This is a genomic window from Asticcacaulis sp. AC460, assembly GCF_000495795.1.
Taxonomy (GTDB): Bacteria; Pseudomonadota; Alphaproteobacteria; order Caulobacterales; family Caulobacteraceae; genus Asticcacaulis.
Map to the genome: position 1 here is coordinate 1 of NZ_AWGD01000031.1, position 111,260 is coordinate 111,260.

112 protein-coding genes (1 of these 112 running past the window's edge) are annotated in these 111,260 nt (G+C 61.7%); 49 read left to right on the forward strand and 63 right to left on the reverse strand.

The window, feature by feature from the left end; genetic code table 11:
- The 3 genes from ABAC460_RS51055 to ABAC460_RS40380 all read left to right on the forward strand — a co-directional run.
- Positions 1 to 1,116, forward strand: a 1,116-nt coding sequence (locus ABAC460_RS51055; protein ID WP_023454470.1) for an RcnB family protein, incomplete at its 5' end; no start/stop codon positions are given.
- Between the two features lie 190 nt (positions 1,117 to 1,306).
- The gene (locus tag ABAC460_RS40375; RefSeq protein ID WP_155914692.1) at positions 1,307 to 1,831 is read left to right on the forward strand and encodes a hypothetical protein; all 525 of its coding nucleotides are present in this window, start codon (positions 1,307 to 1,309) and stop codon (positions 1,829 to 1,831) included.
- Positions 1,832 to 1,883: 52 nt separating this feature from the next.
- The gene (locus tag ABAC460_RS40380; protein ID WP_023454472.1) at positions 1,884 to 2,243 is read left to right on the forward strand and encodes a hypothetical protein; all 360 of its coding nucleotides are present in this window, start codon (positions 1,884 to 1,886) and stop codon (positions 2,241 to 2,243) included.
- A 30-nt stretch (positions 2,244 to 2,273) separates the two neighbouring features.
- Here ABAC460_RS40380 and ABAC460_RS40385 read toward each other — a convergent pair whose 3' ends face one another.
- The gene (locus ABAC460_RS40385; protein ID WP_023454473.1) at positions 2,274 to 3,659 is read right to left on the reverse strand and encodes an ABC transporter permease; all 1,386 of its coding nucleotides are present in this window, start codon (positions 3,657 to 3,659) and stop codon (positions 2,274 to 2,276) included.
- Positions 3,652 to 4,578 carry an ABC transporter ATP-binding protein gene (locus ABAC460_RS40390; RefSeq protein WP_023454474.1) on the reverse strand — a complete coding sequence of 309 codons (927 nt, stop codon included), beginning with the start codon at positions 4,576 to 4,578 and terminating at the stop codon, positions 3,652 to 3,654. Before ABAC460_RS40390 ends, ABAC460_RS40385 begins: the two co-directional genes overlap by 8 nt.
- Before the next feature lie 337 nt (positions 4,579 to 4,915).
- Here ABAC460_RS40390 and ABAC460_RS40395 point away from each other — a divergent pair, with 337 nt between their 5' ends.
- Both ABAC460_RS40395 and ABAC460_RS40400 read left to right on the forward strand, forming a co-directional pair.
- Positions 4,916 to 5,239 carry a hypothetical protein gene (locus tag ABAC460_RS40395; protein ID WP_023454475.1) on the forward strand — a complete coding sequence of 108 codons (324 nt, stop codon included), beginning with the start codon at positions 4,916 to 4,918 and terminating at the stop codon, positions 5,237 to 5,239.
- Positions 5,240 to 5,399: 160 nt separating this feature from the next.
- Positions 5,400 to 5,744: a hypothetical protein gene (locus ABAC460_RS40400; protein WP_023454476.1), complete on the forward strand. Its 345-nt coding sequence runs from the start codon at positions 5,400 to 5,402 to the stop codon at positions 5,742 to 5,744.
- 75 nt (positions 5,745 to 5,819) lie between these two features.
- On the opposite strand, the gene gatB is transcribed toward ABAC460_RS40400, so the two are convergent.
- The 4 genes from gatB to ABAC460_RS49160 form a co-directional block, all read right to left on the reverse strand.
- Entirely contained in the window at positions 5,820 to 7,310 is a 1,491-nt protein-coding gene (gene gatB, locus ABAC460_RS40405) for an Asp-tRNA(Asn)/Glu-tRNA(Gln) amidotransferase subunit GatB (protein ID WP_023454477.1), read from the reverse strand.
- A gap of 79 nt (positions 7,311 to 7,389) precedes the next feature.
- Entirely contained in the window at positions 7,390 to 8,055 is a 666-nt protein-coding gene (locus ABAC460_RS40410) for a hypothetical protein (protein WP_023454478.1), read from the reverse strand.
- The gene (locus ABAC460_RS49155) at positions 8,048 to 8,785 is read right to left on the reverse strand and encodes a class I SAM-dependent methyltransferase (protein WP_081716621.1); all 738 of its coding nucleotides are present in this window, start codon (positions 8,783 to 8,785) and stop codon (positions 8,048 to 8,050) included. The genes ABAC460_RS40410 and ABAC460_RS49155 overlap by 8 nt, the downstream gene beginning before the upstream one ends.
- A gap of 85 nt (positions 8,786 to 8,870) precedes the next feature.
- A complete protein-coding gene (locus ABAC460_RS49160; protein WP_081716622.1) occupies positions 8,871 to 9,422 on the reverse strand; it encodes an AAA family ATPase in 552 nt (183 codons plus the stop codon).
- Between the two features lie 245 nt (positions 9,423 to 9,667).
- On the opposite strand from ABAC460_RS49160, the gene ABAC460_RS40415 reads away from it, so the two are divergent.
- The gene (locus ABAC460_RS40415) at positions 9,668 to 10,879 is read left to right on the forward strand and encodes an RICIN domain-containing protein (RefSeq protein WP_023454480.1); all 1,212 of its coding nucleotides are present in this window, start codon (positions 9,668 to 9,670) and stop codon (positions 10,877 to 10,879) included.
- A 321-nt stretch (positions 10,880 to 11,200) separates the two neighbouring features.
- Here the strand turns inward: ABAC460_RS40415 and ABAC460_RS51060 are convergent, their stop codons facing one another.
- The 11 genes from ABAC460_RS51060 to ABAC460_RS40465 form a co-directional block, all read right to left on the reverse strand.
- Positions 11,201 to 11,335 carry a hypothetical protein gene (locus tag ABAC460_RS51060; RefSeq protein ID WP_023454481.1) on the reverse strand — a complete coding sequence of 45 codons (135 nt, stop codon included), beginning with the start codon at positions 11,333 to 11,335 and terminating at the stop codon, positions 11,201 to 11,203.
- Positions 11,336 to 11,414: 79 nt separating this feature from the next.
- Positions 11,415 to 11,864 carry a hypothetical protein gene (locus ABAC460_RS40420; protein WP_023454482.1) on the reverse strand — a complete coding sequence of 150 codons (450 nt, stop codon included), beginning with the start codon at positions 11,862 to 11,864 and terminating at the stop codon, positions 11,415 to 11,417.
- A 65-nt stretch (positions 11,865 to 11,929) separates the two neighbouring features.
- Complete coding sequence (locus tag ABAC460_RS40425; protein ID WP_023454483.1) at positions 11,930 to 12,361, reverse strand: RidA family protein; 432 nt, start codon at positions 12,359 to 12,361, stop codon at positions 11,930 to 11,932.
- Between the two features lie 124 nt (positions 12,362 to 12,485).
- Complete coding sequence (locus ABAC460_RS40430; RefSeq protein WP_023454484.1) at positions 12,486 to 14,486, reverse strand: OPT family oligopeptide transporter; 2,001 nt, start codon at positions 14,484 to 14,486, stop codon at positions 12,486 to 12,488.
- Positions 14,487 to 14,571: 85 nt separating this feature from the next.
- Positions 14,572 to 14,898 (reverse strand): hypothetical protein, encoded by a 327-nt coding sequence (locus ABAC460_RS40435; protein ID WP_031237101.1) that lies wholly within the window; start codon positions 14,896 to 14,898, stop codon positions 14,572 to 14,574.
- Positions 14,899 to 15,025: 127 nt separating this feature from the next.
- Positions 15,026 to 15,412, reverse strand: coding sequence for a hypothetical protein (locus tag ABAC460_RS40440; protein ID WP_023454486.1), 387 nt, complete (start codon positions 15,410 to 15,412; stop codon positions 15,026 to 15,028).
- A gap of 78 nt (positions 15,413 to 15,490) precedes the next feature.
- Positions 15,491 to 16,042, reverse strand: coding sequence for a hypothetical protein (locus ABAC460_RS40445; RefSeq protein WP_023454487.1), 552 nt, complete (start codon positions 16,040 to 16,042; stop codon positions 15,491 to 15,493).
- Positions 16,043 to 16,142: 100 nt separating this feature from the next.
- Complete coding sequence (gene gatA / locus ABAC460_RS40450; protein WP_023454488.1) at positions 16,143 to 17,627, reverse strand: Asp-tRNA(Asn)/Glu-tRNA(Gln) amidotransferase subunit GatA; 1,485 nt, start codon at positions 17,625 to 17,627, stop codon at positions 16,143 to 16,145.
- A gap of 1 nt (position 17,628) precedes the next feature.
- On the reverse strand, positions 17,629 to 17,916 hold the full coding sequence (gatC, locus tag ABAC460_RS40455; RefSeq protein ID WP_023454489.1) for an Asp-tRNA(Asn)/Glu-tRNA(Gln) amidotransferase subunit GatC: 288 nt from the start codon (positions 17,914 to 17,916) through the stop codon (positions 17,629 to 17,631).
- A gap of 317 nt (positions 17,917 to 18,233) precedes the next feature.
- Positions 18,234 to 18,593 carry a UrcA family protein gene (locus ABAC460_RS40460; protein ID WP_023454490.1) on the reverse strand — a complete coding sequence of 120 codons (360 nt, stop codon included), beginning with the start codon at positions 18,591 to 18,593 and terminating at the stop codon, positions 18,234 to 18,236.
- A gap of 179 nt (positions 18,594 to 18,772) precedes the next feature.
- Positions 18,773 to 19,120 carry a UrcA family protein gene (locus tag ABAC460_RS40465; protein ID WP_023454491.1) on the reverse strand — a complete coding sequence of 116 codons (348 nt, stop codon included), beginning with the start codon at positions 19,118 to 19,120 and terminating at the stop codon, positions 18,773 to 18,775.
- A 385-nt stretch (positions 19,121 to 19,505) separates the two neighbouring features.
- On the opposite strand from ABAC460_RS40465, the gene ruvX reads away from it, so the two are divergent.
- The 3 genes from ruvX to ABAC460_RS40480 all read left to right on the forward strand — a co-directional run bounded on the left by ruvX (position 19,506) and on the right by ABAC460_RS40480 (position 22,044).
- Entirely contained in the window at positions 19,506 to 19,979 is a 474-nt protein-coding gene (gene ruvX / locus ABAC460_RS40470; RefSeq protein WP_023454492.1) for a Holliday junction resolvase RuvX, read from the forward strand.
- Positions 19,976 to 20,914 (forward strand): AEC family transporter, encoded by a 939-nt coding sequence (locus ABAC460_RS40475; RefSeq protein ID WP_023454493.1) that lies wholly within the window; start codon positions 19,976 to 19,978, stop codon positions 20,912 to 20,914. Before ruvX ends, ABAC460_RS40475 begins: the two co-directional genes overlap by 4 nt.
- Positions 20,915 to 21,000: 86 nt before the next feature.
- Positions 21,001 to 22,044 (forward strand): NAD(P)-dependent alcohol dehydrogenase, encoded by a 1,044-nt coding sequence (locus ABAC460_RS40480; protein WP_023454494.1) that lies wholly within the window; start codon positions 21,001 to 21,003, stop codon positions 22,042 to 22,044.
- A gap of 18 nt (positions 22,045 to 22,062) precedes the next feature.
- Here ABAC460_RS40480 and ABAC460_RS40485 read toward each other — a convergent pair whose 3' ends face one another.
- The gene (locus ABAC460_RS40485; RefSeq protein ID WP_023454495.1) at positions 22,063 to 22,875 is read right to left on the reverse strand and encodes an isocitrate lyase/PEP mutase family protein; all 813 of its coding nucleotides are present in this window, start codon (positions 22,873 to 22,875) and stop codon (positions 22,063 to 22,065) included.
- Positions 22,876 to 22,946: 71 nt separating this feature from the next.
- On the opposite strand from ABAC460_RS40485, the gene ABAC460_RS40490 reads away from it, so the two are divergent.
- From ABAC460_RS40490 to plsY, 3 genes are all read left to right on the forward strand, one after another.
- Positions 22,947 to 23,930 (forward strand): aspartate carbamoyltransferase catalytic subunit, encoded by a 984-nt coding sequence (locus tag ABAC460_RS40490; RefSeq protein WP_031237102.1) that lies wholly within the window; start codon positions 22,947 to 22,949, stop codon positions 23,928 to 23,930.
- 121 nt (positions 23,931 to 24,051) lie between these two features.
- The gene (gene pyrC / locus ABAC460_RS40495) at positions 24,052 to 25,350 is read left to right on the forward strand and encodes a dihydroorotase (RefSeq protein WP_023454497.1); all 1,299 of its coding nucleotides are present in this window, start codon (positions 24,052 to 24,054) and stop codon (positions 25,348 to 25,350) included.
- Between the two features lie 14 nt (positions 25,351 to 25,364).
- The gene (plsY, locus tag ABAC460_RS40500) at positions 25,365 to 26,003 is read left to right on the forward strand and encodes a glycerol-3-phosphate 1-O-acyltransferase PlsY (RefSeq protein ID WP_023454498.1); all 639 of its coding nucleotides are present in this window, start codon (positions 25,365 to 25,367) and stop codon (positions 26,001 to 26,003) included.
- Positions 26,004 to 26,054: 51 nt separating this feature from the next.
- Here plsY and ABAC460_RS48475 read toward each other — a convergent pair whose 3' ends face one another.
- Positions 26,055 to 28,847 carry a beta strand repeat-containing protein gene (locus ABAC460_RS48475; protein WP_023454499.1) on the reverse strand — a complete coding sequence of 931 codons (2,793 nt, stop codon included), beginning with the start codon at positions 28,845 to 28,847 and terminating at the stop codon, positions 26,055 to 26,057.
- Between the two features lie 244 nt (positions 28,848 to 29,091).
- On the opposite strand from ABAC460_RS48475, the gene dprA reads away from it, so the two are divergent.
- The 3 genes from dprA to rnr all read left to right on the forward strand — a co-directional run bounded on the left by dprA (position 29,092) and on the right by rnr (position 35,557).
- Positions 29,092 to 30,210 carry a DNA-processing protein DprA gene (gene dprA / locus ABAC460_RS40505; RefSeq protein WP_023454500.1) on the forward strand — a complete coding sequence of 373 codons (1,119 nt, stop codon included), beginning with the start codon at positions 29,092 to 29,094 and terminating at the stop codon, positions 30,208 to 30,210.
- A gap of 343 nt (positions 30,211 to 30,553) precedes the next feature.
- A complete protein-coding gene (gene topA / locus ABAC460_RS40510) occupies positions 30,554 to 33,166 on the forward strand; it encodes a type I DNA topoisomerase (RefSeq protein ID WP_023454501.1) in 2,613 nt (870 codons plus the stop codon).
- Between the two features lie 48 nt (positions 33,167 to 33,214).
- The gene (gene rnr / locus ABAC460_RS40515) at positions 33,215 to 35,557 is read left to right on the forward strand and encodes a ribonuclease R (protein ID WP_023454502.1); all 2,343 of its coding nucleotides are present in this window, start codon (positions 33,215 to 33,217) and stop codon (positions 35,555 to 35,557) included.
- Between the two features lie 150 nt (positions 35,558 to 35,707).
- On the opposite strand, the gene ABAC460_RS40520 is transcribed toward rnr, so the two are convergent.
- The 3 genes from ABAC460_RS40520 to ABAC460_RS40530 are packed head-to-tail and all read right to left on the reverse strand — an operon-like array spanning position 35,708 to position 37,607.
- Positions 35,708 to 36,268, reverse strand: coding sequence for a hypothetical protein (locus ABAC460_RS40520; RefSeq protein WP_023454503.1), 561 nt, complete (start codon positions 36,266 to 36,268; stop codon positions 35,708 to 35,710).
- A 26-nt stretch (positions 36,269 to 36,294) separates the two neighbouring features.
- Positions 36,295 to 37,122: a helix-turn-helix transcriptional regulator gene (locus ABAC460_RS40525; RefSeq protein WP_023454504.1), complete on the reverse strand. Its 828-nt coding sequence runs from the start codon at positions 37,120 to 37,122 to the stop codon at positions 36,295 to 36,297.
- Positions 37,119 to 37,607 carry a cupin domain-containing protein gene (locus tag ABAC460_RS40530; RefSeq protein ID WP_023454505.1) on the reverse strand — a complete coding sequence of 163 codons (489 nt, stop codon included), beginning with the start codon at positions 37,605 to 37,607 and terminating at the stop codon, positions 37,119 to 37,121. The genes ABAC460_RS40525 and ABAC460_RS40530 overlap by 4 nt, the downstream gene beginning before the upstream one ends.
- A 188-nt stretch (positions 37,608 to 37,795) precedes the next feature.
- Here ABAC460_RS40530 and rpmG point away from each other — a divergent pair, with 188 nt between their 5' ends.
- From rpmG to ABAC460_RS40545, 3 genes are all read left to right on the forward strand, one after another.
- Positions 37,796 to 37,963: a 50S ribosomal protein L33 gene (gene rpmG / locus ABAC460_RS40535; protein WP_006274996.1), complete on the forward strand. Its 168-nt coding sequence runs from the start codon at positions 37,796 to 37,798 to the stop codon at positions 37,961 to 37,963.
- A gap of 180 nt (positions 37,964 to 38,143) precedes the next feature.
- Positions 38,144 to 38,596, forward strand: a complete 453-nt coding sequence (locus tag ABAC460_RS40540; RefSeq protein WP_023454506.1) for a hypothetical protein — start codon at positions 38,144 to 38,146, stop codon at positions 38,594 to 38,596.
- An 82-nt stretch (positions 38,597 to 38,678) separates the two neighbouring features.
- Positions 38,679 to 39,137, forward strand: coding sequence for a hypothetical protein (locus ABAC460_RS40545; RefSeq protein ID WP_023454507.1), 459 nt, complete (start codon positions 38,679 to 38,681; stop codon positions 39,135 to 39,137).
- On the opposite strand, the gene ABAC460_RS40550 is transcribed toward ABAC460_RS40545, so the two are convergent.
- Together ABAC460_RS40550 and ABAC460_RS40555 are read right to left on the reverse strand one after the other, a co-directional pair.
- A complete protein-coding gene (locus ABAC460_RS40550) occupies positions 39,121 to 40,488 on the reverse strand; it encodes a PleD family two-component system response regulator (protein ID WP_023454508.1) in 1,368 nt (455 codons plus the stop codon). The genes ABAC460_RS40545 and ABAC460_RS40550 overlap by 17 nt on opposite strands.
- Before the next feature lie 3 nt (positions 40,489 to 40,491).
- Positions 40,492 to 40,857, reverse strand: coding sequence for a response regulator (locus tag ABAC460_RS40555; RefSeq protein ID WP_162150335.1), 366 nt, complete (start codon positions 40,855 to 40,857; stop codon positions 40,492 to 40,494).
- Between the two features lie 249 nt (positions 40,858 to 41,106).
- Between ABAC460_RS40555 and ABAC460_RS40560 the strand changes: the two genes are divergently transcribed.
- Positions 41,107 to 41,574 (forward strand): RidA family protein, encoded by a 468-nt coding sequence (locus ABAC460_RS40560; RefSeq protein ID WP_023454510.1) that lies wholly within the window; start codon positions 41,107 to 41,109, stop codon positions 41,572 to 41,574.
- On the opposite strand, the gene ABAC460_RS40565 is transcribed toward ABAC460_RS40560, so the two are convergent.
- The 3 genes from ABAC460_RS40565 to ABAC460_RS40575 form a co-directional block, all read right to left on the reverse strand.
- Positions 41,571 to 42,578, reverse strand: a complete 1,008-nt coding sequence (locus ABAC460_RS40565; RefSeq protein WP_023454511.1) for a hypothetical protein — start codon at positions 42,576 to 42,578, stop codon at positions 41,571 to 41,573. The two genes, ABAC460_RS40560 and ABAC460_RS40565, sit on opposite strands and share 4 nt — an antisense overlap.
- Before the next feature lie 141 nt (positions 42,579 to 42,719).
- Positions 42,720 to 43,748 carry a LacI family DNA-binding transcriptional regulator gene (locus tag ABAC460_RS40570; RefSeq protein WP_031237108.1) on the reverse strand — a complete coding sequence of 343 codons (1,029 nt, stop codon included), beginning with the start codon at positions 43,746 to 43,748 and terminating at the stop codon, positions 42,720 to 42,722.
- Between the two features lie 6 nt (positions 43,749 to 43,754).
- Positions 43,755 to 45,272, reverse strand: a complete 1,518-nt coding sequence (locus tag ABAC460_RS40575; RefSeq protein ID WP_023454513.1) for a tryptophan halogenase family protein — start codon at positions 45,270 to 45,272, stop codon at positions 43,755 to 43,757.
- Positions 45,273 to 45,797: 525 nt separating this feature from the next.
- Between ABAC460_RS40575 and ABAC460_RS40580 the strand changes: the two genes are divergently transcribed.
- A complete protein-coding gene (locus tag ABAC460_RS40580; RefSeq protein WP_023454514.1) occupies positions 45,798 to 48,977 on the forward strand; it encodes a TonB-dependent receptor in 3,180 nt (1,059 codons plus the stop codon).
- Between the two features lie 109 nt (positions 48,978 to 49,086).
- Here ABAC460_RS40580 and ABAC460_RS40585 read toward each other — a convergent pair whose 3' ends face one another.
- On the reverse strand, positions 49,087 to 50,076 hold the full coding sequence (locus ABAC460_RS40585; protein WP_023454515.1) for a hypothetical protein: 990 nt from the start codon (positions 50,074 to 50,076) through the stop codon (positions 49,087 to 49,089).
- 139 nt (positions 50,077 to 50,215) lie between these two features.
- Between ABAC460_RS40585 and ABAC460_RS40590 the strand changes: the two genes are divergently transcribed.
- The 5 genes from ABAC460_RS40590 (at position 50,216) to ABAC460_RS40610 (ending at position 56,547) form a co-directional block, all read left to right on the forward strand.
- Positions 50,216 to 51,919 carry an Hsp70 family protein gene (locus ABAC460_RS40590; RefSeq protein WP_023454516.1) on the forward strand — a complete coding sequence of 568 codons (1,704 nt, stop codon included), beginning with the start codon at positions 50,216 to 50,218 and terminating at the stop codon, positions 51,917 to 51,919.
- The gene (locus tag ABAC460_RS48480) at positions 51,916 to 53,601 is read left to right on the forward strand and encodes a J domain-containing protein (RefSeq protein WP_023454517.1); all 1,686 of its coding nucleotides are present in this window, start codon (positions 51,916 to 51,918) and stop codon (positions 53,599 to 53,601) included. Before ABAC460_RS40590 ends, ABAC460_RS48480 begins: the two co-directional genes overlap by 4 nt.
- 64 nt (positions 53,602 to 53,665) lie before the next feature.
- Positions 53,666 to 55,075: a M20/M25/M40 family metallo-hydrolase gene (locus ABAC460_RS40600; protein ID WP_023454518.1), complete on the forward strand. Its 1,410-nt coding sequence runs from the start codon at positions 53,666 to 53,668 to the stop codon at positions 55,073 to 55,075.
- Positions 55,059 to 56,207, forward strand: coding sequence for a GNAT family N-acetyltransferase (locus ABAC460_RS40605; protein WP_023454519.1), 1,149 nt, complete (start codon positions 55,059 to 55,061; stop codon positions 56,205 to 56,207). Before ABAC460_RS40600 ends, ABAC460_RS40605 begins: the two co-directional genes overlap by 17 nt.
- 16 nt (positions 56,208 to 56,223) lie before the next feature.
- Positions 56,224 to 56,547, forward strand: coding sequence for a DUF962 domain-containing protein (locus ABAC460_RS40610; RefSeq protein ID WP_023454520.1), 324 nt, complete (start codon positions 56,224 to 56,226; stop codon positions 56,545 to 56,547).
- On the opposite strand, the gene ABAC460_RS40615 is transcribed toward ABAC460_RS40610, so the two are convergent.
- From ABAC460_RS40615 to crcB, 4 genes are read right to left on the reverse strand one after another with little or no spacing between them, the layout of a single operon-like run.
- Positions 56,544 to 57,275 carry an ATP12 family chaperone protein gene (locus ABAC460_RS40615; RefSeq protein ID WP_023454521.1) on the reverse strand — a complete coding sequence of 244 codons (732 nt, stop codon included), beginning with the start codon at positions 57,273 to 57,275 and terminating at the stop codon, positions 56,544 to 56,546. The two genes, ABAC460_RS40610 and ABAC460_RS40615, sit on opposite strands and share 4 nt — an antisense overlap.
- On the reverse strand, positions 57,262 to 57,912 hold the full coding sequence (locus ABAC460_RS40620; protein WP_023454522.1) for an HAD-IA family hydrolase: 651 nt from the start codon (positions 57,910 to 57,912) through the stop codon (positions 57,262 to 57,264). The genes ABAC460_RS40615 and ABAC460_RS40620 overlap by 14 nt, the downstream gene beginning before the upstream one ends.
- Entirely contained in the window at positions 57,909 to 58,913 is a 1,005-nt protein-coding gene (locus ABAC460_RS40625; protein ID WP_023454523.1) for an RluA family pseudouridine synthase, read from the reverse strand. Before ABAC460_RS40625 ends, ABAC460_RS40620 begins: the two co-directional genes overlap by 4 nt.
- Positions 58,910 to 59,281 carry a fluoride efflux transporter CrcB gene (gene crcB, locus ABAC460_RS40630; RefSeq protein WP_023454524.1) on the reverse strand — a complete coding sequence of 124 codons (372 nt, stop codon included), beginning with the start codon at positions 59,279 to 59,281 and terminating at the stop codon, positions 58,910 to 58,912. Before crcB ends, ABAC460_RS40625 begins: the two co-directional genes overlap by 4 nt.
- Positions 59,282 to 59,354: 73 nt before the next feature.
- On the opposite strand from crcB, the gene ABAC460_RS40635 reads away from it, so the two are divergent.
- From ABAC460_RS40635 to ABAC460_RS40650, 4 genes are all read left to right on the forward strand, one after another.
- Positions 59,355 to 59,786 carry an HIT family protein gene (locus ABAC460_RS40635; protein WP_023454525.1) on the forward strand — a complete coding sequence of 144 codons (432 nt, stop codon included), beginning with the start codon at positions 59,355 to 59,357 and terminating at the stop codon, positions 59,784 to 59,786.
- 1 nt (position 59,787) lies between these two features.
- Positions 59,788 to 60,417, forward strand: coding sequence for a histidine phosphatase family protein (locus tag ABAC460_RS40640; RefSeq protein WP_023454526.1), 630 nt, complete (start codon positions 59,788 to 59,790; stop codon positions 60,415 to 60,417).
- 219 nt (positions 60,418 to 60,636) lie between these two features.
- Positions 60,637 to 61,932, forward strand: a complete 1,296-nt coding sequence (locus tag ABAC460_RS40645) for a hypothetical protein (RefSeq protein WP_023454527.1) — start codon at positions 60,637 to 60,639, stop codon at positions 61,930 to 61,932.
- Between the two features lie 65 nt (positions 61,933 to 61,997).
- Positions 61,998 to 63,749 (forward strand): DUF4153 domain-containing protein, encoded by a 1,752-nt coding sequence (locus ABAC460_RS40650; RefSeq protein WP_023454528.1) that lies wholly within the window; start codon positions 61,998 to 62,000, stop codon positions 63,747 to 63,749.
- Between the two features lie 89 nt (positions 63,750 to 63,838).
- Here ABAC460_RS40650 and ABAC460_RS40655 read toward each other — a convergent pair whose 3' ends face one another.
- The 6 genes from ABAC460_RS40655 to ABAC460_RS40680 form a co-directional block, all read right to left on the reverse strand.
- The gene (locus ABAC460_RS40655; protein ID WP_155914693.1) at positions 63,839 to 64,600 is read right to left on the reverse strand and encodes a hypothetical protein; all 762 of its coding nucleotides are present in this window, start codon (positions 64,598 to 64,600) and stop codon (positions 63,839 to 63,841) included.
- Positions 64,601 to 64,725: 125 nt separating this feature from the next.
- Positions 64,726 to 65,727 carry an LLM class flavin-dependent oxidoreductase gene (locus tag ABAC460_RS40660; RefSeq protein WP_023454530.1) on the reverse strand — a complete coding sequence of 334 codons (1,002 nt, stop codon included), beginning with the start codon at positions 65,725 to 65,727 and terminating at the stop codon, positions 64,726 to 64,728.
- 189 nt (positions 65,728 to 65,916) lie between these two features.
- Positions 65,917 to 66,702 carry a sulfite exporter TauE/SafE family protein gene (locus ABAC460_RS40665; protein WP_023454531.1) on the reverse strand — a complete coding sequence of 262 codons (786 nt, stop codon included), beginning with the start codon at positions 66,700 to 66,702 and terminating at the stop codon, positions 65,917 to 65,919.
- A gap of 10 nt (positions 66,703 to 66,712) precedes the next feature.
- Complete coding sequence (locus tag ABAC460_RS40670; RefSeq protein ID WP_031237112.1) at positions 66,713 to 67,225, reverse strand: rhodanese family protein; 513 nt, start codon at positions 67,223 to 67,225, stop codon at positions 66,713 to 66,715.
- A gap of 14 nt (positions 67,226 to 67,239) precedes the next feature.
- Positions 67,240 to 67,557, reverse strand: coding sequence for a rhodanese-like domain-containing protein (locus tag ABAC460_RS40675; RefSeq protein WP_023454533.1), 318 nt, complete (start codon positions 67,555 to 67,557; stop codon positions 67,240 to 67,242).
- A complete protein-coding gene (locus tag ABAC460_RS40680; protein WP_023454534.1) occupies positions 67,544 to 67,894 on the reverse strand; it encodes an ArsR/SmtB family transcription factor in 351 nt (116 codons plus the stop codon). Before ABAC460_RS40680 ends, ABAC460_RS40675 begins: the two co-directional genes overlap by 14 nt.
- Positions 67,895 to 67,967: 73 nt before the next feature.
- Here ABAC460_RS40680 and ABAC460_RS40685 point away from each other — a divergent pair, with 73 nt between their 5' ends.
- Complete coding sequence (locus tag ABAC460_RS40685) at positions 67,968 to 68,864, forward strand: MBL fold metallo-hydrolase (RefSeq protein ID WP_023454535.1); 897 nt, start codon at positions 67,968 to 67,970, stop codon at positions 68,862 to 68,864.
- Between the two features lie 70 nt (positions 68,865 to 68,934).
- Here ABAC460_RS40685 and ABAC460_RS49870 read toward each other — a convergent pair whose 3' ends face one another.
- A complete protein-coding gene (locus ABAC460_RS49870) occupies positions 68,935 to 69,087 on the reverse strand; it encodes a hypothetical protein (RefSeq protein ID WP_023454536.1) in 153 nt (50 codons plus the stop codon).
- 159 nt (positions 69,088 to 69,246) lie between these two features.
- Here ABAC460_RS49870 and ABAC460_RS40690 point away from each other — a divergent pair, with 159 nt between their 5' ends.
- Positions 69,247 to 69,549, forward strand: a complete 303-nt coding sequence (locus ABAC460_RS40690; RefSeq protein WP_023454537.1) for a hypothetical protein — start codon at positions 69,247 to 69,249, stop codon at positions 69,547 to 69,549.
- Positions 69,550 to 69,755: 206 nt separating this feature from the next.
- Here ABAC460_RS40690 and clpA read toward each other — a convergent pair whose 3' ends face one another.
- Together clpA and clpS are read right to left on the reverse strand one after the other, a co-directional pair.
- Complete coding sequence (clpA, locus tag ABAC460_RS40695) at positions 69,756 to 72,074, reverse strand: ATP-dependent Clp protease ATP-binding subunit ClpA (protein WP_023454538.1); 2,319 nt, start codon at positions 72,072 to 72,074, stop codon at positions 69,756 to 69,758.
- Positions 72,075 to 72,278: 204 nt separating this feature from the next.
- Positions 72,279 to 72,662 carry an ATP-dependent Clp protease adapter ClpS gene (gene clpS, locus ABAC460_RS40700; protein WP_023454539.1) on the reverse strand — a complete coding sequence of 128 codons (384 nt, stop codon included), beginning with the start codon at positions 72,660 to 72,662 and terminating at the stop codon, positions 72,279 to 72,281.
- Between the two features lie 606 nt (positions 72,663 to 73,268).
- Here clpS and ABAC460_RS40705 point away from each other — a divergent pair.
- Both ABAC460_RS40705 and cydB read left to right on the forward strand, forming a co-directional pair.
- Entirely contained in the window at positions 73,269 to 74,666 is a 1,398-nt protein-coding gene (locus tag ABAC460_RS40705) for a cytochrome ubiquinol oxidase subunit I (protein WP_023454540.1), read from the forward strand.
- On the forward strand, positions 74,656 to 75,660 hold the full coding sequence (gene cydB / locus ABAC460_RS40710) for a cytochrome d ubiquinol oxidase subunit II (RefSeq protein ID WP_023454541.1): 1,005 nt from the start codon (positions 74,656 to 74,658) through the stop codon (positions 75,658 to 75,660). The genes ABAC460_RS40705 and cydB overlap by 11 nt, the downstream gene beginning before the upstream one ends.
- 381 nt (positions 75,661 to 76,041) lie before the next feature.
- Here the strand turns inward: cydB and ABAC460_RS40715 are convergent, their stop codons facing one another.
- Positions 76,042 to 76,479: a phasin family protein gene (locus ABAC460_RS40715; RefSeq protein ID WP_023454543.1), complete on the reverse strand. Its 438-nt coding sequence runs from the start codon at positions 76,477 to 76,479 to the stop codon at positions 76,042 to 76,044.
- A gap of 483 nt (positions 76,480 to 76,962) precedes the next feature.
- On the opposite strand from ABAC460_RS40715, the gene ABAC460_RS40720 reads away from it, so the two are divergent.
- The gene (locus ABAC460_RS40720) at positions 76,963 to 78,384 is read left to right on the forward strand and encodes a D-alanyl-D-alanine carboxypeptidase (RefSeq protein WP_023454544.1); all 1,422 of its coding nucleotides are present in this window, start codon (positions 76,963 to 76,965) and stop codon (positions 78,382 to 78,384) included.
- Positions 78,385 to 78,597: 213 nt separating this feature from the next.
- Here the strand turns inward: ABAC460_RS40720 and ABAC460_RS48485 are convergent, their stop codons facing one another.
- From ABAC460_RS48485 to ABAC460_RS40740, 5 genes are all read right to left on the reverse strand, one after another.
- Positions 78,598 to 79,167, reverse strand: a complete 570-nt coding sequence (locus ABAC460_RS48485; protein WP_023454545.1) for a hypothetical protein — start codon at positions 79,165 to 79,167, stop codon at positions 78,598 to 78,600.
- 69 nt (positions 79,168 to 79,236) lie between these two features.
- A complete protein-coding gene (locus ABAC460_RS40725) occupies positions 79,237 to 79,635 on the reverse strand; it encodes a DUF1761 domain-containing protein (protein WP_023454546.1) in 399 nt (132 codons plus the stop codon).
- Positions 79,636 to 79,657: 22 nt separating this feature from the next.
- A complete protein-coding gene (locus ABAC460_RS40730; RefSeq protein WP_023454547.1) occupies positions 79,658 to 80,272 on the reverse strand; it encodes a TetR/AcrR family transcriptional regulator in 615 nt (204 codons plus the stop codon).
- A gap of 199 nt (positions 80,273 to 80,471) precedes the next feature.
- Entirely contained in the window at positions 80,472 to 80,930 is a 459-nt protein-coding gene (locus ABAC460_RS40735) for a J domain-containing protein (protein WP_023454548.1), read from the reverse strand.
- 3 nt (positions 80,931 to 80,933) lie between these two features.
- The gene (locus ABAC460_RS40740; protein WP_023454549.1) at positions 80,934 to 81,791 is read right to left on the reverse strand and encodes a division plane positioning ATPase MipZ; all 858 of its coding nucleotides are present in this window, start codon (positions 81,789 to 81,791) and stop codon (positions 80,934 to 80,936) included.
- A gap of 178 nt (positions 81,792 to 81,969) precedes the next feature.
- Here ABAC460_RS40740 and ABAC460_RS49875 point away from each other — a divergent pair, with 178 nt between their 5' ends.
- Both ABAC460_RS49875 and map read left to right on the forward strand, forming a co-directional pair.
- Entirely contained in the window at positions 81,970 to 82,146 is a 177-nt protein-coding gene (locus ABAC460_RS49875) for a hypothetical protein (RefSeq protein WP_023454550.1), read from the forward strand.
- Positions 82,147 to 82,178: 32 nt separating this feature from the next.
- The gene (gene map, locus ABAC460_RS40745; RefSeq protein ID WP_023454551.1) at positions 82,179 to 82,997 is read left to right on the forward strand and encodes a type I methionyl aminopeptidase; all 819 of its coding nucleotides are present in this window, start codon (positions 82,179 to 82,181) and stop codon (positions 82,995 to 82,997) included.
- Here map and ABAC460_RS40750 read toward each other — a convergent pair.
- Positions 82,948 to 83,406: a hypothetical protein gene (locus ABAC460_RS40750; RefSeq protein WP_023454552.1), complete on the reverse strand. Its 459-nt coding sequence runs from the start codon at positions 83,404 to 83,406 to the stop codon at positions 82,948 to 82,950. The genes map and ABAC460_RS40750 overlap by 50 nt on opposite strands.
- Before the next feature lie 173 nt (positions 83,407 to 83,579).
- On the opposite strand from ABAC460_RS40750, the gene radC reads away from it, so the two are divergent.
- Complete coding sequence (gene radC, locus ABAC460_RS40755; RefSeq protein WP_031237120.1) at positions 83,580 to 84,311, forward strand: RadC family protein; 732 nt, start codon at positions 83,580 to 83,582, stop codon at positions 84,309 to 84,311.
- Positions 84,312 to 84,505: 194 nt separating this feature from the next.
- Here radC and ABAC460_RS40760 read toward each other — a convergent pair whose 3' ends face one another.
- The 4 genes from ABAC460_RS40760 to ABAC460_RS40775 all read right to left on the reverse strand — a co-directional run bounded on the left by ABAC460_RS40760 (position 84,506) and on the right by ABAC460_RS40775 (position 89,427).
- Positions 84,506 to 84,793 (reverse strand): Dabb family protein, encoded by a 288-nt coding sequence (locus ABAC460_RS40760; protein WP_023454554.1) that lies wholly within the window; start codon positions 84,791 to 84,793, stop codon positions 84,506 to 84,508.
- Between the two features lie 12 nt (positions 84,794 to 84,805).
- A complete protein-coding gene (locus ABAC460_RS40765) occupies positions 84,806 to 85,096 on the reverse strand; it encodes a putative quinol monooxygenase (RefSeq protein ID WP_023454555.1) in 291 nt (96 codons plus the stop codon).
- Positions 85,097 to 85,152: 56 nt separating this feature from the next.
- On the reverse strand, positions 85,153 to 87,960 hold the full coding sequence (gene galA / locus ABAC460_RS40770) for a beta-galactosidase GalA (protein ID WP_023454556.1): 2,808 nt from the start codon (positions 87,958 to 87,960) through the stop codon (positions 85,153 to 85,155).
- A gap of 225 nt (positions 87,961 to 88,185) precedes the next feature.
- Positions 88,186 to 89,427 carry a peptidoglycan-binding domain-containing protein gene (locus tag ABAC460_RS40775; protein ID WP_023454557.1) on the reverse strand — a complete coding sequence of 414 codons (1,242 nt, stop codon included), beginning with the start codon at positions 89,425 to 89,427 and terminating at the stop codon, positions 88,186 to 88,188.
- A gap of 211 nt (positions 89,428 to 89,638) precedes the next feature.
- Between ABAC460_RS40775 and purB the strand changes: the two genes are divergently transcribed.
- The gene (purB, locus tag ABAC460_RS40780) at positions 89,639 to 90,940 is read left to right on the forward strand and encodes an adenylosuccinate lyase (protein WP_023454558.1); all 1,302 of its coding nucleotides are present in this window, start codon (positions 89,639 to 89,641) and stop codon (positions 90,938 to 90,940) included.
- Positions 90,941 to 90,945: 5 nt separating this feature from the next.
- Entirely contained in the window at positions 90,946 to 91,623 is a 678-nt protein-coding gene (locus tag ABAC460_RS40785; protein ID WP_023454559.1) for a 2OG-Fe(II) oxygenase family protein, read from the forward strand.
- Between the two features lie 146 nt (positions 91,624 to 91,769).
- Here the strand turns inward: ABAC460_RS40785 and ABAC460_RS40790 are convergent, their stop codons facing one another.
- The 4 genes from ABAC460_RS40790 to ABAC460_RS40805 form a co-directional block, all read right to left on the reverse strand.
- Positions 91,770 to 92,798: a hypothetical protein gene (locus ABAC460_RS40790; RefSeq protein WP_023454560.1), complete on the reverse strand. Its 1,029-nt coding sequence runs from the start codon at positions 92,796 to 92,798 to the stop codon at positions 91,770 to 91,772.
- A 215-nt stretch (positions 92,799 to 93,013) separates the two neighbouring features.
- A complete protein-coding gene (locus ABAC460_RS40795; protein WP_023454561.1) occupies positions 93,014 to 93,754 on the reverse strand; it encodes a transglycosylase SLT domain-containing protein in 741 nt (246 codons plus the stop codon).
- On the reverse strand, positions 93,755 to 94,348 hold the full coding sequence (locus tag ABAC460_RS40800) for a hypothetical protein (protein WP_023454562.1): 594 nt from the start codon (positions 94,346 to 94,348) through the stop codon (positions 93,755 to 93,757).
- 15 nt (positions 94,349 to 94,363) lie between these two features.
- Positions 94,364 to 94,675: an ATPase inhibitor subunit zeta gene (locus ABAC460_RS40805; RefSeq protein ID WP_023454563.1), complete on the reverse strand. Its 312-nt coding sequence runs from the start codon at positions 94,673 to 94,675 to the stop codon at positions 94,364 to 94,366.
- A 191-nt stretch (positions 94,676 to 94,866) separates the two neighbouring features.
- On the opposite strand from ABAC460_RS40805, the gene purC reads away from it, so the two are divergent.
- The 6 genes from purC (at position 94,867) to ABAC460_RS0124935 (ending at position 101,192) form a co-directional block, all read left to right on the forward strand.
- A complete protein-coding gene (gene purC / locus ABAC460_RS40810; RefSeq protein ID WP_023454564.1) occupies positions 94,867 to 95,625 on the forward strand; it encodes a phosphoribosylaminoimidazolesuccinocarboxamide synthase in 759 nt (252 codons plus the stop codon).
- 14 nt (positions 95,626 to 95,639) lie between these two features.
- Positions 95,640 to 95,879, forward strand: coding sequence for a phosphoribosylformylglycinamidine synthase subunit PurS (gene purS / locus ABAC460_RS40815; RefSeq protein ID WP_031237123.1), 240 nt, complete (start codon positions 95,640 to 95,642; stop codon positions 95,877 to 95,879).
- A 4-nt stretch (positions 95,880 to 95,883) separates the two neighbouring features.
- Positions 95,884 to 96,555 carry a phosphoribosylformylglycinamidine synthase subunit PurQ gene (purQ, locus tag ABAC460_RS40820; protein WP_023454566.1) on the forward strand — a complete coding sequence of 224 codons (672 nt, stop codon included), beginning with the start codon at positions 95,884 to 95,886 and terminating at the stop codon, positions 96,553 to 96,555.
- Between the two features lie 88 nt (positions 96,556 to 96,643).
- Positions 96,644 to 98,071, forward strand: coding sequence for an alpha/beta fold hydrolase (locus ABAC460_RS40825; RefSeq protein ID WP_023454567.1), 1,428 nt, complete (start codon positions 96,644 to 96,646; stop codon positions 98,069 to 98,071).
- Positions 98,072 to 98,463: 392 nt separating this feature from the next.
- A complete protein-coding gene (purL, locus tag ABAC460_RS40830; RefSeq protein WP_023454568.1) occupies positions 98,464 to 100,680 on the forward strand; it encodes a phosphoribosylformylglycinamidine synthase subunit PurL in 2,217 nt (738 codons plus the stop codon).
- Between the two features lie 158 nt (positions 100,681 to 100,838).
- On the forward strand, positions 100,839 to 101,192 hold the full coding sequence (locus tag ABAC460_RS0124935; RefSeq protein ID WP_031237125.1) for an endonuclease domain-containing protein: 354 nt from the start codon (positions 100,839 to 100,841) through the stop codon (positions 101,190 to 101,192).
- A 90-nt stretch (positions 101,193 to 101,282) separates the two neighbouring features.
- On the opposite strand, the gene ABAC460_RS40835 is transcribed toward ABAC460_RS0124935, so the two are convergent.
- Positions 101,283 to 101,747: a hypothetical protein gene (locus ABAC460_RS40835; protein WP_155914694.1), complete on the reverse strand. Its 465-nt coding sequence runs from the start codon at positions 101,745 to 101,747 to the stop codon at positions 101,283 to 101,285.
- 286 nt (positions 101,748 to 102,033) lie between these two features.
- Between ABAC460_RS40835 and ABAC460_RS40840 the strand changes: the two genes are divergently transcribed.
- From ABAC460_RS40840 to ABAC460_RS40850, 3 genes are all read left to right on the forward strand, one after another.
- Positions 102,034 to 102,930 carry a hypothetical protein gene (locus ABAC460_RS40840; RefSeq protein ID WP_023454572.1) on the forward strand — a complete coding sequence of 299 codons (897 nt, stop codon included), beginning with the start codon at positions 102,034 to 102,036 and terminating at the stop codon, positions 102,928 to 102,930.
- Positions 102,931 to 103,103: 173 nt separating this feature from the next.
- Positions 103,104 to 103,436 (forward strand): Grx4 family monothiol glutaredoxin, encoded by a 333-nt coding sequence (grxD, locus tag ABAC460_RS40845; RefSeq protein WP_023454573.1) that lies wholly within the window; start codon positions 103,104 to 103,106, stop codon positions 103,434 to 103,436.
- 63 nt (positions 103,437 to 103,499) lie between these two features.
- A complete protein-coding gene (locus ABAC460_RS40850; RefSeq protein ID WP_023454574.1) occupies positions 103,500 to 105,071 on the forward strand; it encodes a DUF1570 domain-containing protein in 1,572 nt (523 codons plus the stop codon).
- A 328-nt stretch (positions 105,072 to 105,399) separates the two neighbouring features.
- Here ABAC460_RS40850 and rpsD read toward each other — a convergent pair whose 3' ends face one another.
- Positions 105,400 to 106,017, reverse strand: a complete 618-nt coding sequence (gene rpsD, locus ABAC460_RS40855) for a 30S ribosomal protein S4 (RefSeq protein WP_023454575.1) — start codon at positions 106,015 to 106,017, stop codon at positions 105,400 to 105,402.
- A gap of 203 nt (positions 106,018 to 106,220) precedes the next feature.
- On the opposite strand from rpsD, the gene ABAC460_RS40860 reads away from it, so the two are divergent.
- A complete protein-coding gene (locus ABAC460_RS40860) occupies positions 106,221 to 107,048 on the forward strand; it encodes a HAMP domain-containing protein (protein ID WP_023454576.1) in 828 nt (275 codons plus the stop codon).
- On the opposite strand, the gene ABAC460_RS40865 is transcribed toward ABAC460_RS40860, so the two are convergent.
- The 5 genes from ABAC460_RS40865 to ABAC460_RS40885 all read right to left on the reverse strand — a co-directional run.
- Entirely contained in the window at positions 107,045 to 107,548 is a 504-nt protein-coding gene (locus ABAC460_RS40865) for a hypothetical protein (RefSeq protein WP_023454577.1), read from the reverse strand. The genes ABAC460_RS40860 and ABAC460_RS40865 overlap by 4 nt on opposite strands.
- Before the next feature lie 16 nt (positions 107,549 to 107,564).
- A complete protein-coding gene (locus ABAC460_RS40870) occupies positions 107,565 to 108,854 on the reverse strand; it encodes a hemolysin family protein (RefSeq protein WP_023454578.1) in 1,290 nt (429 codons plus the stop codon).
- 106 nt (positions 108,855 to 108,960) lie between these two features.
- Positions 108,961 to 109,815, reverse strand: a complete 855-nt coding sequence (gene fghA / locus ABAC460_RS40875; RefSeq protein ID WP_023454579.1) for an S-formylglutathione hydrolase — start codon at positions 109,813 to 109,815, stop codon at positions 108,961 to 108,963.
- Positions 109,816 to 109,997: 182 nt separating this feature from the next.
- Complete coding sequence (locus ABAC460_RS40880) at positions 109,998 to 110,213, reverse strand: hypothetical protein (RefSeq protein ID WP_023454580.1); 216 nt, start codon at positions 110,211 to 110,213, stop codon at positions 109,998 to 110,000.
- 253 nt (positions 110,214 to 110,466) lie between these two features.
- Positions 110,467 to 111,260 carry the 3' portion of an S-(hydroxymethyl)glutathione dehydrogenase/class III alcohol dehydrogenase gene (locus ABAC460_RS40885; RefSeq protein ID WP_023454581.1) on the reverse strand. Its footprint extends 316 nt past the window's final position, so 794 of the gene's 1,110 nt are visible here — the last part of the coding sequence; its start codon lies beyond the right edge, outside the window; it ends in the stop codon at positions 110,467 to 110,469.

A 111,260-nucleotide genomic window follows, 5' to 3' on the forward strand; every position in this document is an offset into this window, starting at 1 on the left:
GGTGGCGGTGGCGACACGGCCCGCAGCGAGCCCCAGCAACGTAACGATCCCCCGCCGCAACGCAGCGATGGTGGTAACCGCGGCGGCGGCAATCCCACGGGCTGGAGCGGGCCGCGCGGCGCCGGCGCAGGCCAACGGCCTGCCCTCGGCAATGCCGGCGAAAACCGCGGTGGCAACCGTGGTGGCGGCGGCGGCAATGGTGGCGGCTGGCAGGGACGCGACCGCGACAACAATGGTGGCGGCCAGGGCGGTAATGGCGGTGGACGTCCCGAGGGACCGATCAACCGTCCGAACACTCCGGATAACAACGGTGGTGGCCGCCCCGGCGGCAATGGCGGCGGCTGGCAGGGTCGCGACCGCGACAATAACGGCGGCGGCCGGCGCCCGGATGGTCCGGTGAACCGCCCGCATACGCCGGACAACAATGGTGGCGGTGGCAATGGTGGTGGCTGGCAGGGCCGTGACCGCGACAACAATGGCGGCGGCGGCACGCGCCCCGGCGGCAATGGTGGTGGTGGCGGAAACGGCGGCTGGCAAGGTCGTGACCGCGATCGCGACAACAACAATGGTGGCGGCCGCGGTGGTAATGGCGGCGGCTGGCAGGGCCGCGATCGTGACCGCGACAACAACGGTGGCGGCCGTCCCGGCGGCAATGGTGGCTGGCAAGGCCGCGATCGCGACCATGACGGCAATCGTGGTGGCAACCGTGGCGGCTGGCAAGGCCGTGACAACAACCGTGGCGGCTGGGACAACGACCGCGGCCGCAATCACGGTGGTGGCGACCGCCAGAACTGGCGCCGCCAGGGTGGCGACTGGAAGCACCGTCACAACTGGCGCAACGACAGCCGCTGGCACGGCTATAGCGGCGTGCGCTGGGGCTTCTATTTCGCCCCGTCCTACGGCTACTACAGCGTGCCGTCGTCCTATTATGGCCGCCGGTTCTACACCGGCGACTATCTGCCGGACTTCTTCCTGCGCTACCGCATCAGCGATCCGGACTATTACGGCCTGCCCTGGCCGCCGGCCGGTTGCGCCTGGTACTGGGTCGGTCAGGATGCGCTGCTGGTCGACACCTATAATGGTGAGATCATCGACGCGGTCTATAACCTCTATTAAGCGGTTAACTATCACCACAGAGCCCCCGAAACCCATGGTTTCGGGGGTTTTTCTTTGCCCGGACTCTTATTTCGAAACGGCGTTCTCCTTATCGGCTCCTGATGTTTGCACCACATTTCCGCCCGCTTGGACGCCAAGACTCTCGCACGTAACCGCAACAAGGGTTGCTCAGATCTTGTGAGAGACGAACATGAAAACCTCCATGAATGTAGCCTGTGTACTTGCGTTAGGTCTTGCCATCGCGCCCGCCATGGCCAGCGCTCAGCTCCTTGGCGGCGCTGTCGGTGGCGGGGGTAATGTCGGTGGCGACATCGGCGGTCTGCGTGGCGCCGGCAGCGTCGGCGGCGATATCAGCGGCCGCGTCGACAGCGACCTTTATGGCCGCACCAGCGACAGCCTGCGCCGCGACACCGATACGCTTCGCCGTCAGGGCCGCGACACGGTCGACGATGCCCGCCGCTCGGCGGACGCCGATGTCTATGCCGAAGCCCGCGGCGATACCCGCACCCGCCGCAACCGTGCCTATATCGATGCCGAAGCCAATGCCGGCGCCTCGGCCGACGTCAATGTCGACGCCCGCGGCACCGTTGATAACGGCCGCGCCATCGTCCGCCAGGGCGTGCGCACCGGCCGCAATGCGGTCGACAGCGCTGCCTCATCCGATGTCGATGTGTCCGCCCAAGCCCGTGGCGGCGCGTCGGTAGACGCCGAGTAACTGAGCCGGCGCCCGGGAAACCGGGCGCTGACGCTTTGAGGAGTAACAGATTATGAAAGCCTTTATCGTCCTGCCCGCCGCCATCCTGGCCATGGGCTTCGTCACCATCCCTGTCGCCGCCCAGGAGGCGCCGGTTGTCGCCAAGTCGTCGCCGCCGGCGGAAGGTTCCGCCGAACAGGCCGCCCAGCATCAGCGCGAGCATGAACGCGCCATCGCCGCCGGTGATCACGCCAACGATCCGCTGAACCCGACCAGTTCCAACTTCCTCAACCGTCGTGAACTGGAACGCGTCCAGTCACTGGGCAGCGGCCTTAGCTATGTCTATCCGGAGGACACCGTTCCCGCCGAAGCCCCGCCGCCGGACACCACCGTGAGCGAGGAACCGCTCAGCCCGGACAGCCCTGTTCAATAAGAAAAGCCCCGGTTTTCGCCGGGGCTTTTGCTATGCGTCGTTCGACTTGCGTGTCGCGATCCGGGCGATGGCGCCCCAGGTCAGCTTACCGCCGGTCAGCGCTCCCTGTTTGAAGGCGCGGCGGCCAATGGCGATCATGATGAAGGCCGCCGCCAGCATACCGCCCAGGGTCAGGGCGATTTCCCATGCCGGGAGCGGCTCGCTGAGGCGCAGCGGCATCAGGAAGGGCGTAAAGATCGGCACCCACGACAGCCACTGGATGATCGGAGCGCTGGGGGCGCCGATGGCCGCCTGCATGCACAGCATGGGGACCATCAGCACGATCATCAGCGGGCCCATGATGGCCTGGGCGTCCTTTTGCGTCTCGCAGAAGGCGCCGATGGCGGCGAAGGTGACACCAAACATCAAATAGCCGCCGACGAAATAGGTCAACAGCAGAACGACATAGGCCGGGGTGAAGATGCCCGCCAGGCCATGTTGCAGGGTCTGGGCGATGTCGGGCGGCATGAAGCTGGCGCCCTGGCTGACCAGGGCGAAGATGGCCGTACCCCAGATCAGGCCAACGGTGGACAGCACCGCCGCCACGCCCAGCACCTTGCCGATCAGCAGGCTTTCGGTCGAGGCCGAGGCCAGGAGAACTTCCAGCACCTTGCTGGCCTTTTCCTCGATCACCCCGCCCAGCAGGATCATCGACGATGAAAAGATGGTGAACCAGGTCAGGAAACCAAGCGCGATGCCGACAACGCGCGGGCCGTGGTCGCGCAGGCCGGCGGCGAGGAAATCTTCCTCCTCCCCCGGTGCGCCATCGGCCGGCGTCAGGCTGACGATCTCGGCGCGGGCCGCGCGCATGTCCTCCGCGACCTTGGGGTCGATGCCGTTCCGGCCGGCCACCTTCATATATTGCAGGCCGTGCAGGTCCCAATAGAGCTTGTCTTCCAGGTGTTTGCGCTGATCCGGCTGCGACCAGATACGGAAATGCAGTTTATCGCCGTCGTCGCTGACCACGACGATCGTCGTGGCCTGGGCATCGGGGGTTGCCAGCAAAGCCGGTATGCGGGTTTCGGCGGCGGCGACCGTCATCGACCTGTCCAAGCCCTGCGGCAGCGGCACCAGCTTGATGCGTTCCTTATCGAACGCGGCGTTTGCGGCGTTCTGGAGCGCCGCATCGCGGCCCTGAGCTTCCTGTGGGGCAGCGACTCGTTCAATCAGGCGGCGCAGCGGCTTTTCAACATCGGCGCCGGTGAGGTCGAGAATGGCGACATTCATCACTTCGACGGGGGCCGAGGTGCGGATGAGCATCGGCACGGCGATGATCAGGGTGAAGATCAGCGGCGCGGTCACGATCGACAACCAGAAGCCGACCGTGCGGACAAAGGCGAGATATTCTCGGCGGGCGATCAGCAGGGTTTTACGCATGTTCGGCCCCCGTCAGGACAATGAAGGCGTCGTGCAGGCTGGGTTCGCGCGCTTCGAAGCGGCGGACGTCCAGGTTCTTCAGGAAGGCGGCCTTCAAGGCTTCGTGCGCTGACCTGCCAGCTTCCAGTTCGCAATGCCACAGGGCCACGCCCTCCTCGCTCAGGCCGGCTTCGGTGGCCGATTTGATGCCCGGCAGGGCCAGGATATCGGCCTGGCTGAGCGTCCCTTCCAGTTCCAGGAAGCGCGGTGCCGCGGCGCGTGCCTGTTTCAGGCTGCCTTCGAACACTTTGCGCCCCTTGGTCAGCATGACGACGTTCTGGCACAGCCGTTCGGCGTGCTGCATGACGTGGGTGGAAAACAGCACGGTCGCCCCGCGTTTCGACAGGTCGCGGATAATGCTCTCCAGCCCCTGCTGGTTGACCGGATCCAGGCCGGAGAAAGGCTCGTCGAGAATCACCAGTTCGGGTTCGTGGACCAGGCAGGAGATAAGTTGCACCTTCTGCGACATGCCCTTGCTGAGCGACTGGATCGGGCTGTTGATGAAGGCGCCCAGGCCTTGAGCCTCCAGCATCTCCTTGGCGCGGCGGCGGGCCACGGAGGCCTTGACGCCTTTGAGGCCGGCCAGGAAGACGATGACGTCAATGGCCTTCATCTTGCGGTACAGGCCGCGTTCCTCGGGCAGGAAGCCGATGCGGTCCAGCGCGCGGTCGCCGTTACCGCCCAGGACCGTGATCTTGCCGGCCGAGGGTTGCGACAGGCCGAGGATCATCCGCACGGTCGAGGTCTTTCCGGCGCCATTAGGCCCCAGAAAGCCGCAGATCGTACCTTTTTTGACCTCGAAACTGAGATCGTGCACCGCCTGAAAGCCGCCATAAGCCTTCGACACGCCGTCGAGACTCAAGGCCAGATCGCCCGCCATCAGATGCCCCTCTGTTATTATTGACCGGCAGCTTATACGGCTTGGCGGGGCTTTGGAAGACAATCCAAAAATATCGCAACGCACCAAATTTGCGCAATCGATTTCGAGATGACGAGGGCCATACTATTGAAATTTATGACGTTTTTACGAAAATAAATATCCGATACGGTTCCGCATTGCGACAAGAAAGCGCCGGTATTTGGCCACAAAACCCCAGCTTAATCCGGCCCGACGTCATGGAAGGCAACTTCCGCGTCAGGCCGGCGCGCAGGTAAAGGCATCAGGGAGCGCGCAGGTACGACTTTTTTGAAACCGAAGCATGAAGGATATCCCACTCATGACCTCCCTCCCCCGTATCGCCGCCGTTGCCGCTCTGGTCTCGGCTTTTGCCATCGCCCCGGTTCTGGTCAGCGCCCAGGATGCGACCACCACCACACCGCCCGTCGATCCGGCCGCCGCCACGGCTGAGTCGTCGTCGACCAGTTCGTCGTGGAGCGTGTCGACCAGCGACAGCGCCACGGCTTCAACCTCGGAAAGCGCCTCGTCGTCGTCTTCGTCCTCGACGGACGCCGCCACCGGCACGACCGCCGTGATCGAGGAATCGTCGTCGTCCTCGTCGTCGGAAAGCACGGCCACCGACGGGACAGCCCCCGCCCAATAAGCCGCCCCTCTCTTGCGGCCTAAGAACCCTCGTCCGGCCGGTGGGGGTTTTTCTTTGCCGGATTCCACATAGCGGCGTTCGGGGTTCCGGCTGTCATATTTACGCGCAGGGACGTTAGGCTGGGCGGGTTGATGGGCGGGCTGTCCACAGGAGTTTTGCCATGAAAATCGTAACCTTGACGGTTCTGGCGGCGTTTGCCGTCGCATCGGCCACCCCGGTTCTGGCCGCCAATACCAGCCAACGGGCCCGCGCCAGTGACGATCTCAACCGGGCGCAGCTGAGCGAGTACAACCAGTTCGTGGAGACACGCCAGGCCAGCTACGCCACCACCACGCCCCAGGTCAGCTATGTGGAAGGTGACGCCGAAGATACGCCGCGCGACATCTACGTCCTGGCGCCGCCGCGCGATGCCCAGGAAAACAGCCGCGAGCCGCAACAGAGCCCGCAATCGGCCGGTCAGCCGGCGATCGACACGCCGTATATCGCCGTGCAGCCGACGCAGTAACGCTGCCTGCGAAAACAAGATAGCCGCCGTCAGGATCTGACGGCGGCTATTTTTTCATCGCAAGAGCAGTCGATTCTATTCGACGCCCAGCTTGGTCTTCAGCAGCGCATTGACCGTGGCCGGGTCGGCCTTGCCCTGGGTCGCGCGCATCACCTGGCCGACGAACCAGCCCAAGGCTTGAGGCTTCGTCTTGACCTCTGCGGCCTTGTCGGCGTTCGCGGCGATCAAGTCGTCGATCGCCTTCTCGATGGCGCCGGTGTCGTTGTCGGTTTTCAGGTCGTGCTTCTCGACGATCTCGGCGGGGGTGAGGATGCCCTTCTCTTCCCACATGTGCTCGAAGACCTGCTTGGCGATCTTCGACGAAATTACCTTGGTTTCGATCAATTCCACCAAATTGGAAATGTGTTCCGGCGGCAGCGGACTGTCGGCTATGTCCTGGCCCGTTTCGGCCAGGCGCGACAACAGGCCGTTGGTCACCCAGTTGGCCACCAGCTTGGCGTCACGGCCCTTGGCAGCCTGCTCGTAGTAATCGGCACGGGCCTGGTCCGAAATCAGCACGCCGGCGTCGTAGGACGACAGACCGTACTGGCTGACGAAACGGGCCTTCTTGTCGTCGGGCAGTTCCACCAAGTGCTGACGAATTGCCTCGATCCACGCTTCCTCGATCTCCAGCGGCAACAGGTCAGGATCGGGGAAATACCTGTAATCGTGGGCTTCTTCCTTGGACCGCATAGAGCGGGTCTCGACCTTGTTGGCGTCGAACAGGCGGGTCTCCTGAACGATGGAACCGCCGTCTTCCAGGATCTCGATCTGACGGCGGGCTTCGAACTCGATGGCCTGCTGCATGAAGCGGAACGAGTTGACGTTCTTGATCTCGCAGCGCGTACCCAGCTTCTCACCCGGGCGGCGGACCGAAACGTTGCAGTCGGCGCGCATATTGCCCTTTTCCATGTCACCGTCGCACGTGCCGAGGTAGATCAGGATAGTTCTCAGTTTCTTGAAGTATGCCACGGCCTCGTCGGAGGAGCGCATGTCGGGCTTGGACACGATCTCCATAAGAGCCGTGCCGGCACGGTTCAGGTCGACATAGGTGGCCGTCGGGTCGATGTCGTGGATCGACTTGCCGGCGTCCTGTTCCAGGTGCAGGCGTTCGATGCGCACGGTGATGGTGGCGTCGTCCAGTTCGACCAGGACCTCACCCTCGCCCACGATGGGGTGGAAGAGCTGCGAGATCTGATAGCCCTGCGGCAGGTCGGGATAGAAGTAGTTCTTGCGGTCGAAGCGCGAATGGCGATTGATCTGCGCCTTCAACCCCAGGCCGGTCTTGACTGCCTGCTCGACGCAGTAGCGGTTCAGCACGGGCAGCATGCCGGGCATGGCGGCGTCGACCAGGGACACCTGCTCATTGGGGCCGGCGCCGAAGCCGACTTTCGCGCCTGAAAACAGCTTGGTGTTGGACGCCACCTGGGCATGGACTTCCAGTCCGATGACGAGTTCCCACGGACCAGTGCGGCCCTGGATGAATTTCGAGGCGTCGGCGGGGCGGATATCAAGATCGTTGGTCATGGGAGGGATATAGCCACCTCATAACACTCTGTAAATTCGCTAGAGGCTCACCATAAAATTTTTTGAACAGTGTCGGCTCTTAGCTCCCTTCAGACTCACCACGTACTTCGCCGCTTCCGAAAAATAACGACTTCACCTCTTTTCGAATTTTGTCCAACTTCCCCTCGCCATCTCCAGGACTTTTTGAAACTCTAAGAATTATGATGGAAATAAATATGACAAAAAGAGCAACGGCATTCAAAGTTTCAATGTCAAAGTAAGTACTGAAGTAAATCATAGCCACATTATTGACGACTAGGGCCAAAAATGCTATATAAACTAGTAAATTAAATGATCTCATGTGAAGTTTTAATGGCGAATAATTCATTTTATATTCAACGTGCTTACAAATTTCCCAAATCGTCCACATAAAAAATATGACAAAATAAACGCCGGCGACATATTTAAAATCTTGATTATATAAAATTATGCTCACCATATATAGTGGAAGCAAAATAACCGTAATAAAAAACCTCAATCCCCCTTGAATCGGCCTACTTATAATTGATTTATGATACCCAAACCAACTAAGCAGTAAATTTACATACCCGACAGAAACCACGGATAGCTCAAATAAAGAAGGAATTTTTCCCAATTTTACCCAAGCCACAAAAGTCTCATTAACAGCCGTTGCGATTACAACCGCAAACATTGGATCAATAAATTGCCCCGTCGATGCATCAAATTGCTTGACATCATTAGTCATTCAGGTCGACCTTTTTGATAGCACATGCAAATACACTTCTTTCATAAATATCCCCCCTAACATTATCTGAAAAAATTATTTGCCTAGAACAATAAGCTTGAAATAAATCGGACATAAATTTCAGGTACGAGTCCAGGCTAAAGTGCCTCTTTTGGATACTATTAACCGAGTCAAAACTTACATATCCAAAATCGTCTTCCCGAATAGCTCTTTGGCGATAATAAAGGTCGCGATCATCTAGATGAATTTTTAAGAGCAACCCATTAGCTTTCAATAAACGATAGCACTCTCTTTTTAAAGATGACAATTTCTTTATATCGACAACATGACAAATAGCGTAAGAGTCTAATATCAGATCAAATGCACCGTCTTCAAATGGAACCCCGTTTAAGAAATCATGTTTAAAGTATTCAACATTAGTCGCCGAATCCATACCAGCCAGCTTGAGGCCCTCTTCGGAAAAATCGATTCCGACGACATGACACCCCATGCTCGCAAGATAATTTGCGTTCCGTCCATTTCCGCACCCGATATCCAAGACTCTTTTGCCAGAAAACTGCAAAACTTCACCTAACGAGACCAAAGCTTTTGCAGGGGCCCTCCTTCGGCTAGAAGGGATAGTATTCTCAGACCGATACTCGGCGTCCCACACGGCGGCGCCAGCATAATTTGTTTCAAATATAGGCAAAGCGCCAGCTAAAGGATCACTCATAATTTCGCTCGATATCATCGCAGCCCTCCCGTGAATGAGATACACTAATAACACCGCCTTCAGGATGCAAGGCCCATTGATTTTCCACCGAAGCGGGAACTACCTATTTTAGGTGAGCCTCTATCCAATCAGTGACAGCACGATCTTTGTCAGAACCGGTTAGTTCGAACAAATTCTTCACGTTTGAATTCTCGCGAATTATCCGTCGAATTTGAAAGTCAAATTCCTCGCAAAGCACTGTATCGTTTCGCCTTAAACTGTCATTGTCAGGATTTCCGTACGTACTTTTCACCAAAAATATGGCGTCGTACCCCCTTGCATAGGAATAAGAAAAATCAAATATAGAATCAATAAGATATCCCCTCCTATCTTCGTCACCAAACCTGCAGTGAGCATATGCCAGGAAATCAAATATCGACCTGTCACAAATAGACACCTTTGAATTGTATTCAGATCTCATTTCATTTGCTACATGCATAGTCAATATTTCCACGTGCATCTTTTCCGAAAAATCACCACTCAAAAATAAGTGACTACTTCTTGCAGACTCAGAAACAAGTGAGCAATTAATATTTCTTTTCTTTAAATCAGCTATTACTTGATGACAAATCGTTGTTTTTCCGCTGCCATGAAATCCACTAATTGCAACTTTCATTCTATGTTCTCAATTTTTATTCACCCCGTAACCACCAAACTATAAGCATTCAAATCTGCGTGAGGGGTTGAAGGCATGAGCCACAATATCAACTACCAGCGTGACGGAACGCCGACGGGTTCGCCAAAAGGTAGAAAGGCGATCTTTGCAGCAAAACCCGCGTCAGTCAAATTGGGTCATTTACAACCTCCATTTTGTCTGACAATATAATTATCAGACAAAATTCAAAGTCGGGGAGTACCTCTATGTCGTTTTTGATCCGCCTGACCGGGCTGGTCCTTGCCCTTGCGTGGCTGATGCCCGCGGCCGCCGTTCAGGCGCAAACGCCTGCCACCGGCCCGGCGCAGCTTTCCATCGGCACCAAGTTCGTCAAAGATTTCTGCCTCGAGGCCAAGCCCGATGGCACACTGGTCATCAACAAATGCAATGCCCAACCGCCCCAGGCCATCGACTATGACGACACCACCGGGCAGATAAAACTGGCCGGCAAATGTATCGCTGCTCAGACAAAAGGCCAGCCGTTGGCCCTGGCCGAATGCGCCGAGGCCAATGAGCAGTACTGGACCTTCGAGGCCGACGGCACGCTGAAGAGCGATTCCGGCCTGTGCGCCGATGTGCTGAACTTCCACAAGGATCCCGGCACGTCTGTTATTGCCTGGGACTGCACCGCCACTGAGAACCAGGCCTTCTTCCTCACCAATATTCGCGTCGCCAAGGCCGAAAAAGCCGCGCCTTCGCCCAGCGATATTTCCACGGAAATCACCGGCACGCCGTCGATCGCCAGCTATTACGTCCAGGGCCTGTGCCTAGAAGCCAAGGGTGCCAAGGGCGAGATCAGCATCGAGGTCTGCGACCGTTCGGCCGGCCAGGATTTCCGCTTCAAGAGCGGCAACAGCGGCGCCATCATCCAGGGCGACAAGTGTCTGACGACAACAGGCCAGGGGAATACGCTGGAAATGGCCGCCTGTAATGGTTCGGGTGAGCAGGACTGGACCTTCACCATGGAAGGCCTGCTGCGGACCCGCAACAACCTGTGTGGCGACATCCTCCGTTTCGAGCGCCGTCCGGGCACCCCGGTCATCGCCTGGGAATGCACCGCCACCGATAACCAGAAATGGTATCCGGCTGTGGCCGCCAAGTCGGGCTCGTTCACCCTGGGCGCCGCCATCGGCGAGCAACTGAAGGGCGGCGACGTTACCACCCTGACGCTGACGCCGACCTTCTCGCCCGGTAACCTGACTGGCGCCGGCGGCAAGATGCTGAACGCCGATGCCAACGGCAAGATCACCGGCGGCGAAAGGGACACCCTGGTCGTCGGTGGCGCCGGGGTTCTGACCCAGCGCTTCGCCAAGGGACTGGTTGCGCCGGGCGTCAAGGATGCGACGGGCACGTCGTTGCTGCCCAGCGACTGGTCGTTCTTCACCGGCAGCACGGCCGGGACCATGAAGCTGGATTGAGTGCGAATCCAGATTCGATGAAAGCCGGCGCGGAGGGTGACTTCTGCACCGGTTTTTTTGGTGGGTGCATGTCAGGTGGTGACGGAGCACGATAATCCCCTCTCCCCGTTCTTCACGGGGAGAGGTTAGGGTGAGGGGCTTCTGTAAAAGTCGCCGCACCCGAACTGTCAGAAAGCCCCTCACCCGATCGCCCACGCTTCGCTTGGCTCTCGTCCTCTCCCCGCAAGCGGGGAGAGGTGTAATATTGCCGATCCAAATTCGTAAATGCAGGCCGCCGGCGAGTAGGCAACAACTCCAGCAGTACCGCCTCGCTGAAATCGGTTAAGCCTTCTTGATGTTGTTCAGGGTCGCCTGCTGCCCCTTGGTGAAACCCGTCGCAGCCGCTGTTTCAACCTTCACCGCCGCCTTTTTGGGTTTGCGGACTTCCTTGTTGCTCTTCTTTTGACCCTTGGCCATGACGCGTCTCCTTGAAAAAGGGGACCATGACAGGTGTCGCACCGGAAAGCGCGCGAATTCTTGACATGGGTCCGCCGGGTCAATCCGCTTCGTAGACCACCAGGTCGATATAAGGCTCCGGATGGGTCATCTGAATCATCGATACCTGAACGCCGGTTTCCTTGGTCCGCAGATACCAGACGCCGTCGACCAGGCCGAAAACCTCCATCTCGGCGCACGACCTGATCGCCTCGGCATAGTCCGCAGCGGCAGGGTCGACCGTCGTCCCGGCGATGGTCAGGCGGCAGGTGTAGTTCTTCCCCGCCGGCTGGTCCGCCGCGTCATAGACCTGGCAATCGACGGCCTGCGGCACGGATCGCGTCGCGCGCCATTCGCCCGGCGCCGTTGCTTCGCCACGCAGCGGTTCGAAACCCTGTTGGGCGGCGTCGAGTATCGGCTGGAAGGCCTGGCAAAAGCCGGCGTCCGCCGCCTGGGCGGAGGAGACGGCCAGAAGCGGCAGGGCCGCCAGAACAGTAATGATGGTGCGCATGAATGTCTCCCCGGATCGGAAAGACGGTAGGCTACGGGCGGGCCATAACCTACTTACAAATCCTGTCAGGCGGACTGGCTGGCCGGGACGTGGGCCCAGAACTCGACCTCGACCGTGGCGCCATAGGCCAGGCTGCTGACGCCGAAGGCCGTGCGCACCGGCAGTTGCGCCGGGTGGAAATAGGTCTTGTAGAGGCGGTTGAATTCACCCCACTTGTCGATTTCGGTCAGCATGACCGTCGCCTTGAAGACGTGCTCAAGACCCAGGCCGTATTTCTTCAGGATATCGGCCGTGTTGGACATGATGAATCGGACCTCGTTTTCGAAGCCTTCCGCCAGCTTGCCCTTGTCGTCCAGCCCGATCATGGCCGACAGGTACAGGACATTGCCGACCTGGACCGCTTCGGAAAACGGCGAGCGCGGATGCGGGTGCAGGTAGTAGGTAATGCCGTCGGCGGGAATCGGGTTGATCGTGGGGCGGTCTTCTACATTGCTCATGGGGTATGTCCTTTGGCCCGGCTTGTAACCATTTTCGCCTTCGCAGGGAAGTCACATTGCATCGAAAAACGAAAACCCCGCCGGCGTGCCAACGGGGTTTTGACGTAAGCGTTTGAAGGCCGGATCAGGTGTCGGATTCGATCTTTTTCGCCTGGGCGGCCGACCACATGTAGAAGCCGACGACGATAAAGAGGCCTGTCGCCAGGGCAACGATCGTGCCCCAGGCTTCCGGCAGCGGCGTGATCCAGCGCGAGATGATATCCGGATCCTGGGTCGCCGAGACGGCACTGGCATAGACTACGTTCAGCAGGCTCTCGCCGACGATAAAGCCGGACGCCACCAAGACACTGAGGCGCGAGGCGACTTCGGCGCTCTTCATCTTGCGGATGGCCTTTTCGAACAGCCAGCCGGCAATGGCGCCGACCACGACCGGCGCGGTGACCGTCGGCGGCAGATAGATGGCCAGGCCGACGCCCAGCGGCGGCAGGGCGAAGCGCGCCTTGGAGGCGCCGCGCAGGATTTCATCGATGAACACCAGGCCCAGGCCGATCAGGGCGCCAATGGCCAGGAAGCCGACCGGCAGATCGCCGCCGATGGCGCCCTTGGCCAGGGTCGAGATCAGGCCCGCCTGGGGGGCGTCGAGCTGTTCGCCGGGTTTCAGCGCCACGTGGCCGACTTCGCCGGCAAAGCCGTAGACGTCGTGCAGCATGTTCAGGGTCCACGGGATGACCGCAGCGCCGGCGACAACGCCGATGATCAGGGCGACCTGTTGCTTCCATGGCGTGGCGTCGACCAGTTGACCGGTCTTCAGGTCCTGAAGGTTGTCGTTGCCGATAACGGCGACGGCCAGGACGACGGTGGTCACCATCATACAGTAGGCGACCAGGGCCTGGGCGACATTGTCGCCGGTCAGTTGGCGGCCGATCAGGCCGGTTATGATGGCGATGCCCAGGACGGCCAGGATGGCGACGCCCGACACGGGCGAGTTGGAAGCGCCGATCAGGCCCGCCATGTAGCCACAGACGGCGGCGGCCAGCAGGCCGGCCAGGATGATATAGGCGACGCCGGCAACGATCAGCGGGGTGCCGATGCTGGCCAGGACGCTGTCGGAACCCATAAAGTCGGCCAGCAGCCAGCCGGCCGGAACGATGCTGAGCAGGACGACCAAACCGACGATCCAGATCGGAATGTCCTTTTCCGAACGCGGCAGGTCGGTATCGCCGGCCTTGCGCTTGCGCTGGGCTTCGAGGGCCGACATCAGGCCGGTCCACACCGGAACGATCAGCTTGCCGATGGCCCACAGGGCGGCAACGCCGATGACGCCGGCACCGATATAGCGCACCTCGGTGCCGCGGATGGCGCCGGTAATGGCGGCGGCGCTCAGGCTCGGGTCGGTGCCGTGCAGGGTGGTCAGGATGGGCATCAGAATGCCCCAGGCGATGAACAACCCGGTGAACATGGCGATACCGACGGTGATACCCATCAGGTGGCCGGCGCCGACCAGGGCAAGCGAGCTGGAGCCCGCCATGCCGGTGGCGCCGGTGCCCTTGCCGAACTTGACGAAATGAGCGATTTCCGCCGCCATCCAGGTCGAAACCGAAGCGGCGGCATAGGCGGCCGAGGCCAGGCTGCCCAGGATGACGGCCATCAGGCCGGCGGAACCTTCCGCCTGGCCTTCGCGCGAGGTCGTCCCGACCTTCAGCACTTCGGCGGCAGCGACGCCTTCCGGATAAGGCAGGCTGGATTGGGTGACCAGGGCGCGGCGTAGCGGGATGGTGTACATGACGCCCAGAACGCCGCCGATGGTGCAGGCCAGGAAGGTGGTGAGAAAGGGCAGCTTCGTCCACCAGCCCAGGATCAGCAGGCCCGGCAGGGTGAAGACCACCGACGACAGGGTCCCCGCCGACGAGGCGATGGTCTGGACGATGTTGTTTTCCTGGATGGTGGCCGAGCGGAAGAAGCGCAGCAGGGCCATGGAGATGACCGCGGCGGGAATGGAGGTGGCGAAGGTCAGGCCGACCTTGAGGCCCATATAGACCTGGGAGGCCGTGAAGAGCAGGGTTATCAGAATCCCCAGGATAATGCCGCGAACGGTGATTTCCTTGGGATTGGCGGGTAAGCTCATCTGAAACTCCGGTTGTATCGCACGTAACCAGACCGGACTATAGAACGGCGGTTAGCCGATGCAAGGACATTTGTTAACGTGCACGTCAGTGCCCGATATGGTCGAGCGTTTCTTTCAACTGCTTTTGCAGGGCGTCGCCGGAATCGTGGCGCACCCGGCCATCGATGAAGATTTTCGAGATGATGTCCTTGTATTCGCGATAGTTGCGCAGCTCGTAGGCCGCAGCCATTTTGTCGGCCGTGGCGCCGTCCGACCGCGCCAGTTGCTCCATGATGGCATGGAAGCGCTTGTAGCGTTCATAGCGGTTGCGCTCGGCCTCGACGGAGGCGAACCACACCGCCGACCAGGCGATCACGATCAACGGCAGGATCAGCAGCCCCCACGCGATCATGTCTTCAGGTCTCGACAACATAACTTCACCGCCTTTTGCGCTTGCGTCAGGCCGCAAGTTTAACCCGGAAAAGGCCTGACACCCCAAGCCATTCGTGCGTCAGGGGTGCAGATTCCACCCCATATCCCCGGTTACCGGAAAATTAACCTTACGCGGTGGGGGCTTCTTCCTCTTCGTCGGTGAAGATGGCGTCGCAGGTTTCCCGAAACTCCTCCAGGGTGAGGTCGGAGGTCTTCAGCATCTCGGGGAAGATCTTGGCGCTTTCGGCGACGTCGGCGGCGACCTCTTCGTCGCTTTCCCCGCTGAATTCCTTATAGACGTCGACCGCCATCTTTCGTGCCGCCGCGATGGAGGCCGCATCCGCGCCAGCCTTGCCCTGGGCCACGATCGTGTCGTAGGTCGCGATGCAACCGATGGCGACGGTGAGAACGTCTTCATCGGTCAAGGGGGCGTCTTCCGCGGGAGCAGCCTCCTGGGCCAGGACGGGCGTGGCGAACAGGCCGAGAAGGGCGGTGGCGAGGATGAGGTTTTTCATGACAGGCTTTCGGGAAGAACTGTGACCGCCTACCCTAGCCTCTTCCGATTACGAGGCAAAGCGGATTCGCCTTCAGGCTCAGAACAGCATATCCCGTGTCGCCAGCAAATTGTCGATATCCTGCGTCGTGCAGCCCCGGGCGCGGGCCTGCGCCACCAGTTCGTCCCGGGGCAGACCCGGGTCGAAGGTCTGTTTCTGGCCGTCGCACCGGGTCGCCAGAAAGCCGACCCCCGATTGGGTGTTCGACGGCGGCACCTGCACCGGTGGCGGAGACGGTTGCCGCGGTGGATTTAGCGGCGCATTGAAAGGATGCGCCGAGGTTTCGGCGACGGAATAGCGGTAGAGGCGGTCGCATTCCCCCGCCCGCTGATCGGCAAGGTCGGCATCTCTGGCGGCGGTGGCATCGGCGCCAACCAGGCCGGGATAGTTTTCCCGAAAGCCTTCGATGAGGGCGGCGCGCGCGGCAGCCGCAGCCCGGGCGCGCGGCGAATCCGGCCGGGCTGCCAGGATGCCGTAGTTGGCAGCGCAGCTCAGACGATTTTCCGGCGTTATCATGAGCGGCGCGGCCATGGCCGATTGGGCCAGGAGGGCGGCGGCCAGACCGGCCAAAGTACAGGCATAGAATTTCATCACAGTCCCCGGATAACACGGTCATACCGGGGTATCAGGGCCTTGCCGCCGCCACAAGGCAGCAAGGCTTCCTGTCAGGATTTGTAACGGAAACCTTGGTCTACCACCACTTCGACGGCTTGGCCGAGAAGCCGGCCGCCTGTTCCAACGCCGCACCGACGGCGAAGACCGTGCCTTCGTCCAGCGCCTTACCAATGACCTGCAGGCCCAGGGGCAGGCCCTGGCTGTCCAGCCCCGCCGGCACGCTCATGCCCGGAAGACCGGCCAGGTTGGTGGTGACGGTGAAGACGTCGTTCAGGTACATGGCGACCGGATCGGCGGCCTTGGCCTGGTCGCCCAGCTCAAACGCGGCCGACGGCGTCGCCGGAGTCAGGATGACGTCACACGAATTCCAGGCGTTGAGGAAGTCCTCGGCGATGCGGCGGCGAACCTTCAAGGCCTTGACATAGTAGGCGTCGTAGAAGCCGGCCGACAGCACGTAGGTGCCGATCATGATGCGGCGCTTGACCTCCTTGCCGAAGCCTTCCGAGCGCGACAGCTCATAGACGTCGGTCAGGGCCGTACCGTCGGCGGTGCGGTGGCCGTAGCGCATGCCGTCATAGCGCGCCAGGTTGGACGAGGCCTCCGCCGGGGCGATGATATAGTAGCACGGCAGGGCGTATTTGGTGTGCGGCAGGGAGATTTTGACGATCTCGGCGCCGGCGTCCTTCAGCCAGGCAATGCCCTGTTCCCACAGGGCGTCGATTTCGGCCGGAATGCCGTCGAGGCGGTATTCGTCGGGAACGCCGATGCGCAGGCCCTTCACCGACTTGCCGACGAAGGACGCGAAGTCCGGCACCGGCACGGTCAGCGAGGTCGAGTCCTTGGCGTCATGCGAGCACATGGACTGCAGCAGGATGGCCGAGTCGGCGACCGTCTTGGTGATCGGGCCGGCCTGGTCCAGCGACGAGGCGAAAGCCACCATGCCGTAGCGCGAGCAGCGGCCATAGGTCGGTTTGATGCCAACGGTACCAGTAAAGGCTGCCGGCTGACGGATCGAGCCGCCGGTGTCGGACGCGGTGGCGGCCAGGCACAGGTCGGCGGCCACGGCCGAGGCTGAACCGCCGGACGAACCGCCCGGGGTCAGGGCAGCGTTGGAGCCGCGCGACTTCCACGGATTGGTCACCGGGCCCCAGTGCGAGGTTTCGTTGGACGAGCCCATGGCGAATTCGTCCATGTTCAGCTTGCCCAACATGACCGCGCCGTCGTCCCACAGGTTCTGGGTGACGGTCGATTCGTAGGTCGGCACGAAGTTGCTCAGGATGCCGGAACAGGCGGTCGTGCGAACGCCGGCGGTGCAGTAAAGGTCCTTGATGCCGAGCGGCGCGCCTTCCAGGCGGCCGCCCTCGCCCTTCGCCAGTTTGGCGTCGGAGGCGGCAGCCTGGGCGCGGGCCTTGTCGAAGGTGGTTTCGACATAGGCGTTCAGCGCCGGATTGGCGGTTTCAATGGCGCCGATGAAGGCGTCCGTCAGTTCGGTGGAAGAGAACTGCTTCGACTTCAGGCCGTCGACGGCGTCCTTCAGGGTCAGTTGCGTCAGGTTGCTCATCTTATTCGACCACCTTCGGCACGATGAAGAAGCCTTCGGCCGTTTTTGGCGCGTTGGCGACGATCTGGGCGACCTTATCGCCATCGCTGACCACGTCGTCACGCAGCGGAGTCGGCTGCTCGACGGCGGTGGTCATCGGCTCGACACCGGCGACGTCGACTTCGTTGAGCTGTTCGATCCAGCCCAGGATCCCGCTCAGTTCGCCCGACAGAGCTTGCAGGCGGTCTTCCGGTTCGCGCAGGCGCGACAGGCTCGCTACCTTTTTGACGGTCGCCACATCTATGGCCATCATCGGACTCCTTAATTCTATGGCGAGACCGGTTAGCGTTTAGGTCCTCGTTTGGCAAGATGTATGTCAGAGACTGTTTGCAAATCCACCAGACGGGTCTGCAAAGGTCCGTTTTCTGCGCTTCCGGTGCTCACGTACTTGAGTACGCTCCGCTCCGGTTCTCAAATCCCGCCCTTTTCGACTCAGCCTGACGAATTTTCAAACAGTCTCTAAGTGCCCAAACAGATTTCAGGCCGCGTCCCGGGGAGAGACGCGGCCTGAACAGGACGGCGGGAGACGGTGCGGAGGAGGATAGCCTCCCGTAGCGCCCTTATCGGTTAGCGGTCGTTGCGGGCGTAGCTTTGAGCGGTGCCGCGGGCGTTCTGGTGGACTTGGCGCAGGTTGTCGTTGTCCAGGTCGGCGACGGCGCCATTGACGGCGCGGCTTATGCAGTCCTGGTCTTCGGCAAGCACCGAAGCGGGGGCATCTCCGTCAACGCCGCAGACCTCAGCGGCGACGGCACGAATCTTCGTGTAGACGGTCTGAGCGCGCTGCTCCGTCTTCAGGTCGGCGGTGTTGAAGACCACCTTCTTGATCTTTTGACCTTCGCTCAGTTGCAGGACTTCAGCCTGAGCGGCGACGGCGGTGAAAGCAAAAGCCGCGGCGGTGATGGCGGCAATGGTACGAACGATTTTCATGTCTGTGTTCCTTGTGCAAGTGAATTCTACTGAAATCAGTCATACACAAGTACAAAATCATATAAAACAAGTTTTTTCTTAAATATTTTCCACATATTGCAAGTATTTAATGAACTATATTTAAATAAAAAAAGCGCGCCGGAATGGCGCGCTTTTTTATTATTTTCAGTAGCGTAAACTTATCTTTGCGAAGTGCCGTTTTCGGCTGCGGCCATCTGAGGCGCGCGATCACCGGCATCGTCGAGACGGGCCAGTTCGGGGCTACCGATCTGACGGACAGCGTCGCTGACGGCTTCGGCGTCACAGGACCGGCTTTCCCCGACACAGACACGGGCGGCGGCGTATTGCAGGCTGCGGTAAAAGGTCTTGGCTTCGGCCGGGTTGCTGAGGTCGACCCCGTCCAGGCTGATGACTTCCTGGCTCTGGCCGGGCTCACCGACGGCGACAGCGTAATCACCGGCAAGGGCGGTGCCGGCGGTCAGGGCGACAATGGCAGAAAAGGCGATGGTGGTGACGGTGCGGATCATGGTGGTTTCCTCCAAAAGGGTTGCGATGAGGCGCTGAAATCTGAATACACAAATCAACAAGCATTTGCACGGTGATTATTATTAAATCGGAGACATGTATTACAGCTGCTTAAGATATTAACTTACCGTAATTAATTAAATTCCTGTAATGTTAAGTAAAGCGATTGCAACTGTAATAATTGCATACGCAACGGGACAGGCCTTCGGAGAGGTCCAACAACCCGTTGCGGTGAGGCAAATGCCAGGAGCGGACACCGAGAAAGCGGAGCGTACTTACGCACGTGAGCATTTCGAGGAGGATCCGCGACGCCGCAGATGCCCATGGCAACGGAGTTATTGGACATGTCCGATTGACTCGCGAGCGATCCGGCGCCACACCGGCGCCATGGCCGTGATCGACATTACCGAACTGAAGTCCACCCTCGCCCCTCGCCGCGCCTTGCTGGGGCTGGACCTGGGCGAGAAGACGATCGGCGTGGCGGTGTCCGATATCTCACTGACCCTCGCCTCACCGCTGGAACTGATCCGCAAGACCAAGTTCACCCATGAAGCCGAGCGGCTGTTCCATCTCATGCAGGTTCGCGAAGCCGATGGGCTGGTGATCGGGTTGCCGGTCAATATGGACGGCACCGAAGGTCCGCGCGCCCAGTCGTGCCGGGCGTTCGCGCGCAACCTGCTGCGGCTGCGCGACCTGCCGATTGCCTTCTGGGACGAACGCTGGTCGTCAGCAGCGATGAACCGCTTCCTGATCGAGGAGGCCGACCTGTCACGCTCCAAACGCGCCGAGGTTATCGACCGCAATGCCGCCGCCTATATATTGCAGGGCGCGCTGGACCGCATCCGGGACAACGACCAATGACGCTGATGACGATCCTGAACGGGATCGTTCCCGTCTTCCTGCTGATCGTGCTGGGCTATGGTCTGAAAAAGTCGGGATTTCTTCCGCTGAATGTGTGGGGACCGATCGAGAAGTTCGCCGTCTATGTCCTCTATCCCGGCTTCCTGGTCCCGGCCATCTGGCACGCCGACCTGGGCGGGTTTGCCGCCGGCCCGGTCAGCCTGGCTGTGGTCGGCGCACTGCTGATCGCCTCTGCCTTCGGGTTTGCGTTGAAGCCGTTCCTGAACCTGCCAGGCCCAACATTTACCAGCGTCTTCCAGGGGCTGATCCGGTTCAACTCCTTCGTCTTTATCCCTGTGGCAGCCGTGATCTTCGGCAACCAAGCCACCGCCATAGCCGCGGTGGCCATCAGCGCTTTGATCCCGGCGTCGAACATGATCAGCATCCTGGTCCTGGCGCAATGGGGCGAGCCCGAGGGTGAACAGCCCGCCAAGACACCGTTGTGGATGCTCAAGACCCTGGTGACCAACCCGATCTTCGCTTCGTGCCTGATCGGTTTGAGCCTCAATGCGTTGAAAGTGCCGTCGATCCCGTTCGCCGAGCGCTCTCTGACCATGCTGGGCCAGGCGGCCATCCCCACCGGCCTAATCCTGGCCGGAGCGGGCCTGAGCTTCGGCTATATCTACCGCAGGCCGTTGCTGGTGAGTCTGGTGTCGCTGTTCAAGGTCCTGGTCATGCCGGTCCTGGCGTGGAGTATCTGTTACGCCTTGGGTGGCGATTCTCTGGCACAGGGCATAGCCCTGGCCTGCGGGGCGGCGCCGTGCGCGGCGGCGGCCTATGTCCAGGCACGGCACATGGGCGGCGACGCGCCGCTGATGGCCGGCATTGTGGCTATGACCACCACGCTGAGCGCCTTCACCATGCCGCTCATGCTGCTGGTGTTTCATTTGAAATAACATCCACAGGAAACTGCAACCGTCACCCTGACAAAACGGCATGCCGTCACCATATGGCGAAGGTCCCCACGAGAGGATCTTCCCACATGACAACTGCCAAAGCCTATGCCGCGCTTTCCCCGAAAGCGCCCCTGGAGCCGTTTAGCTTCGAACGCCGCGCTCCCAATGACGACGATGTCGTCATCGACATTCTCTATAGTGGCATCTGCCACTCCGATATCCACCAGGTCCGCGACGAATGGTTCCCCGGCATCTACCCCATGGTGCCCGGCCACGAAATCGTCGGCAAGGTTCGCCAGGTCGGCGCCGGTGTCTCGCGTTTCAAGGAAGGCGACACCGTCGGCGTCGGCTGCTTCGTCGATTCCTGCATGAAGTGCCAGCAGCGCGACGTCGACCGCGAGCAATATATGATGGACCAACTGGCCCAGACCTATAACAGCCTCGACCGCGACGGCACGCCGACCTATGGCGGCTATTCCGACCATATCGTGGTCAAGGAAGGCTATGTCCTGTCGGTGCCGGACACCCTGCCGCTGGACGGCGCCGCGCCCCTGCTCTGCGCCGGTATCACCCTGTACTCGCCGTTACGCCACTGGAATGCCGGCCCCGGCAAGAAGGTCGCCATCATCGGCCTCGGCGGCCTGGGCCATATGGGCGTCAAGCTGGCCCACGCCATGGGCGCCGAAGTGACGGTGCTCAGCCAGTCATTGTCCAAGAAGGACGACGCCCTGCGTCTGGGGGCCGACCACTACTACGCCACCAACGATGCAGACACCTTCACCCAGTTGGCGGGTTCGTTCGACCTGATCATCAACACGGTGTCGGCGGTGATCGACTGGAACGCCTATCTCAACCTGTTGAAGATCGACGGCACCATGGTGCTGGTCGGCGTGCCGGAAAACCCGGTGCCGGTACACGCCTTCTCGCTGCTGGCGGGCCGGCGGTCGCTGGCCGGTTCGTGCATCGGCTCGATCAAGGAAACCCAGGAAATGCTGGATTTCTGTGGTCAGCACAACATCGTGTCGGATATCGAACTGATCAGCATCGAGGACGTCAATGCCGCCTATGAGCGGGTCATCAAGTCCGATGTCCGCTACCGCTTCGTGATCGACATGGCGTCGATCAAGTAAGGTACAGGGCTCCGCCGGTCAGCCGGCGGAGCCTTTTTCCAACAGTCGATCCAGTTCGCCGCCCGAGGTCAGGCCGGCGACAAAGCCGAAGGTCTCATCCGTCGCCGCCTTGAGGAACGCCGTCATCGCCGCCGAATGCAGCAGGCTACCCAGGCTGATCCGGCGGGCACCCAGGGCCGCCAATTCCGACACGGTCAGGGCGGGATTTCCGATGCCCCCCAAAGCATTGACCGGCCGGTCGACCTCGCGCAGCAGGGTCGTGTACTCTTCAGCCGTGGTCAGGCAGGGCGCATACAGCACGTCAGCCCCGGCTTCCTGATAGGCCTGCAGACGGCGGACGGTGTCGGCGAAATCGGGCTTGCCACGCAGATAGTTCTCGCAGCGCGCCACCAATTGAAACGGAAAGTCCAGCGATCGCGCCGCTTCGGCGGCCGCGCGGATACGTTCGGCCGCCGCTTCGATATCGTAGAAGGTTCCGTCTGCGCGCCAATCCTCGATCGAACCGCCAACCAGGCCGGCTTCGGCGCCCAGACGAATCGTTTCGGCGCAATCCTCTGGTGCAGGACCAAAGCCGTCCTCCAGATCGGCCGCCAGCGGCAGGTCGGTGGCGTCGACCAGGTCGCGGCAATGGGCCAGGACATGGTCGCGGCCGGCGCGATAATCTGTCACACCGATCGAGCGGGCACAGCCGGCGCTGGTTGTTGTCAAGGCCTTGAATCCCAGGCCTGCCAGCATCCGCGCCGAGCCGCGGTCCCATGGATTGGGAATGACGAAACAGCCGCTTTGATGCAGCGCAGCGAAATCCGCCGCCTTTTGGGCCTGGCTTTTCATGAAACTGTCATCCTCCCGCTTGTGCTTTTGACCATTATTGGCCACAAGGCAGCCAAATGGTGGAATTCGAAATGTCTCCCAGCGACTCAAATGTCAACGACCTGATCGGCGCGCGGCTGACCGCCTTCCCCAAGCGCCATTTCCTCGCCGCCCAGGACCTGGATCCGCCCGACATCATGGCCCTGCTGGATCTGGCCGACGTCTTTGTCGATCTGAACCGCCAGACCACCAAGAAGCTGGACCTGCTCAAGGGCCGCACCCTGGTCAACATGTTCTTCGAGAACTCGACGCGGACCCAGTCCAGCTTCGAGATCGCCGGCAAGCGCCTGGGCGCCGACACCATCAATATGAGCATGAAGACGTCGTCGGTCGCCAAGGGCGAAACCCTGATCGACACGGCGGTGACGCTCAACGCGATGAAGCCCGACCTGCTGGTGGTGCGTCACTCGGCCTCGGGTGCGGCGGCCTTGCTGTCGCAGAAGGTCGGCTGTTCGGTCATCAATGCCGGCGATGGCCAGCATCAACACCCGACCCAGGCCCTGCTCGACATGCTGTCGATCCGTCGGGCCTTCGGCCATGTCGACGGCCTGACCATCGCCATCTGCGGCGATGTCGCCCACTCGCGCGTTGCCCGGTCGAATATCATCCTGCTCAGCAATATGGGGGCAAATGTCCGCCTGGTCGGTCCGCCGACCCTGATCCCCGGCGATGCCGACCAATGGGGCGTCGAGGTCTATCACGACATGCGCGAAGGCATTGCCGGCGCCAATGTGGTGATGATGCTGCGCCTGCAACTGGAACGCATGGACGGCGCCTTCATCCCGTCGGCGCGGGAATATTTCCGCTTCTTCGGCCTCGACCGCGAAAAGCTGGCCGTGGCGGCGAAGAATGTCCGCGTCATGCACCCCGGCCCGATGAACCGCGGCATCGAGATCGACTCGGACGTCGCCGACGACCTGTCGGTGTCGCTGATCCAGGATCAGGTCGAGATGGGTGTCGCTGCCCGCATGGCCGTTCTGGCCTCCCTCTCCGCCCGGCTGGAGGATGGTCGATGACGCTCAACCGCGCAGAATGTGAAGATGCTACCTTTCTTCTCCTCTCCACGCAGTGGGGAGGGGGAGTTTGCGAGTCCTTTATCGATAGCCTTGCCAACAGTGTGAAGCGGGGAAACAGACCATGACCGCCTCCTCCGCCATCGCTTTCGTCAACGCCCGCCTGGTCGATCCGGCCAGCGACTATGACGGTCCCGGTTCGGTGATTATCGCCGATGGCATCATTACCGACGTCATCCACGGCGAACAGCCGCCCGCCGGTCAAGCCGGCATGAAGGTCATCGACTGCGACGGCAATGCCGTCATGCCGGGCCTGATCGACATGCGCGTCAAGACCGGCGAGCCCGGCTCGGAACCGCGCGAGACCCTCAAGTCGGCCAGCCTGGCCGCGGCCGCCGGCGGCGTGACCAGCTTCGTCGTCCAGCCAGACACCGATCCGGTCATCGACGGGCCGGCCATGGTCGATTTCATCCTGCGCCGCGCGCGCGACATCGAACTGGTCCACGTCTATCCCGCCGGCGCCGCCACCAAAGGCGCTGACGGCAAGCATCTGGCTGAGATCGGTCTGATGGTTCAGGCCGGCGCGCTTTATTTTACCGATGTCGAAAAGACCATCGTCAACAGCAAGACCCTCGGCCGCGTGCTGACCTACGCCAACGGTTTCAACGCCCTGATCGCGCACCGCCCGAAGGAGCCGTGGCTGTCGGAAGGCGCCGTCGCCACCTCGGGCGAGATGGCCATGCGCATGGGCCTGCCCTCGGTCACCGCCCTGTCGGAACGCATCGCTCTGGAGCGCGACCTCGCCCTGGTCGAGCTGACCGGGGCGCGCTTCCTGGTCGATCAGATTTCCACCCGCGAAGGCCTGGGTTCGCTGGAACGCGCCAAGGCCAAGGGGCTGGAGGTCTATGCATCGGCCAGCATCAACCACCTGGTTTTCAACGAGATTGACATCGGCGACTACCGTACCTTCTACCGCCTCGACCCGCCGCTGCGATCGGAGCGCGACCGCCAGGCCCTGGTGGCGGCGCTGGAAAGCGGCGTGATCGATGTGGTGGTGTCCAACCATTGCCCCGCCCCGGCAGAGGACAAGCGCCTGCCGTTTTCCGAAGCCGCGCCGGGCGCCATCGGCTTGCAGACCCTTCTGCCGGCATTGATCGGCCTGCACCTGGATGCCGAGGTACCGTTGCTGGACCTGATCCGGGCGGTGACCATCAACCCGGCCCAGATCCTGGGCCTGGAGGCCGGCCGGCTGGCCAAGGGCGCGCCCGCCGACCTGATCCTGGTCGATATCGACGCGCCGTTTGCGTTGCGCGAACGCGACATCCTGTCGAAATCGAAGAACTCGCCCTTTGAGAATCGTACACTACAGGGCAAGGTGCTGAAAACCTTTGTGGACGGACGCCTCGTCTACGAACAGGGCTAACGGGCAGGATCCTTTTGAACATCCCTCCTGATCTTCTGACCTATGGACTCGCCCTGGCCGGTGGCTACCTGCTGGGGTCGATCCCGTTTGGCTATGTGTCAACAAAGCTGGCCGGCATCGATATCCGCAGCGTCGGCTCGGGCAATATCGGCGCCACCAATGTACTGCGGACGGGTCGCAAGGACCTGGCCCTGATCACCTTTGTCGGCGATACCGGCAAAGGCGCGGCCGCCGTGGGACTGGCCCTGCTGTTCACCTTCCTGGCGGGCTCTGACAAGGATGTCCGCCAGATCGCCATGGCGCTGGCCGGCGCGGCGGCTTTTCTGGGCCACCTGTTCCCGGTGTGGCTGCGCTTCAAGGGCGGCAAGGGCGTCGCCACCTTCATGGGCACCCTGTTCGGCGCCGCCTGGCCGATGGGCCTGATCGCAGGAGGCCTGTGGCTGCTGACGGCCGCCATTTTCCGGATTTCGTCGCTGTCGGCCCTGGTGGCCGCTGCGCTTATCGCGCCCCTCGCCTTCTTCCTGGATCAGCCCTACCCGTTCCTGGGCATGGCGCTGTTCATGGCGGTGCTGATCTATATCCGCCACCGCGACAATATCCGCCGCCTGCTCAAGGGCGAGGAACCGAAGATCGGCGCGAAGAAAGACACATAAAAAAATCCCGGCTGCGAGCAGCCGGGATTTTTCGTTTCGCGATCCCTGCCCTTACCAGATGATGTGGCTCAACAGGCCGGCATCATTATAGGCCACGCCGAGAACGGTGATATTGTTGGCGCCCATGGTGATGAGTGTATTGCCGCCGCCGGCGTCGGTGATGGTCACACCGCCGCCGTTCACCACGCCGCCGGAATAGGCGTTGATGTTGATCAAGTCGTTCTGCGCCGCGCTGAAGTCGGTGATCCGGTCGGCGCCACTGCTGGTCTGGAACAGGAAGGTGTCCGCCCCCAGGCCCCCTGTGTAGGTGTCGGCGCCACCCTTGCCGTTCAGGATGTTGTTGCCGTCATTGCCGATCAGGGTATTGACCAGCGAGTTGCCGGTGGCGTCCAGATTGGCCGCACCCGTCAGGGCCAGGGTCTCGACCGCGCCGAACAGCGTATAGCTGACCGACGAATAGATGATGTCGGTACCGGCGCCGGTAGCTTCGCTGATCGTGTCGGCAGCGTTCTGGATATAATAGCTGTCATTGCCCAGCCCGCCGGCCAGGGCATTGGTGCCCGAATTGCCGGTCAGAACGTTGTTGCCTGCATTGCCGGTACCGTTGATATTGGCGGCGCCCGTCAGGGTCAGGTTTTCCAGATTGGTGTTCAATGTCCAGGTGATGGACGATTCGACCGTATCCGTGCCCTGGCTAGGGGCTTCGGAGAGAATGTCACCAGCAACATCGACGACATAGGTGTCATTGCCGTTGCCGCCGATCAGGGTATCGGCCCCGGCGCCGCCATTCAGCACATTGTTGTAATAGTTTCCGATGATGAGATTGCCAACACCGTTGCCGGTGCCGTCGATATTGCCATAGCCACCCAGGGTCAGGTTTTCGATCACCTGGCCGACCAGCGAGTAGGTGATGCTCGTGATGACGGTGTCCTTACCCTGGCCCGCCGCCTCAACCGCAAGGTCGCCGAGCTGATTGATAATGAAGGTGTCGTCACCCAGACCGCCGACCAGCCGGTCGACGTCATTACCGCCATCGAGATAGTCGTTGCCGTCCCCACCGTTCAGGGTGTCATTGCCGTAACCGCCGAAGATGCGGTCCTTGCCGTCCAGGCCATTAAGGACGTTGATGTACGAATTGCCGTTGATGACGTTATCAGAGGCGTTGCCAGTGCCATCCATATTGACGGAGCCCCCCAGGGTCAGGGCTTCGATGTAGTCGGCCAGGGTGTAGGTCACCGAGGCATTGACCAGGTCGTACCCCCCAGAGTCGCTCCCCGATGTGGTTTCGGACGCGATATCGCCGGCATTATCGACCGCGAAGGTGTCGTCGCCCGCGCCGCCGTTCATGGCGTCGGCGCCGATGCCACCGTCCAGGGAGTCATTGCCGGCCAGGCCCCACAGGCTATCATTGCCGGTGGCGGTCGACAGGATGTTGTTGGTGTTGCTTCCGGTCAGGGAGACGCCCGGCGTGGCGTCGACCAGGACGCTGGAGACGTTGTAGTAGCGCTCCAGCACGTTGATGGTGACGTTCTCGACATTCAGGAGAGCGTTGCTGTTACCGCCAAAGACAAAGGTGCCCGCGTTCAGGTCGACGACGATCGCACCCAGGCTGCCATAGCTCGACTGGTCGGCCGAAGTGTGAAGGATGTAGAAGTAAAAGGTGTCATTGCCGGCGCCGCCGTCGAAGGTGTTGCCGGAAATGGTCAGGTCGGTCGCCCCGGTGACACCGTTGGCGCCGCTGCTGGCCCGGGTTGTGGTCCCGCCATGGTATCCGCCGACACCGCCGACACCGCGCAGGCCGGAAGAAATGGTGTTGTAGAGGTAGAAGGTTTCACCGGTATTGTCGCCGACCAGGGTGTTACCAGTGTAGTTGATGACGGCCGAACCGCCGTTGCCGCCCTTGCCGCCGACGCCGCCCGAACCGTGATCGTAGGTCGTGGTCAGTGTATAGGTGCCGGGGGCTGTATAATTGTAACTGTCGGTCTGGCCGGTGCCGCCATTGCCGCCCGTACCACCGTAGCTGCCGGCACCGCCCTGGGCCGTCAGCGTAATGGAACCATAGAAGTTGCCGAAGCTGTTGGTGACATTGACCGTCGCCTTTCCGCCATTGCCGCCGGCACCACCGACAGCACCGTCACCGCCATGGGCGCCGTTGCCTCCGTAACCGCCGCTGCCGCCGCCAACGCCGGCTCCGCCATAGGCCCGGACCGTGGTGTAATAGGCCATGAAGGTGATGGCGTCCGCCGTTGTGGTGGCATTACCTCCGGTGCCGCCCGCCGAACCGGCGCCGCCATGGCCGCCATAGCCCCCGGCCTGGGTTTCGGTATAGCCGTAATAGTAGAGGTTTGGCCCGACATAGTAGCCGTTGGCATAGGGGTTGTTGACGTAATAGCCGGCATAGGTGCTGCCGCCTCCACCGCCGGTGTAGCCGTAATTGCCGCTGCCGCCCTGGGTTTCGAGGTGTTGCGCATCGAGGGCGACAAGGTTCGAAGCGGTCAGGGTGGCGTGGCCGCCATTGCCGCCCTTGCCGGCCACGCCGCCATTACCGCCGTCGGACACGGCGGTGCTGCGTGATACCAGGTAGCCGCCGCCGTTATAGTTGTTGGTGGTGGTGTAGTAGCCCGCGCCGCCGTAGCCGCCGTTGGCGCCGTAGCCGCCGCCGCCGCCGACCAGGATCAGGGTGGGATCCCAGTCATCCTGGTCCATCAGGAAGGTCAGGGATTGACCCGACGTACCCGCCGAGGCGTTGCCGCCGGCCGTACCGTTGACGGAGCCGCTGGTCGAATTGACGCCGGCGGTACCCGTGACACCGTTGGTGCCGGTGTTGCCGTAAATGTAGGTCATACAAAAATCTCCGAAAATCGAATTTAGGCCCGATACAGGCGCCAATTTCCGGAGCGCGTCGGGCAAGGTATGGTTCGTACGCTACTGAAACTCTATATCCGCCCGCTATGCTTTTACCGCGCCTTTATGACGATTCAAGCCGCCATACCTGAGACGCGAATCACAATTCGGGCATGTCCACCACCTTGCGGCGGCCCCCCTCTCCTGTTAGCGTCGCCGTTGCAGATTTCGGAGCACGCCTTTTTTGCCTTTCGAACGAATCGCCGCCGCCGACAGCGAAGCCGAACGCTACGCGCGTTTGCGGCTGGCGCGGTCGAACCGCGTCGGGCCGGTGAACTTCGCCAATCTGATGGCGCGTTTTGGTTCGGCTGAGCGCACCCTGAAGGAACTCCCCAACGCGGTCAAGTCGTCCGGTGGTAACTTCACACCAGCGGCGCAGGCGCTGGTGGACCAGGAGCTGGCGCGGGGCCAGGCGATCGGTGCCCGACTGGTCCTGCTGGGAGATGCCGATTACCCTGCTCTGCTCAGCCAGGTCGAAGCCGCCCCGCCGGTGTTGTGGACCCTGGGGCCGCTCAAAGCCCAGACCCGCGCCGTAGCGATCGTCGGCGCGCGCAATGCCTCGGCCGCCGGACAGAAGATGGCGCAGATTCTGGCCCACGAACTGGGCGCCGCTGGATTTCAGGTGGTGTCGGGCATGGCGCGCGGCATCGATGCGCGGGCGCATGAAACGACACTGGAAACCGGCACCATCGCCGTGCTGGGTGGCGGCATCGACGATGTCTATCCGCCCGACAACGCCGCCCTGTACGGCCGCCTGCGCGAACAGGGCCTGCTGGTCTCCGAAAGTCCGGTCGGCTACACCGCCCAGGCGCGCGACTTTCCCCGCCGTAACCGGCTGATCTCGGGCCTGTCGCTGGGCGTGGTCGTGGTCGAGGCCGAATTGCGCTCGGGCTCGTTGATCACCGCCCGGCTGGCGCTGGAACAGAACCGCGAGGTCTTCGCTGTACCGGGCTCGCCGCTGGATCCACGGGCGCGCGGCAGCAACGACCTGCTGCGCCAGGGTGCCACCTTGTGCGAAAGCGCCGAGGACATATTGCGCGTGCTGGAAAGCCAGTTCGGCGTCTTTGCGCCGGCGTCACCACGGGGTCCGGTACCGCCCATGATCTTCTCGACCGATGGCCAGGACGCCGATATCGCCAAGGCCGCCCGGCGACTGCGCGAACTGGCCGGCGCCACCCCGGTTTCGCGAGACGAGCTTATCCGCCTGAGCGGCGCGCCGGTCCATGTCGCGCTCAGCGCCCTGTGCGAACTGGAGGTCGCGGGCCTGATCGTCGAGATCGAAGGCGGCTATATCGCCCGCTGACAGGAAATGTCACACCCGGCCGTTACAAAATATCCCTGCCGCAAATCTTTGATTTTTTATACAAATCCGGTGCGTTTTCCTGTATGTGCAGCCACCTGTTTATTACCCGTCTCCACTTCTGACCGTTGACAGAGACGGAATCGATTAGCATGTATGCCTGCCATTGATAGCCGGTTCGGCTGCCAGGGCGCCGCGTCGCCTCCTCCCCTCCCGCGCGAAACCGCCTAGAGCGCGTTTCGATCCGGAAGAGTCGGATCGGCGCTCTAGGCTTTTGTTTAACGCGCATCTTTATCCGAATAGTGCGTCGCACTTTTCGGGATGCGCTCCAGTTTAAAGAGACTTCATGACCGTCGTTATTGTTGAAAGCCCGGCCAAGGCCAAAACCATCAACAAGTATCTCGGCAAGGGCTTTACGGTCCTGGCCTCCTACGGCCACATCCGCGACCTGCCCTCGAAGGACGGCTCGGTGAAACCCGACGAAGACTTCGCCATGATCTGGGACATGGATCCCAAGTCGTCGAAACGACTCAGCGACATTGCCGACGCAGTGAAGGGCGCTGACCGTGTCATCCTGGCCACCGACCCCGACCGCGAAGGGGAAGCTATTTCGTGGCACGTCCTGGAGGTTCTGCAAAAGAAGCGGGTGCTGAAGGACAAGATTGTCCAGCGCGTGACCTTCAACGCCATCACCCAGTCGGCCGTGCAACAGGCCATGGCAGCGCCGCGCGATCTCGATATGGAGCTGGTCGAGGCCTACCTGGCCCGCCGCGCGCTCGATTACCTGGTCGGTTTCACGCTGTCGCCGGTGCTGTGGCGCAAACTGCCGGGCGCCCGTTCGGCCGGACGGGTGCAGTCGGTGGCGCTGAAGATCGTCGTCGACCGCGAGATCGAAATCGAAAAGTTCAGGACCGAGGAATACTGGACCGTTGAGACCGAGGTCTCGGCTGCGTCGCCGCCGTTTACGGCGCGTCTGGTGCAACTGGCCGGCAAGAAGCTGGCCAAGTTCGACCTGAACACCGAAGCCCTGGCCCATTCCGCCCGCGACACCATCCAGAAGTCGTCCTTTGCCATCGAAGACGTTGAGCAAAAGCCCGGCCGCAAAACCCCGCCCCCGCCCTTCACCACCTCGACCCTGCAGCAGGAAGCCGCGCGCAAGCTGGGCTTCTCGGCCTCGCGCACCATGCAGACAGCACAGAAGCTGTATGAAGGCGTCGATATCGGCGGCGAGACGACCGGCCTGATCACCTATATGCGGACGGACGGCGTCTTTATCGAACCCAATGCCATCGCCGAAAACCGCCGCATGATCGGCGAGCGTTTCGGTGCGGCTTATGTTCCGGCTGAGCCGCGCCACTACAAGGTCAAGGCCAAGAACGCCCAGGAGGCCCACGAAGCCATCCGCCCGACCTCCATGTTCCGCCGACCCGATACGCTGCGTAACCTCGATCCCGACCAGGCGCGGCTGTACGAGCTGATCTGGAAGCGCACCGTCGCCTCGCAGATGGAAGCCGCCCGGGTCGAGAATACGGTCATCAGCATCCTGTCGTCGGACAAGCAGACAGGCCTGCGCGCCACCGGCCAGGTGGTGACCTTCGACGGTTATCTGGCCGTCTACGAAGAAGGCAAGGATGACTCGGACGATGAAGAAGGCGGCCGCCTGCCGGCCGTCCGTGCCGGCACCGCCACCCAGGTCCACGAGGTCAAGCCGGCCCAGCACTTCACCGAACCGCCCCCGCGCTATTCCGAAGCCACCCTGGTCAAGAAGCTGGAAGAGCTGGGCATCGGCCGGCCGTCGACCTATGCCTCGATCCTGACCGTGCTGCGCGACCGCGCCTATGTCCGCATGGACAAGAACCGCTTCATCCCGGAGGACAAGGGCCGCCTGGTCACCGCCTTCCTCGACCAGTTCTTCCATAAGTATGTCCAGTACGACTTTACGGCGGACCTGGAAGAGAAGCTCGACCTGGTGTCGGCCGGTGAACTGAACTGGAAACAGTTACTTCGCGATTTCTGGAAAGATTTCCACGCCGCCGCCGACGGCATGACCGAACTGCGCGTCACCCAGGTGCTGGATACGCTGAACGAGGCCCTTGGGCCGCACATCTTCCCGGACAAGGGCGACGGGTCGAACCCGCGCGCCTGCCCGACCTGTTCGACCGGTTTGCTGAGTCTGAAGACCTCGCGGTTCGGCGCCTTTATCGGCTGCTCCAACTATCCGGAATGCAAATTTACCCGCCCGGTCGGTTCGCCCGATTCCGAAGGCAATGCCGAGGCTTCCGGCGATCGTGACCTGGGCACCGATCCCGAAACCGGCAAGGTGGTTTCGCTGAAGATCGGCCGCTTCGGACCCTATGTGCAGTTGGGTGAAGCCGAATCGAAAGAGGATAAACCGAAGCGTTCCAGCCTGCCCAAGGCGTGGCCACCGGCCACGATCGACCTGGAGCGGGCGCTGAAGCTGTTGAGCCTGCCGCGCACGGTCGGGGTCAATCCCGAGGACGGCAAGCCGATCACGGCCGGCCTGGGCCGGTTCGGTCCCTTCGTGGCTTCGGATGGAACCTTTGCCAACCTTTCCGGTTTTGAAGAAATATTCGAAGTCGGCCTGAACCGCGCCGTCACCCTGATCGCCGAGAAGCGCGCCGGCGGTGGACGCCCCGGCCGAACCGGTGCGGCAGCGGCTCTGAAGGAGTTGGGCGACCATCCGGAAAGCGGCGACAAGATCCAGGTCATGGCCGGGCGTTACGGCCCTTACGTCAAGTGCGGCAAGGTCAATGCCACCCTGCCCAAGGACATGACGCCGGAGACGGTGACAGTCGAACAGGCGTTGGCGCTGATCGCCGCCAAGGGCGGTGTTGTGAGCAAGAAGGCGCCGGCGAAGAAGGCCGCTGCCAAGAAACCGGCTGCCAAGAAGGCCACTACCGCGAAAAAGGCCCCGGCCAAGAAGGCAAAAACGGCGTAATCACGTCCGCGATTGCGTCCGGGCCAACGAATCCCTACATTAGGGGGAATGAAACAGAAGAAACCTTTTCGCGCGGTCAAGGCAGATGCCCCGCGCGCCCCGTCCGGACTGCCGGACGACAAAACCCTTTTGGAAGCTTTGCAGGCCTCGCGTGAAGTCGATGTCGGTGACCTCGCCAAACAGTTCGGCCTCAAAGGCGAAGATCGCCGCGCGTTGCGCCAGCGCCTGAAAGCCCTGGCCGAAGGCGGCAAGCTCGACAAACGCGGCCGCAAGACCTTCGGCGCCATGGGGCAACTGCCCGAGACCGGCGTCGTCGAGGTGGTCGAACAGGATATCGACGGCGAACTATGGGCCAAGTGGGGCAAGCCCGACCAGGCGACGCCCTTGGCCCGCCTGGCGCCGCTCAAGAAATCCGTCCAGCAGACCCCGCCCAAGCTGGGCGACCGGCTCTATGTCCGTTTCGAGAAGACCGCCGATGGCTGGATTGCCCATCTGATCAAGGTCCTGGACCAGGGCGCGCCGAAACTGGTCGGCGTGGTTCGCATCGGTAAGCGCGAAATCCGCCTGGAATCGGTCAACCGCAAGGAAAAGGACAGCTACATCCTGACCGGCAGCAACCTCGATACGCTGGAGGATGGCGATGTCGTGGTCGCGGCCCCGGTCGGCGGCACGCACCGCTACGGCCCCAAGCCGGCCCGCGTGTTGGAGGTCATCGGCAAGGAGGATTCGCCCAAGATCGCCTCGGTCATGGCTATCCACAGCCACGGCCTGCCGGTCGGGTTCCAGACCTCGACCGAGGACGAGGCCAAGGCCGCCAAGGCGCCGGACCTGGGCAAGCGCACCGACCTGCGCGACCTGCCCTTCGTCACCATCGACCCGATCGACGCCAAGGACCATGACGACGCCGTCTACGCCCATGCCGACGACGATGCCGCCAATCCCGACGGCTGGGTGGTGTGGGTCGCCATCGCCGACGTCGCCCACTATGTCACGCCGGGCTCCAGCTTGGACCGCGACGCCCGCGACAAGGGCAATTCGACCTACTTGCCGGACCGCGTCGAGCCGATGCTGCCGCATGTGCTGTCTAGCGGCCTGTGCAGCCTTCAGGAAGGCGAGAACCGCGCCACCATGGCGGTGCGCATGGTCTTCGATCGCGACGGCAAGAAGATCGGCCACAAGTTCGTCCGCGGGCTGATGCGATCGGCCGCCAAGCTGTCCTATGAGCAGGCGCAGGCGGCGATCGACGGCAATCCTGACGACAAGACCGGCCCGATCCTCGACAGCCTGCTGAAGCCGCTGTGGGCGGCCCATGCCTGCCTGACGCGCGGCCGCCAGATCCGCCAGCCGCTGCAGATCAACTCGCCGGAGCGTCGCGTCCATCTTGATGCCGAGGGCAATGTCACCAAGATCGAGCGGCGGGTATCGCTGGATGCCATGCAGTTGATCGAGGAGATGATGATCCAGGCCAATGTCTCGGCCGCCGAGACCTTGGAAAAGCACAAGACGCCGCTGATCTATCGCGTCCACGAGGCGCCAAGCCTGGAGAAGATCACCAACCTGGCCGACTTCCTGGGCACCCTGGGGCTGCCGTGGAACAAGGGCGAGCCACCGCGCACGCCACGGTTCAACCAATTGCTGGAGTCGCAGAAGGACGGACCGCACGCCGAAATCATCAACGAGGTCGTCCTGCGCACCCAGATGCAGGCCCATTACAGCCCGGAGAATTTCGGGCACTTCGGGCTGAACCTGGATCACTATGGCCACTTCACCTCGCCCATCCGGCGCTATGCCGACCTGGTGGTGCACCGGGCGTTGATCCGGGCGCTGAAGCTGGGCGACGACGGGCTGACGGACTACGAGATCAAGACGCTGAGCGACACGGCCGAGCACATCACCGCCACCGAGCGGCGGTCGATGCAGGCCGAGCGCGAGGCGATCGAGCGCTATATCGCCGCCTATCTGCATGACAAGGTCGGGGCGACCTTCCAGGGCCGGATTGTCGGGGTAACGCGGTTCGGGCTGTTCGTGAAGCTGACGGATACCGGCGCCGACGGGATCATCCCCGTGTCGTCGCTGCGTGACGACTACTACGTCCATGACGATGTCCAGCACGCCCTGATCGGCGAACGCCACGGCTATCGCTGGCGGCTGGGGGCGTCGATCGAGGTCGAACTGATGGAGGCCATGCCGATCACCGGCGGGCTGGTGTTCAAGGCCTTGAGCGAGCCGGAGGTCGGCGAGCCCGGGGCGCCGCGGCCGAGGCTAGGTCTGCGCAACCGGACCAAGACGCCGAACGTGCGCGGGAAGCCGACGAAAAAGCCGGGCTTCCGTGACGAGCCGAAAGGCCCGAAGCCCGGCGTCAAGAATATGAAAAAGAAGAAGAAAAGATAGATTTTAAACCACCGACCACACGGACCACACGAACTTTGAGGCAGATTTGACGCCGCGTAGCGGCCTTATCTTTTGTTGCAACTGCCGCTGCGCGGCTTCTCATGCAAACCCTGAAGTCCGTGTGGTCCGTGTGGTCCGTGGTAAAAAACCTTACGGCGCAACCGCCCCGGCCGCCGGCCATTCGGTGTCGGACACCCGCTTCAGGTTCATCTCGAAAAACTGCCGCGGCGGCTGACCGTCGGCGACATATTCCTGAACCTCGCGCCAGGTATCGCCGGTCAGCGTGATGGTGCTGACGATGCGCGCTGTCGGTCCGGCCGGCATTTCCCACACAGCGCCCGTTTCCGTCACTTCGAACTTGAAGGTGCCGGAACGTCCGCCGTTATAGGCGCGGAACTCGTACTTCTGGGTCTCATTGTTCCACGACACGATACCGAACGCGTTGAACTCCAGCTTGCCATCCGCCTTGTAGCCCCGGCCTTCGACGACCAGGACATCGCCGCCCAGCATGTTGCCGACGCGCTCGGTCTGGGTCAGCTCGAACGGACCGCTCTGGCTGAAGCCCTTGGCCGGCCCCTTCCACACGCCCTTCATGCCGTCCAGTTTGGCGATCGCCGCCGCATTGGTCGAAGGTTTGGCAGCCTCCTGGGCACAGACGGCGGAAACACTCATGGCCGCTATGGCAGCGGCGCATACGATAGCTTTGAACATAATCTTCTCCTGAGGTTGGCGGGAGTCTACTCTGCCGCATTACGCCCGGCTTGAAGGTTTCGGACATCCTCGACCTCCTGAACGTTGAAAAGCCGTATCTGATGCAGATAGCTCGACAACTGATGCGGCGACAGGTCGAACACCGCCTTCAGCTCGCGCGTGAAATGGGGCTGGTCGGCATAGCCATGGTCATAGGACACCGCCGCCACCTGCTTCGGGCGCTCATAGGCCAGGTCGACCACGGCCCGCCGCACCCGACGCAGCCGGGCATAGACCTTGGGCGTCAGGCCGGTCTCCTTCAGGAACCGCCGCCGCAACTGGCGCTCGCCGACGTCGAACCCCGCCATGATATCCGCCAGAGGCGTAAACCCGTCGCCGGCATGCATCCGGCCAACCATCTCCGCCACAGCAGGGTCCAGCCGATCCGGCTGGACATGGCTGCGCACCACGGCTTCGAATCGCGCGGCGAACTCAGCCAGGGATGACGCATCGCGACAGGTGGTCATCATCTCCGCCCCCAGGGCCGGCACGGCCTCCGTCAGGAAGGCCATCCGGTTGACGAGCGCCTCAGCCTCAAGCCCCAGCACCGCCCTCACCGCCCCCGTACAGAGGCGCACGCCCCAGTAGCGCAGGCCGCGCTGGACCGGCACACGCACCGCCGTGGAGGCCGGCCCGGTCAGGCTGATAAAGGCGCCGATCTGCGGTATGGGTTCGATCAGGCACAGGCCTGCCGTGCCTTCCGGGACAATGATGTGTTCGTAGCTTTCGGGATCGCTCGGCTCCGGCTCGAAGTACCAGAAGCGGTCGATCGCGGCGGCAAATTCCGGTGAAGGGGCCTGTTCGCGAAAGATCATGTAAAGGCCGATCCGTCCTTGTGGGTAAAGACCCACTGGCCCTCGACCTGGTTGGCCTGGATGTCGTCGTCGGGATAGGAAGCGGCATCGCCCGGGGTGCGGTCGCCGATCTCGAGATAGACCACCTCGTCGCCGCTGCGATTGACCAGCTGGTGACCGTCGGCGACGCCGGCCTTGAAGCCGGCGCACATGCCGGGCTCAAGTTGGGTTTCGCCGGCATCGGTGATCAGCAACGGCCGGCCGGACACGACATAGATGAACTCGTCCTGGCGGGTATGCCAGTGGCGCAGGGCCGACTGGCCGCCGGGGGAGATGCGCACCAGGTTGACGCCGAAACTTGTAAGCCCGAACAGATCACCCAGGGTGCGCTTTTCACGCCCGGCCATCATCGAGAAATAGGGTTCGGGATAGTTGGACGGCCGGGTGCGCGGTGCGACCTCCAGGGCCTTGACGGCAACGGGTTTGGCGGGCGAAGATGTGTCCATGGGTCGGCTCCTCCTGCCCCCAGTGAAGCCCAGGGGCACGACCTGTCAATCACCCCTTTGGCACAACCGCCGCAAAAATTCCGCCAAAGTGGGGGATTGGCGGTTGACTTTACCGGCTCCGTGAGTATGTTCCGCGCTCTTATTTTCCGCGCACCTGTCGTGCGACCGTAACTCTAAGGACTTTAGCCATGGCGAAGCCCGCCTCCATCAAGATCCGCCTGAACTCGACGGCGGACACCGGCTTCTTCTACGTCACCAAGAAGAACGCCCGCACCAAGACCGAGAAGATGGTACTGAAGAAGTACGATCCGGTCGTGCGCAAGCATGTCGACTTCAAAGAAGGCAAGATCAAGTAGGATCTTCCCTCTGCTGCTATCCAGGCGAAGTCTCCTCGCCCAGCAGACGATTGAACGCCGCGTTCTTGAGTTGTTTGACTCGGACGCGGCTTTTTCGTGCCGGCATGACAGGCTTTGTAAGCTGACATAACGACCGTTATCGCTAGGGTGCCTTGGTCCTCTCCAGCCACAGGTGCCCGCATGTTCCGCAAATCCCTCCTCACCCTATCGGCCCTGGCGCTGTTCGCCCAGCCTGCCTTCGCGGCTGATTTCAACGAAGCCAGCACGGCCGTATGGCTGGCGCGCACCGAATCGCTGGTCAATGCCGTCGGATCGGACGATGTCACGGTTGATAATATCGGCAGCCGTTTAAAAGGTGCCTGCAAGGGGCTGACCGGTGACATCGTCAAGTATGGCGGTCACATGCCCGATTGGGCCAAGCAGGGGCAGCAGTATTTTTGCGCAGCGGGTGATGACATCGCCGCCCGATACAAGAACAAGATCATCTGCAAAGACCTGAAACTGGCGCAGAAGGCCCTGAGGAAGGCCGATCCGGCCAAGGACCCGCAGGCCGTCGCCGATGCCGCCGGCGTGCTTCTGGAAGTCACCAATGTGATGATCGAAGGTATTTCCGAAGCCGATCGCAGTTGCTGACGTACCTGCCTTTTTCGTGCCTCCGGTTCGTGCTCTGGATTTCGTCGCCGTGATGGCGTAGCGATGACGTCCGGAGTTTTCGATGAAGCATCTGCACCTATTGTTCTTCGCGCTGGTCGCCGCCGCCGGATTCGCGCCGGCGGCCCAGGCCCAGACGGCCGGCCCGCCGGTCACCTATCAGGACTATGCCGCAAAGCTGCCCGATGCGATGATGAGCCTGACAATGATCACCTATGCCTGCCAGCACTTTCAGGGCGCCGATACCTATGACGAAGGCCGCAAGCTGGTCCACGACGTCACCCTGTCCCTGACCGACACAGCCACCGCCGATTCGTTCACGACCAGCGCCGAGACCGCGGCGAAAGCCGCCTGCGCTGATCCGGCCCTGTGCTGGCATGACCTGCTCAATGAGGGTGTGGCGCCGACCGAAGACAATGGCGCGGCCGCCTGCGGTGAATACACCGGCAAGTCTCTGGCCCTGGTGAAATATCTCGTGGAAGGTCTGGTTCGGACCAAGCCGGCCGCTACGCCGCAGCCCTGACGACGACTTTGTTGCGGCCTGACTGCTTGGCTTCGTAAACGGCCTCGTCGGCGCGCTTGATCAGGGTTTCGGGCGAATCACCCAGCCCCTGTGAGGTCGACACCCCGACCGACACGGTAACTTCGAGCTTCCGGCCGTCGGCCAGCATAAAAGGCTGATCGGCGATCTGGGAGCGGACGCGTTCGGCGATGTTGAGCGCGTCACGGTCCTCGGTTTCCGGCATCAGCACGACGAATTCCTCGCCACCGTAGCGGCAGGCCATGTCAATGGCGCGGACCGACAGCGACACCCGGCGGGCGAATTCGCGCAGGACCTCATCGCCAGCGTCATGGCCGTGTCCGTCGTTGATCTTCTTGAAGAAGTCGATGTCCAGCATCAGCAGCGACACCACCGGTCCGCCCTTGATATGACGCGACAGGTGGACACTGAGCTGGTGATCCAGGAAGCGGCGGTTGTTCAGGCCGGTCAGCGGATCGGTGACGGCCAGTTCCAGGCTGCGGTCCAGGATGTTGCGCAGGAAATCGCCGTAGCGCTTGCGCCGGATCTGGGTCTTGGCGCGGACCCGCAGCTCCTGCATGTCGACCGGACGCGGCACCACGTCATTGACGCCCAGTTCCAGCGCCTTAAGCATCTGCTTGCGTTCTTCGACATTGACGATGGCCAGGACCGGGCGTTGCCGCGTGGCTTCATTCGAGCGCAGTTGCGCCACCCAGCGCAGCGGATCGAAGGATTTCGACAGGAGATTCAACACCACCAGGTCGACCCGGCCGGCGGCAATTTTCAACGCCTTGGCGGGATCGGTCTCGTAGGCGCAGCGATGATCCTCGCCCAGTTGCACCATCAGGCGTTCGGCTTGGCGGACATTGTCGTCCAGCACCAGGACGTTGCCGGTGGCCGAGATCTGGCGTTGGTAGACGTCGTTGTCGATCAGCCCGGCGCGGCGTGACGAGGCTTCGCGGGCGCGCAGGTCGTCGGCCATCTGTTTGAGGCGGACCAGGGCCTGCAGGCGGGCCATCAGAATCACATCGTCGACCGGCTTGGTTAGGAAATCGTCGGCGCCAGCTTCCAGGCCCGACAAACGATCGTCACGGCCGTCCAGGGCGGTGATCAGGATGATCGGGATATGGCGGGTTTCGGCCGCTTCCTTCAGCCGGCGACAGACCTCATAGCCGTCGATTTCCGGCATCATGACGTCCAGCAGGATGATGTCAGGCTGATGCTCGACGGCCATGTCGAGGGCCAGCTGACCGTCATGGGCGGTCATGACCTCAAAATATTCAGCCTCCAGCTTGGCCTGGAGCAGGCGAACATTGGCGGGAATGTCGTCGACGATCAGGACGCGCGCGGTCATGGCTTAGCCCAGGTACTTGCGCACCGTGTCGAGGAAATGGGTGACGGAGATGGGCTTGGAGATATAGGCCTCACAGCCGCCGTCGCGAATACGTTCTTCGTCGCCCTTCATGGCAAAGGCGGTCACTGCCACCACCGGGATATGCGACAGCTCATCGTCTTCCTTCAGCCACTTGGTGACTTCGAGACCGGAAATTTCAGGCAGCTGGATGTCCATGAGGATCAGGTCCGGGCGGTGCTGACGCGCCAGGGTCAGGGCGGACAAACCTTCGCCGGTCTGAAATGTTTCATAGCCCTGCGCATCCAGCAGGTCATGAAACAGTTTCATGTTCAGCTCGTTGTCCTCGACGATGAGAACCTTCTTGTTGATCATCCGCGGTAAACCTGTGTAGCCCCAAAACCATCATGCATGCCGACGCGGCAGCTTCATGGCGGCCCGGCTTATTTCACAGTTACGGTTCTACACGGTTAGTCTTAAGCCGAGGTGAAGGGAAAGGTAACAGAAGGTAAAAATACCCTTTCAAAACCCTTAAGAAACAAGGTATAGAGCGCCAAATTGCAACCGCAATGGAGTCGCGTGAGCGCGTCTCGCAACCCTTAGAGACTCATTGGGGGACTCATGTCGAAAGCCGAACTTAATCTCGCCGCGCTCGGATTCGCCCTGCCCGTGGCAGCGGCGCCGGTGGCCAATTACGTCCCCTTCGTGCGCACCGGAAACCTCATTCATATCTCCGGCCAGGTGTCCAATGACGGCAAGGGCGGGCTGAAAGGCACGGTCGGCGCCGACCTATCCGTCGACCAGGGTGTGGAAGCGGCGCGGATCTGTGGCTTGAACCTGTTGGCCCAGATGAAGGCGGCCGCCGGCGACCTGGATAATGTCGTGCGGGTGATCAAGCTGAACGGCTTCGTCCAGGCCGGGCCGGAGTTCTACGATATTCCGCAGGTGATCAACGGCTGCTCCGACCTGATGGTGGCCGTGCTGGGCGATGCCGGCCGTCACGCCCGCTCGGCGGTGGGCATGTACAAGATTCCGCTGGGCTTTGCCGTCGAGATCGATGCGGTGATCGAGGTCATGGACCGACGCTAACGCGGCGCGATAAGAGGTGCCATCCCCGTCATAGCGTTGCGTCCATAGACGTCTGTCATGACCATGACAACGTCCGGGTGATCGAAGGATACTGAGAACGGACCAACCTGCTTAAACTCTATCACAACGGGCGGGCTTGCTGTTCCGCCTTTGTTTATCTCGTAGAGCCCGTCCATCCCTAAAGCCAAAATAGCGTCCTCGTGAACCACAACCCCAAAGAAGGGCACACTCTGGTACGCCTGATCATCTGGTAGATTCATATTTTTCGAACGCTCACCAAACCGTTTGGCGAAGAGCACATCATAATCGTCTGGGCATCCGATAGAGACCTCCCCGGAGACCGTTAGATGCACATATCCGACGCTCATAGCCACGCAGTCTCGTTTCCATGAAATCGGATAGAGTCCGGTGATCGGGCCGTATGGCGTGGCAAATCGATGCCCGGTCGCGCGATCAATGATATGAAGCTGACCACCCCATTCACCCAAATTATAACCCACGTAAACCTTTGATTCGGTTCCGGTTGTGCTAATGATTGCAGATTCAATGGGTACGTCGAACGCCGGGAAGTCGCCTGACACGGGAATACTCTCGTAGTGGTCGCCGGCAAAGGTGAGCAGGTTTCGTTCGGTCACCAAGGTCGGCCCGATTCCATCACATACCAATCCTAAGAGCCTTGCCCCATCCCGGCGTACCCGCCCCGCGTCCTTCCAGGTACTCGCGTGAAATGTCCGCAAATACCAAGCGCCGGGGTCAACATTCTTGGTCACCGCCACCGTGACTTGGCCATCAAAAACGCAAATGTCCGCCACCGAACCGCCAGCGTCCTCGCGGCGGCTTTCTGCGTCGTTTTCGGCAAGAGAAAACAACTCGCCACCGTCCGATAAAATCCAGAGGCGTTCGCCCGAAAATACAGCCCGGATAAGGTTAGAAGGAGCGGATGCCTGGGCTGTCGTCGGCAGCAGAGTTACAACCATCGCTACCCATGTGCAGATGTATTTCATGTATCTCCCCTCATCACGTCTGAACTCTATCACGCGCGGACTTCACGGCAACGCGATTTACTTACCCGGCCCGCTCGCTCCTTTAACTGTCGGATATCACCGGGAAATCACAGTGATTATCGGTGTCGGTCGAAGCCGTCGTTACCCGCCAGCCGCTTTTAACGGCGCTGTGGTTTCACGTTCGATGATCCGATGCGGCAGGAGATGGCGCATCTGCACGTCACTGGACTTTACGGCGCCTCCGCCGTCACCCAGCAACTGCAGCGCCAGCCGCGCCATTTCGATGTAGGGCTGGCGCACGGTCGTCAGCGGCGGCCAGATGGCCGAGGAGATCGGGGCATCGTCAAAGCCTATAACCGTCAGATCCTGCGGGATGTTCAGGCCCATCTTGTGGGCCACCGTACAGGTGGCGGCCGCCATTTCGTCATTGGAAGCAAAAATGGCGGTTGGGCGATCCGGCAGGTTCAGCAAGGTCTCCGCGGCCGATATGCCTGAGCGAAAGTTGAACAGGCCTTCCACGACATAGTCCCTGGGCGGGCGCGGCAGGCCAAGGGCGTCGAACGCTTCCTGGTAGCCCTGGCGGCGCAGCAGCGCGGCGGCATGGTCGGGGTGACCGGCAATGTGCGCGATTCGCGTATGCCCTAGGGCCAGCAGGTAGTCCGTCACATTGCGCGCGGCCAGCCTATCGTCCATGGCGATCGACGGATAGTGGCTGTCCGGCGTGGTCGGTGAGATCAGGACGCACTGGATGCCGTGGGCCTTGAGTAAGGTCTTGAGTGGGCCGTAGTCGCACAGGGGTGGCAACAGAACCAGGCTCCGTATACTGGAACCGAGCAGAAAGTTTTCGACATCATCCAGGCTCTGGCCGGGGACGAACAATTCTACCGTCAGAAGTTTGCCCGCCTCCATGCAGGCCATCAGCAGGGCATGATGGAACCGCCCCTGGTAACCCCCTTCGGGATCTTCCAGCAGGATGCCTATGGCGGCGTTGGGTGGCTCCACACGCGACGGACGCGCCGGCTGCAGGGGGCGTGGATAGCCGACATGATCCATGGCCTCCAGGACACGGTCGCGCGTGCTGGCCTTGACGGCACCGTCCTCATTGACGACACGCGACACCGTCTTGGCCGACACCCCTGCCCGCTCCGCTACATCGTAGAGTGTTGCCATGGTCAGTCAGTTTCCTGATGGCGTCGCGGGGCAGTATTTTTTGAGATAGTCGCCATGGCTCGGCATGTGCTGGACGACATGCTGGATGGATTTCTCGATCCCATCCATTTCCTTTCGGGTTTTTGCGTCATTCAGGGTGTCCGCCATGGCGTTGTGCCCCTTCATGGTGACGCCCTGCCCCATCATCACCGCGGCCCAGCTGGTTTCCGTAAACAGCTCGTCGTCCTCACGGAAAATCTGTCCGTTTTGTTGGAAAAGCGCCATTTTTTCCGTCAGGCTTTGCGGCACGTCCATCGTCCGGCAATGGTTCCAGAACGGGCTGTCGTCGCGAACGGTCGATTTATAGTGCAGGACAAGGAAGTCGCGGATGCGTTCATATTCCTTGCCCGTCAGCCGGTTGAAGGCATCTTCCTGGGCCTGGGTGACGCCATCGAGCGAGATAAGCGAAATCAGCTTGTTGATGCCGGTATTGATCAAATGGATAGAGGTCGATTCCAGCGGCTCCATGAAGCCGGAGGCCAGGCCCAGCGCCACGACATTCTTGTTCCAGAACTTTTTGCGCCGCCCGGTGACAAAACGCAGGAAGTTCGGCGCCGCCCCAGGCTTTCCGGCGAGATTCCTGACCAGGATATCGTGGGCCTCATCGTCCTCCATAAAGCTTGAGCAGTAGACATGGCCATTGCCATTGCGATGTTGCAGGGGGACCTGCCACTGCCATCCGGCGGTGTGGGCGGTCGCGCGCGTATAGGGCAAGGGACCGCTGCCGTCCTCGCGAAGGCACGGCAAGGCCACGGCGCGATTGCACGGGAGATAGTGCGACCAGTCGTCATAACCCGTCTTCAGCGCCTGTTCGATCAGCAGGCCGCGAAAGCCTGAGCAGTCGATAAAGAAGTCCCCTTTCAGGGTTTCGCCGTTGTTCAGGGTCAGCGATTCGACAAAACCGGTTTCTGCGTTAAGCCCGACATCCGCAACCTTGCCTTCGATGCGCACGACCCCGCGTTTTTCGGCATAACCTCGCAGATAGCGCGCATAGCGTCCGGCATCGATATGGTAGGCGTAGTTGATCGGCGGCAGGTCGTCGTGCTTGTAATCTTCCGTCCTGGCAAAACGGCCGAAATGGGCGGCCATGGTCTCTATGTTGAATACCTGGATGGGCCGCTTGTCGCCGGCCATCCTGTATCTGTGCCAGATATGGTGAAACGACACGCCGTCAATCTGATAGCCATAGTTGCCGAACGGGTGAATATAGCTGTCGCCCAGCTTGCCCCAGTTGACGAACTGGATGCCCAGCTTGAAGGTGCCCTGAACGGCCGCCATCATCTCCTGCTCGTCGACTTCCAGCAACCGGTTGAAATCCTGGAACGGCGGTATCGTCGCCTCGCCGACACCGACCGTCCCGATCTCTTCGGACTCCACCAGGACGATATTCACGGGCCGTCCGGAACGCAGGCGCGACAGCGCCGCCGCCGCCATCCAACCCGCCGTGCCACCGCCCACGATGACAATTGTTTCAATGGCCGTCATAGCCCGTCCCCACTGTTTTATACACGGCGCATTCCCAAGCCTGTGGCGCGCCGCCGGTTAGATTGCGAGTCATATAGACCCGGCACCCTGGCAGTGCGTAACAAATTGTCGCCGGTCCTAGGGATTGTCGCGATCCCGCAGAAAGGCTGTCTCACCAGGACTGTCAAAAAAGGCACAGACAAGACAATTTATGCCAACCATCAGGACAAGGCGCGCCATTTTCCTTGACAACACCCTGTCCGTTTGCGACCAGTACCCCGTCAAAAGGCAATGTTCTTTACGTCCAGTCAAGGGAATAATGCTGAGAATATCACATTTCCTCAGCATTAACAGGATGTTGGAGCAACGCTGCAATTGTCTAAATTTTGTCCAAATCGGACAAATGAGACAATTGGCCACAACAATAAGCCACCGGTCAGGCATCAGAAACTGACAAACGCCGGCTGCTGACAACGCACAATATGTGGGACCAACACCCCGATTAAAAATCTGCCCCCAAAAGGGCAGCGGAGGAAGGAATATAGGATGAAAGATCTCGCGGCCAATTCACGTGCACCCGCGGCCCGTCGCCTGCACATCTTAACGACGGCGTCCGTTCTTGCCATGGTGGCTTTCTCATCTCAGGCCTGGGCGCAGACGCAAGGCACGACGGCGGACGCCCCGCCGGCAGCCGAGGATGCTGTTGTCGTCAAGGGCTTCCGCAAGGCCTTGCAAAACGCGCAGTCCATCAAACGTAACAAGGATACGTTTGTTGATGTGATTACGGCCGAGGATATAGGTGCCCTGCCCGACCGGTCCGTTGCCGAATCGCTGCAGCGCGTGCCCGGCGTCAATATTTCCCGCTTTGAAAAGCGTGAAGATCCGGACCGCTTCTCGGTGGAAGGCACCGGGGTGATTATTCGCGGCCTGCCTTATGTGCGCTCCGAACTCAATGGACGCGATATCTTCTCGGCCAACGGCGGTCGCGAACTTTCGTTCAATGACGTGTCCTCGGAGTTGCTGGGGCGTGTCGAGGTGTTCAAGAACAACACCGCCGACATGATCGACGGCGGCATCTCCGGCACGGTCAACCTCGTGACGCGCAAGCCTCTCGACAAAAAAGGCCTGCGTATAGCCGGCACCGTGGAAGCCAACTATGGCGACATGGCCAAAAAATGGGCTCCGGGTTATTCGTTCCTCGTCTCCAACACCTTCTCGACCGACAGTGGCACATTCGGACTTCAGATGGCCTATGCCAGCTCCGAACTGGTCACCAAGACGGATGCGTCCCAGATCACCGACCCGTGCTACCGCGAAGCCTCGCTGGCGACGGGCTGTATCCGCGTACGCCCCGTGGGATCGGGTGGCTTCTCGGGCGGCACCGGCTATAACGCCTCGAATTTCCCGCCGGCGAACTCTGTTTTCGTCCCCAAGGGCGCCGGCGTGCGCACGACGGACCTGACGCGTAGTCGTGACGCCATTTCGCTGGTCGGCCAGTGGGAGAGCAACGACAAGACGTTCCTGGCCACGCTCGAATACCTCAAGGCCGAGACTGAACACACGCTGGAAGAATACTCCATTCTGGCCCTGGTGAATGATGACGCCCTGTTCCCGATCCTGGCTCCGGGCACCACGGCGACCTATGAGGGCAATCAGTTTGTCAAAGGCCGCCTGACCCAGGCCGGCTTTGGCATTCCCACGGAAATGCTGCGCTTCCAGCAGGAAGTCGCCGCCGACACCGAAGACCTGTCGCTGGCCATCAAATACAACCCGACCGACCGGATAGCGCTGAACTTCGAAGCTCAGCATATCAAGTCCGACCGCCGCGATACCGGCTTCATTTCGGCGATGCAGACCTATACAGACATCGACATCGACAATACCGGCGACACGCCGGTCGTCCAATTCCTCCAGCCCAATACCGGCACCTCGTCGGCCAGCTACTTCAACGACCCTTCCAAAACCCTGTTCTGGTTTCTGCTGGACAGTCAGACCAAAAATGAAGGCGAGTTGAAGAGTGTTAGGCTGGACGGCAAATATGCGTTCGATGACACGGGCTTCTTCAAGAACGTCCGCTTCGGCGCCCGCTGGAGCAATCGTAACCGCATAACGCGCAATTCGAACTTCTCGAACTGGGGTAACCTCGGGGCGCCGTGGACGGGACGTGGCGGAAACTGGAACTGCGGGGATTACCAGGCGTTCGGCTGCGGCGGCGCCTATGTCAAGGATTTCGCGAATTCCGCCAATGTGCGCAACCCGTTCGGTGACGACTTCCAGCGCGGCAATGTACCCATCCCTCTGGGCAACGGATCGGCCTTCTTCTTTGGCGGCGACGACACCGTGCGTGAATATCTCAGCGGTTTGACCCAGCAGCAGGCGGCGGCCATCACGGCCTATACCCTGTCGCCGAACGCATGGTTCCCGATCTCTGCCCGGGGCAACGTTGTCCCCGGCGGCGTCTGGACGCCGGGTGAAATTTCCGACGTCGGCGAAATCACCAATTCCCTCTATGCGCGCACCGATTTCGGCTTTGATCTTTCCGATTCCGTCAGCCTCAGCGGCAATTTCGGCGTTCGTTATGTCAGCACCCGGATCAGGAGCGGCGGCGAGATCGGGTTCCCGACCGGCGAGTTCTTTGACAATGTGAGCTCCGGCGGCAATGGCGATGGCACCGTCAGCCTGGCCGAGGTGCAGAACGCGTGCGCCAATGTCGTCCCCGGACAGGTGGCCCCCGGCTATTGCAGCCTTTCCGCGACCAGACTGGCAGAGTTTGCCAGTGCCTATACCGGTGAGGTGCTGGATGACAGCGCCGACATAACCTTCGATCACGTCCTGCCCAGTTTCAATGCCAAGCTCGACTTCGGCAACGGCATGCTGGTGCGCGCGGCGGCCTCGAAGAGCATATCCCGTCCGGACCTGTCTGCCTTTGCAACGGGCGGCAGTGTCTTCGACAACACCAACGCGCTGCGTGCCGGCGGCACTTTGGAAACCGGTCCGATGTTCGCCATCAATACAGGTAACCGCCTGTTGCTGCCGATCGAGTCGTGGAACTACGACCTGTCATACGAATGGTATTTCGCCCAGGTCGGCTCGTTCTCGGCTTCCGCCTTCATGAAGAAGATCGAAGGCATTGTGAACGGCGGCGCCAATGTGCGCAACTTCAGTTCGCCCCAGGGTGTGTCAACCGATGTCCTGGTGAACGGCGCCGTCAACAGCGATGGCGGCACGCTGACCGGCTTCGAGGTCTCGTACATTCAGACCTATGACTTCCTGCCGGGCTTCCTCAGTGGCCTGGGTTCGCAGTTTTCGTACACCTATGTCGATGCCGGCGACTTCGACAATTCAAGGCTCGGCCCGGAGCAAAGCCCGTTTGCCGGCGGACTGCCTCTGGCCGGGGTTTCCAAGCACACGTTGAACGCCGTCGGGTTCTATGAAAAAGGTCCGCTTGCGGTCCGCCTGGCGTACAACTGGCGCTCGGACTTCCTGCAAACCCCCAGAGACGTGATCTTCCCCTTCTCCCCGATCTATGTCGAAAGCACGGGGCAGTTGGACGGGTCGCTGTTCTACAGTTACTCGCCGCGGATCAAGTTCGGCGTTCAGGGCGTCAACCTCCTGGACGAAGTGACCCAGACCAGCCAGGTCATCGACTTCAGTGGAACGCGCGTAACCCGGTCCGCCTTCCGCAACGACCGTCGCTTCACCTTCATGGTGCGTTTCGATTACTAAGTAAGAGCCTGACGCAAAGCACGCTTACACGGTACCACCGTGTAAGCGTGCGACGCATGTAAACGTAAAATCAGGGCGGCTGCGTTCTCACTCGGCGTTTCCGCTCGCTCTAACGCGGCACCATGACGATGTCGGTCGCAAAATATACGTCGTCGCGGTTCCTTGTCCCGCCAATCAGGACAACACCTGGAATGTTGAAACTGACCCGCATTCCGTCAATGAGCGGGAATTCCGGAATGGGAAGGATGGTCGCCTTGCCATCCGACGAAATCCGGTAAAGCCCGTCCATACCCAGCGCCAATAAACTGTCGTCGCCGGCAATAAGGCCGTAGAAGGGAATCGTACTGTAGGCCTCGTCCTCAGGAAGGGCGCGGTTGGCATAGCGTTCGCCGAATTGCCGGGCGTAATGAGAATCGATCACCTCGCCGCAGACGGTAACGATTCGGCCATGGGAACTGTTCAAATGGCTAAGGCCGACGGCCACCGCCACGCATTGCGGCTTCCATGGTACGATGGCGATTGCGTTGACCGGATCACACTCGCCGTTAAGCGGCCCATCGCAGAGATCACCCGATTTGTTTTTTTCGATTTTTCGGACTTGGCCGTCGCTGCGGCGGATGGCCTGCAAACCACCGCCCCACTCGCCCATGTCATAGCCGACATAGATGTCGTCAGCCGTGCCCAAGAAGGTGTGACGACCGCCGGAAAACTTTGCCTGAAGCGCCACCTTGCGCACACCGGCATCATCAATCGTGATCAGGTCCTTTTCAGTCACGACGACAATATCGTCGCCGACGCACAACAGGGCCACCTCCTCTTTGCCCACCTCCGGCAAAGTCGCCTGGGCGGTCCAGCCGTCCGCGTCGCGTTTATGAATACGCAAGGCGTCAGGTGAATCAGAGGCAAGCGCCAAGGCAACCGGATGTCCGTCCTGGCGGCAGAGGCTGATGACCGGCGCTCCCAGATACTCCCTGCGAGCCTGAGCCTCTCCCTCCGCCAGACTGACGACCTCTCCGCCGTGAACCGTCCAAAGGCGGCCGTCGGCGAAAACCGCCTCATCCGCCCACGCCAGCGCCGGCCCAAACGCCAGCGTGGCCATAACCGAAATTCGTAAGAACCACCGCATCATCATCCCCCCAAGGCGGTGAGCCTAACATCGTAGCAGCGGCACCACAACCTCCAGACTTGCCCGCCCCGCCCGCCTCCTTTAAGTAACGGATATCAAGGGGGAAACCACAGTGATTATCGGTATCGACCTGGGCACCACCAACTCCGCCGCCGCCGTGTTTCGCGACGGCAAGGCCGAGCTTATTCCCAATAGCCTGGGCCACAATCTGACGCCTTCGGCGGTCGGTATCGACGATAATGGCGAGGTCCTGGTCGGACTTGCGGCTCGTGAACGCCAATCGACCCATCCGCATCTGACCGCTACCGCTTTCAAACGCTTCATGGGCGCCAAGCGCGAAACGCGGCCGGGCAAGAAGCTGTTCTCGCCCGAGGAGCTGTCGGCCCTGGTCCTGGCGTCGCTGAAGCGCGATGCCGAAGCGTATCTCGGCGAAAAGGTGACCGAGGCGGTCATCACCGTACCCGCTTATTTCAACGACAAGCAGCGCAAGGCCACGCGTCGCGCCGGCGAACTGGCCGGACTGAAGGTCGAGCGCCTGCTCAACGAACCCACAGCCGCCGCTCTGGCCTACGGCATCCACCTGCTGGACGACGAATCGCAGTTCCTGGTCTTCGACCTGGGCGGCGGGACCTTCGACGTCTCGATCCTGGAGATCTTCGAAGGCGTCATCGAGGTGCGCGCCTCGACCGGCGACGCCCGGCTGGGCGGTGAGGATTTCAACGACCTGCTGGTCAATGACATGCGCCGGCGTTTCCGCGACGATTGGAAGCTGAAGACCGGCGAAGAGGATGCCCTGCGCGAAAAGCTGCGTGTGGCGGCGGAACGGGCCCGCCGCGCCCTCACCGGCGCCAGTGAGGCCACCATGGACGTCGTCTGGCGCGACACGCCGTTCAGCCACGCCGTCAGCACCGAGAGCTTCGAAGCCCTGGCGGCGCCGCTGATCGAGCGGCTGCGCGATCCCGTCCTACGGTCGTTGCGCGACAGCCAGATCAATGCCGCCGCGCTGAAGGAGATCGTCCTGGTCGGCGGCGCCACCCGCATGCCGGTGGTGCGCCGCGCCGTGACCAAGATGTTCGGCCGCTTTCCCTCCCAGGCGGTCCATCCCGACGAGGCCGTGGCCCTGGGTGCCGCGGTCCAGGCCGGATTGAAGGCGCGCGACGCCGCGCTGAAAGAGGTGGCGGTCACCGATGTCTGCCCGTTCAGCCTGGGGGTGGCGACCGGCGAACGCGACGCTTCGGGCAATATCCGATCGGGCCTGTTCTCGCCGATCATCGAACGTAACACCACCGTCCCGGTCAGCCGGATCGAGGTCCTGTCGACGCTTCAGGACGGCCAATCCGAAATCGAAGTCGAGATATACCAGGGCGAATCGCGCTTCGTCGTCGACAATGTCGCCCTGGGCAAGCTGCGCGTGCCGATCCCGCGCCGCCCGGTCGGCGAAATCTTCATCGAGGTCCGTTTCACCTACGATATCAACGGGCTTCTGGAGGTTGACGTCCATGTGCCGGCTACGGGTGAGCGGCGGCAACTGGTCGTGGTCGATGAGGACGGCCCCTCCGGCGCCGACCTGGAGAAGCAGCGCAAGGCCCTGGAGGCGCTCAAGGTGCATCCGCGTGACGCCGACGCCAACCGCGCCGTCATGGCAAGGGCTAACCGCGCGTTCGAGAACCATCTCGGCGATATGCGCGACCATATCGCCCGGCTGATCAGCGATTTTGAATCGGTTCTGGATAGCCAGGATCCGCGCCTGGTGGAGCGGGCCCGGTCAGAACTCAGCAGCCATCTCGATTCGCTGGAAGGCGAGACCTGGTTGTGACCGGCTCGGTCTGGGACACGTTAGGCATCGAGCGTACGCGCGACTTAAAGGAAATCAAGCGCGCCTATGCCCGCCGGCTGAAGGACACCAATCCGGAAGATGATCCGGAGGGCTTCAAGATCCTGCGCACCGCCTATGAAAGCGCTCTGGCCGGGGTCGACGATCACGGCGATGCCGTCTTTGTCTTTCCGACGGTGAAAAAACCGGAAAAGGTCCAGGCACCAGTACCGGTCGCGTCTGAGGACGGCGCGGCGGAACCGCCGCCGCCCGATCCGCGCCAAATCCACGCCGGCCTGCAGGCACGGCTGGAAAACCTGTTGCGCAAGCGCCAGGTCGATCCCGACGTGGTTTTGGCGGCTTTCAAGGACGTTCTGGCCTCGCCCGCCATGGATCTGGTCGATGTCCATGGCGCCACCGAGGAATGGCTGGCCTGGCTGATCGCCAACCGGTCGCCGCGGTCGGACGTGCTGATCGCCCCGGCCCGTGAGCGTTTCGGCTGGGGTGGTCGCAGCCTGCGGCAACGCGACCATCACCCGGTCCAGCGCATCCTGGCCCGGCAGAGGGACCTGGCGTTTTTGGGCGAAATCCGCAAGCGCGGCGCTGAACACAATGCCGCCTACGAGGTCCTGACGACCCCGCCGAGGCCTGTCACGGCCTTGGGCCGGTTGCTGGGACTGGCACCGACGCACGAGATTACCGAATTGCTGGACGTCATACGGCGCGAACATCCGACCCTGATTTCCGATCTCAACAGTGAAACCGTAGCGCACTGGGACGATTACCACAGCCGCCCGCGCCTGGGCACTTGGGGCCTGCGGTCTGCCGCAGCGACACCGCCGTGCCTGTTGGGGCTCGTGCTTGGCTATTGGCTGCTGCCGCGGGAGTGGGCGGCGCTGAGCGTCCTACTGATCATCCCGCCGGCCTTTGCCATGGCCTCACTGATCAGCGTGTACGGCTTCCAATTGCCGCAACGGCTATGGCAGCGGGCCTATGTTTACGGCGCACCGGCCTGGCAGCGCTACGGCTGGGGCCCGAGCGTTATCGCGCTGCTGGTGGCGGGAGCAATCGCACCAGCCTCCCCGCTCACGGCCCTGGCTGTGGGCGCCGGGTCGCTGATCGTCGCCAGCTGGGCCAGCGCGACCGGCCTGGCCGACCGCAGCGAGGGCCGGATGCCATGGCAGATTCGGGTCGTGTTCAGTGAAATGTACCTCATCGCCTGGTGGCTGGTTACGGCGTTCAACCTGACCAACCTGTGGTCCTTCCTGCAGATGTCGGCGGTCATGGTCGCCGCCACCGTGGTCAGCGCCTGGGGCCAGAGACCGTTGTTCGACCAGTGGTTGTCGTGGCCCGGATGGGGCCGGCTGCTGTATGGTGCCTGCGTGCTGGCAGCCGTCGGGGGTGCGGCCTTCGTGCTCTACGGCGCCGCCTGGAACCCGGATACTGCCTGGTGGCCCGGCGTGGTCGCGGCCGTCGCCGCGCCCGTCCTGATGCACCGTCCGCTGACGCCCCTGCTGGGACAATGGTCCTTCCGCCTGAAGTGGTACAGCATGATGGGGCTGTTCTGGGTCGGGCTGCACGGCGGCGGCAGTCATGTCGTCGTCGCCGGCGCGGCACTGCTCCTGTTCTGGGCGGCGGCGCATACCGTTATCGCGACTCTGCGCGGTACATTTTCGCGGGGCTAATGCGGTCATTGTGCACCTGCAAATAGGGTGCTAGCGTTCGTGGCGCTTGTTACAGGAGCTCCCCATGAAAACCAGCCTGATCGCCCTCGCTGCCGCGCTTTTATTCGCCGCACCGGCTGTTGCCGCCGATAAATCCGGTGACGGCTGGCCGGCTTTCCGAGACCTGTACAAGGAACTGGTCGAGACCAATACCCAGCATTCCGACGGTTCGTGCACCCTGGCTACCGAACGCATGGCGGCGCGCCTGAAGGCGGCGGGTTATTCCGATGCCGACCTGCACCTGTATGCCCCGGCCGACGCGCCCAAGGACGGGCTGCTGGTGGCCACACTGCAAGGGACCGACACCAAGGCCAACGGTATCCTGCTGATCGCCCATATCGACGTGGTCGAGGCCAAGCGTTCTGACTGGCAGCGCGATCCCTATAGCCTGATCGAGGAGGACGGCTATTTCTACGGCCGCGGCACCACCGACGACAAGGCCCAGGCGGCCATCTTCGTCGACACCCTGATCCGCTACAAGCAGGAGGGCTACAAGCCGAAGAAGTCAATCAAGGTGGCACTGACCTGCGGCGAAGAGACCGAGGGCGTGTTCAACGGCGCCCGTTACCTCTCCACCGAACGCAAGGACTGGATCGACGCCGACTTCGCCATCAATGAAGGCGCCAGCGGTGAACTGGATGCCCAAGGCAAGCGCGTGGCGATGAATATCGAGGCGGCGCAGAAGGTCTATCAGGACTTCACCCTGACGGCGACCAACAAGGGCGGCCACAGCTCGCGCCCGCGGCCGGACAACGCCATCTACGCCATGGCCGATGCGCTGAAAAAGGTGCAGGCCTATAGCTTTCCGGTGATGCTGAACGACGCCAACCGCGCCTATTTCACCCGCACCGCCAAGCTGCGCGGCGGCGAGATCGGCGCGGCCATGACGGCGATCGTCGCCAATCCGAACGATGCCGCGGCGGCCGCGACGTTGAGCCAGGACGCCAGCCTGAACGCCACCCTGCGCACGACCTGTGTCGCCACGCTGATCAACGGCGGTCATGCGCCGAATGCCCTGCCCGGGACGGTGACGACCAATGTCAATTGCCGCATCTTCCCGGGCGTACCCGTGGAGACCGTCCAGGCCGCCCTGGTCGCCGCGATCAACGATCCTGCCATCAAGGTCGAGACTGACGGCCACCGCAGCCCGGCCACGCCGACGCCGAAAATGCCGCCGGAGATTCTGGGGCCGATCGAAAAGGTCAGCGCTGAGATTTATGGTCCTGTCCCCGTGATCCCGGTCATGACCTTGGGTGCCACCGACAGCATCCATACTTCGGCCGCGGGCATTCCCAGCTACGGTTTCCGCGGCATGTTCGTCGATCCCGACGGCGGCAATGCCCATGGCCTGAACGAGCGCATCCAGGTTCAGTCGGTCGTCGATGGCCGGCGGCTGTTCTACAAGCTGATCAAGATCTATGCCGGTGGCAAGTGAGTTAAGGCTTCGTCTGCACGAAGCGATTTCGGAGATTGGTGAAGCCGCCTGGGACGCCCTGCGCCCGGACGGCAATCCGTTCACATCCTACGCCTATCTCGAAGCGCTGGAACGCAGCGGCAGCGTTGGCCCGGGCACCGGCTGGCAGCCGGCGCATCTGTCGCTGTCGGATGAGGATGGCGTGCGCGGGGTCATGCCGCAGTACGTCAAGTCGCATTCCATGGGCGAATATGTCTTCGACCAGTCTTGGGCGCGGGCCTATGAACAGGCCGGCGGGGCCTACTACCCGAAGCTTTGGGCGGGCGTTCCGTTCACGCCGGTGACGGGTCCGCGGCTGTTGTCGCCGGATTCCGCCGTGCGGGCGGCTTTGGCCGACGCGGCGATGTCGGTGTGTAACCGCAACCAACTGTCGTCGCTGCACGTCACCTTTCCGACGGCCGAGGAATGGGAGATGCTGGGGGACCAGCGGTTCCTGCTGCGTCAGGACCAGCAGTTCTGGTTCGACAATCCGGGGTATGGGTCGTTCGACGATTTCCTGGGCGCGCTGTCGGCCAACCGGCGCAAGGTCATCCGCCGCGAACGCCGCGACGTCCAGGCGGCGGTGAATGTCCGCTGGATTACGGGTGCCGATATTACGGGGCGTCACCTCGACCAGCTTTATGCGTTTATCGCCGACACCTACGAACGCAAATGGGGCACAGGAACGCCTTATCTGACAAAGGATTTTTTCCAGATCGTGGCGGAGGCGATGCGCGACCGGATGCTGCTGGTCTTCGCCTATGATGGCGAAACACCGGTAGCGGGCGCGGTCAACTTCATCGGCGACGGGGTGTTGTATGGCCGGCAATGGGGCTGTCACGTTGACCTCCCCTTCCTGCATTTCGAGGTCTGCTATTACCAGGCGATCGACTTCGCCATCGCGCAGGGTTTGAAACGCGTGGAGGCTGGTACCCAGGGCGAACACAAGCTGTCGCGGGGGTATCTACCGAATCCGGTCTATTCGGCGCACTATATCCGCGATGCCCGGCTGCGCGCGCCGGTCGCCGCCTATCTCGACCAAGAACGCCAGGCGGTGCTGGAGCATATGGCCGTTCTGGGGGACGAAGCGTCGCCGTTCAAAAAGGCGCCGTGACGTGGTAGGATGGGGCATGGCCCGCTACACCACCTATTCCGCCTTCTTCGATTTTTACCTGAGCGAACACAGCCGGCCGCTGACCCGCGCCTTGCACTATATGGGTTCGGCGTGCGGGATCGCCGCTTTGATCGCCGTGGCGTGGACCGGAAATCCGGTGTGGATTCTGGCGGGATTCGTGGCGGGATATGGCTTTGCCTGGGTCGGGCATTTCTTCGTCGAACACAACAAACCGGCGACGTTCAAATATCCGCTGTGGTCGTTCATGGGCGACTACCACATGTTCTTCCTGTGGCTGACTGGGCAACTGGCCAAGCGGCGAGCCCGGGCCGGCCTTTAACGCAGGGCGCTGAACCAGGTTTCCAGGCTGACCGCGTGAGCCTTCATCCCGTTGCGGCGTTGTTCGGCTTCGGCGTCGTGGCCCCAGATCGCCGCCTGGAAGGTTTCGCCCACAGTCGAAGCGGAAAAAGCCGCCTCCCCCGTCAGGTGGCCGTCCCACAACGCCAAGGCCAGTATAACCGATCCCAGCAGCGGCGTCGCGCTCATCAGCCCCGCCTGTTCATACGGCGTCATGCCACGGACAAAAGCCTGAAGGCGTTCAAGGGTTTGCGCCGGCTGCGGTTGGTGGATCAGGGTCAGGTTCTGGTGGAATTCCAGGCCGAGGTCATGGCCGACCCAGTGCAGGACCGGGTCCCAGGCCTCGTGTTCGCGTTCCGTCAGGCTGGCGGGATATTCCGACGGGTAGCAGATCAGGTCGGTATCGGCGTAGCGCAGGACTTCGGTGACGATCTCGTCCTGCATGTCAGGCATGCGGTCGATTGCGGCAAAACCCAAGCGAGTCAAAGGCATGGCGTCGTAGTCGACGTGTTCGCCGACAGCGGACCATTCGGCGGAAACGGCTTGCGCCAGCGCGCGATTGGGCAGGATCAGGGGCGCGCCCGACGGCGTTTTGACGGCGCGGCCGTCCAGGGCGATGCCGAAGTCGTCGGTGACGGTGACGTCTTTCCAGAAGCGTTTCGGGCGGTGGCCAAGCTGGTCGGCGCGTTTGGCGGGTTTATCGGAAGGCATTCAGGGCAGTCTCTAATTCATTGAAATCATGGACGATATGGTCGGCCAGGTCCAGTTCCTCCACGGTGTGGAAGCCCCAGGAGACGCCGATGGCGTGGACCCTGGCTTCGCGCGCCATGCGCATATCGTGGCCGGTATCGCCGATCATCACCGCCTGGTGCGGGTCCAGGCCCAGGGCCTTGAGATTGGCCTGCAGCATATGGGGATGGGGCTTGGACGGGCCGTCGTCGGCGCAGAAGGTGGTGTCGAACAGGTCGTGCCAGGCGTACGAGTCCAGGCAGCGGTTGACGCCGCGGCGCGACTGGCCGGTCGCCATGCCGAGGCACCAGCCGTCGCTTTTGAGGCGACGCAGGAGGTCGTCGGCGCCGTCATATAACACTTCGCAAAAACTGGATGTGTTGTGCATTGTGACGAAACTGTGTTGAAACGCGGTGAGGTAGGCGCGGTGCGTCGCTTCGTCGTGATCCGGTAACATTTGCACGATTGCCTCGAACAGCGAGATGCCGACGATCGAGCGGACGGCGTCGTAGGTCGGCGGCGTAATGCCGGTCGCTTCGGCGGCTTCGGTGGCGGCGCGGAAAATGCTCGACCGGCTATCGACCAAAGTACCGTCGACATCGAATACGGCCAGTTTCATCGTTTACTCTTTTTGACTTTCACAAACGGGTCGGGTTCGGCGTCGTAGGGCTCGAAGCCGAAACGGTCGAAGCCGGCCTTGATGACCGGATCGAGCGGTGCTTCGACGATCAGGGTGCCCTGGGTCGGGTGCGGCAGTTCGATACGCCGGTGGTGCAGTTGCAGGCCGAGCCCTTCCGACAGGCTGCGGCTTTCGTCATTGCCGTATTTCGGGTCGCCCAGGATGCTGTGGCCGATGGCCTGCATGTGGGCGCGGAGCTGGTGGGTGCGGCCGGTGTGCGGGCGCAGGCCCATCCAGGCGACGCGCGGGCCGGCGCGGCCGATGGTGACGTATTCGGTCTCGGCCGGCTCGGCGCCGGGCTCCTTGGGGTCGGCCGGCTGGACGATCTCGCGGTCGTGGAAGCCCTTCTTGATCAGCGGGGTGTCGATATAACCTTCTTCCGGCTTGGGGTTGCCGACGACCAAGGCCCAGTAGGTCTTGTGTGCCCGGCGTTTGGCGAAGGCGCCGGCCAGGCGGGCAGCGGCCGACGGGCTCTTGCCCAGCAGCAGGACGCCAGAGGTGTCTCGGTCGAGACGGTGGACCAGGCGCGGGCGTTCCAGCCCCTCGCCCCAGGCCGACAAAAGCCGGTCGACGTGGTTCTTGGTCTTGGTGCCGCCCTGGACCGCCAGGCCCGACGGCTTGTTGATGGCGATGACGTCCTCGTCTTCGTAGAGGACGAGCGAGCGGGCATAGCGGACTTCCTGCGGCGACAGCTCGGCGCGTTCGCGCTTCTGCTGGTCCTGGTCCGGCACGGCCGGCAAGGGCGGGACACGGACGGTCTGGCCGGTGGCCAGGCGGGTGTCGGCCTTGACCCGGCCGCCATCGACGCGGACCTGGCCCGAGCGCAGCAGCTTGTTCAGCTGGACGTGGTTGATGTGCGGCCAGCGGCGCTTGAAGAAGCGGTCGACACGGATGCCGTCTTCGCCTTCGGCGACGTACAGGGTTTTGACTTCATTACTCATGCGATTACCTTGCGTACAATCATCATGCCTATCGCCACCGCGGCCACCGACAGCACCACCGAAAAACCGGCATAGGCCGCCGCCTGGACATAGTCGCGGCGTTCCAGCATCTGCACCGTCTCGAGCGAGAACGACGAGAAGGTGGTGAAGCCGCCCAGGACACCGACGCCCAGCAGCAGGCGCAGGCGTTCGGCCTCGCCTTTCAGCGGGCCGATCAGCAAGGCCATCAGGATTCCCATCAGCAGGCCGCCAACGACATTGGCCATGAAGGTTCCGATCGGCCAGGGCCCGTTCAACCACCGGCTAAGGCCATAACGTGCCAAGGAGCCCAGGGCGCCGCCAATCATGACAAGCACAACATTGATCATGGGCGCGTCATACCCCTCTTGGCCTGCGGTTGATAGTCCTCTAGACTCGAAAAATACCAACGGACTCACGCTCATGACCCTCAACTGTACTTACGCGCCCGACAATATCTTCGCCAAGATCCTGAGCGGTGCAATTCCGTCGGTGAAGGTGTACGAGGACGACCGGGTGTTGAGCTTCATGGATGCCTTTCCCCAGGCCAACGGCCATACCCTGGTGATCCCGAAAGTTTCGGCCTGCAACCTGTTCGACGTGTCGTCGGAAGACCTGCAGAACCTGATCCATCACACCCAGCGTATCGCCACGGCGCTGCGCGACGGGTTGGAGCCAGATGGCATCCGTATCGCCCAGTTCAACGGCGAGTCGGCCGGGCAGACGGTGTTTCACCTGCACTTCCACATCATCCCGGTCTATAACGGCAACCAGGTCCGCGCCCATGCCGCCGGCCAGATGGCCGACCTGAATGAGCTGCGCGGTTTTGCCGACAAGATCAGGGCGAAGCTGTAAGATGTCACCCTTCTACGTATTGCGTCACGGCCAGACCGACTGGAATTTGAATCTGCGGCTGCAGGGGTCGACCGATATCCCGTTGAACGAAACAGGCCGCGAACAGGCGCGCACGGCGGCGAAAGCCCTTATCGGACAAGGTATTACAAAAGTTATTACGAGCCCTTTGTCGCGTGCCCTGGAGACGGCGCACATCGTGAGCGAACGCCTGGGCCTTGAGCCCGCGATCGACGCCCGGCTGATCGAGCGCAATTTCGGCCTGTTCGAGGGCATGACCATCGACGAGGTGCATCGGCACCGTGACGAGATGCGCGAGCACATGAATCCGCTGGCCGATCTGGACGGCAAGCATTATCCGCACAATGCCGAGCCTTTGGGCGAGGTGATCGATCGGGTCTTCACCTGCGTCAACGCGCACAGGGTTGATGGCGAGGTGTGTTTGTATGTCTTCCACGGCATTCCGTTCCGGGCGGTGACGCGCAAGTTCCTCAACGAGATGTATTCCAGCCCCAATGCCAGCCCTGTGCGTTTTGACAGCGACGGCGAGATATGGCGGATGGTGGCGCTGGATCCGGATAATGCGCCCATTGCTCAGGTGTACAACGCCCAGACGACGATGGGTCGCATTTAGGAAACGTCCGTGTTAACCTTCGCCCAAATCTACGAGAGTTCGTGTTCTGCGCGATGGAAACACCGGGGGGCCAAATCCCCCACCGTCTCATTTGCTTCCAGCAAATGATCCACGGCACGGGCCGCCCCGCTCCCCGTATAACGGGGAGGAATAAGATGAGTATATCCGGCGTGCTATCGGTAATGTGCGATAGCCTTGCCGGCTAAACGGGGGGATAGCATGAAAATTGTCACGGCAGGTTTGCTGGTGCTGGGCGTGGCCGTCGTCGCTGTGGCAGGAACGCTGGGCGGGTTGAGCCGATCACCTGATCCGCGCGTCTGGTACGCCGCCGCGCAGGTCGAGGCCCTGGACCGGGGCTGGGTCAGCGTGCGTCAGGTCGATTGGGAACACCTCAAGACTGGCGCCGGCGCCTATGGGGTCGGCCAGTTGAAACGTCTGAAGCGCGATGGGACGGACGAGGTCAGGTTGACCGCCGCCACCGCGCTTAAGTACGACTTCGCCGACATCGGCATATGCGGCGACGCCCCCTGTGCCGGTGAGGTGGAGTTCTTCGATGTGGTTCCGCGCACCGAACTGCTGCAGCAGAAGTTTTACACCCCCCGCCTGACCCAGGGCCAGGTTCTGCCGCCCGATTTTGCCGTCGACACGATTTCCGAGGTTCAGATCTATTGCGGCCATGACCTGAAGGAAGACCCAAGCACCTGCACCCTGCGCATGCAGGACTTCAACGGTGACGGCAAGGCCGAGGTCTATCTGGAGGCGGTGCGCCCCGGCCGCGACCGCCAACTGGAAGATCCAATCCGGTCGCTGACGATCTTTCGCGAGACGGAACGGGGTTGGGAGGAATTGTCGCGCGTGTTTTTGCGAGATGCCGACGGTAGCGTATGGTTCGACCGTCCCTTCCCCCTGGAACCCTCCCCGCCCGATCGCGTCCTGATCAATAATGTCGCCTTCCGCTTCGTGGCCTATCCCGGCGTCGATACGGCGGACAAGCCAGCCGACCTGGCGGGGCAGGCCGCGATGATGGCGCCGCTGGGCCGGCGGATCGCGGAGATTCCCGTCGTGTTTCCGAAGGGCCGGGCCATGCCGGCCGGGCTGGCCGGAGCTCTTGCGTCAGGTCGTACCGGCTTCATAGCCCTTACGCGCAATCCAAGGTCCGAGGGCTCGAAAGGGGTACCGCCGGTGCAATATACCCGCCCCCCCGCCTGTCAGGATGCGAAGACCTGTCGAGCCATCGTGGCGGATCTGGATCATGACGGCGACGATGACGTGATCCTGATCGGTGATCCCTCGCCGACCAACGGCTTTGCGCCGCTGGATGCTACCTTGCTGCAAAACGACGGCAGCCGATGGACGGTGGCGGCCAATGTGTGTGTTCGCAAGGAGATCGTGCCCGATATCGACGCCGCGGCCTTCGTAATCAAGCCTTCCGAATGGGGCGTGATCCGACTGGGCCGAAACCTGTATCCGGTGATCGGCAATCCCGGCTGCGAGGTACTGGAGCCTGTTCTGTAAGCTTGCGGTATGGCTCGTCAGGACAGGGTGGTCATGGTAGACTGGTCGCAAAATGGGGTTGGGTGATGAAAAACGAAACTTTTTCGCCGCAACAGGCGCTAATCCTGCGTCTGGTGGTTGGGCTGGGCTTCGGCCTGATCCTGGGCTTCCTGTACCACCAGCTGCGTCCCCTGCCTGACCATGAAGGCCCACTGTGGATGCGGCTCCTGGCGCCGGCCCTGACCCTGGGGGCGTTTGTCATCTGGGCCAACGCGGCCGCCGTACGCCGGGTGAGCCTGGCCGCATGGAGTTTGATCGCCCTGGGTCTTATCGCCTTTATCGCCTGGAACAGTCTGGTTCACGGCGTGCACCAAAACTACAGCCCGCTGTTCTTCAATCTGGCCTTCCTCATCTATCCGTTCCTGTTCATTGCCAGCGAACTGGTCAGTTCCGGCGATCAGGCCGGCAAACCCATCGCCCCGTACAGCCTGTATTTCGACCAGGCCTGGAAACACGGCGTGCAACTGGCCCTGGCGGTCATCTTTACCGCCATGTTCTGGGGCATTCTGTGGCTGGGCGCCGCCTTGCTGGGCTTTATCGGGTTCGACTGGTTCCGCGAGATGATCGAAAGCGAATATTTCTCCTGGCCGGCCTCGGGGCTGGCGATTGCCGCCGCCGTCCATCTCGGCGATGTCCAGACCAAGCTAATGCACGCCTTCCGTTCGCTGGTCCTGGGGGTTCTCTCCTGGCTGTTGCCTGTCATCACCTTGATCGGCATCATCTTTGCCGTCAGCCTGTGTTTCAGCGGATTGCAGCCATTGTGGTCGACCAAGGCGGCAACCGCCTCGCTTCTGGCGGCCTGTGTCGCCCTGGTTCTGTTGGTCAACGCCGCCTATCAGCAGGGCGACGAAGAGCGGCCGGTCCATGTCGTGCTGAAGTGGTCGACGCGGCTGGCTTGCGCGCTGCTACTGGCGTTTTCGCTCCTGGCAGCCTACAGCCTGTACCTGCGTATCCACCAGTACGGCCTGACGCCGGAGCGCGTCCTGGCCGCCGTCGGGGTGTTTGTCGCCGTGCTGTTCGGGCTGGGATACGCCTATGCTGCGGTGCTGCCGCGCGGGCGCTGGATGGCCGGCATCGAGACGATCAATGTCACCCTGGCGTTCGTCAAGGTCCTGGTTTTCCTGGCTGTCCTGACGCCGGTCGCCGATCCGCTGCGGCTCAGCGCCGAGTCCCAGGCGTCGCGCCTGGAAAGCGGCACTGTCGCCTCGAACAGGTTCGACTGGCGCGTCCTGCGGTATGAAACCGGCGCCTATGGCCGTACGACGCTTGCCCGTCTGGCCAAGTCGGGCAAGACGGATACGATCCGCGCCAAGGCCAAGGACGCCCTGGCCTGGAAGGATGAAGACCGGTGGGACCACGATCCCGAACCGCCTGCGCCGAAGAAGCCCGTCGCCGCACGTATCCGCATGGTCCAGGAAGGCGCCGTCCTGCCGCCCAGCTTCCTGGCGCAGGCCTATCCGTCCAACGGACTCTATCCCGACTGCCTGGATCAGGGCGAAAGTTGCGATGGACTGCTGCTGGACATGAATGACGACGGCAAGCCGGAACTGCTGCTTTTGGATGGCCATCGTCTGGTGATGATCTACGAAAGCGATGGCGCGTGGACGGTCGGAAACGGTTTTTCCGAGTATCTTGATAAGCAGGAGGCCGAAGCCTTCAAGGCCGGCAAGGTGACGGCACGTGCAGCGGTGTGGAAGGATCTGGACATCGACGGCAGTGTGCGGTCGCTGAATACGTCAGGTCCGGAGGTGCGCCGGGTGATCCGCAAAGAGCCGTAAGGACTTCAGTAAAACCGCTCTCATTTTAAGTTTACACGCTCCGCACGCTGACACGGTGATTCCGTGTAAGCGTGCTTTGCTCTAGGCGCCTAACGCGGCGCGCTTGGCCTCGGCTTCGGCGCAAGTAACGTCATGATGCCGGTCACCACCACCGTTATGATGAAGGTGCCGACGGCCGATACGACAGCGTCGAGGGTCGCCATGGACGCTGCCTGCGCCCCTTCTGAACTCGCGCTTCCCTGAGCGGCCATCACCATAACCGCACCGGCCACTGCCGTGAAAATGGCCCCATCGGTCAACGGACGGAACACCGGCCCGCCCTTGATCAGCTTGGTGACCAGTCCCGCGATCAGCACAGGCACAGCCGCGCCGCCCATCGCAGAGCCAAGGACGTCAGGTGCAAGACTACCCGTGGGCAGCACGTGGACGACCGATATTATGGCAAAGCCAATGATGCCGCTGACGACGATGCCCGCCATCCGGTCCATGCCCCTGGCCGGCCGGGCGACGGCGTCGCGCTTCTGCTTCTGCGCCACCATCTTGTCGATGGCCTCCGCTGCCGGTGACAGGCGCTCGAAAACGTCGCAGATATCGGATGGCGGCAGCTTCGCGGCGTCAAACGGATTGCCATTGGCGCGCCTCAAAAACACCAGGCGGGCTTCGGTCAGCCGGTCGATATCGGCTCTGGTCACCGGTCCGTCGCCACACCCCAGCCAGTCCGCCAGATAGCGCCAGTCAGTGGCCTGCTCAGGCGTCGCGGCACCAGCCAGGCAGGTCTCGCGCAGTCTCAGCACGACGTGCGGGAACGTCCCGAACTCATAGGTATCCGGTGTCAATTCTAGCTTAGCCATGTCCTCCCCCGAACCGCGTGTGGTGCGATACCGAATTCATAGAGTAAGTACACTCGCGCCAGCAAGCTGTATTTCCAGGTATACTTGGCTACGATCCTGGTCGAGAGACTGATCAGGTTTTAAGCCTAAGCCGCTGCGCGCAGGTTCGGCCGAAGACTGGCGAACAGTTCCAGCGAACGCAATCGCGCCTCGATGTCGTGGATCGGCATGGAGATGATCAGTTCATCGGCTTGCGTCTGATCAAGGAAGGCGCCCAGGCGTTTTTCGATCGTCGCCGATGAGCCCACCATGGCGTAGCGCAGCATGTGGTCGATCATTGCCGTCTCGTCCGGACGCAGGTCGGCAATGGCGTCGTAGGACGGCTTGGGGAAGGGTTTGCGGACATTGCGGCGCAGATTGGCGAAGGACTGCTGCATCGAGGTGTAGAGGAATTCGGCCTCGGCATCGGTGTCCGCCGCCACGCCCATGACGCCGACCATGGTGTGCGGTTTGTCGAGATGTTCCGAGGGTTGGAAGCGGCTGCGGTAGATGTTGAGCGCTTCGAACAGCAATTCCGGCGCAAAATGCGAGGCAAAGGCATAGGGCAGACCCAGTTGCGCCGCCAGTTGTGCGCTGTAGAGGGATGAGCCCAGCAGCCAGATCGGTACCTTCGCGTTCATGCCGGGGACGGCCAGGATGCGCTGGTTTTCGTCGGGTTCGTCCATCAGGGCCTGGAGTTCCAGCACATCGTTTGGAAAGCTGTCGACACCTGAGTCCATGTTACGGCGCAGGGCGCGCGCCGTCATCATGTCGGTGCCGGGCGCCCTCCCCAGCCCCAGGTCGACCCGGCCGGGGAACAGGGCTTCCAGGGTGCCGAACTGTTCGGCGATCACCAGAGGCGAGTGGTTGGGCAGCATGATGCCGCCGGAGCCGATGCGGATGGTTTTCGTGGCCTGGCCGACATGGGCAATCACGATCGAGGTCGCCGCCGAGGCGATGGCCGGCATGCCGTGGTGTTCGGCCAGCCAGTAGCGGTGGTAGCCAGCGGCTTCGGCCGCCTGGGCCATGCGCGCCGAATTGGCCAGGGCATCGGAGACGGTGCCGCCTTCGCTGATCTGCGACAGGTCGAGAATGGAAAAGGGGATCATGGGGCGCGCTCCGGGAGGAGGTGCTTATGTAGGAGGTGCGGCTACGATTTGAAGGGGAAGAGTAGGTAAAGGCAGAGCGGCCGTGAGATAGACGTTTGAAATTCATAACCTGCTCGACCACTCCATGGCGGGGCGCTTGTCGCCAGGAAGTCCCTAAGATCGGAAACTCCCCTCACGGAGACGAGGACTTCAGACGCCGCGACCAGCGCCAAGTGACTGGTATAGCATATAGACCGCAACGGCGAACACCAGACCGGCAAACCCTGTTGTCAAAGCGCCTCGCCTGGCCGCGACAAGCTGCGCTACCCTGGTGCCCGCGACACTGCCCGCAAAGCCTCCGCAGACGAAGACGACAGCTATCGGCCAATCAACCAGACCCGCCATCGCATAGGTCGATGCCGTTGACACACCGAAGGCAGCGACAGAGAAAAGCGACGACGAAATCGCATTTACGATTGGCATCGCGGTTGCCGCCATAAGGCTGGGCACGATCAGAAAGCCGCCGCCGATGCCGAAAAAGCCAGACAGCAGACCCGTCGCCAGCCCGAAGGCAACGAGACGGGGAAAATTGTCCCCATTGAGTCGAACCTTGGGATTTCCTTCGGCATTGCGGTTCACGAGCATCAGTCCGGCCACGATCATCATCAGCAAGGCGAACAGCGAGAGCAACACCTTGCCGTTAAGGAGCTTGCCAAAGTAAGCGCCGATCAGAGCGCCGATAACGCCGCTTACCGTAAAAACCATGACGCAGCGCCATTTGACGGTACCGGTGCGCACCCGGCCGATCAAACTAATGGCTGCGTTCAATGCAACGCTGACGGCGCTCGTGCCGATGGCGATGTGGGGGTTGGTTATGCCAACAACATACACCAGCAAGGGAACGGCCAGAATCGACCCGCCTCCCCCCACCAGTGACAAGGTAAAGCCGACAAGACCGCCGGCAATCGCCGCTAAGAGATAGTGGATGTCGAACATGGCTGTTGCTTTACGCCTGACGGCGATTCCAGGGGGCAAGCATCAGCAATTTCGCCATGCCACAAAAACCCGTAACGCCCGCAAACACCAGCCCGGCCCCGACAAGGCCAGACAACAGGATGAGAGGCGCGGCGACAAAGCGGGCGAGCAGTACGCCCGCGACGACGAGGAGTCCGGCGGCGATCATCACCTGACGCTGAAGTTCGATCGGTTGCCGGGCGTCCTTTTGCACAGGCAGGCCGCTCTGCTTCCAATTGTCCAGGCCGCCGTCGAGCAGAAGCCAGTTTCGCTCGCCAGCCTTGGCCGCAAGTCGGTCGGCATGAACCTGAGTGCGGCCGCCGCTCTTGCAGTGGAAGACGATGATGTCGCCTTCAATCGTGACGGCATCGAGCGCCGATACCGGACAATTCAACGCGCCTTCGATGCGTTCGCGGCGGTGTTCGTCAGCGTCCCGGATATCGACCAACACTGCGCCGTTGCGGACCAGACGCGCTGCGTCTGCCGGGCTGATTAACCTACTCATGACGGATACTTTCGTTACTTGATTTGAATTGGCAGACCGGCGGCAGCCCAGGCGTCAAATCCACCTTCCAGCAGATAGACCTCAGGCGCCGAAGTCGTGGCGCGCAGTCGCTGCGCGTTCATCGTGGTGCGCCGGCCAGACCGGCAGTGAAATATGACCGGTTGATCGTGATCCACGGACACCGCGTCCGGCCGCAAGCCGGAAAGTGCCAGGTGGCCGGCCTCGGGAATGACCTGATCGCGCTCATCAGCCTCACGGATGTCGAACAACCTCGCGCCGGCGGTGATCAGAATCTGCGCATCCGCAGGTGAAATCGTATTAGCCGCGTTCATGAGGCGACTCCATAGTTGGCAGGTCAGGACAATAGATGTCGCGGAGCAGGGCCAGGACGCGGGCGGCTTTTTCGTCCGAGACCCGGTAGAAAAGCGACTGAGACTCGCGACGGTTTGTGACAATGCCCTCATCACGCAGCTTGGCGAGATGCTGGGACAAGGCCGACTGACTCAGGCTCAATCCGTCGGACAGCGCAGACACGGAAAGTTCGCCCGCGGTCAACAGGTGGCAAAGGATGAGCAGGCGTTGCTCATTTGCAAGCGCCCGCAGCAGGCAAGCGGCCTCGCCGGCCTTCGCCTCGAATACGCTTAGTTCGGTTGTGAAAGCGTTTTGCATTAGCCCTTCCTATATTAGATATTGCTTATTTAGTCACTTCTAATATATATGTCAAGCCAATAGGAGAGCCGTTATGCCCAAAGCTGAAATTAAAGCCTTTTTCGACGAACCCACCCATACCGTGACGTATCTCGTATGGGACGCAGAGAGCGGTTCGGGGCTGGTGATCGATCCGGTGCTCGACTTCGATGTCACGACCGGCGAAGTCGATACCCGGTCGGTTGAAGCCGTGCTGGCCAGCGCCATTGCCGAGAAAGTCCGGATTGAGTGGGTTTTGGAAACCCATGTCCACGCCGATCACTTGAGCGCCGCGCCGCTCATCAAGGCGCGGACAGGTGCGCGCATCGGCATTGGCGAACATATTGTGGACGTACAGCGCATTTTCCGCCCGGTGTTCAATGCGGTTGACGTGAAGCCCGAGGGGGGCGATTTCGATGCCCTGTTTTCAGACGGCGAAATGCTTCACGTGGGAGGCCTGAAGGTTGAGGTGCTTTACACACCGGGCCATACGCCTGCAGATGTCAGTTACAGAATCGACGACGCGGTCTTTGTTGGCGACACCCTGTTCATGCCGGATTACGGAACGGCGCGCGCCGACTTTCCCGGCGGTGACGCGCGCGCGCTTTACCGCTCAACCCGTAAACTGTTGGCCCTTCCGCCCGAAACCCGACTCTTCATGTGTCATGATTACAAGGCCCCCGGCCGCGACCACTATGCGTGGGAAACGACCGTCAAAGACGAGAAAGCCGCCAACAACCATGTCCGTGACGGCATTTCAGAAGACGCGTTCGTCAGGATGCGAACAGAAAGGGATGCCGGACTTGCGGCGCCAAAGCTTCTCTTGCCCTCAATTCAGGTCAATATGCGGGGTGGCCGGTTTCCTCCCGCGACGTCCAACGGCGTGCGCTATATGCTGGTACCCGTAAAAGTTAAAGGGTCACCTGATGCCGTGATGTGGCAGGGCGGTTAGAAACCGTGCACCGCGGCGAAGGAAGGCTGGCTATTGGCAAGGCCCGGTCACCCGGACAGAACCGCTGTCCTCAGCCGTTGTTGCGCCAGGATCTTACGCCCTCAAGGGCGGCCGCCAGACGGTCACCCAGACCGTGGAAGAAGCTCGGAAAGATCAGATTCAGCGCAATCACCGTGACCAGAATTCCAACCATGATCAGGCCGTGGCGCTTCATATCGGACATGCCCGCTCCTTCGTTGCGATCACAATGATCGTGAACGGGGCGTTTAGCAAGCGAATATGGCGAGATTGTGCAGTGCGCTCGCCCCTGACGAGTTGATAAGACTTGAATCGTTAGGGCCTGCTGTGCAGCCTAAGGCATCCAAGGCTATGGGAGGCAAGGATGTATATTATCCCTACGATACTCGGCGCGCTGCTGGCGTGCGGCATTGTCAGCCGTATTCTGCTGTTTCTCATGAAGAACTTGCCCGACGATGTTATCCGCCTGGCGATTGCCAACGGCGTCACCGCAGTCATCGGTTTTGTGCTCGGCGGTTTCGGCGCGGCAAACGGCGGACCGTTTGAGCCGGCCGGCGGCCTGATCTATCCTGTCGTTCAGATCGTCGTATTCGGTATCGACCTGCTGGCGCTGAAAGGCCGGCGCGCCGCGAAGGCGGCTGCGAAAGCCGAGCGTGAGAAAGGGTAAGGCCAGGGGCCTCAGGCCCCTGGACCCCATAACTCGACAGTGAAGGCTGGAATATCGAGGGTATAAGAGATACCAAAGAAAAACCCTGGACCGCTTGGTCCAGGGTTTTTCTTTGGTTTTCATAAGCCGCCGGCATCTCAATCTACGCCGTCAGGTTACGGGGTCCAGGGGCCAAAGAACGTTTCTTGGGACCCCTGGCCTTAAACCTACTCCACGATCTCCGCCTTGGCGCCGGACTTGTCGGCGCCCTTTTGCGACGGGGTGATGTCGAAGGCGATCTTGCCATCGGTCAGCTTGACCAGGATATGGCCGCCCTTGACCAGCTTGCCGAACAGGATCTCGTCGGCCAGCGGCTTCTTGATGTTTTCCTGGATGACGCGGGCCAGAGGACGCGCGCCATACAGTTCGTCGTAGCCGTTTTCGGCCAGCCACTTGCCGGCATCCTCGGTCATTTCGATCGAGATGTGACGGTCGGCCAGCTGCATTTCCAGCTGCAGGATGAACTTCTCGACGACCTTCGAGATGACCTCCGGCTTGAGCTGGCGGAAGGTCACAATGGCGTCCAGGCGGTTGCGGAATTCCGGGGTGAACAGGCGTTTGATGGCCTGTTCGTCCTCGCCCGTCACCTTTTCGCGACCGAAACCGATGCTGTTCTTCTGATTGTCAGAAGCGCCGGCATTGGTGGTCATGATCAGGACGACGTTGCGGAAGTCCACCTTCTTACCCACGGCATCCGTCAGCTGGCCATGGTCCATGACCTGCAGCAGGATGTTGTAGATGTCCTGGTGCGCCTTTTCGATTTCGTCGAGCAGCACGATGGCGTGCGGTTGCTGGTCGACGGCGTCAGTCAGCAGGCCGCCCTGGTCGTGACCGATGTAGCCCGGAGGGGCGCCAATCAGACGCGACACGGTGTGGCGTTCCATATATTCCGACATGTCGAAGCGCAGCAGGTCGATGCCCATGGTGGCGGACAGTTGCTTGGCGACTTCGGTCTTGCCGACGCCGGTCGGGCCGGAGAACAGGTAGCAGCCGATCGGCTTTTGCGGATCGCGCAGGCCGGCACGGGCCAGCTTGATGGCGGTCGACAGCTGCTCGATGGCCTCGTCCTGGCCGAAGACAACCCGTTGCAGGTCAGTCTTCATGTCGCGCAGGGCCTGGGTATCGTCGCGCGACACCGTCTTGGACGGAACGCGGGCGATCTTGGAGATGACGTACTCGATCTCCTTGGGCCCGATGACCTTCTTACGCTTGTTTTCTGGCAGGACCATCTGCAGGGCGCCGGCCTCGTCGATGACGTCGATGGCCTTGTCCGGCAGCTTCCGGTCGGTGATGTAGCGCGCCGACAGTTCCACGGCCGTCTTGATGGCGGCGTCCGTGTACTTCAGATGGTGGAAGGTCTCGTAGTAGGGCTTCAGGCCGCGCAGGATCTTGATGGTGTCGTCCAGGGTCGGCTCATTGACGTCGATCTTTTGGAAGCGACGGACCAGGGCGCGGTCCTTTTCGAAATGCTGACGGTATTCCTTATAGGTGGTCGAACCCATGCAGCGGAGGGAACCGGCGGCCAGGGCAGGCTTCAGCAGGTTGGACGCGTCCATCGCGCCGCCGGAGGTGGCGCCGGCGCCGATGACGGTGTGGATTTCATCGATGAACAGGACGGCGTTCGGGTGGGCTTCCAGTTCCTTGACGACCTGTTTGACGCGTTCTTCGAAGTCGCCGCGGTAACGGGTGCCGGCCAGCAGCGTGCCCATGTCGAGCGAGTAGATGGTGGCGCCGGCCAGGACTTCGGGGACTTCGCCGTCGACGATCTTCTTGGCCAGGCCTTCGGCGATGGCGGTCTTGCCGACGCCGGGATCACCGACCAGCAGCGGGTTGTTCTTGGTGCGGCGGCACAGGATCTGGATGGCGCGCTCAACCTCGGCCGAACGGCCGATCAGCGGGTCGACCTTACCGTGGCGCGACTTTTCATTGAGGTCGACGCAATAGGCGGTCAGGGCGTCGGTCGAGCCGGACTTGGCCTTTTCGTCGGTTGAGCTGCTGTTGTTGTCTTCGGTGGCGCCGCGGACGGCGCGCGGTTCCGATGCGCCTGGCTTCTTGGCGATGCCGTGGGCGATGTAGTTGACCGCGTCGTAGCGCGTCATTTCCTGCTCTTGCAGGAAGAAGGCGGCGTGGGATTCGCGTTCGGAGAAGATGGCGACCAGGACATTGGCGCCGGTGACTTCGTCACGGCCCGAAGACTGGACGTGGATCACGGCGCGCTGGATGACGCGCTGGAAGCCGGCGGTGGGCTTGGCTTCTTCCGACTGGGGCTCGACGAGCGACTTCAGGTCGGTCTCGATATAGGCGTCCAGCGCCGTGCGCAGCTTGGGCAGATCTACATTGCACGCCGTCATCACAGCCGCGGCGTCGACATCGTCGATCAGGGCCAGCAGCAGGTGTTCGAGGGTCGCGTATTCATGGTGATGCGCGTTGGCGTGCCCGACGGCACGGTGCAGAGTTTCCTCCAGAGCGCTTGAAAAAGACGGCATGACGACCTCCTGAACTTAGAACTCACTAATCCGACAAACTCAACCTAAGGCAAAACTGCTAAATTTAGGTTTAGGCTGATTTTAACCATAGATGTGTGAACAGAACCTGAACCTCACGTTTCACTTCTGTCGATAAACCTCACATCTATTTGAATTTATTTTGATTTTCGCGTCATTCTGACGAACAACCCGAAAATAACAGCGTTAGTCTTTTTCCATCGTACACTGCAGCGGATGCTGGTGCCTGCGGGCCATATCCACGACCTGCGCTACCTTTGTTTCCGCAACTTCATACGTATATACGCCGCATACCCCCACTCCGGTTTGGTGGACATGCAACATGACGCGGGTGGCGTCCTCACGCGATTTGTTGAAGAACCGCTCGAGCACATAGACGACGAACTCCATCGGCGTGTAGTCGTCGTTCAGGATCAGGACGCGGTACAGGGACGGCTTTTGCGGCTTGGGCTTGGTCTCGACGACGGCAAGCGGCGCGCCCGCCGGGCGAGTGCCCGCGGTGCCTTTGCTGGCGGCAACTGTGGCTTCGCGCGAAGCCAGACTATTCCTTTGCAACAAAACCGACCTCATTTGCGTTACATCTTAGAGCGCGTTTCGATCCGGAAGAATCGGATCGGCGCTCTAAGTTTTGTCTAACGCGCATCTTAATCCGAAAACGGGGACGCCCGTGCTGGTGCGTCACACTTTTCGGGATGCGCTTGAAACCTTACCGATTCCGGATCCAGCAAGGCCTGTGCCGCGACCTTACCGAGATAGGTTCGGCGCTGCGAAATAACAAGATAGTCCAATCTGAAACGCTGTTAAGAGGGGAAATGCACAAACCCGAACACGAAACGATCACAGATGATTACTGATGTCGAAATGCTACAGCCATGTGGCCGGGGCGCTACGCCGACTTCGAGGGCGGGTCCCCGCCTGTGCGTTAATTTCAGCCGGGATGCGCAAGGAAACAATGTGGTGCGTGTCCGATTTTCGTAACGGCGGCGAGTCGGGTCAGTGTTGGGGGGCGGAAAGCAAGAAAGATACCCCTCCACCCCTTCGGGGTCCCCCTCCCCACTTCGTGGAGAGGAGAAGTAAGGTGCGTTTCAGCGCGTCATCGGTGTGCGGCGGTGGGCCGCATTTCTTTTTGGGACATTTTGTGGGATTTTCACGGCGTCCAAGTGGAGGGCACGACTCATGCAATTCACCGCCGAAATCCTGGCGCGCATCCAGTTCGCCTTTACCGTCTCCTTCCACTTCCTGTTCCCCGCCCTGTCGATCGGGCTGGCGTCGTACCTGGCCGTGCTGAACACCGTCTGGGTTTGGAAGAAGGACGAAGCTTACCTGCGCCTGTTCAACTATTGGAAGACCGTGTTCGCCGTGACCTTCGGCATGGGGGTCGTCTCCGGAATCGTCATGAGCTACCAGTTCGGCACCAACTGGGCCCGGTTTTCCGACCGCGCCGGCGCCGTCATCGGACCATTGATGGGCTATGAAGTGCTGACGGCCTTCTTTCTGGAGGCCGGGTTTTTAGGCATCATGCTGTTCGGGCGCAAACGCGTCGGTGAGAAATTGCATCTGTTCGCGACGATCATGGTCGCCATCGGCACGTTGATTTCCGCCTTCTGGATCCTGGCCGCCAACAGCTGGATGCAGACGCCCCAGGGGCACGCCCTCACGCCGGAAGGGCTGTTCGTGCCGGTGAGCTGGGTCGAGATCATCTTCAATCCGTCATTTCCGTATAGATTGGTCCATACGGTTCTGGCGGCGTTTCTGACCACGGCGTTTGCCGTCGGCGGGGTCGGGGCATGGCATCTGCTGCGCGACCGCGATAGCCGCACCGCCCAGATCATGTTCTCCATGGCCATGTGGATGGCGGCTTTGGTCACGCCGGTGCAGATCTTCGTCGGCGATATGCACGGGCTGAACACGCTCGAGCATCAGCCGGCCAAGATCGCCGCCATGGAAGGCCATTATGAGACGCATAAGGGTGCGCCGCTGATCCTGTTCGGGGTGCCCGACGATGCGGCGGAGAAGACGCGGTACGCGGTTGAGGTGCCCAAGCTGGGGTCGCTGATCCTGGCCCACGATCCCGATGCCGAAATCAAGGGGTTGAAAGCCTGGCCCAAGGCAGACCGGCCCAAGTCGGCCATCGTCTTCTGGGCGTTCCGCATCATGGTCGGGCTGGGGCTGCTGATGCTGTGCGTCGGCATGTGGTCGCTGTGGGCGCGGTGGCGCAAGACCTTGTTTACTGACCGCTGGCTGCAGCGCGCGGCCGTGGCGGTGGCGCCGTCCGGGTTTATCGCCGTTCTGGCCGGTTGGGTGACGACCGAGAACGGCCGCCAGCCGTGGACGGTCTATGGCCTGATGCGGACCTCGGACAGCCTGTCGAACATCGATGCGCCGGCCGTCGGGGCTTCGCTGGTCGCCTTTATCGTCGTCTATTTCGCCGTGTTCGGCGCCGGCATCTTCTATATCTTCCGCCTGATCGGCGCGTCCCCGGACCTGAAGTCGCACCAGGAACTGGACAAGGGTCCGATCCGCGCCGCCGGAGTCACCCCGGCGCCAGCCCAGGAGCCTCGCGATGGCGTTTGATCTTCCCACCATCTGGGCGGCGCTGATCGCCTTCGCCGTACTGGCCTACGTTATTCTGGACGGGTTCGACCTGGGGGTCGGCATCCTGTTTTCCGTGTTCCGGGATGAGCACGACCGCGACGTTATGACCAATTCGGTGGCGCCGGTGTGGGACGGCAACGAAACCTGGCTGGTTTTGGGTGGCGGCGGTTTGCTGGCGGTTTTCCCCCTCGCCTACGCAACGGTTTTGCCGGCGCTGTATGTGCCGCTGATCGTGATGCTGCTGGGGCTGGTGTTCCGGGGCGTGGCGTTCGAGTTCCGCTGGCGGACGTTGCGCTGGAAGCCGGTGTGGGATGTCGGATTTATGGTTGGGTCGACCGTGGCGGCGTTTACGCAGGGCATTGCCCTGGGGGCTTTGGTGCAGGGCATCCGGATCGTGGATCGCGAATATGCCGGCGGATGGTGGGATTGGCTGACGCCGTTTTCGCTGACCTGTGGTGTGGCGGTCGTGGTGGGCTATGCGCTGCTGGGGGCGACCTGGCTGAACCTGAAGACCCTGGGGCCGGTCCAGGATAAGGCGCGCAAGTGGGCCTTGTTGTTGGCGGTGGCGACACTGGGGCTGATCGGCGTGGTCAGCCTGTGGACGCCGTTTATCAACCGGCTCTATTTCGAGCGCTGGTTCGGGTGGCCGACGGCCTTCTTCTCGGCGTTTGTGCCGTTGTTATTGGCGGTATGTGCGTTCGTGTTGTGGCACGGGTTGAAGACGGACAAGCATCTGTCGCCGTTTTTGGCCGCTTTGGGGCTGTTCGTGCTGAGCTATGTCGGGATCGGGATCAGCTTCTATCCCTATATCGTGCCAGGCGCCCTCACCTTCCATGACGCCGCCGGACCGGACAAGTCGCTAGGCTTCCTGCTGGTCGGGGCGGCGGTGCTGGTGCCGACGATCCTGGCCTATACGGGATATGCCTACTGGGTGTTCCGCGGCAAGATCGATCCGAAGGAGGGCTATCATTGAAGCCGTCTAAGGCCCTCACGCAATGGCTGTGGTTCGTCGGGTTGTGGCTGGGCGGCGTGGCTGCGGTTGCGGTGGTGGGATTGGCAATCAAGCTGGTGCTGCGCGCTTAGCTTCACCGATCAGGGTCAGGGTACAGCAGACTTAGCGGCATTCGGTAAAAACAGTGTCAAGCTGTACAGAATTGGTTTGTTGAAGGCCGAAACGGTTGCGGGCCCAATCCCCCACCGTCTCATTTGCTAACCGCAAATGATCCACCTCCCCGTATAACGGGGAGGGATAAGTTATTTATATAGCTGGCTTTTTTCTGGTAGGATGAATAAGAAAAAACCCCGGACCTTGCGGCCCGGGGTTTCATATCTCTCGAAAGAGGTCAGTCGCTTCTTAGCGGTACGACTGGAACTTTTCGACGGCGGCGGTCATGCGCGCGTTGATCGGCTTGAAGGTGTCCTTGAACGAGGCCGACAGGGTCTCGGTCAGTTGGTTCACTTCCGACACATAGGCTTCCATCGAGGTCTTCGCGTAGGCCGACTGCAGCTCGATGACTTCCTGGATGCTCTTGGCGCCCGACAGGGTCTTGGCGGCCGTGACAGCGTCTTCCCAGTTCTTCTTGGAGAAGGCCAGGGCCTGAGCGCCGACGGTTTCCGCGCCCTTGGTGGCGGCGGTCAGCGATTCGACGACGGCTTCGACGTTACCCTTCGACAGGGTGTTGACTTCGTTCAGGGCGCCCAGGGTCTTTTCGACCGAGTCCTTGAAAGCTTGGTTGCCGGCCAGGGCGAACTTGTCGACAGTGGCCTTGATGGTTTCAGCACCGGTGTCCATGATGATACTCCGCTTCTAAAAGGGTTGTCGCACGGCCGCCAGATGGCAGCGTGCGGGGGGACTGTACTGCCGGACTTCTGCCCGGCTTGAGATCGTGTATAACGCAACCGCACAACCAAGTCAATATTTATTGTGCACCGCACAAAACGTTAACAGAAACGTGAAGCGACAATTCGCCTGTGGTGGGAGAATTTTGGCGTATCAGAGGGGGCCGTGGTTGTCTTGTGTGGCCACGCGCTACCATCACGAGGTTCCATGGGAGCGGTCACAATCCGGTGTGTTTAACCGGTGATTAAGAAAACGAAGAGACAAAATTGAACTTCGTGCGTAATATTGCCCTTGCGTCCCCATAATGAGACCACATTGCTTCCTTATTATGGCGCCAGTGCGTTTTTGTAACAGAGTTGAGGACATTGGATGCGTAAGATCGAGCGGGCCACATCGGTTGCTTTGCAAGATACAACGGGGGGAAAGGCGGGTCTCTTGAAAGGCCTGTTGCTGGTCCTCATCTCCGCATTGATACTGGTTGCGCCGCTGAAGGCGCGCGCCCAGGATCTCAGCGGCGACGCCCGTTACTCCGCCATCGTGGTCGATGCCGTCACCGGCGAGGTCTTCTACTCGGCCAAGGCGGATTCGGCGCGCTATCCGGCCTCGCTGACCAAGATCATGACGCTGTATATGGCGTTCGACGCCCTGGCCATGGGCACGCTGAAGCCCGATGATTCCATCATTATGAGCCGCAACGCCTCTGCCCAGGCGCCGGTGAAGGTCTACCTGAAGCCCGGCGAAACCATCGATGTCGATTCGGCCATGCGCCTGGTGGCGCTGTATTCGGCCAACGACCTGGCCGTCGCCCTGGCCGAAAAGATCGGCGGCACCGAAGAGCGTTTCGCCGCGCTGATGACCATCAAGGCCCAGGAACTGGGCATGGGCCAGACGCGCTTCGTCAATGCTTCAGGCCTGCCCGATCCGCGCCAGCTGTCGTCGGCGCGCGACATGGCTATCCTGGCCCGCGCCGTCATGCGCGACTATCCGCAGTATTACGACTATTTCAGCCTGCCCAGCTACACCTTCCGCGGCAGGACCTATGTCAACCACAACCCGCTGCGCGACATGCCGGGCGTGGACGGCATGAAGACCGGCTTCACCAATGCCGCCGGCTATAATCTGGTGGCGTCCCAGGTCAAGGACGGCCATCGCCTGATTGCCGTCATGCTGGGCGGCAACAACAAGTCGCAGCGCCGCGAGCACGTCTCCTTCCTGATGAACACCGGCTTCGATATCTTCGACCGACGCGCCAACGGTGAAGTCATCACCGTCGCCCAGACCGAATTCACCAAGGCCTTTGCCGCCCGCAACGCTATTCCGGACGAGCCCCGGCCCTATACGATTTTGGCGAACAATGAGTCGCTCAGCGATGCCGGCCTGCGTGATGCTCTGGAAGCCAGCGAAGAGGCCAATGCCGTCGACGAAGACGTCCAGACCGTCAGCGCCACCGTCAAGGCACCCGACGTGGTTCGCACCCTGACGACCAAGCCGGCGGCCAAGCCCGAGGCGAAAGTCGCTGCCAAGCCGGAGCCCAAGGTGGAACCCAAGGCTTCCGGCAAGCGCACCACCAAGCAGGTCGCCGCCGCTACGCCGGCCAAGAAGAAAAAAGACCCGAACGCCGTGTGGGCGATCCAGGTCGGCGCCTTCAAGAACAAGACCCTGGCCAGTGACTGGGTATCTAACATCAAGAAGAAGTTCAGCTCGGCCCTGGCCGACGCCACCTCGGAAATCAGCAAGTCGGATGCCGGCTGGTATCGCACGCGGTTCGCCTCGATGACCAAGGAGCAGGCCCAGAAGGCGTGTTCGCAGATCTCGGCCAAGCGGCTGGACTGCATGGTGGTCAAGGGCAATTCGTAAGGTTGCTTCGATCGAATGTGAAAAACCCCGGCTCCGACGAGCCGGGGTTTTTGTTTGCGTCCTATACCGACTGCGGTTGATTATGACTCTTAAGAAAGAGCCCCGCCCAGCGCTTCGCGCCATGCGCTGGCGAAAGCTGTACTTTCGCTGCGCTTACCCCGTAAACGGGGTGGGCAAAGAAAGTTTAAGCTCAGTTGCCGCTGGTATAAACCCTTATTGCTTCGGTGGTAACTCGGGCAGGACCGGTTTGGCGGTGGCGTCTTCGACATATTCAAAACCGCCGACCTCGATCCACTGGCCGTCCTTCTCCATGCTGGAGCGGGTGCGGTAGACACCATCGGCACCGATCTCGCCCCGCGCCCTCAGCTTGCCCAGGCCCGGAACGCCATGCACGGTTTCCTCAGCGACATAGGCATTGGGACCGTCGGGGTGGATGACGCCGGTCGTATAAAAGCCGCCCGTCGTCACATAGGTGTAGACATAGCCGTTGCCGTCTTCCGCCGGGAACAGCACGCTCTCACCGGCATAGGCGCCGTTATTGACCGAATGGGTGATGCGGATGGCGTGGCCGCCCAGGTCCCATTGCCATTGCTGGACATCGTTGATCGGGGCGCCGCCGGCCGGGCCCTTGCCGGTGCCGCGCCAGGTCTTGCCGGCCCAGGCTTCCAGCGGCGCAAAGGCCGCCCGGCCGATGGCTTTGGCCGGCACGTCCTGGGCGAAGGCCGCCACGGGCTGGGCCAGGCAGATGGCCGCAGCCGCCGCCAGAAGGATACGTCGGATCATTGTCGGCTCCTTTTTTGTACCGCCTCATGTTTATCCCAAAAGTGGCAGACCATTTTTTGGCATCAGGCTCTAATGCCACAGGCCCAGGATCAGGCCGATAACGGTGAACAAAAGCGCATTATATCCGCCGTTGATAGCGAACAGGGTCAGGCTTTTGCGCTCGAACAGATAGTTGATACCAAAGGCGGCGGCGACCCAGGCGATACCGGCGGCGGCCCCTGCCCCGACAGCGAACGGCAGGGCCGGTTTCGGACCCAGAAAAAATGCGAAGACGACCGAGGCCAGCAGGGTCAGGGCAAAAGCCCCGCCGAAAATCACGCCCATATTGCCGTTCTTCATAGCCTCGTCGCTGACGCCGGCTTCGCGTTGCCAGGCCTTGCCGAACAGTAGCGGTGAATACCAGACGCCGCCCAAACCGAAGGCGGCGATGGCTGCGGCGACGGTCGCCAACCAATTGATCTCAGGCATAGTCTAGCTCCCCAGTTGAAAGTCAGGCGGTTTCAGGCTTTCTGGCGGCACGCGCCATCAGCATGTCGAAGTGGTCTCGCAGCATGCCGACGCCGCGGTCGAAGTAGGTCACGTCGAGGTGGGTGCGCGCCTGCATCACCCCGCCCTCCATGGTAGTCAGGACGAACTGCGCCAGGGCGGCCTTGTCCAGCCCCGCCGGCAGGCGGTCGGCGGCGGCTTCGAGGCAGGTTTCAATGGCCTTGGTCCAGCCGGTGAAGTTGACGGCCAGCAGATTGCGCACCACCGGGTCGGCCTCGTGCAGTTCCAGGGCCAGGCTGCCGATCGGACAGCCATAGGTGCATTCGGTTTCGACGATCAGCCAGCGATAGCGGTCCAGCAAGGCGAAGATGCGGTCGACCGGATCGCCGACGCCTTCCCAGGCGGGTTCAAGCAGCATGGGATACAGACCGTCGCGGTACGATTCCAGCACGGCGATCAGCACGTCCTGCTTACCCGGGAAAGCGTGGTAGAGACTGCCGCTGTTGAGCTGGGTCCGGCTCAATATGTCGGCGATCGAGGTCGAGTTGTAGCCTTTGCTCCAGAAGAGATCCATGGCAGCCAGTACAATCTTGGTGCGGGTGTCGAGTTCTGTTTTCACGCAAGGCCTCATAACAGCGATCTTGATTAAGCGTTCAACCAATCTTGTTGTCAAGCGTGACTTGAACGATCACTCAAGGAAAGGATCGAAACCATGAGACGGAAGGAGCTATTCCACTGACAGTAAAGCCCCTCCCACCGCTTCGCGGTCCCCCCTCCCCGTAAACGGGGCGGGAGATTCCAGCTACACTTGCTCCGCTCTAGCGGCGTTTCAGAAGCAGATCGCGGGCGGCGTTGAGCGCCTTGGCGCGGTCGGCCGAGCCGCCCTGGTCGGGATGAGCGGTCTTCATCAGTTGCTTCCACGCCGCGACAACCGCCTTACGATCGGCGCCGATGGCCAGGCCCAGGGTCTGGTAGGCCTGGATCTGTTCCGCCGTGTAGGCTGCGGCAGCTTCGGGCCGCTGCGGCCGCGTTTGAAAGTTGGCGGAGAACCGGACCGTGGAGCTGAACATGATGGCGGTGGCCAGGCACGACAAACCGGCCCATACCGAACCCCGCACCAGCAGGACAACACCCAGAACCAGGAAGCCCAGGCTCATGACACCGCGCAGGACGCGGAACTGCTTGAACCACGGTCCGGACTGGACCTTGCCCAGCCGGACCTGACGTCCCAGGAAGATCAGCGCGGCCAGGATGGCCAGCCCCAGGGCGATCCACATGCCTTAGCTCCCGGCCTTGACTAGGACAGGTTCTGCGAGAACGACCGCGGCCTTGTCTTCGGCGACTTCGAGCCCCAGGGACAGCATCAGCGCGCGCAGTTCCTGGCGCGCCGAGACATGGGCCAGGGACACGGCCACCGGCCGTACCTCGGTTGACAGGTCCTGGACCGTCAGGCCGAACGGAAACAGTTCGCGATAGATGACGCGGTCACGCAGACCGGCCAGGACGCGGAAGCCGACGCGCTTGCCCAGGGCCATGACGCGCTCATCGACCCGTTTGCGGTTACGGGCTTCGGTCGCCGCCAGGCGGTTGCGCAGCACGATCCAGTCGATGGAGCGGCCATCCCAGCGCACCCGCTGCTTGCGCGAATTCCACACGGTTTCGGCATAGATGGAAGGCCGCTTGACGTCGAGGGTCACCGGATCGACCTCGCCCAGCAGGTCGAAGTCGATAAAGCTGTCGTTCATCGGTGTAACGATGACATGGGCGGCGGCGTGGGCGCGGCGGCTCAGGACATGGTCGCCGCCCGGGGTGTCGATGATGACGAAGTCCGCCGTCTGGACGGTTTCGTCCAGGGCGCGGTCGAAGATCTTTTTCGCTTCGGCTTCGGGCAGGTTCAGCAGGCTGGCCGGCTTGTCGGCCAGGAAGGGCTCGGCGGCATGGGGGATATCGACGCCGTGGGCACGGGCCCAGGTCAGCCGGTTGGAGAAGAAGCGTGCCAGGGTGCGTTGACGCAGGTCGAGGTCGATGAAGGCCACGCGCAGGCCCTGATGCAACAGCTGGACGGCCACGTGCATGGCTACGGTGGACTTGCCTGCCCCGCCCTTTTCATTGCCAAACGTCAGAATCCGCGCCGTCATACCCTTCACTTAAGCGCTTACGCCGATGTGCGCCAGTGGCTAGCGCGAGAGCGCCGTGGGCAAGTCACGACAAAGTGTGGTGCATTGCAAACAAATGGTAAATGCATTCACTCCGCGATCGGACTATATTGGAGTCTGCTCGGGTGGGCATTTTATGAGTACCCAAGGAGACCGACTTATGGACAGTCAGGCCGAACGTATCATCTGCATCATGGACGCCATCGACCACGGCATGAGTGCCGAGGAGACTTTGGACGAATGCCCGGCCTGCGCGCCGGGGCTGACGGTCAGCGAAAGCCTGCGTCACGACGACATGGGCTGGATGATGCCGACATCGCTCTCCGAAATGTCCTAGCAAAACGGGGGGCGGGCGACTATATTGCCGCCATGACGACAGATTCCGACTACATCATCCGTTCCGAAACCATCCGCATCCATACGGAAGAAGATTTCGACGGCATGCGCCGCGCCGGCCGGCTGGCCGCCGATTGCCTCGACATGCTGATCCCCTATGTTGTGCCGGGCGTGAAGACGTCGTACCTCGATGACCTGGCGCGGCAGTTCGTGATGGATCATGGCGCCCTGCCCGCCTGCGTGTTTTACCGCGGCTATCAGCACACGGTCTGTATCTCGCCCAACCATGTCGTCTGCCACGGTATTCCGTCGGAAAAGACCCTGCGCGAAGGCGATATCGTCAATATCGATGTGACCGCGATCGTCGATGGCTGGCATGGTGATACCTCGCGCATGTACGAGGTCGGCGATGTGCCTTCCAAGGCAAAGCGCCTGGTCGATGTGACCTATGAGGCCTTGCGCCTGGGCCTGGAGCAGATCAAGCCGGGTAATACTTTCGGCGATATCGCCGCGGCGATTCAACGTTACGCCGAGGCTCAGCGCTGTTCGGTGGTGCGCGACTTCTGCGGCCACGGGCTGGGCCGGGTGTTCCATGACAATCCCAATGTCCTGCATTTCGGCCGAGCCGGTTCCGGCCCCAAGCTGCAAAAGGGGATGTTCTTCACCGTCGAGCCGATGATCAATCTTGGCCGGCCCGAGGTGAAGGTGCTGAACGACGGCTGGACCGCCGTGACGCGCGACAAGACCCTGACCGCCCAGTGCGAGCACAGTTGCGGTGTCACCGATGACGGGGTAGAGATTTTCACGGCGTCGGCGACCGGTCAGTTCCGGCCGCAGCCAGTTCTTTCCTGAACCGTTTCCTGTCTTCATAGGTTGGCGTGCCGCCGTAGCGGAACACACCCGGCTTTGTCTTGTGGACCAGCACCACCACGGTATCGCCCGGACTGGGCACCCGATTGGGCATGCCGCCGGAAAACGGGCTGCGGGCGCGTATCGCCTCACCTGATGGCGTCGTGAAACTGTACAGAATTTCCGAACGGACACGGACGTCGGTATTGGGCAGGCGGTCGGTCTGTGCCGCCTCGCTGCAGTCAATGGTCCAGGTTTCGTCACGCCTGTGGCGCCGGTCCTTGTGCGCTTCGCAGACCGGTTGCGCGACATAAATGGCTTTTGCCGGTAACCGCAGATAATTGTCCCGGGTATCATAAAAGGCATACAGGCTTGCCGCGCCGGCGATGAACAGGACCGGAACGAAGAGCATGGCTCTCCACATCAGGAGCCTGTATCGATCCCAGAATAAGACGTTTTCAATCACGGAATTTCCCCACGACCCGACTCTATCAGATCGGACTGAAGGAAGTTTTGATCCATAGGGTTAACCGTGAAGAACGGGCGTGTGCTGGACAGTTTTGCGCGGACGGCTATAGTCGGTTTATGCCCTCTGCCGATGCCGCACCTGAACCCGTTTTGCCCGATCATAAGGGGCATAGAGAGCGTTTACGCGACCGTGCGCGCAAGGGCGGTGTGTCCGCCCTGCCCGACTATGAATTGCTGGAGCTGTACCTGTTCCGGTCGGTGCCTCAACGGGATGTGAAACCTCTGGCCAAGGCGTTGTTGAGCCGGTTCGGGTCGCTGCCCGCCGTGCTGTCGGCGCCGCTGGAGGAGTTGGTCACCGTGTCGGTGCTGGATGGCAAGGGGCGGGCATTGAAGGTGACCACCGATATCGCGCTTGACCTGCAGTTGATGTTCGAGGCCACGCGGCGGCTGGTGGCCGAGCCTTTGAAGCGAACGACGGTGATCGATTCGTGGTCGGCGCTGATGACCTATGTGCAGGTGACGTTGGCGCATGAACCGCGCGAGCAGTTCCGGGTGTTGTTTCTCGACAAGAAGTATCAGCTCATTGCCGATGAGATCATGGGGTACGGGACGGTCGATCATGCGCCGGCCTATCCGCGAGAGATCATGCGAAGGGCTTTGGAGTTGTCAGCCAGCCATCTGATTTTGGTACATAATCATCCGTCCGGCGATCCCAGCGCCAGTCCTGGCGACATCGATATGACCCGGCAGATCGTCAAAGCCGGTGAACCGTTGAAGATCAAGGTGCATGATCACCTGATCGTCGGCCGTGAAGGTGTGCTCAGCATGAGCCAGCAGAGGTTGATGTGATTCGATTGCTGCCAGAGCGGTGGCAAGCGAAGTAAGAAACCCCACCACCGCACCTCATTCGCTTCGGTCATCGGCCGATGGCCTCAGACCTCCACTCACTCGAGCGGTCCCCCTCCCCGACAAGCGGGGAGGAGCAAGAAAAGAGAGGCGGCTCCGACTGTGAAGTCCGTGTTCGCGAAGGCAGGGGTGTGCACTTAGAAGGTAAAGTCGATCTCCATGAAGGCGGCGACTTCGGGCAGCCAGCGGCCCTGGACGAAGGCGACATGGTCCGGATGGTCATTATACGCCTGATACTCCGCGTTCGAAGCGAACTCCATCGACACACCATAGGCGAACTCGTTCTTCGGGCTGATCTGCGGCAGGACCTGCAAATTCAACACGCCCGGAATGTCCGCCAGTTTCGCCAGAGCCGCCAGGAAGCTGGTTTCTTCGGCCGAGCCTTTGGCGTGCTTCAAACGAAAAGGAACGATGTGACGTATCATGGCTTCTCCTTGCTATAGTCCGTGACCACCGACGGGTTCGGTTACCGTATGCTGTCCGAAGGACGCAATCAACGGCATCGCCTTTTTGATGGTTTCGGCGACCTCGGGCAAGGCCAGAGACGCCTTGTGCTGTTCGGCGCTGTCCCACACCTCGGTGATCCAGATCTTGTCGGGGTCCTGTGGGTCCTTGGCCACGACGTAGCTGCGGCAGCCGGGCATGTCACCCACGCTGGCCGTCATCAGCCCGATCAGTTCGTCTCGCTTGCCCGGATGGGCGCTGAAACTGCCGATAAGTCCGTACATAGGGTTCTCCTGAGTTTCAGCGCGTTATCGCCCCGCCCGCTGCCAGACCGTGTCAGCTATGACCGGACACGGACATCCCTGCCGAACCCGAAGCGCTGACCGGCGACGGTGCGGAAAGCTACAACGACCGTATGGCTGTCACCCGGCGACAGAGGCACGCGAACCTTGCCGGCGTCGGCATAGTCCTTGGAACCCGCCTTCTGGCCATCGACATAGATGTCCGCCGCGCCGGTGATGTCGAGGAATTCGAGGACACCGCCCTTCGCCTGAATCGCCTTGAAGGGTTTGAGGCTGGTCGCCACCCTGACCTCACCGTCCGATGTCGCCGCCGCGAACAGTTCTCCGGCGCGGAACCACTGCCAGGTGGCGAAGTCGGGGGCCGCGTCGGGCGATGTGCCGTCCGGCGCCCGGAACCAGTTGCCGTAGGTCTGGACGGTCGGGGCTGTCGACTGGGACACACCTCCGCCCTGATGGGGTTCGAGGGTGATCGAAGCGGGTTTCAGACCCGGCGCAGTGGCACGCACGACCGACCACTTTGTCACTTCCTGGCGGACGATGACCTGGGCAAGACCGTGGAACAGTGAGCGCCGGTCACCCTTTTCGGCTTCCAGGCAGTTCGGATCGCCGTTGCCCAGGCCGATAATGGCGCATCCCTCGGCCTCGAACCGGATCATGTCCGCAGCTTCGGGGACGATGCGGCCCTTGGCGTCGACGGCAGCCACGGTGAGCGGCCGGGCGTCATACCCTGAGCCCTCCGATGTCAGTCGCAGGGCGACCGCCTTGCCGGTGGTTTCGCGGCGGGCTTTTTCGACCACCTTGCCGCCGTTATAGGCGCGCGCCTCGATATGGCCGGCGGCATAGGGCACGGTCCAGTAGTTCATCTCCAGCCGGTCGCCCTTTTGCCGGCCGGCGGACTTGCCGTTGACGAACAGCTCGACCTCCTCGGCATTGGTGCAGGCCATGACGCGGACCCTCTGACCCGCCGTCCAGTTCCAGTGCGGTTCCAGGCCAAGCGTCGGTTTATCGTCGATCCATTGGGCGCGGTGGATATGCACCGCCGGCTTGTCGAAGCCGCACAGGTCGAAAATGCCGAAGAAGGAGGAGTTGGTCGGCCAGGTGTGCGGCGTGGGCTCGCCGTGATAGTCGAAACCGGTCCAGACAAAGCCGCCGGCGACGAAGTCACGCTGGGCGATTCGCTTCCAGGCTGCGCGGTGAGTGGCGCCCCAGGGCGCGGCCTCGTCGTCATAGCCGGCCAGGATATGTTTGTCCTTGTCAGTGACGAACTCGCCGCGCGTCATGAAGGCCGAGGCGTCTTCCGACGAGGTCAGGGGCTTGTCCGGATAGGCGGCGTGGAAGGGATCGTACTGGTCCTGCTGGTAGTTGATGCCGACGACGTCGACGGCATGCGACACGTTCAGCGGGGTGAACAGGCCGCCGTTCATGGCGGCCGTCACCGAACGGGAGGTGTCCAAGCGTTTGACGGCTGCCGACATGCGCCGGACCATTTCGTAACCGGCCTCGGAACCCTGCATCGGCTCTTCGTTGAACACCGACCACAGGATGATGCTGGGGTGGTTACGGTCGCGGCAGACCAGCCATTCGAGCTGCTCCATATAGTCGGAGGATGGGTTGAAGTTGCGGTTTTCCGCCATGACCAGGAAGCCGTGGCGGTCGCAGGCGTCCATAAGGGCGCGGTTCTGGGCATTGTGCGACATGCGTATGGCGTTGCAGCCCAGGGACTTCAGCTTGCGCAGGCGGAAGTCGATGAGGCCGTCTGGCACGGCGGTGCCGACGCCGGCATGGTCCTGGTGCAGGCAGACGCCCTTCAGCTTGACGTGCTTGTCGTTGAGGTAGAAGCCGGTTTTGGCATCGAAGCGCTGGGTGCGGAAGCCGACATCGACGATGACTTCATCAAGGTGCTGATATTCCGCAATGTCCAGATCGCCTTGCATGACGGTCGTCGTGACCTGGTACAGATGCGGGTCTTCGATACTCCACAAATGCGGAGAGAAAACGTCAACTGTATAGCGCGCGACTGCCGTCTCCAGGGGGGGCACAGTAATTGTCTGACTGTTACCAAACTCTCTGCCGCCAATACCGCTGTCGTCCCATATGTCACTGGCAACGTGTACGGTTTCGACCTGCTTGCCGGAGTTATAGACCGTCACCTCTATCGGAACGACCCACTTATCGCCGCCCTGCACCGGATGGGCAAACACGCCGTCAGTGACGATATGGACCGGGTTGCGTTTGACGATCCAGATGTCGCGATAGATGCCGCCGCCTTCGTACCACCAGCCCTCCATCTCGCGGGCATCCACCCGCACGACCAGGGAGTTGAAGGCCTCGCCATAGGTGACATAGGGGGTGATATCGATATAGGCCGAGGCGTAGCCCGACCAGTTGCGCGCCACCAGGGTGCCGTTGAACCAGACGGTGGCGTGGGTGGCGACGCCTTCCAACTGCAGCTCAATATGCTGGCCGCGGTCGTTCTCCTCAAAGCGCAGGTTGTTGCGGTACCAGGCAATGCCGCGGCGGCGATAGCCCTGGTCGACATTGGCGCCCTGCTCGATCGGCTGGAAGCTGGCGAAGTCATGCGGGAGCTGGACCTCGGCCCAGTCGCTGTCGTCATAGGATGGCGACGCGGCGCCCAGGGCGTTGCCGGCCTTGGCGGCGTTGTAGGTTTCGTCGTGGCCGATCAGGACCGGCATGGCGAGGTCGCCTTCGTGGAAGCGCCAGCCGTCATTGCACAACAGTTGTTTCCGCTGGGAGGGAAACGGCATGGTGGTGGCGTCCGCCGCCGCCGGCAGTCCGGCGACAAAAGCCGCAGCACAGGCCGTTTTGAAAAGTTCCCGTCGGTTCATCCTGGTCTCCCTCGTTTTGCCGGAGACTAGGCATGAAAACGGCGGACTTTGAAGCCAAAATCCGCCGTTTCGCGATAATTTGTAATATTATTTACCTTCAGCGTGGGATCGCTGTTTGACTCGATGACAGCGGGCCCAATCCCCCACCGTCTCATTTGCTTCCAGCAAATGATCCACCTCCCCGTATAACGGGGAGGGATGCATTTTTATTGTATTTTCAAAAACTTACAGCTTGATGCCGAGAGCACGCACCGACTCGACCGAGAGCTGGCCTTGCGGCAGGCCCTGGTCGGCCTGGAACTTCTGCATGGCCGAAACCGTGCCCGAACCCAGACGACCGTCGACCGGACCGGCGTTGTAGCCGCGCTTGTTCAGCTCGCGCTGGATGTCGGAGACCAGAGCCGGCGAAGCGTTCTTGTCGCACAGAACCTCGCGCCATACCGGCTGGGCGCCTTCAGTGACACGGTTGCGGACTTCGTCGCGATAGACGGCAGGGATCTCGATGGTTTCGGTACGGGCCGGGGTAACGACTTCCTTGACCTTGGTCTTCTTGTAGGTGGCCGGGACGACGTATTCCTCTTCACGCTCGGGCGTGTCGACAACGTTGCGCTTGACCTTGCGGGTCACGGCCGGGACCTCGATGCGGCGGACCTGCTCGGGCTGGACCAGGACCTGGACCTTGCGGTCTTCGAACACCGCCGGCAGGACTTCCAGGCACAGGACGGTCTGGGCGCTGCCTTGTTGCAGGTATTCCGCGGTGGCGTTGTCGGCCGGCACGACGACCGGATACTTGCCCGGCCAGCTCAGCGTGCCGTCGGCGCGGTAGCGCACGGCTTCGTGGGTCACCGGGGTGACCAGGGCGGCGCCGGTCGGGATGCCCTTCTTTTCGACCCAGACCTGGCGTTCCGGCTGGACCATGACGCGTTCGACGCGGGTTTCGTAACGGGCGGGAATGACCTCTTCGCGGAAGCCGGCGGGCGTGACCACTTCGGTTTCGACGACCTGGCGCGTGGTGCCCGGGATAACGCGGCGCATGACCTTTTCCGGGGTCACCAGGACGTCGCGTTCAGCCCACTGAGTCACTTCGGGGACCGTGCGGGTTTCGGTACGCGCTTCGGCGACCAGGACCTTGTCCTTGTAGGTTTCGAACTCCGGCGCCACCAGCAGCCGCGCGAAACACTGGCCCGGGCGGGCATATTTGCGCAGTTCTTCCGGCACGGCCTGCCAGGCCGCCCCACCCTCACCGCCCTCAAACGCGACCACTTCGCCGTTCGGTATAGCCGGTCCGGGGCTACCGGACTGAACGATCGCGACGGTCTGTTCGGCGGTATAGTGGGATGATTCGGTAAAGCCGGTGGTGACGGGCTTGACCGCCGGCTTGCTGCCGAACGCCGAGGCCGACCCGGCCAAGGCCAGCGCAGATAAGGCAATAATGGCGACACCGGATTTCAGGAAAAGCTTGGACACGACGAACAACCCTCAAACGACCAATTAGACTTATAGACTAGCCCGCAAAATTAACCTTTTCTAAACCACCTCGCCAAGCCTTCACACCCACAAAGCGTAAATTAACCAGATTGTGAGCGTCGCGGTTTCGCACCTGCAACCAATCGGGACTTGACACCCGGCGTACCTGCGCCCATCACGCCGCAAAATTCCGTCAACACAAGGTTCCGTCATGATCTCCCGCTATGCCCGCAAGGACGCCGCCGCCATCTGGGACGCCGCGACCAAATACCGGATCTGGTTCGAGATCGAAGCCCATGCCGCCACCAAGATGGCCGAACTGGGCGTCATTCCCGCCGAGGCCGCACAAACCCTGTGGGAAAAGGGCCAGGATGCGCAATTCGACGCCGAGCGCATCGATGAGATCGAACGTACCGTCAAGCATGACGTCATCGCCTTCCTGACCCACGTGTCGGAAATCGTCGGCCCCGAAGCGCGCTTCCTGCACCAGGGCATGACGTCGTCGGACGTGCTGGACACCTGTTTTGCCGTGCAATTGCAACGTTCCGCCGACCTCTTGATCGAAGGCGTCGACCTGGTACTGGCCGGTTTGAAGCGCCGGGCGCTTGAGCACAAGTTCACGCCGACGGTGGGCCGTTCGCATGGCATCCACGCCGAGCCGGTAACCTTTGGCCTGAAGCTGGCGGGTTATTATGCCGAGTTCGTCCGCGCCCGCGCCCGGTTGGTGACCGCACGTGAAGAGATTTCGACCTGCGCCATTTCGGGCGCCGTCGGCACCTTCGCCAATGTCTCGCCCGAGGTCGAAGCCTATGTCGCCGACAAGATGGGCCTCAGCGTCGAGCCGGTCTCGACCCAGGTCATCCCGCGCGACCGCCATGCCGCCTTCTTTGCCGCCCTGGGGATCGTCGCCTCGTCGATCGAGCGCCTGGCCGTCGAGATCCGCCACCTGCAGCGCACCGAAGTGCTGGAAGCGGAAGAGTATTTCTCGCCCGGCCAGAAGGGCAGCTCGGCCATGCCGCACAAGCGCAACCCGATCCTGACCGAGAACCTGACCGGCCTGGCGCGTCTGGTGCGATCGGCGGTGGTGCCGGCGATGGAGAACGTCGCCCTGTGGCATGAGCGCGATATCAGCCATTCGTCGGTCGAGCGCGGCATCGCGCCGGACGCCTGCGTGCACCTGGACTTCGCCCTGCGCCGCATGGCCAATGTCATCGAGAACCTGCTGGTCTATCCGGAGAACATGCAGAAGAATATCGACCGCCTCGGCGGGCTGGTCCATTCGCAGCGTGTGCTGCTGGCCCTGACGCAGAAGGGCATGTCGCGCGAGGATTCGTACTCGGCCGTCCAGCGCAACGCCATGAAGGTATGGCGCGGCGAAGGCAATTTCCTCGACTTCCTGGCCGCCGATGAGGATGTGTCGAAGTTTTTCACCCGCGAGGAGTTGGAGCCGTTCTTCAGCCTCGACTACCACACCAAGCACGTCGACACGATCTTCGCCCGCGTGTTCGGATAGGCCCGGTGTACGTCCCCAATACCCAGTTCGACACCACCGGTTACCTGAGCCGGTTTGCCTCCAAGGGCCGGATCCGGTTGGAAGGCGCGCTGCTGGATGAGGATGCCCTCGCGGTTCATCACGGCCTGGAACAGCAGACGCCGTGGGAACTGCACCTGGTCGGCGGCAATGGGCCGGAGGTCATCAACCGCCGCGAACTGGCCACCCTGCCCGAAAGCGATATCCAGAACCGGCTGACCGAAGCCGCCGAACGCGCCCAGACCGGGCTGTCGTGGCTGCGGCTGGGTTATGACCTGATGGGGACGCAGGAAGGTCACGCGTTGCAGCCGCTGGCCGATATGATCAAGTCGCCGGCCTTCGCGCGATTTTGCGAGAGCCTGACCGGGTTGTCGGGGCTGGATCTGATCGCTTTGAGCGCCGTGTGTTACCGGCCGGGCGACTTCCTGACGCGGCATACCGATACCGCGGCGCGGCTGTGCTTCGAATGGAGCTTTACACAGGACTGGCGCAGCGACTGGGGCGGCCAGATGCTGTTCCACTCGCCGTCGGGCGATATCGAAGGCGGGATCATGCCGCGTCTGAACGATCTGGCGCTGTTTGCCGGCGACCAGCCGCGATCGGTGGCGTCGGTCGCGCCGTATGCCGGCGGCCCGCGGTTTTCGGTGACGGGCCGGTTCGCTTAATACCAATGACGGGTGATTTGGGCTCTTAAGAAAGAGCCCCGCCCGGCGCTTCGCGCCATGCGCTGGCGAAAGCTATACTTTCGCTGCGCTTACCCCGTAAACGGGGTGGGCAAAGAAAGGTCAAGCCTAACTGCCGTTGGTATAAGTCAGTTACCCGTCTTTTTGGTCGTGACACCCGGCAGGGTCGGCAGGTCCCTGGCCGGCGGCGGCGTCACCACCACCTTGGGGGTCAGGACGGCCAGCTTCTGAACCTTGACGTCGTCGATGGTCAGGGACGCGGTTCGGGCTGAGGAGGTTACGGCGCCACTGCTGCTGCTCGCGCGCAGTTGCACGGTGACCTGAGTGGTGGCTGGGACCAGCATGGAGTTGCTGTCGGCCAGGGGCCGGGCCGCCGCGACGAAGACCGTACGATCGCGCGGCGGCAGTTCCCCCTCATCGACCAGGGTCGAAACTTCGGCGCGTGGCGCCACGGCGTTCGTCACAGGGTCGATCAGCCCGGCCGTCGTATTCGAGGTCTTGTACGTCAGGCTGACGGCGCCTTCGACGGGCATTTCGTTCAGGGTTGCGAACATTTCGATGCGCGAGCCCGGGCCGCCCTGCGTGCGGACGGGGGCGAAGCTGACGATTTCGAACGGCCGGACTTCGAAGGTGAATGGCAGAGCGGCGGTCGGGTTCTGGCCGACGCGCGTCGTCATCAGGCGGACTTCCGGCGTAAAGACGCGGGCGTCGGTGACCCGAGGCCGGACCGGAACCTGGGCGCGCAGGACATTGCTGCCGTTGCCAACGGCGATAAGGCCGTTGCGGTAGAGGGGATCAAGGCGGTCGAAAACGACATTGGTCAGCGTGTAGCCCTGGCCCTGGATGATCTGGTTCAGGGTGGTGTTAAGGTCAGTGATCTCGAGGGCGACCTGACATCCCGCCGCAACCGGTGCGGCTAGGGTCAGGATCAGGCCCAGCTTACCGTCGCGCACCGAGGCGCCGACGAAGCTGCGCCGGTCGATGTTGGCGGACGGCATGGCCGGGTGGGGCTTGTTCGGCACCGCCGGGTTTTCGAGTTCGACCCGGGTGATGGCGGGAAGCTGCGGCGAGTTGGTCTCTTCGCCCGGGCAGTTGCCGGCGTGGGCGGCGCCGGCGGCCAGACAGGCCAGGACCGAAAGGATGATCGCAGATTTCATGACGCGCGCTCCGTGGATGGGTCATCTAAATCCGGGCCGCGTAACCTTGCTATCCCTCGATTAAGGGAGCTGCTCAAAAAAGAGCGACGGAAGGCGCCATAGGGGAACGCCTTCCGTCTTTATCCGGCCGCAGGGGGGCTTTGGCCGAATATCAGTTCCTGGCCAAACAAGGTCTATTGATACTGCTGAGGGCGGTCTATCCCGTGATTGAGGGATCACACCCGGCAGGCGCCCACGGCGCGGGTGGCGGCGCGGATTTCCGTCAGCTTGTGCGTCGATCCCAGGCGCACCACCGACCAGTAGCGCGCCAGGCCCATGGCATTGGCGCCGGTCGATCCGGCCGTCACAACCTTGTCCTTGGCGATCAGCTTCGCCATTTTCGGCACGGCGCAGCGGATGTTGTTGACGGGGTCTTCCAGCGACTTGTTGGCGCGGTCCAGGGTGCACCAGGTAAAGCCGTCCTCGTAGGAAAGCTGGTACAGGCCGACCGAGTCGACATTCAGCGGCGCCGGCTCATGGTAGATGGTGTGCGGATTGTAGTTGCTTTCGTATTTGGCGATCGCCACGGCCAGGGTCGAGACCACCTCGACCTTGTTGTCCTCGTTCAGGCCCGACCACGCGGGGCAGAAATCGGCCCAGTCGGTCGCCTTGTCGAATGAGGCCAGGTTGGCACGGACCTGTTTACGGAGTTCGACCGACCACGCTCCCCGTTCGGCATGGTTGATTTCCCAGGGCAGGCCCGAGACCAGCAGTTCCGGCGGCGGAGGCGGCGGAGGTGGCGGTGGCGCCGGTTCTTCGGTGGTGTTGGTGTCCGAAGGCGGCGGCGGCGGCGGCGCATCGATGGGTTGTTCCGGCAGGCCGCTGTTCCCGCCATCATCGGACGGAACGGTGGCGCAGCCCGCCAGCGTCAGGAGAGCGACACCGGCGATGACGCCGGCCAGATGATGAAGGCGCATTCAACTCTCCTGTAGTTTGTCCGTAGCCCGGCTTTTAGCAAACCATATCCGGAACGCAAAGAATCCATAGGCCGCAAGTGAAAAGACGCACAGCAACCCGGCCATGACAGGGTGCATCAGTTCGGCGAAGATCGTGTGACCGGTCAGAAGGCCGGCGCAAATATACCCGGTCACAGCCAGAACGGCAGCCCCGGGCAGGAGGCCCAATGCGCCCCAGGATCTGGACTTCGCCCAAAGACCCAGCCACAAGGTCAGGGTCAGTCCGGCGATGGCCAGACTGTGCCACGGACCAATGAGGACGGCGCCTCTCCAGGCGCCCGGCCCCCAGATCGTGGCCAGCAGGGCCAAAAACACGTTGTCGGAAACGATGTTTCGCAGTTTATCGTCCCGGGTGCGATACCACCAGACCAGGACTGCGGCGCACGCGCCGTAGCCAAGGACGAAGAGCGGCACACGCCACCAGCCCAGAGCTTCCAGCGCAGACCACCCGACAAACCCGGTTACGGCCAGCAGAAGCACCGCAACCAGTCCGTACCGTATCCGGGTCTCGCGCTCGCTGCGGCGCTCTTCGCGTTCGGCTATCTGTTCGAGCATCGGTCCCCCCGACAGCTAGTTCCCGTTTTTGACGGCTTCCCGCGCCTGGGCCAGGAATTCCGCCGCCCGGGTGCGCACTTCGCTTTCGCGCACCTGGATGTTGGACGCTATCAGGTCGCCGTAGATCTTGCGAATCACGTCTTCCTCGGTCGGGCGCTCGGAATGGAAGTTCTCCACCGCCTGGGCATACAGTTCCGTGGACTGAGGATTGAGGTCCATCCGTGCGGCGGCCCACACGGCGATGGCGCGGTTGCGACCCGAGGCCGCCTTACGTTCGGCGGCGTCCCCGGCAGAAGCGGCTTCGGGGATAGGCTCGGAATGCGACATGTGAACAGCACCTTTCAGGCAGGCCAATGTTGTAAATCCGCTTATTCGCGCGCGCAACAAGAACCGGCGTTTACACAGCAAAAGTTTTTGTTTATTTGCGGCGCCAACGCGCATCCCCTAAGATGCAATCCCGATAAAGAGTTCAATATTCCGACTCGTTTTCGGCCCCTCCCTCTTTTGGAGACGGTCCAATGACCACCCGCCGCAAGAAAATCTACGAAGGCAAGGCCAAGATTCTGTATGAAGGCCCCGAGCCCGGCACGCTGATCCAGTATTTCAAGGACGACGCCACGGCGTTCAACGCCCAGAAAAAGGCCGTCCTGGAAGGCAAGGGCGTCATCAACAACCGCATCTCCGAATTCGTCATGACGAAGCTGACCAATATCGGGGTGCAGAACCACTTCATCAAGCGGCTGAACCTGCGCGAGCAACTGATCCGCGAAGTCGAGATCATCCCGCTGGAAGTCGTCTGCCGCAACGTGGTGGCCGGCTCCATGGCCAAGCGCTTCGGCCTGCCCGAGGGCCAGCAGCTGCCGCGCTCGATCATCGAATTCTATTACAAGAACGATGCCCTGGAAGACCCGATGGTCACCGAAGAGCACGTGACGGCGTTCAACTGGGCCAATACCCAGGAGATCGACGACATCCTGGCGACCACGCTGCGCGTCAACGACTTCCTGAGCGGCATGTTCGCCGCCGTCGGCATCACACTGGTCGACTTCAAGATCGAATACGGCCGCCTGTTCGAAGGCGACTTTTCGCGCGTTATCCTGGCTGACGAGATCAGCCCGGATTCGTGCCGCCTGTGGGACGCGGCGACCAATGAGAAGCTGGACAAGGACCGCTTCCGCCGCGACATGGGCAATGTGATCGAATCCTACACCGAAGTCGCCAAGCGGCTCGGCATCATGGGCGACATGCCCAAGGTCATCGAAGGCGGAATGCAGTAATGAAGGCCCCAACCTTGAAAGCAAAGGTCCACGTTTTCTTGAAACCCGGTGTGCTGGACGTCCAGGGCAAGGCCGTCGAAGGCGCCCTGCATGGGCTCGGCTGGGACGGCGTCGCCAATGTCCGCGTCGGCAAGCTGCTGGAGTTCGACCTGGACGGTTCCGATCCGGAAGCGGCCAAGGGCGAGCTGAAGGCCATGTGCGAGAAGCTTTTGGCCAACACGGTCATCGAATCCTACAAGGTCGAGGTGGCCTAAGACCATGAAAGCCGCCGTCCTCGTCTTCCCCGGCTCCAACTGCGACCGCGACTGCAAGACTGCCGTCGAGACCTCCGTCAATGGCAAGGTCGAGATGGTGTGGCACCAGGAGACGGAGCTTCCGTCGGGCCTGGACCTGATCGTCATCCCCGGCGGTTTCTCGTATGGCGACTACCTGCGCTGTGGCGCCATGGCGTCGCAGTCGCCGGTTATGGCGGCGGTCAAGCGCGAAGCCGAGCGTGGCGTGTCGGTGTTGGGGATCTGCAACGGTTTCCAGATCCTGTGTGAGTCGGGCCTGCTGCCGGGCGCCCTGCTGCGCAATTCCGGCCTTAAATATGTCTGCAAGCCGATCGAACTGACGATTGAGAACCGCACAACGCGCTTTACCAGCGCCTATGGCAACAAGCAGACTGTGTGGATGACACAGGGGAATGGCGACGGCAATTTCTTCGCCGACGCCGAGACGTTGAAGTCGATCGAGGACAACGACCAGGTCGTTTTCCGTTATGTTGAGAACCCCAACGGGTCGATGAACAACATCGCCGGCATCATCAACAAGGCCGGCAATGTGCTGGGCATGATGCCTCACCCCGACCGCGCCTTCGAGGAAGCGCTTGGCTCGGCCGACGGCGCCCCGATGTTCAAGAGTCTCGTTCGCGCCGCCCAGGCGGCTTGACGGTTGGTCTGAGGGCCGGCCGAACGCCTGGATTGACATTCCCGCCGGGCGGTGCCTGTATGCCTGCGTTGTTGCAGGAGTAACGGATATGTGGCGTCGTCTTGTTGTGGTGGCCGGTCTGGCCCTGCTGGCTTCCGGTTGTATGCCGCAAAAGGCGCCCACCACGTTGGGGTACCACAAACAGTCCTGCAGCTTCGCCTATATCGGCCTGAAAGGGATCGAGTGCGGCACCATGGTGGTCGAGGAGACCCGCGGCAAGGCCAATGGCCGAACCGTCGCCCTGCCCGTCGTCATTGTCCGTGCCCAGGCCGCCGACAAGAAGGCCGATCCGGTCATCTTCCTGCATGGTGGTCCGGGTGGCGAGGTTGTCTCGGGCCTGCCCTTCCGCCTCCGCCGCAAGCCCAGCCTGGTCACCGACGACCGCGACTGGATTTTCTTCGATCAGCGCGGCACCGGCAAATCGACGCCATCATTGGATTGCGGCGAAGCGCCCCTGTCCGATGCCGGGGTCACCAGCGACGCCGGCGTCGCCGAATTGCAGGCTTGCGGCCGCAAGCTGGCGGCCCAGGGCATCGACCTGACGCAATACAATTCCGCGGTCATCGCCCAGGATATCCGCGACATCCGCCAGGCTTTGGGCGTCAAGACCTATAACCTTTACGGTGGGTCCTATGGCACGCGCGTCGCCATGGCAGTGATGCAGCACGATCCGGCCGATCTGCGCGCCGTTGTGCTGAATTCGACCTGGCCGCCGGAAGCCAACGCGACCGCGCCCCTCCCCGGCCTGGTGTCGCGTGAAGTCCGTCAGGTTCTGGCCTATTGCGCCGCGGACAGCGTCTGCAATGGCAAATATCCCGACCTGGCGGCGCGGTTCGATACCCGCCTGCGCCAATGGCTCACCACCTCCGTCAGCGACAAGGACCAGACCTACACGGCCGACGCCGTCGGGGCCTTTCTGCTGGACCAGATCTACAGCCCGGACGGCGCCAGCGCCTTGCCCACGACCATCGATAAGCTGCTCACGGGGGACTACAAGGCGTTGGGTAAGTTCGTGAAGGCCCAGGCCGGCTATACCGAAGGCCAGTTCTTCACCACCCTGTGCCGGGAGGAGTTCGGTTTCGAAGACCCGGCGGCTCTGGATGCCGTGGATGCCAATGACCCGATTGCCGTGGCTGTGGCGCGTGATACCCGCCGCTTCTTCGCCGTCTGCCAGGCCTTCGCGACCGGCAAGGGCGACGCGGTGGAGAATCAGGCTCTCGTCAGCGATATTCCGACCCTGATGCTGTCGGCCGATATCGATGCGGGTTGCCCGGCCGAGTTGTCGGAGGAGACGGTGAAGGGCCTGAGCAAGGGCCGGAACTACTTCTTCCCCAACCGCACCCACACCATCGCCGGCGGCAGCACCTGCGCCAAGGCATTGGTGGCGCAGTTCCTGAAAACGGCCGACGCCAATGTCGACGCCAGTTGCATCAAGACCGACAGGCCGAAATTTCCGTTCGTATATGACGGCAAGTAGCTCGCCCCTACTTGTCGGAAAGGGCGAATTGTTAGCGAAGCCGCGAAGTGACACATCGCGCAGTCGCGGTGGAGTGTCTTTGCGTACGTCGATACGATCAAACTATTGAAAGTAAAGTAAGAAACCCCACCACCGCACCTCTCTCGCTTCGCCCTTCGGTCGTTGACCTCAGGCCTCCACTCGTTCGAGCGGTCCCCCTCCCCGACAAGCGGGGAGGAGAAAGAAAAGTGACTCCGCGACGATATGTGAATCACGTAGCAGGTTGCCAGGAAGCGGGGCGGTATAAGAGGGCTAAAATTGTTTCTGCGGCGCTTCGCTCCTTGAGCGGATTTTTCGTCGCGCTAACGCTTCGCGCCTTGAGCGCGGGGGCTGAATCCGCTAAACGGCGCGCCATGAGCACCACCACATCCCCCGCCCCGAAGTCCATGGCCGACAAGGCCGCCGAATACGGCCTGAAGCCTGACGAATATCAGGTCGTTCTCGACCGGCTGGGCCGCGAGCCCAATGACGTCGAACTGGGCGTGTTCAGCGTCATGTGGTCCGAGCACTGCTCTTACAAATCGTCGCGCCTGCATCTGCGCAAGTTCCCGGTGACCGGTCCCCGCGTCATCTGCGGCCCCGGCGAAAACGCCGGCGTCATCGATATCGACGACGGCCAGGCGTGCATCTTCAAGATGGAATCGCACAACCACCCGTCCTTCATTGAACCCTATCAGGGGGCGGCGACCGGTGTCGGCGGCATCATGCGCGACGTCTTCACCATGGGCGCGCGTCCGGTCGCCCTGCTCAACGCCCTGCGTTTCGGTGAACCCGGCCACCCCAAGACCCGCCGTCTGGTCGAAGGTGTGGTCTCCGGCATCGGCGGCTACGGCAACTGCGTCGGCGTGCCTACCGTGGCCGGTGAGACCAATTTCCACAGCGGCTACAACGGCAATATCCTGGTCAACGCCATGTGCGTCGGCCTGGCCGATGCCGACAAGATCTTCTATTCCGCCGCGCCAGAGCCCGGCCTGCCCGTGGTCTATTTCGGCTCCAAGACCGGCCGCGACGGCATCCACGGCGCCACCATGTCGTCGGCCGAATTTTCCGAAGATTCGGAAGAAAAGCGCCCGACCGTCCAGGTCGGCGACCCCTTTGCGGAAAAGCTGCTGATCGAAGCCACGCTCGAACTGATGGCGTCCGGCGCCGTCGCCGCCATCCAGGACATGGGTGCCGCGGGCCTTACTTCCAGTTCTGTGGAAATGGCCGGCAAAGGCGGTTTGGGCATCACGCTCGACCTCGACAAGGTGCCCCAGCGCGAAGTCAATATGACCGCCTACGAGATGATGCTGTCGGAGAGCCAGGAGCGTATGCTGGCCATACTGAAGCCCGGCCGCGAGGCTGATGGCCAGCGTATCTTTGAGAAGTGGGGCCTGGATGCCGCCGTCATCGGCGAGACCAATACCTCGGGCCATATCGTCCTGCTGCACCATGGCGAAGTCGTCTGCGACCTGCCGCTGTCGCCGCTGTCGGACGATGCGCCGCTGTACGACCGCCCGTGGGTCGAGCCGGCCCAAGAGCCGCAACTGCATGCTTCCGAGGTGCCCGTGGCCCCTGTTGGTGATGCCTTGCTTAAGATCATGAGCTGCCCGGACATGGCGTCCAAGCGCTGGCTGTGGGAACAGTATGACCGCCACGTCATGGCCGACACCCTGTCGGATTCGTCGACCGGCCACGATGCCGGCATGGTTCGCGTGCACGGCACGAAGAAGGCCCTGGCCGTCACCTCGGACTGCACGCCGCGTTATGTCAAGGCCAACCCCTATGAAGGCGGCAAGCAGGCCGTGGCCGAGGCCTGGCGCAACCTGACCGCCGTCGGCGCCGAGCCGATCGCCATCACCGACAACCTGAACTTCGGCAATCCGGAAAAGCCCGAGATCATGGGCCAGATCGTCCGCGCCATCGACGGCATGGCCGAGGCTTGCCGCGAACTGGCCTTCCCGGTCGTGTCGGGCAACGTGTCGCTATACAACGAAACCAATGGGATCGCGATTCCGCCGACCCCAACCGTCGGCGCGGTGGGCCTGCTGAAGGATTACGACCAGCGCGTGGGCTTCAACAAGGTCCGTCCTGGCCAGGTTCTGTTGCTGGTCGGTGAGACCAAGGGCGAGATGGGTTCGACCCTGTATTTGCGCGAAGTCTTCGGGTTGGAAATCGGCGCGCCGCCGAAGGTCGACCTGGAAAGCGAAAAGGCCAATGGTGTTTTGGTCCGCAGGCTGATCAAGACCGGCGTAGCCAAGGGCGTTCACGACCTGTCGGACGGCGGCCTGCTGTGCGCGGCGGCCGATATGGCTTTGGCGTCGAAGGTCGGGTTGGAGCTGAAGAACCCGAGCGACCTGGACGACCATATCTTCGCCTTTGCAGAGGATCAGGCGCGTTACCTGGTGGCGGTCGACGAAGCCGCGGCGCATCTGGTCATCGCCCAGGCGGCCGAGGCTGAGGTGCCGGTGGCCGTGGTCGGTGTAGCGACGGGTACGGACCTGATCTATGCCGGGTTGTGCGTCAGCCTGGACCGCTTGCGCGAAACCAATGAGGCGTGGCTGCCGGCCTATATGGCTGGGAAGGCGTAACAAAAGATCATAAAATACAATAATTTCTAATCCCTCCCCGTTATACGGGGAGCGGGGCGCCCCGTGGCGTGGATCATTTGCGATTAGCAAATGAGACGGTGGGGGATTGGGCCCGCCGTCGTCTTCCTATTTTTCAGTCTTCATTATAGCTTTTTCAAATGAAGCCTAAATATGGATTAGCTCGACATCTGCGGCGTGCTTCGACTCTGCCAGAGCATCTTCTTTGGGAGAGGCTCAAGACTCGCGGCATCGGCAATCCGGTGTTTCGCCGTCAGCAGGCCTTCGGTCCCTATATCCTGGACTTTTATTGTTACCGAGCAAAGTTGGTCGTCGAGATCGACGGCAGTGATCACCATAGTAATGAAGCTCAGAAGCGTGATGCCCAGCGGGACGAATGGTTGGCAGAGCAAGGATTGCAAGTGTATCGGATTGAGGCCTTCAATGTTCTACGCGATCCCGATGGCGTCGCTGAGGACGTCATACAAGTGGCGCTCGCGAGGTTCGGAGCCTAGAAATCCCCCACCGTCTCATTTGCTTCCAGCAAATGATCCACCTCCCCGTATAACGGGGAGGGATTTTTTAGTTAACTCAACCTGTTGGTGCTACTCCACCATTGCCACGCCGGTGAGTTCCCAGCGGCAGTTGCGTAGCCGGTAGTTCAACTGCAACTCGTCATTGGTATTGGCGTTGACAAACACCGTCGCCAGGCCGTTGCGGCTGTCGATCTGTTTGTCGATCGGCCCACGGTGGAATTTCGCGCCCAAGGCACCGCGCTGGCCATTACAGGTGAAAAGCGCGCAGAAACGGCCGCTCTTGTTCGTGAACTGGGTCTGCAACGCACGGTAACCCACCTCCTCGCCCTCCGGGTTGAAGGCCAGGCCATCGTCGCTGACCACGGCCAGAAGCGCAGTCGCATCGCCACTCTGCACCGCTGCCAGGGTCTGGGCGACGGCAGCGTCCAGTTCGGCCGCCGCATCGCGCGGACAGGTCTGGGCCGAGGCCTGGCCCAGAAGGGCCAGGGTCATCAGCAGTCCGACAAACAATCCCATACCGGTCGTCCTTGTCATGCCACGCCTCCCGCGAAAGCGTTAACTATAGCGCGGAAACCCGCCCCGTCAAAACAGCTTAATCCCATACGGCTGAACCAGACATGAACCCCTGTTGTCCGAAATATCGCACCGCGGAAAAATGCGGAATTTGGCTATGCTTTCCCGGCCCCTCTTAACCCTCTCATTACCATATCCATGCTAGCCGGTTGAGAGATGGCGAATTTCAACGACATGGCGGCAAGGCGTTTGAATATGCGGAACCGGGCGCATAGCACCCGCCGTGAGCGGACAGGGAGGTAGGGTCATGCGTTACCGTCCCTTCGGCCGTTCGGGCCTTGCCCTGTCGACCATCGGCCTGCGTCTCAACTCCGAGAAGCTGCGCAAGAACCACAGCCTGCTGCAAAAGCTGATCCTGACCGCGCTCGAAAACGGCATCAATACCTTCCATTTCGACAGCACCGACCCCAAGCTGCTGAAGGCCGCCAACGAGGTTTTCAGCGTCGTCGAACGCAAGCTGCTGTTCATCGCCCTGAGCGCCCACGAGCCCGGCGCCGTGACCGACGCCGCCGCTTATCAGTTCGCCCCCTTGCGGGAGCGCCTGAAGGCGGTCATCCGCGAGGCCGGCCTGCACTGGATCGACCTGCTGCTTTTCGGCCAGCCCGGCGCGGCCGTGCTCCCCGACGACAGCATGGATTTTCTGCGCACCTTGCAGAGGTCGCGCATGCTGCGTTATATCGGCGTCCAGGCCGAGACCGAAGACCTGGGCGATCTCATCCGCGGCGGCCAGTTCAACGTGCTGGCGACCAGCTACGATATCGATTCGAGCTGGGACAAGCGTCGTCAGATCGATTTCGCCATCCAGCGCGAGATGAATGTCTTCGCTACAGCCTTCTTTCCGAACAGCTACCGCAAGGCGTCGGATGTCGTCCCACCCGAAGCCCGCCGCGGCTGGTTCGGCGGCAAGGTCAAAAACCCGCTGGCCGGCGCCGGCACCCACGCCTTCCTACACCAGACCCATGGCTGGACACCCGAGGAACTGTGCCTGGGCCATTGCCTGTCCCAGCCCAGCCTGGCCTGCATCTTTGTCGAGCCCGAGGACACCGATCATCTGGAAGCCCTGGCCGACGTGCCGGAGCGCCACATGCCCCCCTCTGTTCCGGCGCAGATCGAGATGGCGCGTTTCCACGCCAAGCAAGCTTAGAGCGCGTTTCGATCCGGAAGAATCGGATCGGCGCTCCAAGCTTTTTCTTTTGCGCGCATCTTAATCCCAAAAGTGCGTCACACTTTTGGGGATGCGCTCTAACCACTGGAAAAGTCGCGGCACGGGGCCTATATAGACGCAAGTTGAGAGATTTGCCTTCCAGGAGCCCCGCCGTGAGCGACACCGACGTCCAGACCTTCATCGACCAGACCATCAAGGGCAACGATGTCGTCCTGTTCATGAAGGGCGTTCCCGAACAGCCGCGCTGCGGTTTCTCCAGCCTGGTCGTCCAGGTCCTGGACCACCTCGGTGTCGAATATGTCGGCGTCGACGTGCTGCAGGACGACGAACTGCGCGACGGCATCAAGACCTATTCCGACTGGCCGACCATTCCGCAACTGTACATCAAGAACGAATTCATCGGCGGCGCCGATATCGTGCGCGAGATGTTCCAGTCGGGCGAACTGAAGACCGCCCTGTCGGAAAAGGGCCTTCTGCCGGCCTGAGCCGACTTTTCAAGATTCGCAAGCTGAGCTATCGTCGTCCGCTTGATACCGGAGGGGGCGATTATGAGGACCTGGCTGACGACGGCTGCGACCGTGGGCGGACTGCTGATGGCAGGCGGCGCCATGGCCGCCGATACCTGGGTGCGCGCCGAGAGCGACCACTTCGTCGTCTACAGCAATGCCCGCGGTACCGCGGCCGAAGGCTACCTGAAGCGCCTGGAGCAGTACCGTTATGTGCTGGGCGCCATGTACAACATGGCGGATGACACAGCGCCGGAACAGAAGCTCAACGTCTATTTCGTCAACGACTTCGGTGACCTGAGACGCGCTTGGCCGACGATAAAGCCCGAGGTTCTGGGGTTCGTCACGCCCTGCGCCGACGGCATGAACGCCTATGCCCTGTATGACGGCGAGCGGCTCAGCAACGCCAAAGTGACGCAGCAGGAAGAAAACACCAGCCAGACCGTTATCTTCCACGAATACGCCCATCAGTTCATGCACCTGCGGTCGCGGGACGCCTTTCCGCGCTGGTTCATGGAAGGCTTCGCTGAATTCTACGGCACGGCGGTGATCAAGGACGACCAGGCCGTGGTCGGCATGGCCTGGTCCGACCGCGTCTATCAGCTGATGAGCCCCCGCACCTCGCTCGACTACACGGCCATGCTGCGCGACGACTACGAGGTCACGCGCAAGATGGACGATTTCCATGCCAAGTCCTGGCTGCTGACGCACTGGATTCTGTCCGATCCGGCGCGAGTCGAGACTTTCTTCGCCTATGTCGAGGCGCGTAACGCCGGCGAAGACCCGGTCGCGGCGTTTGAAAAGGCTTTCGGCCTGACCATGAAGCAGCTCAAGGGCACGTTGACCAAATATCTGAACGGCAAGGATTTGCGGGCCACACTCTATAAGCTGGACGGCATGCCCCAGCCGGCGGTGACCGTGACCACCCTGCCCGCTTCCGCCGACAAGCTGATCATGTGGGATTCACGGTCGTCGACCTGCACCAATGGCAATTACCAGGACCTGCTGAAGAGCATAACCGACGAGGCCGCGAAATATCCCGGCGACGCCTATGCCCAGGGCGTTAAGGCGCGCGCCGATATCATGCTCGGTGATGAGGCCCTGGCGCTGGACTACTACACCGCCTACACGACGGCGCATCCGGACGATGGCGCAGGTTTCCACTGGCTGGGCAAGACTCTGTTGTTCATGGCGCACCATGACAAGCTGGCCCCCGGCGAAACGAAGGAGAGCCAGATTAAGAAGGCGCGCACAGCCTTCATGAAGGCCTACAAGCTGGCGCCGACCGATCCGGTCAACCTGTTCTACTTTTCGCAAACCGCCGCGCCGGGGCCCGGCTATCCGGATGACAATTCGCTGAACGCCGCCGTCGAGGCGCATCAACTGTCCCCCGGCATCAGCACCTATGCCCGCAACGCCGCCGTCATGTTGCTGAACAAGGGGCGGCTGGAGGAGGCCGCCGACATGCTGGTGCCGATCGCCAACGACCCGCATGGCGGTAGTTCGGCGGAGAGCGCCCGAACTATCATCAAGGCTATCAAGGGCGGTGCGACGCGCGACGAAGCTCTGGCCTTGCTCAAGGCCGAGGACGCGCCGGCAACGGACGGCAACTGACGCCAGATGGCCGGTGGAGCGCCGGTGACGGAAACACCCGCGGGCCAAATCCCCCACCGTCTCATTTGCTTCCAGCAAATGATCCACCTCCCCGTATAACGGGGAGGGATAAGTTATTGGCAAACTTAAACTTTCAAATTTTTGGCTGGGCCTAAAGAAAAACCCCGGAAGCGAACTTCCGGGGTTTTCCAATGGCACGGACCGTTTTTGTCGTGATGGCTGGGCGAAAATGCCTGGCTTTCGAGTAACGGAGCGGAGCGTACTTGAGTACGTGAGCACCGTAACGCAGAAAGACGGGCATTTGCAGCCTGCCAGCGCGTCAAAAACCTTACGACGAGTAGTATTCGACGATGAGGTGCGGTTCCATCTTGACCGGGTACGGCACTTCGGCCAGTTCCGGCAGACGGATCAGGCGCGCCTTCTGGCCCTTGGCGTCCAGTTCGATATAGTCCGGCACGTCGCGTTCCGGCGACTGCAGGGCTTCCAGAACCAGGGCCATGTTGCGCGAACGCTCACGGACCTCGACGACGTCTTCCGGCTTGACGCGGTACGACGGAATGTTGACGCGCTTGCCGTTGACCAGGACGTGGCCGTGGTTGACGAACTGACGCGCCGCCCAGACGGTCGGCACGAACTTGGCGCGGTAGACCAGGGCGTCCAGACGGGTTTCCAGCAGGGCGATCAGGTTCTCGGAGGTGTTGCCCTTGCGGCGCGACGCCTCTTCGTAGGTGCGCAGGAACTGCTTTTCGGTGATGTTACCGTAGTAACCCTTCAGCTTCTGCTTGGCACGCAGCTGGATACCGAAATCGGAAATCTTCTGCTTGCGGCGCTGGCCGTGCTGGCCGGGGCCGTAGGAGCGCTTGTTGACGGGGGACTTGGGACGGCCCCACAGGTTTTCACCCATGACGCGGTCGAGCTTGTACTTGGCGCTGTGGCGCTTCGACATAGTCTAACCTTATTATAACCCCGGCTGGCGTCCGCCCGAATGCGAACGCGATTGCAACGGCAGCGTGGGATTAAACCGTAATGAAGGGCGCGGACTTACAGGGCAAACCGGGGAAAGTCAAGCCGCAGACCTGGGCCGAATAGCGCAAATTGTTAAGGCGACTATGTTAATCAGGCAAAACGACCCTGTAGAAAGTACGCGTCATGACGATCAAAGCCAAGATCCTTTGCCTGGTGGCGGCCTTTGCCCTGCTGGCGGTGATCATCACCGCCCTCAGCCTGAAGACGATGAGCGACTATAACCGCATCATCGCCGACTATCGCCATAACGCCGAAAACGCCTTCCGCGGTGAACGCCTGAACCGGATGGTGGCCACAATCGTCATTGAGATCCGCGGCGTCTATCTGGCGAATTCGCGCGAGGAAGAACTGGTCCAGGCCGACCGCTTGGACAAGCGCGTGGGTGAGTTGGACGCCTTCCTGAACGCGTGGCCGGTTGCCGGCGGCGAGCTGCCGGAACTGACGCAGGTGCGCGATAAAAGCCAGTTCCTCGTCAAGGGCGGATATTGGGTGGCGAAGATGACGCGCGAGCGTGGCCGCGCCGTGGCCCAAGGCATGGCAGACAAGCCCGAATATCGCGCCGAACGCGAGGCGCTGCAGGTCCGGATCGACACCATGGTGTCCGGGCTGGATGCGAAACTGGCCACCAGCCAGGCCGAGTTGAAGCGGTTCGAGGAGAAGCGCCAGTTTCAGTTCCTGATGACGGCAGCGTCCGGCATTCTGATTCTGCTGGGTGGGTCTCTGTGGATCGCGATCGACTCGATCGCCGCGCCGCTGGCCCGGGTGCGCGAGTCGATGGTGCGCATTTCCGAGGGCGCCTACGACACCGAAATTCCGGACGCATCGCGTGGCGAGATCGGCGAACTGTGGACGGCGCTGGGCATCCTCAAGGATCGCGCCGCCGAGGCCGAAAAACTGTCACGCCAACGGCTTGAGGAAGAGCATCGCTTACGCGAACTGGTGCTGGATTAGGGCGTTCCGGCCGCCACTTCAATCCTGACCGATTGCACTGGCGCATTGGCGAGCTGGATCGTGTAGATCCCCGGCGTTAGCGGAAACACCACCTTTTTGCGCAGGGATGTGCAGGCTGGACCGTGGCCGTGGCTGGTCGACTCGACCACCTGGCCGTCGCGGACAACATCGACCCAGGCGCGGCTGTCCAGCGCGATGCTGTAGTCGCCCGCAGCCTTGACCGTCAGCATCAGAAGCCCACCGAAACTGCCGGATACGACCTCCTTGGGCGCGGGGTCGTACAAGGTTTCCGCCGCCGGCGACAGTTGCACCTGATAGGCGGTGCCGATCTCGATCTGTGGCTGGTCAGCGGGCCTGGCGGCGGCGGTGACCGCCGAAGGGGCGGTCCAGGACTGCCATGCCGCCGGAAGCTTGCTGTCGTCGTTCTGGGTGCAGGCCTCGTCGGCAAAGGCGGCGGGCGCGGCTATCAGCAGGGCCAGAGCAATAAGTGCGGTCTTCATCATTCAGTTCCTCTCCCTAGCGCCTTACATTATGGAACAGGACCTTGTCGATTCTGCGTTCGTCCATATCGACCACCTCGATCTTGAAGCCGGCGATATGCACCACCTCCCCTTCCACCGGGAATCGGCCCAACTCGTTCAGGATCAGGCCGGCGATGGTGTGGTAGTCAGCGCCGGCTTCAAATTCTTCTCCCAGCGCATCCGACAGGTCGACCAGGTTGGCGCGGCCGTCGACCAGAAAGGAACCGTCGTCGCGGCGGATGATCTTCAGCGTCTCATCGTCATGACTTTCGTCGAAGTCGCCGGCCATCATTTCCAGCAGGTCGGTCGGGGTGATCAGGCCTTCGAAGCCACCATACTCATTGACCACGAACGCGACGTGCAAGGTCGATTGCTTGAACCTGTCCAGGGCCCGCAGCAGCGACGTCGTCACAGGCAGGAAGATCGGTTCCTGGACCATGGCGCGCAGATCCAAAGTGCCTCCGGCCAGCAAGGTATCGGCAATATCGCGCTTGTGCACCACACCGATGGGAGTCTCCATGTCCTGGCCTTCAACGACCACAAAGCGTGAATAAGGACACGCTCGAATGGCGGTACGAATCCCCGCCTCGTCATCATCCAGAGACACGCGATAAACTTCGGTGCGCGTCGTCATGGCCACCCGCACGGGACGGTCGCCGAGGCGCATCACCTCGGTCATGATGGCCGCCTCGCCCGGCTCGATCAGCCCGGCGCCCATGCCCTCGGCCAGGGTGGTTTCCACCTCTTCCTGGGTGATGGCTTCGCCCTTGCTATCACGGATGCCCATCAGGTGCAGGGCCAGCGAAGTCGAAGCGGTCAGAAGGGTCACGAACGGCCCCATGATCATCGCCATCAGATTCAACGGCCGCGACACGGCGCCGGCGATGGTTTCCGGAAACAGCATGGCCAGACGCTTGGGCAGCAGCTCTCCGACGATCAGCGACAGATAGGTCAGCAGGACCACCACAATGCCGGTGGCAATGGCGTTGGAATAGGGCGCCAAGCCGGGCACACCTTCCAGAATCTTATCCAGCTCGCCGGCGATGGTCGCCTGGCCGTAGGCGCCGGCCAGGATGCCGATCAGGGTGATGCCGACCTGGACTGCCGACAGGAAGCGGTTCGGATCGTCCGCCAGCCGCAGCGCCGCCGCCGCTCCCTTGTTGCCGCGGTCGGCGCGGCTCTGGAGCTTGGCACGGCGCGATGACACCACGGCCAGTTCGGACATGGAAAACAGGCCGTTCAGGACCACCAGAAGGAGGACGACGGCACAGGCAAAGAGCAGCATTGCGGGGAGATCCGGGACGAGGCCTGACGCGGCCCCGCCGGAAAGGTAAAGGGTTCCGTTCGCAGCCGCAATACAGGCTACGGTCCGAACCCTGACAACTGCGTGATTATTTCAGCCGTTGCGCGTGGAAGGCGATGTGGTCGTCGATAAAGCTCTGGATGAAATAATAGCTGTGGTCGTAGCCGTCGTGATAGCGCACCGTGACCTTCTGGCCGGCCGCGGCGGCAGCCTGCTCCAGGAGTTCGGTCTTGAGCTGGCCTTCGAGGAACGGGTCATGAAGACCCTGGTCGATCAGGATGTCGTCGAACGCCTTGCCCATGCCCTTGGCCAGCAGAACCGAGGCGTCGTAACGCTCCCACGCCGAGCGGTCGTGGCCGAGATAGTTGCTCAGGCCCTTTTCGCCCCACGGCGCGTGCATGGCCGACGAGATGGGTGAAAAGGCCGAGACCGAGCGGTACAGGTGGGCGTGGTTCATGGCCAGGGTCAGGGCGCCATGCCCCCCCATGGAGTGGCCGAAGATGCCGCGTTTGCCCGGTGCGGCCGGAAAGTTGGCCTCGATCGCCTCGATCAGGTCACGCGTGACGTAGGTTTCCATCTGGTAGTGGGCCTTCCACGGCGATTGCAGCGCATCGACATAGAAGCCGGCACCCTGGCCCAGATCGCTGGCCGGGTCGTTGGCGACGCCCTCGCCGCGCGGCGAGGTGTCGGGCGCCACGATGATCAGGCCCAGTTCGGAGGCCTTGCGGTAGGCGCCGGCCTTTTCGGTGAAGTTGTTGGCGGTGCAGGTCAGGCCCGACAGCCAGTACAGGGCCGGAAAGGGTGCATCGGTGCGCGCTTCCGCGACGTCGGGCACGAAGACCGTGGCCGACATCGGGGTAGAGGTGGCGGCGCTGTCGTGCCGAATGAAATAAAGAATGCCGTCGTAAAGACGATGCTGCGAAATAAAGTCCACTGAATACATGCCTCAGATCCGTGTCAGTTGACGTTCACGTAAGCGCCAACTGTAACACCCGGAGTGATAGAAATCGGACGCCTAATTCAGCGGCCGGATGGTAAATTTCGGTAAGTGGGAGGGGACGCCTGCCGTGTTACACGGTTTTCAATAAGTTTCAGAGCTGCGCAAGATCGAAAAGCATCTTTCGCCTATCCATCATATTGAAGTGCATCTTCGACATCTGAAACGAACTTGTCATACATCACCTTGAACGTGTCGTGTAACATGCCGGGCTGACAAAAAAATACCTGCTCACGACCGTTAAACAGCACTTGAAAAGAGGGTGTTCCGTCCATGTTCAGGGGGTTAATTATCTGGATTTGGCCAGGATTAATACGAAAAGTACCGAAGGAAACTAACTTCATTGACGGATTCCTTGAGTTGTAAATTCGGTGCTAGCATCATGGTCTAGCTTGAAGCGCTTCCGCCTGCCCCGTTTACGGGGAAGGTGGATCATTGCGAAGCAATGAGACGGAAGGGGCATTCCACTGGCTGCAACACCCCTCCCACCGCTTCGCGGTCCCCCCTCCCCGTAAACGGGGCGGGAGAAGAAAGTTAAATCGCTCCGATCTGCTTGGATTTTTCTGCGTTGCCCTCATTATTTCCGCCTAGTGATACTTAGAACACCACCACGGAACGGATGCTTTCGCCGGCATGCATCAGGTCAAAGGCTTCGTTGATGCGCTCCAGCGGGAAGGTGTGGGTGATCATCGGGTCGATCTCGATCTTGCCGTCCATGTACCAATCGACGATCTTCGGCACATCGGTGCGGCCGCGCGCGCCGCCGAAGGCCGAGCCTTTCCAGACGCGGCCGGTGACCAATTGGAACGGACGGGTACGGATTTCGGCGCCTGACGGCGCCACGCCGATGATGATGCTTTCGCCCCAACCGCGGTGGCAGGCTTCCAAGGCCGTGCGCATGACATCGACATTGCCGGTGCAGTCGAAGGTGTAGTCGGCGCCGCCGCCCGTCAGTTCGACCAGGTGCGCCACCAGATCGCCGGAGATTTTGGTGGGGTTGACGAAGTGGGTCATGCCGAAGCGTTTGCCCCATTCGGCCTTGGAGTCGTTGATATCGACACCGACGATGCGGTCGGCGCCCACCATCTTCAGCCCCTGGATGACGTTCAGCCCAATGCCGCCCAGGCCGAAGACCACGGCATTGGCGCCGGGTTCGACGCCGGCCGTATTGACCACGGCGCCGACACCGGTGGTGACGCCGCAGCCGATATAGCAGGCCTTGTCGAACGGCGCGTCGTCACGGATCTTGGCGAGCGCGATTTCCGGCAGGACGGTGTGGTTGGCGAAGGTCGAGCAGCCCATATAGTGATGGATGGCCTGGCCCTTATAGGAAAAGCGCGAGCTGCCGTCCGGCATCAGCCCCTTGCCCTGGGTGGCGCGGATGGCGGTGC

Coding starts and splice junctions, on each gene's coding strand:
- ABAC460_RS40375 (WP_155914692.1), top strand. CDS start 1,307: ATGAAAACCTCCATGAATGTAGCCTGTGTACTTGCGTTAGGTCTTGCC.
- ABAC460_RS40380 (WP_023454472.1), top strand. CDS start 1,884: ATGAAAGCCTTTATCGTCCTGCCCGCCGCCATCCTGGCCATGGGCTTC.
- ABAC460_RS40385 (WP_023454473.1), bottom strand. CDS start 3,659: ATGCGTAAAACCCTGCTGATCGCCCGCCGAGAATATCTCGCCTTTGTC.
- ABAC460_RS40390 (WP_023454474.1), bottom strand. CDS start 4,578: ATGGCGGGCGATCTGGCCTTGAGTCTCGACGGCGTGTCGAAGGCTTAT.
- ABAC460_RS40395 (WP_023454475.1), top strand. CDS start 4,916: ATGACCTCCCTCCCCCGTATCGCCGCCGTTGCCGCTCTGGTCTCGGCT.
- ABAC460_RS40400 (WP_023454476.1), top strand. CDS start 5,400: ATGAAAATCGTAACCTTGACGGTTCTGGCGGCGTTTGCCGTCGCATCG.
- gatB (WP_023454477.1), bottom strand. CDS start 7,310: ATGACCAACGATCTTGATATCCGCCCCGCCGACGCCTCGAAATTCATC.
- ABAC460_RS40410 (WP_023454478.1), bottom strand. CDS start 8,055: ATGACTAATGATGTCAAGCAATTTGATGCATCGACGGGGCAATTTATT.
- ABAC460_RS49155 (WP_081716621.1), bottom strand. CDS start 8,785: ATGATATCGAGCGAAATTATGAGTGATCCTTTAGCTGGCGCTTTGCCT.
- ABAC460_RS49160 (WP_081716622.1), bottom strand. CDS start 9,422: ATGAAAGTTGCAATTAGTGGATTTCATGGCAGCGGAAAAACAACGATT.
- ABAC460_RS40415 (WP_023454480.1), top strand. CDS start 9,668: ATGTCGTTTTTGATCCGCCTGACCGGGCTGGTCCTTGCCCTTGCGTGG.
- ABAC460_RS51060 (WP_023454481.1), bottom strand. CDS start 11,335: ATGGCCAAGGGTCAAAAGAAGAGCAACAAGGAAGTCCGCAAACCCAAA.
- ABAC460_RS40420 (WP_023454482.1), bottom strand. CDS start 11,864: ATGCGCACCATCATTACTGTTCTGGCGGCCCTGCCGCTTCTGGCCGTC.
- ABAC460_RS40425 (WP_023454483.1), bottom strand. CDS start 12,361: ATGAGCAATGTAGAAGACCGCCCCACGATCAACCCGATTCCCGCCGAC.
- ABAC460_RS40430 (WP_023454484.1), bottom strand. CDS start 14,486: ATGAGCTTACCCGCCAATCCCAAGGAAATCACCGTTCGCGGCATTATC.
- ABAC460_RS40435 (WP_031237101.1), bottom strand. CDS start 14,898: ATGTTGTCGAGACCTGAAGACATGATCGCGTGGGGGCTGCTGATCCTG.
- ABAC460_RS40440 (WP_023454486.1), bottom strand. CDS start 15,412: ATGAAAAACCTCATCCTCGCCACCGCCCTTCTCGGCCTGTTCGCCACG.
- ABAC460_RS40445 (WP_023454487.1), bottom strand. CDS start 16,042: ATGAAATTCTATGCCTGTACTTTGGCCGGTCTGGCCGCCGCCCTCCTG.
- gatA (WP_023454488.1), bottom strand. CDS start 17,627: ATGAGCAACCTGACGCAACTGACCCTGAAGGACGCCGTCGACGGCCTG.
- gatC (WP_023454489.1), bottom strand. CDS start 17,916: ATGGCCATAGATGTGGCGACCGTCAAAAAGGTAGCGAGCCTGTCGCGC.
- ABAC460_RS40460 (WP_023454490.1), bottom strand. CDS start 18,593: ATGAAAATCGTTCGTACCATTGCCGCCATCACCGCCGCGGCTTTTGCT.
- ABAC460_RS40465 (WP_023454491.1), bottom strand. CDS start 19,120: ATGATCCGCACCGTCACCACCATCGCCTTTTCTGCCATTGTCGCCCTG.
- ruvX (WP_023454492.1), top strand. CDS start 19,506: ATGGCCGTGATCGACATTACCGAACTGAAGTCCACCCTCGCCCCTCGC.
- ABAC460_RS40475 (WP_023454493.1), top strand. CDS start 19,976: ATGACGCTGATGACGATCCTGAACGGGATCGTTCCCGTCTTCCTGCTG.
- ABAC460_RS40480 (WP_023454494.1), top strand. CDS start 21,001: ATGACAACTGCCAAAGCCTATGCCGCGCTTTCCCCGAAAGCGCCCCTG.
- ABAC460_RS40485 (WP_023454495.1), bottom strand. CDS start 22,875: ATGAAAAGCCAGGCCCAAAAGGCGGCGGATTTCGCTGCGCTGCATCAA.
- ABAC460_RS40490 (WP_031237102.1), top strand. CDS start 22,947: ATGTCTCCCAGCGACTCAAATGTCAACGACCTGATCGGCGCGCGGCTG.
- pyrC (WP_023454497.1), top strand. CDS start 24,052: ATGACCGCCTCCTCCGCCATCGCTTTCGTCAACGCCCGCCTGGTCGAT.
- ABAC460_RS48475 (WP_023454499.1), bottom strand. CDS start 28,847: ATGACCTACATTTACGGCAACACCGGCACCAACGGTGTCACGGGTACC.
- topA (WP_023454501.1), top strand. CDS start 30,554: ATGACCGTCGTTATTGTTGAAAGCCCGGCCAAGGCCAAAACCATCAAC.
- rnr (WP_023454502.1), top strand. CDS start 33,215: ATGAAACAGAAGAAACCTTTTCGCGCGGTCAAGGCAGATGCCCCGCGC.
- ABAC460_RS40520 (WP_023454503.1), bottom strand. CDS start 36,268: ATGTTCAAAGCTATCGTATGCGCCGCTGCCATAGCGGCCATGAGTGTT.
- ABAC460_RS40525 (WP_023454504.1), bottom strand. CDS start 37,122: ATGATCTTTCGCGAACAGGCCCCTTCACCGGAATTTGCCGCCGCGATC.
- ABAC460_RS40530 (WP_023454505.1), bottom strand. CDS start 37,607: ATGGACACATCTTCGCCCGCCAAACCCGTTGCCGTCAAGGCCCTGGAG.
- rpmG (WP_006274996.1), top strand. CDS start 37,796: ATGGCGAAGCCCGCCTCCATCAAGATCCGCCTGAACTCGACGGCGGAC.
- ABAC460_RS40540 (WP_023454506.1), top strand. CDS start 38,144: ATGTTCCGCAAATCCCTCCTCACCCTATCGGCCCTGGCGCTGTTCGCC.
- ABAC460_RS40545 (WP_023454507.1), top strand. CDS start 38,679: ATGAAGCATCTGCACCTATTGTTCTTCGCGCTGGTCGCCGCCGCCGGA.
- ABAC460_RS40550 (WP_023454508.1), bottom strand. CDS start 40,488: ATGACCGCGCGCGTCCTGATCGTCGACGACATTCCCGCCAATGTTCGC.
- ABAC460_RS40560 (WP_023454510.1), top strand. CDS start 41,107: ATGTCGAAAGCCGAACTTAATCTCGCCGCGCTCGGATTCGCCCTGCCC.
- ABAC460_RS40565 (WP_023454511.1), bottom strand. CDS start 42,578: ATGAAATACATCTGCACATGGGTAGCGATGGTTGTAACTCTGCTGCCG.
- ABAC460_RS40570 (WP_031237108.1), bottom strand. CDS start 43,748: ATGGCAACACTCTACGATGTAGCGGAGCGGGCAGGGGTGTCGGCCAAG.
- ABAC460_RS40575 (WP_023454513.1), bottom strand. CDS start 45,272: ATGACGGCCATTGAAACAATTGTCATCGTGGGCGGTGGCACGGCGGGT.
- ABAC460_RS40580 (WP_023454514.1), top strand. CDS start 45,798: ATGAAAGATCTCGCGGCCAATTCACGTGCACCCGCGGCCCGTCGCCTG.
- ABAC460_RS40585 (WP_023454515.1), bottom strand. CDS start 50,076: ATGGCCACGCTGGCGTTTGGGCCGGCGCTGGCGTGGGCGGATGAGGCG.
- ABAC460_RS40600 (WP_023454518.1), top strand. CDS start 53,666: ATGAAAACCAGCCTGATCGCCCTCGCTGCCGCGCTTTTATTCGCCGCA.
- ABAC460_RS40605 (WP_023454519.1), top strand. CDS start 55,059: ATGCCGGTGGCAAGTGAGTTAAGGCTTCGTCTGCACGAAGCGATTTCG.
- ABAC460_RS40610 (WP_023454520.1), top strand. CDS start 56,224: ATGGCCCGCTACACCACCTATTCCGCCTTCTTCGATTTTTACCTGAGC.
- ABAC460_RS40615 (WP_023454521.1), bottom strand. CDS start 57,275: ATGCCTTCCGATAAACCCGCCAAACGCGCCGACCAGCTTGGCCACCGC.
- ABAC460_RS40620 (WP_023454522.1), bottom strand. CDS start 57,912: ATGAAACTGGCCGTATTCGATGTCGACGGTACTTTGGTCGATAGCCGG.
- ABAC460_RS40625 (WP_023454523.1), bottom strand. CDS start 58,913: ATGAGTAATGAAGTCAAAACCCTGTACGTCGCCGAAGGCGAAGACGGC.
- crcB (WP_023454524.1), bottom strand. CDS start 59,281: ATGATCAATGTTGTGCTTGTCATGATTGGCGGCGCCCTGGGCTCCTTG.
- ABAC460_RS40635 (WP_023454525.1), top strand. CDS start 59,355: ATGACCCTCAACTGTACTTACGCGCCCGACAATATCTTCGCCAAGATC.
- ABAC460_RS40640 (WP_023454526.1), top strand. CDS start 59,788: ATGTCACCCTTCTACGTATTGCGTCACGGCCAGACCGACTGGAATTTG.
- ABAC460_RS40645 (WP_023454527.1), top strand. CDS start 60,637: ATGAAAATTGTCACGGCAGGTTTGCTGGTGCTGGGCGTGGCCGTCGTC.
- ABAC460_RS40650 (WP_023454528.1), top strand. CDS start 61,998: ATGAAAAACGAAACTTTTTCGCCGCAACAGGCGCTAATCCTGCGTCTG.
- ABAC460_RS40655 (WP_155914693.1), bottom strand. CDS start 64,600: ATGGCTAAGCTAGAATTGACACCGGATACCTATGAGTTCGGGACGTTC.
- ABAC460_RS40660 (WP_023454530.1), bottom strand. CDS start 65,727: ATGATCCCCTTTTCCATTCTCGACCTGTCGCAGATCAGCGAAGGCGGC.
- ABAC460_RS40665 (WP_023454531.1), bottom strand. CDS start 66,702: ATGTTCGACATCCACTATCTCTTAGCGGCGATTGCCGGCGGTCTTGTC.
- ABAC460_RS40670 (WP_031237112.1), bottom strand. CDS start 67,225: ATGAGTAGGTTAATCAGCCCGGCAGACGCAGCGCGTCTGGTCCGCAAC.
- ABAC460_RS40675 (WP_023454533.1), bottom strand. CDS start 67,557: ATGAACGCGGCTAATACGATTTCACCTGCGGATGCGCAGATTCTGATC.
- ABAC460_RS40680 (WP_023454534.1), bottom strand. CDS start 67,894: ATGCAAAACGCTTTCACAACCGAACTAAGCGTATTCGAGGCGAAGGCC.
- ABAC460_RS40685 (WP_023454535.1), top strand. CDS start 67,968: ATGCCCAAAGCTGAAATTAAAGCCTTTTTCGACGAACCCACCCATACC.
- ABAC460_RS49870 (WP_023454536.1), bottom strand. CDS start 69,087: ATGTCCGATATGAAGCGCCACGGCCTGATCATGGTTGGAATTCTGGTC.
- ABAC460_RS40690 (WP_023454537.1), top strand. CDS start 69,247: ATGTATATTATCCCTACGATACTCGGCGCGCTGCTGGCGTGCGGCATT.
- clpA (WP_023454538.1), bottom strand. CDS start 72,074: ATGCCGTCTTTTTCAAGCGCTCTGGAGGAAACTCTGCACCGTGCCGTC.
- clpS (WP_023454539.1), bottom strand. CDS start 72,662: ATGAGGTCGGTTTTGTTGCAAAGGAATAGTCTGGCTTCGCGCGAAGCC.
- ABAC460_RS40705 (WP_023454540.1), top strand. CDS start 73,269: ATGCAATTCACCGCCGAAATCCTGGCGCGCATCCAGTTCGCCTTTACC.
- cydB (WP_023454541.1), top strand. CDS start 74,656: ATGGCGTTTGATCTTCCCACCATCTGGGCGGCGCTGATCGCCTTCGCC.
- ABAC460_RS40715 (WP_023454543.1), bottom strand. CDS start 76,479: ATGGACACCGGTGCTGAAACCATCAAGGCCACTGTCGACAAGTTCGCC.
- ABAC460_RS48485 (WP_023454545.1), bottom strand. CDS start 79,167: ATGATCCGACGTATCCTTCTGGCGGCGGCTGCGGCCATCTGCCTGGCC.
- ABAC460_RS40725 (WP_023454546.1), bottom strand. CDS start 79,635: ATGCCTGAGATCAATTGGTTGGCGACCGTCGCCGCAGCCATCGCCGCC.
- ABAC460_RS40735 (WP_023454548.1), bottom strand. CDS start 80,930: ATGTGGATCGCCCTGGGGCTGGCCATCCTGGCCGCGCTGATCTTCCTG.
- ABAC460_RS40740 (WP_023454549.1), bottom strand. CDS start 81,791: ATGACGGCGCGGATTCTGACGTTTGGCAATGAAAAGGGCGGGGCAGGC.
- ABAC460_RS49875 (WP_023454550.1), top strand. CDS start 81,970: ATGGACAGTCAGGCCGAACGTATCATCTGCATCATGGACGCCATCGAC.
- map (WP_023454551.1), top strand. CDS start 82,179: ATGACGACAGATTCCGACTACATCATCCGTTCCGAAACCATCCGCATC.
- ABAC460_RS40750 (WP_023454552.1), bottom strand. CDS start 83,406: ATGCTCTTCGTTCCGGTCCTGTTCATCGCCGGCGCGGCAAGCCTGTAT.
- radC (WP_031237120.1), top strand. CDS start 83,580: ATGCCCTCTGCCGATGCCGCACCTGAACCCGTTTTGCCCGATCATAAG.
- ABAC460_RS40760 (WP_023454554.1), bottom strand. CDS start 84,793: ATGATACGTCACATCGTTCCTTTTCGTTTGAAGCACGCCAAAGGCTCG.
- ABAC460_RS40765 (WP_023454555.1), bottom strand. CDS start 85,096: ATGTACGGACTTATCGGCAGTTTCAGCGCCCATCCGGGCAAGCGAGAC.
- galA (WP_023454556.1), bottom strand. CDS start 87,960: ATGAACCGACGGGAACTTTTCAAAACGGCCTGTGCTGCGGCTTTTGTC.
- purB (WP_023454558.1), top strand. CDS start 89,639: ATGATCTCCCGCTATGCCCGCAAGGACGCCGCCGCCATCTGGGACGCC.
- ABAC460_RS40790 (WP_023454560.1), bottom strand. CDS start 92,798: ATGAAATCTGCGATCATCCTTTCGGTCCTGGCCTGTCTGGCCGCCGGC.
- ABAC460_RS40795 (WP_023454561.1), bottom strand. CDS start 93,754: ATGCGCCTTCATCATCTGGCCGGCGTCATCGCCGGTGTCGCTCTCCTG.
- ABAC460_RS40800 (WP_023454562.1), bottom strand. CDS start 94,348: ATGCTCGAACAGATAGCCGAACGCGAAGAGCGCCGCAGCGAGCGCGAG.
- ABAC460_RS40805 (WP_023454563.1), bottom strand. CDS start 94,675: ATGTCGCATTCCGAGCCTATCCCCGAAGCCGCTTCTGCCGGGGACGCC.
- purC (WP_023454564.1), top strand. CDS start 94,867: ATGACCACCCGCCGCAAGAAAATCTACGAAGGCAAGGCCAAGATTCTG.
- purQ (WP_023454566.1), top strand. CDS start 95,884: ATGAAAGCCGCCGTCCTCGTCTTCCCCGGCTCCAACTGCGACCGCGAC.
- ABAC460_RS40825 (WP_023454567.1), top strand. CDS start 96,644: ATGTGGCGTCGTCTTGTTGTGGTGGCCGGTCTGGCCCTGCTGGCTTCC.
- purL (WP_023454568.1), top strand. CDS start 98,464: ATGAGCACCACCACATCCCCCGCCCCGAAGTCCATGGCCGACAAGGCC.
- ABAC460_RS0124935 (WP_031237125.1), top strand. CDS start 100,839: ATGAAGCCTAAATATGGATTAGCTCGACATCTGCGGCGTGCTTCGACT.
- ABAC460_RS40835 (WP_155914694.1), bottom strand. CDS start 101,747: ATGACAAGGACGACCGGTATGGGATTGTTTGTCGGACTGCTGATGACC.
- ABAC460_RS40840 (WP_023454572.1), top strand. CDS start 102,034: ATGCGTTACCGTCCCTTCGGCCGTTCGGGCCTTGCCCTGTCGACCATC.
- ABAC460_RS40850 (WP_023454574.1), top strand. CDS start 103,500: ATGAGGACCTGGCTGACGACGGCTGCGACCGTGGGCGGACTGCTGATG.
- rpsD (WP_023454575.1), bottom strand. CDS start 106,017: ATGTCGAAGCGCCACAGCGCCAAGTACAAGCTCGACCGCGTCATGGGT.
- ABAC460_RS40860 (WP_023454576.1), top strand. CDS start 106,221: ATGACGATCAAAGCCAAGATCCTTTGCCTGGTGGCGGCCTTTGCCCTG.
- ABAC460_RS40865 (WP_023454577.1), bottom strand. CDS start 107,548: ATGAAGACCGCACTTATTGCTCTGGCCCTGCTGATAGCCGCGCCCGCC.
- ABAC460_RS40870 (WP_023454578.1), bottom strand. CDS start 108,854: ATGCTGCTCTTTGCCTGTGCCGTCGTCCTCCTTCTGGTGGTCCTGAAC.
- fghA (WP_023454579.1), bottom strand. CDS start 109,815: ATGTATTCAGTGGACTTTATTTCGCAGCATCGTCTTTACGACGGCATT.
- ABAC460_RS40880 (WP_023454580.1), bottom strand. CDS start 110,213: ATGAAGTTAGTTTCCTTCGGTACTTTTCGTATTAATCCTGGCCAAATC.